This is a genomic window from Sunxiuqinia dokdonensis, assembly GCF_001270965.1.
GTDB classification, from domain to species: domain Bacteria; phylum Bacteroidota; class Bacteroidia; order Bacteroidales; family Prolixibacteraceae; genus Sunxiuqinia; species Sunxiuqinia dokdonensis.
Map to the genome: position 1 here is coordinate 1 of NZ_LGIA01000176.1, position 114,070 is coordinate 114,070.

At 46.2% G+C, this 114,070-nt stretch carries 88 protein-coding genes and 3 tRNA genes; 58 read left to right on the forward strand and 33 right to left on the reverse strand.

Annotation, left to right across the window (positions count from 1 at the left end; all coding sequences use genetic code 11):
• Positions 1-164 precede the first annotated feature (164 nt).
• A tRNA-Ser gene (locus NC99_RS15090) sits at positions 165-249 on the reverse strand.
• Between the two features lie 274 nt (positions 250-523).
• Here NC99_RS15090 and NC99_RS15095 point away from each other — a divergent pair.
• A complete protein-coding gene (locus NC99_RS15095) occupies positions 524-793 on the forward strand; it encodes an HU family DNA-binding protein (protein WP_053185392.1) in 270 nt (89 codons plus the stop codon).
• A 72-nt stretch (positions 794-865) separates the two neighbouring features.
• Here the strand turns inward: NC99_RS15095 and NC99_RS15100 are convergent, their stop codons facing one another.
• The 4 genes from NC99_RS15100 to NC99_RS15115 all read right to left on the reverse strand — a co-directional run bounded on the left by NC99_RS15100 (position 866) and on the right by NC99_RS15115 (position 3,482).
• The gene (locus tag NC99_RS15100; RefSeq protein WP_053185395.1) at positions 866-1,366 is read right to left on the reverse strand and encodes a DUF4252 domain-containing protein; all 501 of its coding nucleotides are present in this window, start codon (positions 1,364-1,366) and stop codon (positions 866-868) included.
• A complete protein-coding gene (locus NC99_RS15105; RefSeq protein WP_162231234.1) occupies positions 1,363-1,941 on the reverse strand; it encodes a hypothetical protein in 579 nt (192 codons plus the stop codon). Before NC99_RS15105 ends, NC99_RS15100 begins: the two co-directional genes overlap by 4 nt.
• Positions 1,874-2,416, reverse strand: a complete 543-nt coding sequence (locus tag NC99_RS15110; RefSeq protein WP_053185399.1) for an RNA polymerase sigma factor — start codon at positions 2,414-2,416, stop codon at positions 1,874-1,876. The genes NC99_RS15105 and NC99_RS15110 overlap by 68 nt, the downstream gene beginning before the upstream one ends.
• Before the next feature lie 196 nt (positions 2,417-2,612).
• Positions 2,613-3,482 carry a hypothetical protein gene (locus tag NC99_RS15115; RefSeq protein ID WP_053185401.1) on the reverse strand — a complete coding sequence of 290 codons (870 nt, stop codon included), beginning with the start codon at positions 3,480-3,482 and terminating at the stop codon, positions 2,613-2,615.
• A gap of 384 nt (positions 3,483-3,866) precedes the next feature.
• Here NC99_RS15115 and NC99_RS15125 point away from each other — a divergent pair, with 384 nt between their 5' ends.
• The 15 genes from NC99_RS15125 to NC99_RS15195 all read left to right on the forward strand — a co-directional run bounded on the left by NC99_RS15125 (position 3,867) and on the right by NC99_RS15195 (position 16,026).
• Positions 3,867-4,520, forward strand: a complete 654-nt coding sequence (locus NC99_RS15125) for a nitroreductase family protein (protein WP_053185410.1) — start codon at positions 3,867-3,869, stop codon at positions 4,518-4,520.
• 20 nt (positions 4,521-4,540) lie between these two features.
• The gene (locus NC99_RS15130; RefSeq protein WP_053185414.1) at positions 4,541-4,861 is read left to right on the forward strand and encodes a hypothetical protein; all 321 of its coding nucleotides are present in this window, start codon (positions 4,541-4,543) and stop codon (positions 4,859-4,861) included.
• A gap of 77 nt (positions 4,862-4,938) precedes the next feature.
• A complete protein-coding gene (locus tag NC99_RS15135; protein WP_053185628.1) occupies positions 4,939-5,130 on the forward strand; it encodes a CsbD family protein in 192 nt (63 codons plus the stop codon).
• Positions 5,131-5,142: 12 nt separating this feature from the next.
• Positions 5,143-5,688 carry a type 1 glutamine amidotransferase domain-containing protein gene (locus NC99_RS15140; protein ID WP_053185417.1) on the forward strand — a complete coding sequence of 182 codons (546 nt, stop codon included), beginning with the start codon at positions 5,143-5,145 and terminating at the stop codon, positions 5,686-5,688.
• Between the two features lie 59 nt (positions 5,689-5,747).
• Entirely contained in the window at positions 5,748-6,002 is a 255-nt protein-coding gene (locus NC99_RS15145) for a DUF7218 family protein (RefSeq protein ID WP_204375024.1), read from the forward strand.
• A gap of 119 nt (positions 6,003-6,121) precedes the next feature.
• Positions 6,122-7,129 carry a phosphotriesterase family protein gene (locus NC99_RS15150; RefSeq protein WP_157624951.1) on the forward strand — a complete coding sequence of 336 codons (1,008 nt, stop codon included), beginning with the start codon at positions 6,122-6,124 and terminating at the stop codon, positions 7,127-7,129.
• Between the two features lie 6 nt (positions 7,130-7,135).
• Positions 7,136-7,417 carry a hypothetical protein gene (locus tag NC99_RS15155; protein WP_204375025.1) on the forward strand — a complete coding sequence of 94 codons (282 nt, stop codon included), beginning with the start codon at positions 7,136-7,138 and terminating at the stop codon, positions 7,415-7,417.
• 16 nt (positions 7,418-7,433) lie between these two features.
• Complete coding sequence (locus tag NC99_RS15160; protein ID WP_053185422.1) at positions 7,434-7,862, forward strand: PH domain-containing protein; 429 nt, start codon at positions 7,434-7,436, stop codon at positions 7,860-7,862.
• A 151-nt stretch (positions 7,863-8,013) separates the two neighbouring features.
• Positions 8,014-8,913: an EamA family transporter gene (locus NC99_RS15165; protein ID WP_053185637.1), complete on the forward strand. Its 900-nt coding sequence runs from the start codon at positions 8,014-8,016 to the stop codon at positions 8,911-8,913.
• 53 nt (positions 8,914-8,966) lie between these two features.
• Positions 8,967-9,479, forward strand: coding sequence for an O-acetyl-ADP-ribose deacetylase (locus tag NC99_RS15170; RefSeq protein ID WP_053185425.1), 513 nt, complete (start codon positions 8,967-8,969; stop codon positions 9,477-9,479).
• Between the two features lie 174 nt (positions 9,480-9,653).
• The gene (locus NC99_RS15175) at positions 9,654-10,181 is read left to right on the forward strand and encodes a hypothetical protein (protein WP_053185428.1); all 528 of its coding nucleotides are present in this window, start codon (positions 9,654-9,656) and stop codon (positions 10,179-10,181) included.
• 50 nt (positions 10,182-10,231) lie between these two features.
• Positions 10,232-12,700, forward strand: a complete 2,469-nt coding sequence (locus NC99_RS15180) for a response regulator (RefSeq protein WP_053185431.1) — start codon at positions 10,232-10,234, stop codon at positions 12,698-12,700.
• Between the two features lie 190 nt (positions 12,701-12,890).
• Positions 12,891-13,376, forward strand: a complete 486-nt coding sequence (locus NC99_RS15185) for a response regulator (protein ID WP_157624953.1) — start codon at positions 12,891-12,893, stop codon at positions 13,374-13,376.
• A 194-nt stretch (positions 13,377-13,570) separates the two neighbouring features.
• On the forward strand, positions 13,571-14,929 hold the full coding sequence (locus tag NC99_RS15190) for a sigma-54-dependent transcriptional regulator (protein WP_053185436.1): 1,359 nt from the start codon (positions 13,571-13,573) through the stop codon (positions 14,927-14,929).
• A 182-nt stretch (positions 14,930-15,111) separates the two neighbouring features.
• Positions 15,112-16,026 carry a Cbp1 family collagen-binding glycoprotein adhesin gene (locus NC99_RS15195; protein ID WP_053185439.1) on the forward strand — a complete coding sequence of 305 codons (915 nt, stop codon included), beginning with the start codon at positions 15,112-15,114 and terminating at the stop codon, positions 16,024-16,026.
• A gap of 230 nt (positions 16,027-16,256) precedes the next feature.
• On the opposite strand, the gene NC99_RS15200 is transcribed toward NC99_RS15195, so the two are convergent.
• From NC99_RS15200 to NC99_RS15235, 8 genes are all read right to left on the reverse strand, one after another.
• Positions 16,257-18,674, reverse strand: coding sequence for a glycoside hydrolase family 95 protein (locus NC99_RS15200; protein ID WP_053185442.1), 2,418 nt, complete (start codon positions 18,672-18,674; stop codon positions 16,257-16,259).
• 47 nt (positions 18,675-18,721) lie between these two features.
• On the reverse strand, positions 18,722-20,374 hold the full coding sequence (locus NC99_RS15205; protein ID WP_053185445.1) for a glycoside hydrolase family protein: 1,653 nt from the start codon (positions 20,372-20,374) through the stop codon (positions 18,722-18,724).
• An 87-nt stretch (positions 20,375-20,461) separates the two neighbouring features.
• Complete coding sequence (locus NC99_RS15210; RefSeq protein ID WP_053185448.1) at positions 20,462-22,018, reverse strand: RagB/SusD family nutrient uptake outer membrane protein; 1,557 nt, start codon at positions 22,016-22,018, stop codon at positions 20,462-20,464.
• 11 nt (positions 22,019-22,029) lie between these two features.
• Positions 22,030-25,338: a TonB-dependent receptor gene (locus tag NC99_RS15215; protein WP_082326507.1), complete on the reverse strand. Its 3,309-nt coding sequence runs from the start codon at positions 25,336-25,338 to the stop codon at positions 22,030-22,032.
• Positions 25,339-25,482: 144 nt separating this feature from the next.
• Positions 25,483-26,454 carry a FecR family protein gene (locus NC99_RS15220; protein WP_053185451.1) on the reverse strand — a complete coding sequence of 324 codons (972 nt, stop codon included), beginning with the start codon at positions 26,452-26,454 and terminating at the stop codon, positions 25,483-25,485.
• Positions 26,455-26,542: 88 nt separating this feature from the next.
• A complete protein-coding gene (locus NC99_RS15225; RefSeq protein ID WP_053185454.1) occupies positions 26,543-27,136 on the reverse strand; it encodes an RNA polymerase sigma-70 factor in 594 nt (197 codons plus the stop codon).
• Positions 27,137-27,289: 153 nt separating this feature from the next.
• A tRNA-Trp gene (locus NC99_RS15230) sits at positions 27,290-27,362 on the reverse strand.
• Between the two features lie 276 nt (positions 27,363-27,638).
• The gene (locus NC99_RS15235) at positions 27,639-30,476 is read right to left on the reverse strand and encodes a triple tyrosine motif-containing protein (RefSeq protein ID WP_053185457.1); all 2,838 of its coding nucleotides are present in this window, start codon (positions 30,474-30,476) and stop codon (positions 27,639-27,641) included.
• 421 nt (positions 30,477-30,897) lie between these two features.
• Between NC99_RS15235 and NC99_RS15240 the strand changes: the two genes are divergently transcribed.
• From NC99_RS15240 to NC99_RS15275, 9 genes are all read left to right on the forward strand, one after another.
• Positions 30,898-33,912: a SusC/RagA family TonB-linked outer membrane protein gene (locus NC99_RS15240; protein WP_053185460.1), complete on the forward strand. Its 3,015-nt coding sequence runs from the start codon at positions 30,898-30,900 to the stop codon at positions 33,910-33,912.
• 20 nt (positions 33,913-33,932) lie between these two features.
• Positions 33,933-35,471, forward strand: coding sequence for a RagB/SusD family nutrient uptake outer membrane protein (locus NC99_RS15245; RefSeq protein WP_053185463.1), 1,539 nt, complete (start codon positions 33,933-33,935; stop codon positions 35,469-35,471).
• A gap of 28 nt (positions 35,472-35,499) precedes the next feature.
• The gene (locus NC99_RS15250; RefSeq protein WP_053185467.1) at positions 35,500-36,573 is read left to right on the forward strand and encodes a LamG domain-containing protein; all 1,074 of its coding nucleotides are present in this window, start codon (positions 35,500-35,502) and stop codon (positions 36,571-36,573) included.
• Positions 36,574-36,622: 49 nt separating this feature from the next.
• Positions 36,623-36,718, forward strand: coding sequence for a LamG domain-containing protein (locus tag NC99_RS22495; RefSeq protein WP_162231235.1), 96 nt, complete (start codon positions 36,623-36,625; stop codon positions 36,716-36,718).
• Positions 36,719-36,814: 96 nt separating this feature from the next.
• A complete protein-coding gene (locus tag NC99_RS15255) occupies positions 36,815-38,191 on the forward strand; it encodes a glucoamylase family protein (RefSeq protein ID WP_053185470.1) in 1,377 nt (458 codons plus the stop codon).
• 422 nt (positions 38,192-38,613) lie between these two features.
• Positions 38,614-41,013 carry a glucoamylase family protein gene (locus NC99_RS15260; RefSeq protein ID WP_162231236.1) on the forward strand — a complete coding sequence of 800 codons (2,400 nt, stop codon included), beginning with the start codon at positions 38,614-38,616 and terminating at the stop codon, positions 41,011-41,013.
• Between the two features lie 43 nt (positions 41,014-41,056).
• Complete coding sequence (locus NC99_RS15265; RefSeq protein WP_053185474.1) at positions 41,057-42,871, forward strand: family 43 glycosylhydrolase; 1,815 nt, start codon at positions 41,057-41,059, stop codon at positions 42,869-42,871.
• 11 nt (positions 42,872-42,882) lie between these two features.
• Positions 42,883-45,162 carry a beta-glucosidase BglX gene (gene bglX, locus NC99_RS15270; RefSeq protein ID WP_053185643.1) on the forward strand — a complete coding sequence of 760 codons (2,280 nt, stop codon included), beginning with the start codon at positions 42,883-42,885 and terminating at the stop codon, positions 45,160-45,162.
• A gap of 26 nt (positions 45,163-45,188) precedes the next feature.
• Positions 45,189-46,823, forward strand: a complete 1,635-nt coding sequence (locus tag NC99_RS15275; RefSeq protein ID WP_082326509.1) for a sulfatase family protein — start codon at positions 45,189-45,191, stop codon at positions 46,821-46,823.
• A 16-nt stretch (positions 46,824-46,839) separates the two neighbouring features.
• On the opposite strand, the gene ung is transcribed toward NC99_RS15275, so the two are convergent.
• Positions 46,840-47,502, reverse strand: a complete 663-nt coding sequence (gene ung / locus NC99_RS15280; protein ID WP_053185649.1) for a uracil-DNA glycosylase — start codon at positions 47,500-47,502, stop codon at positions 46,840-46,842.
• Between the two features lie 550 nt (positions 47,503-48,052).
• Here ung and rmuC point away from each other — a divergent pair.
• The gene (gene rmuC / locus NC99_RS15290) at positions 48,053-49,366 is read left to right on the forward strand and encodes a DNA recombination protein RmuC (protein WP_053185652.1); all 1,314 of its coding nucleotides are present in this window, start codon (positions 48,053-48,055) and stop codon (positions 49,364-49,366) included.
• Between the two features lie 200 nt (positions 49,367-49,566).
• Here rmuC and NC99_RS15295 read toward each other — a convergent pair whose 3' ends face one another.
• From NC99_RS15295 to tatC, 10 genes are all read right to left on the reverse strand, one after another.
• Positions 49,567-49,965 (reverse strand): HU family DNA-binding protein, encoded by a 399-nt coding sequence (locus NC99_RS15295; protein WP_053185480.1) that lies wholly within the window; start codon positions 49,963-49,965, stop codon positions 49,567-49,569.
• A gap of 207 nt (positions 49,966-50,172) precedes the next feature.
• Positions 50,173-51,180, reverse strand: a complete 1,008-nt coding sequence (locus tag NC99_RS15300) for an alpha/beta fold hydrolase (RefSeq protein ID WP_053185482.1) — start codon at positions 51,178-51,180, stop codon at positions 50,173-50,175.
• Between the two features lie 90 nt (positions 51,181-51,270).
• Positions 51,271-52,062: an ABC transporter permease gene (locus tag NC99_RS15305; protein WP_053185485.1), complete on the reverse strand. Its 792-nt coding sequence runs from the start codon at positions 52,060-52,062 to the stop codon at positions 51,271-51,273.
• Positions 52,059-52,679, reverse strand: a complete 621-nt coding sequence (locus NC99_RS15310) for an ABC transporter ATP-binding protein (protein ID WP_053185488.1) — start codon at positions 52,677-52,679, stop codon at positions 52,059-52,061. Before NC99_RS15310 ends, NC99_RS15305 begins: the two co-directional genes overlap by 4 nt.
• A 137-nt stretch (positions 52,680-52,816) precedes the next feature.
• A complete protein-coding gene (gene clpX / locus NC99_RS15315; RefSeq protein WP_053185491.1) occupies positions 52,817-54,031 on the reverse strand; it encodes an ATP-dependent Clp protease ATP-binding subunit ClpX in 1,215 nt (404 codons plus the stop codon).
• Positions 54,032-54,055: 24 nt separating this feature from the next.
• The gene (clpP, locus tag NC99_RS15320) at positions 54,056-54,730 is read right to left on the reverse strand and encodes an ATP-dependent Clp endopeptidase proteolytic subunit ClpP (RefSeq protein WP_053185494.1); all 675 of its coding nucleotides are present in this window, start codon (positions 54,728-54,730) and stop codon (positions 54,056-54,058) included.
• 138 nt (positions 54,731-54,868) lie between these two features.
• Positions 54,869-56,224 (reverse strand): trigger factor, encoded by a 1,356-nt coding sequence (tig, locus tag NC99_RS15325; RefSeq protein ID WP_053185497.1) that lies wholly within the window; start codon positions 56,222-56,224, stop codon positions 54,869-54,871.
• A gap of 143 nt (positions 56,225-56,367) precedes the next feature.
• Positions 56,368-56,448 (reverse strand) — tRNA-Leu (locus NC99_RS15330).
• Between the two features lie 90 nt (positions 56,449-56,538).
• Positions 56,539-57,261, reverse strand: coding sequence for an LPS export ABC transporter ATP-binding protein (gene lptB / locus NC99_RS15335; RefSeq protein ID WP_053185500.1), 723 nt, complete (start codon positions 57,259-57,261; stop codon positions 56,539-56,541).
• A gap of 35 nt (positions 57,262-57,296) precedes the next feature.
• Positions 57,297-58,163: a twin-arginine translocase subunit TatC gene (tatC, locus tag NC99_RS15340; RefSeq protein WP_082326511.1), complete on the reverse strand. Its 867-nt coding sequence runs from the start codon at positions 58,161-58,163 to the stop codon at positions 57,297-57,299.
• Positions 58,164-58,392: 229 nt separating this feature from the next.
• On the opposite strand from tatC, the gene recQ reads away from it, so the two are divergent.
• The gene (gene recQ, locus NC99_RS15345) at positions 58,393-60,579 is read left to right on the forward strand and encodes a DNA helicase RecQ (protein ID WP_053185503.1); all 2,187 of its coding nucleotides are present in this window, start codon (positions 58,393-58,395) and stop codon (positions 60,577-60,579) included.
• A gap of 128 nt (positions 60,580-60,707) precedes the next feature.
• Here recQ and NC99_RS15350 read toward each other — a convergent pair whose 3' ends face one another.
• The 3 genes from NC99_RS15350 to ald form a co-directional block, all read right to left on the reverse strand.
• A complete protein-coding gene (locus tag NC99_RS15350; RefSeq protein WP_053185658.1) occupies positions 60,708-63,335 on the reverse strand; it encodes a valine--tRNA ligase in 2,628 nt (875 codons plus the stop codon).
• Between the two features lie 152 nt (positions 63,336-63,487).
• Positions 63,488-65,479, reverse strand: coding sequence for an HAD family hydrolase (locus NC99_RS15355; RefSeq protein WP_053185506.1), 1,992 nt, complete (start codon positions 65,477-65,479; stop codon positions 63,488-63,490).
• A 584-nt stretch (positions 65,480-66,063) separates the two neighbouring features.
• Positions 66,064-67,176 (reverse strand): alanine dehydrogenase, encoded by a 1,113-nt coding sequence (ald, locus tag NC99_RS15360; RefSeq protein ID WP_053185509.1) that lies wholly within the window; start codon positions 67,174-67,176, stop codon positions 66,064-66,066.
• Positions 67,177-67,437: 261 nt separating this feature from the next.
• On the opposite strand from ald, the gene NC99_RS15370 reads away from it, so the two are divergent.
• The 18 genes from NC99_RS15370 to nhaA all read left to right on the forward strand — a co-directional run bounded on the left by NC99_RS15370 (position 67,438) and on the right by nhaA (position 91,256).
• Complete coding sequence (locus NC99_RS15370; protein ID WP_053185516.1) at positions 67,438-68,643, forward strand: pyridoxal phosphate-dependent aminotransferase; 1,206 nt, start codon at positions 67,438-67,440, stop codon at positions 68,641-68,643.
• Positions 68,644-68,794: 151 nt separating this feature from the next.
• Positions 68,795-70,300: a glutamine synthetase family protein gene (locus NC99_RS15375; protein WP_053185518.1), complete on the forward strand. Its 1,506-nt coding sequence runs from the start codon at positions 68,795-68,797 to the stop codon at positions 70,298-70,300.
• 44 nt (positions 70,301-70,344) lie between these two features.
• The gene (gene glmM / locus NC99_RS15380) at positions 70,345-71,733 is read left to right on the forward strand and encodes a phosphoglucosamine mutase (RefSeq protein WP_053185521.1); all 1,389 of its coding nucleotides are present in this window, start codon (positions 70,345-70,347) and stop codon (positions 71,731-71,733) included.
• Positions 71,734-72,241: 508 nt separating this feature from the next.
• Positions 72,242-73,651 (forward strand): efflux RND transporter periplasmic adaptor subunit, encoded by a 1,410-nt coding sequence (locus tag NC99_RS15390; RefSeq protein ID WP_053185526.1) that lies wholly within the window; start codon positions 72,242-72,244, stop codon positions 73,649-73,651.
• An 8-nt stretch (positions 73,652-73,659) separates the two neighbouring features.
• Entirely contained in the window at positions 73,660-75,015 is a 1,356-nt protein-coding gene (locus tag NC99_RS15395) for an ABC transporter permease (protein ID WP_053185530.1), read from the forward strand.
• A 19-nt stretch (positions 75,016-75,034) separates the two neighbouring features.
• A complete protein-coding gene (locus NC99_RS15400; RefSeq protein ID WP_053185533.1) occupies positions 75,035-76,522 on the forward strand; it encodes a TolC family protein in 1,488 nt (495 codons plus the stop codon).
• Positions 76,523-76,527: 5 nt separating this feature from the next.
• The gene (locus tag NC99_RS15405; protein WP_053185536.1) at positions 76,528-77,760 is read left to right on the forward strand and encodes an efflux RND transporter periplasmic adaptor subunit; all 1,233 of its coding nucleotides are present in this window, start codon (positions 76,528-76,530) and stop codon (positions 77,758-77,760) included.
• 81 nt (positions 77,761-77,841) lie between these two features.
• Positions 77,842-80,016 (forward strand): DUF5916 domain-containing protein, encoded by a 2,175-nt coding sequence (locus NC99_RS15410; protein WP_053185539.1) that lies wholly within the window; start codon positions 77,842-77,844, stop codon positions 80,014-80,016.
• A gap of 371 nt (positions 80,017-80,387) precedes the next feature.
• Positions 80,388-81,314, forward strand: a complete 927-nt coding sequence (mdh, locus tag NC99_RS15415) for a malate dehydrogenase (RefSeq protein WP_053185542.1) — start codon at positions 80,388-80,390, stop codon at positions 81,312-81,314.
• Positions 81,315-81,385: 71 nt separating this feature from the next.
• Complete coding sequence (locus tag NC99_RS15420) at positions 81,386-81,820, forward strand: aspartyl protease family protein (RefSeq protein ID WP_053185545.1); 435 nt, start codon at positions 81,386-81,388, stop codon at positions 81,818-81,820.
• A gap of 95 nt (positions 81,821-81,915) precedes the next feature.
• The gene (locus NC99_RS15425; RefSeq protein ID WP_053185548.1) at positions 81,916-82,323 is read left to right on the forward strand and encodes a hypothetical protein; all 408 of its coding nucleotides are present in this window, start codon (positions 81,916-81,918) and stop codon (positions 82,321-82,323) included.
• A 110-nt stretch (positions 82,324-82,433) separates the two neighbouring features.
• Positions 82,434-85,430, forward strand: a complete 2,997-nt coding sequence (gene secDF / locus NC99_RS15430; protein WP_053185551.1) for a protein translocase subunit SecDF — start codon at positions 82,434-82,436, stop codon at positions 85,428-85,430.
• A 137-nt stretch (positions 85,431-85,567) separates the two neighbouring features.
• Positions 85,568-86,029 carry a Sec-independent protein translocase subunit TatA/TatB gene (locus tag NC99_RS15435; protein WP_053185554.1) on the forward strand — a complete coding sequence of 154 codons (462 nt, stop codon included), beginning with the start codon at positions 85,568-85,570 and terminating at the stop codon, positions 86,027-86,029.
• 98 nt (positions 86,030-86,127) lie between these two features.
• Complete coding sequence (locus tag NC99_RS15440; RefSeq protein ID WP_082326513.1) at positions 86,128-87,165, forward strand: calcium/sodium antiporter; 1,038 nt, start codon at positions 86,128-86,130, stop codon at positions 87,163-87,165.
• A gap of 32 nt (positions 87,166-87,197) precedes the next feature.
• Positions 87,198-87,851 carry an ABC transporter ATP-binding protein gene (locus tag NC99_RS15445; RefSeq protein WP_053185560.1) on the forward strand — a complete coding sequence of 218 codons (654 nt, stop codon included), beginning with the start codon at positions 87,198-87,200 and terminating at the stop codon, positions 87,849-87,851.
• Positions 87,852-87,988: 137 nt separating this feature from the next.
• Positions 87,989-88,753, forward strand: coding sequence for a TIGR02757 family protein (locus tag NC99_RS15450; protein ID WP_053185563.1), 765 nt, complete (start codon positions 87,989-87,991; stop codon positions 88,751-88,753).
• Positions 88,754-88,832: 79 nt separating this feature from the next.
• Positions 88,833-89,609, forward strand: a complete 777-nt coding sequence (locus NC99_RS15455; protein ID WP_053185566.1) for an NIPSNAP family protein — start codon at positions 88,833-88,835, stop codon at positions 89,607-89,609.
• A 333-nt stretch (positions 89,610-89,942) separates the two neighbouring features.
• The gene (gene nhaA / locus NC99_RS15460) at positions 89,943-91,256 is read left to right on the forward strand and encodes a Na+/H+ antiporter NhaA (RefSeq protein ID WP_053185569.1); all 1,314 of its coding nucleotides are present in this window, start codon (positions 89,943-89,945) and stop codon (positions 91,254-91,256) included.
• Between the two features lie 134 nt (positions 91,257-91,390).
• On the opposite strand, the gene NC99_RS15465 is transcribed toward nhaA, so the two are convergent.
• Positions 91,391-93,670 (reverse strand): TonB-dependent receptor domain-containing protein, encoded by a 2,280-nt coding sequence (locus NC99_RS15465; protein ID WP_053185572.1) that lies wholly within the window; start codon positions 93,668-93,670, stop codon positions 91,391-91,393.
• 77 nt (positions 93,671-93,747) lie between these two features.
• Positions 93,748-94,137 (reverse strand): hypothetical protein, encoded by a 390-nt coding sequence (locus NC99_RS15470; protein ID WP_157624957.1) that lies wholly within the window; start codon positions 94,135-94,137, stop codon positions 93,748-93,750.
• A gap of 161 nt (positions 94,138-94,298) precedes the next feature.
• Between NC99_RS15470 and NC99_RS15475 the strand changes: the two genes are divergently transcribed.
• Together NC99_RS15475 and NC99_RS15480 are read left to right on the forward strand one after the other, a co-directional pair.
• Positions 94,299-94,766 carry a DUF4268 domain-containing protein gene (locus tag NC99_RS15475; RefSeq protein WP_053185577.1) on the forward strand — a complete coding sequence of 156 codons (468 nt, stop codon included), beginning with the start codon at positions 94,299-94,301 and terminating at the stop codon, positions 94,764-94,766.
• 155 nt (positions 94,767-94,921) lie between these two features.
• The gene (locus NC99_RS15480) at positions 94,922-95,506 is read left to right on the forward strand and encodes an RNA polymerase sigma factor (protein WP_053185580.1); all 585 of its coding nucleotides are present in this window, start codon (positions 94,922-94,924) and stop codon (positions 95,504-95,506) included.
• 379 nt (positions 95,507-95,885) lie between these two features.
• Here the strand turns inward: NC99_RS15480 and NC99_RS15485 are convergent, their stop codons facing one another.
• From NC99_RS15485 to NC99_RS21955, 4 genes are all read right to left on the reverse strand, one after another.
• Complete coding sequence (locus tag NC99_RS15485) at positions 95,886-96,095, reverse strand: hypothetical protein (RefSeq protein ID WP_053185583.1); 210 nt, start codon at positions 96,093-96,095, stop codon at positions 95,886-95,888.
• Between the two features lie 61 nt (positions 96,096-96,156).
• Positions 96,157-96,450 carry a Bor family protein gene (locus NC99_RS15490; RefSeq protein WP_053185586.1) on the reverse strand — a complete coding sequence of 98 codons (294 nt, stop codon included), beginning with the start codon at positions 96,448-96,450 and terminating at the stop codon, positions 96,157-96,159.
• A gap of 110 nt (positions 96,451-96,560) precedes the next feature.
• Entirely contained in the window at positions 96,561-97,205 is a 645-nt protein-coding gene (locus tag NC99_RS15495; protein WP_053185589.1) for a hypothetical protein, read from the reverse strand.
• Between the two features lie 192 nt (positions 97,206-97,397).
• Positions 97,398-97,676: a hypothetical protein gene (locus NC99_RS21955; RefSeq protein WP_157624959.1), complete on the reverse strand. Its 279-nt coding sequence runs from the start codon at positions 97,674-97,676 to the stop codon at positions 97,398-97,400.
• A 258-nt stretch (positions 97,677-97,934) separates the two neighbouring features.
• On the opposite strand from NC99_RS21955, the gene NC99_RS15505 reads away from it, so the two are divergent.
• The 11 genes from NC99_RS15505 to NC99_RS15560 form a co-directional block, all read left to right on the forward strand.
• The gene (locus tag NC99_RS15505; protein WP_053185595.1) at positions 97,935-100,046 is read left to right on the forward strand and encodes a M3 family metallopeptidase; all 2,112 of its coding nucleotides are present in this window, start codon (positions 97,935-97,937) and stop codon (positions 100,044-100,046) included.
• Positions 100,047-100,194: 148 nt separating this feature from the next.
• Positions 100,195-101,085 carry a DMT family transporter gene (locus NC99_RS15510; RefSeq protein WP_053185598.1) on the forward strand — a complete coding sequence of 297 codons (891 nt, stop codon included), beginning with the start codon at positions 100,195-100,197 and terminating at the stop codon, positions 101,083-101,085.
• 127 nt (positions 101,086-101,212) lie between these two features.
• A complete protein-coding gene (locus NC99_RS15515; RefSeq protein ID WP_053185601.1) occupies positions 101,213-102,823 on the forward strand; it encodes a CotH kinase family protein in 1,611 nt (536 codons plus the stop codon).
• 132 nt (positions 102,824-102,955) lie between these two features.
• Positions 102,956-104,485 carry a glutamine-hydrolyzing GMP synthase gene (guaA, locus tag NC99_RS15520; protein WP_053185604.1) on the forward strand — a complete coding sequence of 510 codons (1,530 nt, stop codon included), beginning with the start codon at positions 102,956-102,958 and terminating at the stop codon, positions 104,483-104,485.
• Between the two features lie 1,007 nt (positions 104,486-105,492).
• On the forward strand, positions 105,493-106,056 hold the full coding sequence (locus NC99_RS15530; protein ID WP_262509315.1) for a UpxY family transcription antiterminator: 564 nt from the start codon (positions 105,493-105,495) through the stop codon (positions 106,054-106,056).
• Positions 106,057-106,157: 101 nt separating this feature from the next.
• Entirely contained in the window at positions 106,158-106,925 is a 768-nt protein-coding gene (locus NC99_RS15535) for a polysaccharide biosynthesis/export family protein (protein ID WP_082326515.1), read from the forward strand.
• Positions 106,926-106,956: 31 nt separating this feature from the next.
• The gene (locus NC99_RS15540) at positions 106,957-109,467 is read left to right on the forward strand and encodes a GumC family protein (RefSeq protein ID WP_053185617.1); all 2,511 of its coding nucleotides are present in this window, start codon (positions 106,957-106,959) and stop codon (positions 109,465-109,467) included.
• Between the two features lies 1 nt (position 109,468).
• Positions 109,469-111,175, forward strand: a complete 1,707-nt coding sequence (locus tag NC99_RS15545) for a right-handed parallel beta-helix repeat-containing protein (protein WP_053185620.1) — start codon at positions 109,469-109,471, stop codon at positions 111,173-111,175.
• Between the two features lie 36 nt (positions 111,176-111,211).
• Entirely contained in the window at positions 111,212-111,826 is a 615-nt protein-coding gene (locus tag NC99_RS22585; RefSeq protein WP_082326517.1) for an acyltransferase, read from the forward strand.
• A gap of 18 nt (positions 111,827-111,844) precedes the next feature.
• Positions 111,845-113,368, forward strand: coding sequence for a lipopolysaccharide biosynthesis protein (locus NC99_RS15555; protein ID WP_053185625.1), 1,524 nt, complete (start codon positions 111,845-111,847; stop codon positions 113,366-113,368).
• A 36-nt stretch (positions 113,369-113,404) separates the two neighbouring features.
• Positions 113,405-114,070, forward strand: a 666-nt coding sequence (locus NC99_RS15560) for a hypothetical protein (RefSeq protein ID WP_157624960.1), incomplete at its 3' end; no start/stop codon positions are given.

Here is a 114,070-nt window from a genome sequence, read left to right on the forward strand (position 1 = left end):
TATCGATAAAACAACGAAAGCAACGATGAGAATAATTTTTACTCCACCGGAAATCTAAACTGATCCCTGATCCTTCTTCGCCTTGGTGCCGTGCTAATTTCCAGGGGGTGCTGAAAAGCAAAAGGAGTTGCAAACATTGGGTTTGCAACTCCTTTTTTATCGGGCGGAGAGAGAGGGATTCGAACCCCCGGATCCGTGAAGATCAACGGTTTTCAAGACCGCCGCATTCGACCACTCTGCCATCTCTCCGTAGATGTGGCGGCAAAAGTATAGGAATTTTTTAAAACTCAAAAATATTAGCCGGAAAAAAACTTTGGAAATGAAAAAAAAAAAAGTTCAATAAAGGTTGCATAATTGAATCATATTTTAGAATTTTATGAAGCGTAAAATTTAAGCTTTTGAAAGCATTGATTTTACTAAGGTTTTAGAAAGTTTGAATTCTTTTTTCACACCTTCAGACAAGACATTAATTATTATAAAATTATTTTAATCATTTATTTTTTAATCCTAAACAAGTTTTCTTATGAACAAAGCTCAATTAATTGACTCAATTGCTGAAAAAGCTGGTCTGACTAAAGCGGATGCTAAAAAAGCATTGGATGCTTTCGTAGAATCTACAACTGATGCTCTGAAAAACGGTGACCGTGTGGCGTTGATCGGATTTGGATCTTTTGCCGTATCTACACGGAGTGCAAGAACCGGAAGAAACCCACAAACTGGTGCTCCTATTGAAATTTCTGAGAAGAAAGTCGTCAAATTCAAGCCAGGTGCTGAATTGAGCGATGCCGTATAATGCGAGTCTTTATAAAAAGATAAAAAAAGGGAGGTTAAAAAACCTCCCTTTTTGATTGCTGTTTGTTTTGGTTCACTTCTTTTTAGGCAGCATGTCAATATCGAGTGCGCCCGTGATTTTACCAATGTTTTCCGGATCAATAATCCCCCGAATGCTAATGAGTGCGTTGTCGTCGCCTCCAACAACCAGGAGCAATTCAGAGAACTTGCCGCCTCCGGCATCTCTGGCAAAAAAGCGGACAACTTCATTGGCTTCGGTCACTTCCATCAAAACCTCATAGTCGTGATTTTTGAAGAAGCCATCCGCTTCCAGTTCTTTGTAAAAGTCGAGCGAGCGATTGAGTTCATCGTCATCGACTGCTAAAATTCGCACACCTTCCAAGCCGGAAAGCACATTCGCTTCGGCGGAGCCACTATCTATTTTACTGGCAAAATTCAGAAGTGCACCGCTAATATTCACAGTTGTCAGCCCCTGTTTATTGGCATATTTATCAAACAACTTGTCCACAGGGCTTTTTTGTGCCATTCCCAAGAGCGGAATGAGACAGATGATCATCCATACGAGCTTTTTCATGGTTCTTGTTTTTTTAATTTTTTATTGATTGTTTCCATTTCCTGTATTTCCTGAAATCCTTTGTCAAGTTTATTCAGACTTTTATTGAGTGGCTGTGAGGCCTTGTTGATTTTTTGCACCGGCTCAAGGCCTTCCATTCCCTTTTGATAATGCCCTGCCATATATTGCAGCACCGTTACGGCTTCGGCGTAAGCCTGATCCGGATCGGAGAAGCTGTCTTCCCACTGGTTGTCGTTGGTGTACAGATTGACGGCCAGTAAGGCAACCAAAAGCGCAGCCGCAATTCCGCTTATCGTTTGCCACAGCCAGCGATGGTGTGTCTTGTCGCGCGTCTCCTTCTCCAGAATATAGTCCATAATTTCTTCTTCCAGCCCTTCATCCCGGCGCTCGGCTGAAAGTTCGCTTAGTCCGGTAAAAAGAGACTGGTATGGCTTGAGTTCGGGGGCAACTGTTTGGGAGTTAAAGTAGTCGGTTAACAACTGCTCTTCCTGTTCGCTGCTCGTCCCCTCAAAGTATTTTTGCAGTATTTGTTTGACTTCTTTCAGTTCCATATGCTTGGTATTTAAATAGTTCATCTCTTACTTTTTTTCGTGCCCGCGAAAGGTTAACACGAATGGCGTTGACCTGTAGTTGGGTTTGTTCGGCTATTTCATCGTAGTTTAATTGTTCAATGTCCCGCATCCGCATAATCTTTTGCTGCAATTCCGGCAAATCCGCAATCAGTTTTTTGATCAATGTGGCTGCTTCTGACCGATCCAGTTCATCGCTTAGGTTGCTTTGGTTTTCATTTTGCCAGCCCGTTTGTTGTTCTTCCAGCGAGAAGGTTCGGTTAGCGCGGAGCAGGTCGTAGCTTTTGTTCCGAGTCATTCGCATGGCAAAGGCTTCCACGTTGTCAACCCCCTCGAGCATATCCCGCTTTTGCCAGAGTTTGAGGAAGACGTCTTGCACCACATCGCGTGCTTCTTCATCATTTTCAGTAAACCGCCTGGCGTACCGACGAAGCTTGTTACTCAATGGCAGAACCCGTGTCTTAAATTCTTTGGCTAGCATGTTCTAATCACATTCTGTTCTTCTTTCAAAATTAAGACGTTGGTCGATGTCTTTCATTACATGGGGCAGGTATTTTATTAAGCAAGAATTGATAAAGTGCTGGTCTGCCTTGCACAAAGCGCCGAAAAACACAAACACCCGGCACTCCAATGGCCAGGCGTTTGCGTTGTTCGGGCACGGCGGATGAAGCCGTTGTTTACGGAGCCCACGGGAAATGCTCATTTCCTTTGCTGCTTCCTTTCCCTGAATGAATGGGAATGGCGATACCGAACATGACCCGGCCAATGAGCCCCGAAGAAACCTCATCCGAAATCAGGTTGGGGGTACCGTCCATAAATTCGGAACTTACGCCCGATACTTCGGCAGCCAGATTCAAGGTCAGGCCGTTTTTCAAGGCGAATCTTGATCCAATGGCCAGGGCAAACTGCACGGCTTGCTCGGTGTCTTGGTAGGGCGGCTCGTAGAATTCGGGATCCGTCGTTTCGTTTGGAATCCACACGGAAGGCAATTGTTCCGGTTTGGGATTGTTCATAAAGCTTGTGTCGGTATAAACGAGCTCGGGTGAGTGAAAATTTAGTCCTGCGCTGAGTTCAAGATAGGGCTGAAAGAACTGCTGGTCGCGTGCCCCCGAGGTAAATTTTCGGAAGTAATAGCGCAAAAACAGGCTTGGTGCGATGGCTGTTGTGTTGTATTCGATGGGGACGGTGGGGTAGTAGTCAATTCCAAATGCCGGATGGTCGATTTCTGATTGGAATGCAGCCAGGTCTTGTACCATCACCGAATCGTCGGAGCTGCTAAGGCTGTAAAATGCAACACCCAGTCCCAGTTCGAAGTGGCTCCCGATGGTTCTCGACACCGCGAGGTCGCCGCTCAGCCCCATGCCATGCTGAAAATCACTTTCCAAGGTTGCCAGGCCGGGCCCCACTTCGTTGAGCATGGTGGCGACGCCCACACGTGGTGTCAAATACCATTGGTTACTGCCTTTCCCTTGGGCGAATAATAAGTTGGTTGAGAATAAAGTGAAAACGATAACAATCAATCGTGTTTTGAGGAGCGTTTTTTTCATTATTCAAGTTTTATAGTTTGGCTAGCGTAATGATAACAAAAAAATAGCTGTCTGCTGGTATTTCTGAGCGCTTTTTTATGGCTGGAGTGGTGTTTGCCAGGCTGAAGAATTTTCCGGAAAGCCACTGGGCTTTGCCCTTGTCGGTTCTGGTCCTTTCCATTTGCATTTTCCACGCTTGGTTGAAATAAACCGGACGTGGAATTAGTTCCACATATCCACAGTTGGAGGCCCTTTTGAACGGTTGAAAAGCTTGGTTTTTTAGATGTCCGGGTGTCGGGTGCAAGCGGATCACAGCTGCCTGCCAGATACTTAACGTTTGAAGCGCTGAGTTTGGCAAGGTTTTTTCATCTTAAAAGGCGTATTGAACCAACAAGGAGAAATCGCATGATGAGAGAGATAAAAGATACAACAACAACAAGGAATCCGCTTCGTCAGAACGAAACGTACCTGCTCGAATTGCTTGAACGCCGTTGGAGCCCACGTAGTTTTTCAGACGAAGAAATACCGCAGGAAATTATCGTAGAAATATTTGATGCCGGACGAAGCATGATGTCCTGTTTTAATGAGCAACCCTGGCGGGTAATTTTTGCCTCGAAAGCGGACAGCCACTACAACAAGCTGTTTGACTGTCTGGGCGAGTTTAATCAGCAGTGGGTAAAAACCGCGCCTTGCGTGGGCGTGGTGCTGGGCAAAAAACACTTCACAAAAAAAGATAAGCTCAACCGGCACCGTTTTTATGATGCCGGAGCCTTTATGGCTGCATCAACTTTGCGGGCAACCAGTTTAGACTTGTATGTGCACCAGATGGCGGGCTTTTCGCCTGAGAAGGTCACGGAAAATCTCCAAGTTCCCGAAGAGTTTGAACCCATCACCATGTTTGTTATCGGCAAGAAGGCAGATCCGGAGCAACTGCCAGAAAAACTTCAGAAACAGGAACACAAAAAATCAGATCGAAATGAAGTCGATGAATTTCTCTTTGGCGATCCATGGGGTGTTCCCTATACATCGTCATCCAAACAAGCTCAATCAGAAAAATAAACCATTAAAGCGTTAAAATCATGAATCGGAATAATCAGTACAGTACATTGGTCGAGGCCATTGAAAACCTGGTCAGGCGAGGATACACACACAACTATCGGGTGAACCAATACGGACAGTTGGAAGAAAGCAAGACCGTTCATTATCTGCCTTCGGAGGTCGAGTTGCATGAATTTCATCGATTTGAAGGCGAGACCAACCCGTCAGACATGAGTATTGTGTATGCCGTAAAAACCAAGTCGGGTAACAAAGGAACCGTGGTGGATTCGTATGGCGTGGACGGTTCTGAAGTGACTTCAAAGTTTATGAATAATATTGAACAGCGGCAATTTGATGACTAATGCTGGTTGCCATTTTTTGGCGTGGCAGCTGTAGAATAGCCTGCAGTAAAATTATTAATCCCTTAAATATAAACAAGATGAGTGCAATAACAGACAAAATCAAAGGAAACTGGAATACCATAAAAGGCCGGCTCAAACAAGAGTACGGGGAACTGACGGAAGATGATTTGACTTATGAAGAAGGTTTGGAAGAGGAGTTGATTGGACGAATTCAGAAGAAAACCGGAAAGACAAAAGAAGAATTGAAAAATTTTATTGACCGATTGTAAAAACAGTTTACCATGAATTCATTGAAAGGAAAAAAAGTGGCGATACTGGCAACGCATGGTTTTGAGGAATCGGAACTATTCGAACCGAAGCATGCTTTGGAAGAAAGTGGAGCCGATGTTCATATCATTGCGCCTGATACCGGAAAGATTACGGCCTGGAAACACGGCGAATGGAGTCGTAAAGCCGATGTTGACAAAGTTTTGGCAGAAGCTGACGTGGCTGATTACGATGCACTGATGCTTCCTGGCGGCGTGATTAACCCCGATAAGCTTCGGCGCGATCCGACAGCGGTTAAATTTGTGCACGATTTTGTGGCCAGCGGCAAACCCGTGGCTGCCATTTGTCACGGACCACAATTGCTGATTGATGCCGAAGTTGTGAAAGGAAAGGTGATGACTTCATTTTTCTCGATAAAAAAAGACCTGCAAAATGCTGGAGCCAACTGGGTTGATCAGGAAGTTGTCATTGATCAAAACCTGATCACATCGCGCAAACCCGATGATATTGATGCGTTCAGCAACAGATTGATTGAAACTATTGCTGGTGACAAACATTAGCTAAATATAGATTGCAGCCTAAAAGCTTCAATCTTTTTTTAACCAACTGAGAAAATTACATGATGCCTGGAAAAGCATTTTCATCACGCATAAAAAACGAGGACCAATACGAAGCCCTTCGCGATAAAGGTTACAGTAAGGAAAAAGCAGCACGCATTGCCAATACGCCCGACTCGGGCAAGAAAGGCGGCAGCAGCCAGAAATATGAAGAGTGGACAAAACAACAGCTTTACAGTAAGGCGAAAGAAGTGGGAATTGATGGCCGTAGCAAGATGTCAAAAAGCGAGCTGATCCGCGCCCTTCGAAACAACTGAAGCGATGAATCAGTCATCGACTGACTGAGCCATTGGAAACATCGAAATCCCAAAAAAAGCGAGCCTGGATGATCAGTCGAACCAGCCAAATCCCTTATCTTTGGTTGAAAATGAAACGTATGCAGAAACTGGTTGTCCTTCCATTTTTAATCCTTCTGCTGGCTTGTGCCAGTTCTCCTGAAAGGAAAATTATCACCGTTAATGGCCTCATCCAACCAGAAAAGTTGGGAAAAACATTGGCGCATGAACACATCTTGGTTGATTTCTCGGGGGCTGAAAATTACCATCCCGAAAACTACAATCGCCAGGAGGCATTTGACCGGATTTTGCCCGAACTGGAAAAACTGAAACAATACGGGGTGGAATCGTTTGTGGACTGTACCCCCCAGTTTGTGGGGCGCGATGTTGTTTTGCTGAAAAGGCTTGCTGATGAAACAGGTTTAAATATCCTCACCAACACCGGCTTTTATGGGGCTCAAAACAATAAGTTTATTCCCAAACATGTATTCGATATGCCAGCCGAAGCGATTGCCGAATTTTATATTGCTGAGTTTGACCAGGGCATTGAAGGGACAGGCGTGCGTCCCGGATTTATCAAGACCGCCGTTGATCGGAAACCCTTGTCGGATTTTCATGCAAAACTGGTGCGTGCTGCGGCCCTGGCCCACAAAGCTACCGGGCTCACCATTATGTCGCATACCGGTCCGGCGCTGCCTGCTTTTCAGCAGTTGGAAATTCTCGAGCAGGAAGGTGTTGCCCCCGAAGCCTTGATTTGGACGCACGCCAGCGATGAAAAAGATTGGGCGAATTTGGTCAAGATCGCCCAAAGGGGTGCCTGGGTTTCGCTCGATAAATATGGTTGGGATGAAGATTACCTGAAAGGCGAAGTGTTGGTTTATCTGAAAGAACAAGGCGTGCTGAATCGAATTCTGATTTCGCACGATGCCGGCTGGTACGAGCCTGCAAAACCCGATCAACCGATCCAGCCCTACACGCCCATCTTTGAAACCCTGCTGCCCAAACTGGAAGCCCAAGGATTTACATCCGCCGAGATTGACCAACTGCTGGTTAAAAATCCGGCCAAGGCCTTTACCGTCGGCAAACGATTTTTGAACCCTTCAAACTAAATGGTCATGAAAAAATTCTCGTATCTCCTCATCTTTCTTTTAGCGGCCGCTACGCTTTTTACAGCCTGTGCCACACAATCGGTTGGAAATGTAACCGACCCGCCCGGGTTTTTACACGGCCTGCTGCACGGGTTTATTATCTTGTTCAGTTTTATCGCCAGTTTGTTTACCGATTACGAAATTTATGCTTTCCCCAACAGCGGGTTTTGGTATAATCTCGGATTCCTGTTTGGCACGATGTTATTCTGGGGTGGGGGTGGAGCCAGCTCGAAAAGACGGAAATGCTAACATCAGTGTCCTTCGTATGAACGCGCAGCAAGCTACTGTCCGAAAAAGATACCATTCGAAAATAGGACTTGGTATTGTGGTATTTATCGTTGCAGTCATTGGATTGACCCTTTTGCCCTTGCTCTTCTCCGAAGCCTGGTTCGGAGTGGGGTTAATTTTGCCATTGGCGGGCTTTATTGTGCACCTTTTTGCGACTACGCACTACACCATATCGGGGAACTCGCTGGTGATCAACAGCGGATTCTTATTCAAAAAAAGGATTCAGATTGATCAGATTGAGCAAATCAGGTCAAGCCGTTCTCTCATCAGTTCGCCAGCCTGTTCCCTTGATCGGATTGAAATAAAATACAGCCATTCCAAAACGATTTTACTATCGCCCAAAGATCAGTCCGGCTTCGTTAATCATCTCAAATCGATTAACGGGCAAATTGTGATACAGGTTTGAAATCAATGTTCTTTTTGTGTAAACGATCGGTGGGTAGCAATTGATTTTAGTCTGCTGATTAAGGAATGTTTAAACCTTGCCGGCCAAGGGGGCGGGGCATGCCTGATTCAGAATTAAGCCGCTAGCTTTGTCTCCCAAATTTGGAATGGACATGTGGGTACTTCTGGCTTTGTTGTCGGCTTTTTTACTTGGGATTTACGACGTCTTCAAAAAACTATCGGTCAATGGGAATGCGGTGTTTCCGGTACTACTGATTTCGGCCATGACCGGAGCCCTTTTGTTTGTGCCGCCAACCGTGGGGTCGTGGCTTTTTCCAGCCTTTTTTCAATCCATCCACTTGTATGTGCCGCCCATTACGGCCCACGAACATGGCCTTATTTTTTTAAAAACCATGCTGGTTGTTTCCAGTTGGATTTTGGGGTTCACCGCTTTAAAAAATCTGCCCATCACCATTGTGACACCTATCCGCGCTACCGGCCCCATCTGGACATTGATTGGGGCTATTTTGATTTTTCACGAAAGCCTGAACTTGTTGCAGTGGCTGGGGGTTGTTACCACGCTGGTTTTCTTTTACTTGCTTTCTACAGCCGGAAAATTGGAAGGCATTCACTTTGGAAGAAACATCTGGATTTTTCTCATCATTGGCGCCACACTGCTTGGTGCTTCGAGCGGCTTGTACGACAAATATATCATTCGAAAAATTGACCGGCTGGCCGTGCAGGCCTGGTTTTCCTTTTACCAGGTTGTGGTCATGCTCCCGGTTTTAGTCGCTGTTCGCTGGTCGCGGCCAAAGAGCAAACGTATTCCCTTTGAATGGCGATGGAGCATTCCGGCCATCGGCGTGTTTTTGCTGCTGGCCGACTTCGCCTACTTCTACGCCCTGAGTTACGAAGATTCCATGATTTCGATCATTTCGGCCTTACGCCGCGGTGGTGTTGTCATTGCTTTCGTTACTGGTGCTTTTTTGTTTCGCGAACACAATATTCGCCAAAAGGGCCTCTACCTACTTGGAATTTTAGTGGGAATTTTGTTGATTAGTTTGGGAAGTTGATTTTTCCAGAAGGAAGCCAACTTCTCCAGATCTATTTCTAAATATAATCGACGATGAATCGGATTCAACTTTACCAGGGCGATATTACCGAAATGCATGTAGACGCCATTGTGAATGCTGCCAATAAAAGTTTGCTTGGTGGAGGTGGGGTCGATGGAGCCATTCACCGGGTAGCAGGGCCCAAATTGCTCGAAGAATGTAAAAAACTGAACGGCTGCGAAACCGGGCAGGCCAAAATAACCCTGGCTTATCGCCTGCCGTGCCGTTTCGTGATTCACACGGTTGGGCCCGTTTGGCATGGCGGCCAAATTGGAGAACCCGCGCAGCTGGCTTCGGCTTACCAAAGTAGCCTGCAACTGGCTAAAAAGCACCAACTGAAGACGGTGGCTTTTCCCAATATCAGCACTGGCGTGTATGCGTTTCCAAAACAGCAGGCTGCTGAAATCGCCATCAGCACGGTTCATAATTTTTTGGAAACTGATGATTGGTTTGAAGAAATCACCTTTTGCGTTTACGATGACGAAAATTATGGGATTTATGAAGAAATACTGAATCAGGACGGCTGATTATCGGCTACAAAACAAAATCGTGTCGTTCACGTTTTGATTGGTACAAATGAAATTTGAATTCTCAAAATGAGAAAAAACAATGACTGTCTCATTTTACATACGAACAAATTTATTCTCATTTTTAGCACTTTATAAACTTTAGCTCATTAGCGGCACAACAATTGCCTAATCATGCAAAAAACAAGTAACATTCTTTCAATGATGAAAACAGCCCGGATCGCATCCATCTTGGTTTTTGTTTGCTTTGTTGGCTTAACAACAGCCAATGCCCAACGCGATTATCGGACCGGCATCGGATTCAGGGCAGGCCCAATGGCCGGACTCACTGTCCGGCATTTTATTTCGCAGCAAGAGGCCGTCGAACTGAGTATGTCGTCGCGTTGGAGCGGCTCTGTTTTTCACGGTTTATACGAAAGACATCACAATGTAATGAAAGACAGCAGGCTCAATTGGTTTTACGGCGGTGGAATTCATGTTGGACACTGGAATTTGGAAAGCAACCTTCATCCTTGGTTTAGCGAAGACGGGAGCTATACAGCCTTTGGAATTGATGGGATTGCCGGTTTGGAATACTGTCTGGTGGATGCGCCAATCAGCTTTTCGCTCGACTGGAAGCCCATGTTTAATGTGATCAACAAAACCCGGTTTCGGATGGATGATGTGGGACTGACCATCCGCGTGTTTTTTGGGAATGCCTGAAACTTGGCGACGCGATTCATTGAAATGAAAGACTCAAAACGAGCAGATACATGAAAAGAGTAAAAATTGAATTCCAGGTAACGCTTTTAACGGCACTGATTGTTGGGGCCGTGATTTTTTCAGGATTTCTGGTGTATCAAAGTTTGTCACAAATCGTGAATTCAATTCACAAGGAAGCGCGTCCCGATTACAAACTTTTGCTGATTAAGGACATTGAGTCGGGTTTGACCGAAGTTGAAAATACCGTTCGGTTGTACACGTTAACACGCGACGAAAAATATTTTCATCCCTATCAACAAATCAATGAGGCGATTCAAGAAAGACTGACCGCCCTTGAAGACTATTCGCAAATTAGCGAAGAAGAAAAAATTCAAATTGATTCCATTCGTTCGCTGACCAGCGAAAAGCTGGCGGTGTGGAAAGAAATTCTGGCCCTTCATGCCAGCAGAAAAGAGGCCCATGAATCATTTTCAGAATTGTACAGCCGGATAGACAGCTCACGGGAAGTACCCGACACGACCATTGTGGCTGTAACGGAGCCTCAGGAAGCCGATCCCGACGAAAAGGTGGGCCTGTTGAAACGGATTTTTGGCGGTAAAAAGAAAGACAAAGATACCTTGGAGGTGGAGCAAGTACAAGCTGTTGTGGCTGACACGAATAAGATTGAAAAGGAAACCATTAAACAAGAAATTGCTGAATTTGAACAGCGCATCAAAGCAACAACCGAAACACTGTCGGTGAAGGAAAAGGCCTTGCTCGAAAAAAATATTGAGCTTACCGAATTGCTGAAATCGCAGATCAACGAGCTGGAAAGCAAGGAGCAAAGACAACTGCTTGTCAAAACTCAGGAAGCCGACCGCCTGGCAGCAATTACCTACAAACGTTTGGCCCTTTTTACGATCGGTGCGGTCGTTTTATTGTTGCTGGTTTTAATTATTTTTTACCGGTACCTCAATAAATCACGTGCCTACCAAACCATCTTGCGCGAAGCCAAAACGGATGCCGAAAAGCTGGCCAGGGCCAAGGAGCTGTTTGTAGCCACAGTGAGCCATGAAATGCGTACACCCATCAACGCAATTTATGGATTAACCGAACAGTTGATGATGAAGGCCAATGATGCCAAGCAAAAGAAAGATCTGGAAATTATTTACAGTTCAACCGGCCACCTGATTTCGCTTGTGAATGACACGTTGGATTTTTCGAAGATTGAAAGTCAGAAACTTCAGCTCAACAAGGTTGATTTCGCTCTTGACCAACTGCTGGAAGAGGTCATCACGCTAAACAAAGGGAACGCCAAAGCCAAGCAGCTCAAGTTGGAACTCGACACCAAAAACCTGCCGCCAATGGTTTTGCTGGGCGATGCTTTCCGGTTAAAGCAAATTCTGATCAACTTGATCAATAACGCCATTAAATTTACCGACTCGGGAAGTGTTACCCTGAAAGCTTTCCAGCATCACCAGGCAAAATCGAGTGCCGTTTGGATCGAGTTTCAGGTGATTGATACGGGGATTGGTATTTCAAAAGAAAACCACAGCATGGTTTTCGATGATTTTGTGCAGCTAGAAACCGACATGACCAAGAAACAGGGTGGAGCCGGGCTTGGACTTTCCATTGTGAAAAAGCTGGTCGATCTTCAGGGGGGAACCATCGCCATTGACAGTGAACTCAATCAAGGAACCAAGATCTCATTTAGAATGCCTTACCAGAAGGGAAATCCTGAGAATATAGCCTTGCCGGAGGCCAAAGAAACAAGCATTCCCCGGAACTTTGAAAATCTTTCGATCCTGATTGTGGATGACGAAAATTTTAACCGTTACCTGCTCAAGGGCATTCTGGAGAAATGGAATCTGCAGGTGCGCGAGTGTGTAAACGGACAAGAAGCGGTTGACTTATGCAAGACCACCCATTTCGACCTCATTTTTATGGACGTGCGCATGCCTGTTTTGGATGGCATGGAAGCCAGCAAGCAGATTATTGCCGGGGATAAGCAAACCAAAATTATTGCCTTAACAGCCACCAGCCGGACTGATGATATTGATAAGTGTGAGCAAGCGGGCATGCACAATTTCTTGTCGAAACCGTTTGCCGAAAAGGAGCTTTTGCAGGTGATGCAGGAAACACTGGCCGAGGAAAAGCCATCGCCAGCCGAACCGGCAAGCGACACCAACACGCACACGTCAATCGATTTGAGCGAGCTGGAGCGGATGGCCAATGGAAACACAGCCTTTGTGACCGAGATGGTGGAGATTTTTATCCAGTCAAGCGAAAATGGCGTTCGGGAAATTCAAAAGAACCTGCTTGAGAAAAACTGGGGCCTGTTGCGTGAATATGCCCACAAGATGGCCGCCCCTGCAAAACACATCAAAGCCATGACCTTGTATAGCAAAATCAAGGAAATGGAATATGAGGCCGACGCCTCGCAAAATGAACAGAAAATTGCCCGATTGGTTCAGGATGTGGAACAGGAAGTACGCAAGGCCAACAGCTACCTGAAAACCCTGTTGAATGGCCGCGAATAAGCGTGCCGAAGATTCGTAAAAACATCATTATAAGAATTCCATTCTCAAATTGATAAACGCCGGCAGGAATGGCGGATTGGCAACATCCTTAAAATCAGATTGAAGTTGAATTCAAGGTGGTCGATTTTGCCTTTGGCACTGCTCTTGCAAGCTTGGGATAACAAATTGCTTATTGCAAAAAACAACCAACATGATGAAAGAAGTTAGTCATAAAGAACGCCGCACATTTCTCGATTTATTTTTCCCGTCTACGGAGAAGTATTCGGTGGTGGTGGTCGATGATGACGAGTATTTCAACAAAATGATGGTTGAAGTGCTCAACGATTTTTCTTCAAACTTAAAGATTCTATATGATGCAAAAATCAAGCTGTACTCGTTTAAGACGGCTGAAAGCTTCATACAAAGTTTTCAGAATAACCAATTTCGAAATACCCGGGCGGTTTACTTTATCGACTATTTCCTGGGTAACAATAAAAATGCGGCCGACATCTTGAGGAAAATTGAAAGCGACAAGCGCAATCGTGTAGTTGTGATCTCTGAAAAAAAGAATTACCAAACAGCGCAACAGACGCTTGAATTGGGTGCCACGCAATTTATTAGGAAAGACCAATTTACAAATTTCATGTGTACCACCTTGCTCGAAGAATTTGTTCGGGAAGATGCGTCAAATTATTGAAAATGAATATTTCGTCAGCTCTATATATTCTGTTTTAATTAAATCCCCTTGGGTCCCTTCCCGGCCCGGGGGATTTTTCATTCTTCACTTTTGAAGCAAGATTGGAGCGAAATCCATCCATTTTCACAAATTATTTCCATACTATTGTATTTGAAAATGAAAAGATCAAATGGCCCGAAATTGCTGTGTAGCGTATGGACAATAATAAACCCTTTAAAATCTTTGTTGTTGAAGATGACGATTGGTACAGCCGCCTGCTCATCCACAATCTGTCGTTGATTCCGGACTACGAAATCGAATCCTACGCCAGTGGAAAAGACTGTATCAAAAATCTGAGTAAGGAACCCGACGTGGTGACTTTGGATTATCGTCTTCCTGACATGAAAGGACTGGACGTACTCAAAGAAATTAAAGCGATTAACGAGGATATTCAGGTGATCCTGATCTCGGAGCAGGACGACATCGAAGTGGTGGTTGAACTGCTGAAACACGGCGCCTACGACTACATCGTCAAATCATCCGACATCAAAGAGCGCTTGCTTAACACGGTGAACAATATTCGGAAAGGAAGCCGGTTGAAAAAGGAAATTGTTTCTCTCCGGCAGGAAGTCAAGAAAAAATACAGCTATCAAAATACCATCATTGGCAACAGTCCGGCAGCCGAACGGATTTTTTCGTTGATCGAAAAAGCCACCCGAACAAACATCTCTGTAACCATTACGGGTGAGACGGGAACCGGGAAAGAACTGGTAGCCAAAGCGATTCATTACAATTCGAACCGGGCGAAGAAACCGTTCGTACCGGTGAACGTGGCGGCTATTCCAAAAGATTTAATTGAAAGCGAATTGTTTGGGCACGAAAAAGGCTCGTTCACCGGCGCCAGTGCGCGGCGCATCGGAAAATTTGAAGAAGCCAACGGAGGCACGCTGTTTTTGGATGAAATGGCGGAAATGGATATTTCGCTTCAGGCCAAGCTTTTACGAGCCTTGCAGGAAAAGGAAATTATGCGTGTGGGAAGCAATGAATCAGTAAAAGTTGATTGCCGGATCATTATTGCCACCAATAAGAACCTGATCGAAGAAGTTAACGAAGGTAATTTCAGACAAGATTTATACTACCGGCTTTATGGACTTCCCATCGAGCTGCCACCATTGCGCGACCGCGGAAACGATGTGATTATGCTGGCCAAGCATTTTATTCAGACATTTTGTAAGGAAAACCAGCTTGCCGAGCGAACGCTCAGCGCTTCCGCCAGCCGAAAGTTGCTTTCGTACTCCTTTCCTGGCAATATTCGCGAGCTGAAATCGATTATCGAACTGGCAGTCACGCTGTCTGACACCGATGAAATTTCCGAAGAAAGCTTGGTGTTTGGTGGCCAAAATATGATGGACAGCCTGTTGGTTGAAGAAAGGAGCATGCGCGAATACAACATAGAGATCGTCAATCGCTTTTTAGCCAAGTATGACAATAACATTAAGCTGGTAGCCGATAAACTGGACATTGGCGTGGCAACCATCTACCGGATGTTGAAAGAAGAGAAAAACCTGAATTAGTTTGGCTTACCGATTATCAAATTGCGAAACATCGGTTCAATTTGATAGGAAAATCTACCGTATATTTTTATTCGTTTTTGTTTAATGATCTGACACATAGCTGATTGGTGCTTTCGGTATTTTCTGGCATGTCCATTGCCTAAAGCTCTCCATAAAAAACTAAATGAATGGAGGAATAGATCATGGAAAATACAAGAAAGAACCAACTAGGAATAATTATTGCTGCCGTCATTATTGTCATATTCGCAGCTGTGGGAACCATTTACGTGTACACCCAGAAGCAATCGGAAGTTGACTCGTTGGCAACGGAGAATTCAAGTCTCAATGAAGTGCTTGAAGAGCGTGACTCGATTGTGAACGAGTTGGTAACCGCTTTTAACGATATTGAAAACAACTTGAAATTCATCAAGGAAAAGCGCAAGCAATTATCGATTGAACAGAACAAAGAAGGTGGTGTTGACCAGAAAGAAGCCATTATTGCCGACATCAACCTGATGAATCAAATGTTGGAAGAAAGTAGCAAGCATATTGAAGATCTGGAGAAGAAATTGAAAAGCTCCGGAATTCAGCTCAACAGTTTCAAACAAAAAATTGCCGCACTTACCGAAACCGTAAATGACCAAAGTGCTGAGATGGATGATCTCCGAAGGGTGATTGAAGAGAAAGATATGATGGTCGCAGATTTGAACGAAAAAGTGGAAACAATGGAGTTTGAAATTGCCAAGCAAACCGACACCATTGAAAGTAAGCTGAATGTGATTGACCAGAAGACAACAGAATTGAATACGGCGCATATTGCCTACGGAACCTACAAGGAGCTGAAAGAGAAAGGCTTGTTGACCAAGGAGGGTGGTTTTTTGTGGATTGGACAGAATAAAACCATCCAGGAGAATTTCGATGATGAATATTTCACAGAGTTGGATATCCGGGAAACGAAAACCATTCCGTTACACTCAAAAAGAGCAACGATTATCTCAGAACATCCGGCCAACTCTTACACCATGGTTGAAGAAGACGGCCAGATTTCCTACCTTCAAATCGAAGATCCGGAAGAATTTTGGAAAATCTCGAAATACGCCATTATCGAAGTGAAATAGCATTTCACAGCAATGGAGACTGCCAGTTGCAGCAATCCGTGAAAAAGGAACACACGCAATCTTCACGTATATTTTACAACACTTATAGTGCCATCAGAACAGAGGTTCAGATGGCACTTTTGTTTTTTTTAGCCCGAAGCGTTTCACGATTTCAACGTTCATGCAAAACCGGAAATCCGATTTCACGGAAGGATTAATAGCCGAATCGTTGTCGCAGTCTTTAGCTCGTTTTAATTCAGTAGGTTCAGGTTTTCATCAAATTGATAAACCTGATCTCTCTCTCTGTGTTCAAGCTCGAAACGATTGTTATTGTATTCGAGAATGAAGGGACTGCCCAGTTTCGAGAGGACTTCCACCTTGATCAGGCGATGCTGTTTCCAGGTCATGGACACTTCAAATCCGCCGCGCGCCAACAGTCCGCTCACTTGTCCATCTTTCCAATCCGCTGGAAGAGCCGGCAAAAGGCTGATGTTTCCGGTGTGACTTTGGAGCAGCATCTCCGCAATTCCGGCTGTCGCACCAAAGTTGGCATCCATTTGAAATGGTGGATGTTGGCCAAATAGATTAGGCGAGGTACTTTTTGCCAACACGGTGTTCAAACTTTCCCGGGCCTTTTCGGCTTCGTGTAAACGCGCATACTGGCTGATCAACCAGGCAGCACTCCATCCTGTGTGCCCGCCTCCGTTTTCAATTCGATAGTCAAGCGATTTTTTGGCTGCCGCTGCCCATTCTGGTGTTTTCGCCATGGAGATTTGAAATCCGGGGTGAACAGCAAACAAATGCGAAATATGCCGGTGCCCCGGTTCTGCCTCCGGAAATTCTTCCGCCCATTCCATCAATCGGCCATCGGAGCCAATTTCCGGGCCGGCAAGTTGTGACTTGGCTTCGGTCACCCGGTCAATCAATTCATTGTTAACGCCCAACGCGTTTGCCGCCATCTGAAAGTCGGTGAACAATTGCCAAATCACCTGCTGATCGTGCGCAGGCCCCATGCTAATCTGACATCGGCTGCCATCGGGTGCGATAAACGTATTTTCGGGTGAAACGGCCGGCCCCGAAACCAACTTTCCGGAGACTGGATCTTCAACCAGCCAGTCGAGGTAAAAGCGCACCGAAGACTCCAGCACCGGATACATTCGCTTTAAGAAATCCTGATCACCGGTAAAGGCATAATGTTCGGCAATGTGCGTACTGATCCACGCGCCGGCTCCCGTGTGCATTCCCCAGCTGGCAGCCTCGCCGGGCGAAGTGTAGCCCCAAATATTGGTAATGGGATGAACCACCCACCCATCCAGATCATACTGGGTACGGGCGGTCTTGGTGCCCGGTTCAACAAGCGATTCAATCAGGTCGAACAAGGGCAGGTGCATGTCGGAAAGGTTGGTGACTTCAGCCGGCCAGTAGTTCATCTCGACATTGACATCGGTGTGGTAATCACCATTCCAGGGCGTTTGAATTTTGTTGGCCCAAATTCCCTGTAAGTTAGCCGGCAAGGTTCCGGGACGCGATGATGAAATCAACAGGTAGCGCCCGTACTGGAACATCAGCTCAACCAGGTGCGGATCAGCGGGGGTTTGCTTAAATTGAGTGATGCGCTCGTCTGTAGGCACCGGAGTGATTTCGCCGGGTGTCAAATCAAGATTAACACGCTGAAAATATTGCTGATATTCGGAGATGTGCGCGCGTTTCAGTTCATCGAAAGATTTTGTAGCCGCCCGCTCAAGGTTCTGACTGGTAATCGTTTCATAATCCCGTCCGCTGTAATTGGGATACTCCAACAAGTGGTTGGTTGATGCAGAAAGGAGCAGGGTCACTTCGTCAGCATTTTCAACAATCATCTGATCACCCTCAAAACGTACTTTGCCGTTTTTACTTACCGCCTTTAATCGGGCCATGTATTGCAAACCTTCGCCGCCTTTTCCATCCGAAAGCGTACCGGCCATCACCAGTTGCTCGTTTTTGGCATAGGTCTGATAACGTTCGGGACGCGTCAGGGTGCCCGTGAAAGAAATTTGTCCCGGCTTATCGGCTGTAAAACGGGCAACCATCACCTGGTCCGGGTAGCTGGTGAAAATTTCACGTTGATAATCGACACCATCCTGCGTGTAACGAACACGAACCACGGCTTCATTCAAATCCAGTTCCCGATGGTAGTTTTCGTACTTGGCTGACTTGCCGTGATCGATCCACAAATCGCCCAGGGTTTGAAAACAGCCAAACGGTACTTCCGCTCCATTTCCGTGGCCCGATCCGGCTCCCTTGCAGATCATGGTCCGATTGGTCAGCTCAGTCGCTTCTTTATATTTTCCTTCAAAAAGCAATTGTCGGATTTTGGGCAGGGCTGTAGCTGCTTCTGGGTTATCATTGTCGGCCGGACTGCCTGACCACATGCTTTCTTCGTTGAGCTGGATGCGCTCTTTATTTACATCGCCAAAAACCATCAAGCCCAGCGAACCGTTGCCCAATGGCAAGGCTTTCAACCATTCGGGATCATCTTTCCAGCCGTTGGGATCGTCCGCAACCGAAGCATCAGCCGGTTGATTGTACCACAGTTTGAGATTGGATTGTACGCTTTCATTGGTCTCGGGCTGACATGACCATGACAAAAAGAATGCAATTAAAAGAAGGTAAAATCGGCGAAGTTTCATGGATATGTGTTTAAGTTTTAGCAATGAAGTTAAGTTTATTTGTTGTTCTATTCGTTTGTTTTCAATTTCCCGGTTAAAGTTACCGGATCTTGCCCTGGGCTTGTGATGGTTACTTTCACTTGATTTTCAGTATCAGGAACGAAGCTTTGGTTGCTGATCAGCTGAATTGTTGTTTTTTCAAACGGTTCCAAAACAGGGACTTCTCCGGAAGCAATCTTTACAGACTGTCCTTCCTGCAACTGTTCAACCTTAACCGTGCTGGTTTGGGATGGCACTTGTCCAAAATTCTGAACTTCAATTTGCAGTTTGCAGCCGGCCTCCAACTGATCGGCAACCGGTAAGCGAGCCGACAATGCGGCTTCATTGTAGTTGAGCCACGGCAGCCGGGCGTAGCCAAAGAGCAGCTTTCCCTGTCTGGTCTTCCCGAGTAATTTGGCCACAAAATTATCTTCCGACAGGCCATTTCCAGCTCCCTCGAATACGAGTATTAAGTCATCGCCTGATTTTTCAGTTCGAAGCAATTTGCTGCCCCGTCCAAAGTTAACTTCCTCGGAAGCGCCAAAACGCAAGGAGTTTAAATCGATATCCGAATGAGGATCAAATCCTTCTTCAGCCTGAATACGCAGCCGGATTTCAGGCGTGTCAGCTTCAATCTTTTCTTCATTCAGAATGATGATGAGTTTACCTACGGTCAGGGGGATACCGATATTTTTTGAGCTGTGCCGATCGTTGGGCTTGTCCTCGCTTTTCAAGGTATCGATCACGGCAAAGTTTGCTTGTACCGCTCTTCCATACTGATCTTGCAGCATTTTGATCCGTTCGTATTTAAACCAATCCTCTGTGGTTCCGTCCTCGTAGTTCGTAATCCCCGGAACGTAGGCTTCGCCGGGATCAACTTTCCAGTGAATCCCATCCTTTGATCGCAAGTAGTATGCGATGCGCCCATACCAGTCATTCACAATCATGTGGTATTGAATGTTGGTTTTCCAAATCACCGGATCTTCAAACCGTCCGTCAATATCGGGATAAACTCGCTGGTCCGTGACTTGATGATACGGAGACAGGCCGTCTTTGCTGAACCAAATCCCGCCACCGCGGCACACCATAATAAACGATCCGTCTTCGCGCCGGGCAAACGACAGGTTGGAAAGCCCCTCAATGATGGGACGGTCGCGATTGTCAAATTCAAACTTGTTATAAGTCCAGGGCCCGTTCACATTGTCTGCAATATAGTATCCGTCAATCACATAAATGGCAATCCGGCCATCTTTCAGACGGAAAGCCTCCGGATTATGTCCTTTGCCGATGATGGTTTCAACCTGGTACGGACCAAGCGGATGATTGGAACTGGCTTTTATCACAATGGAATTTGGCCATTCGCCATGGCCTTTGGGAGAATCTTCGCGCCAACGACAAACAAAAAGATGGTAGTTGCCATCCTTTCCTTTCAACACGTTGCCGCCCCAATAAGACCATTCGCTATCCTCAATGCCGTTGTCGATATAGCGCGGAACAACATTGTCGGCCCCCCAAGTGTCGTCTGTTAACTCGCCAACAACGGGGATGGGGAGAAAGCGATCCATAAATCGGCCGCCAAAAACTAAATTGCTCCATTCGGCAGGCCGCTCAAGTTGTTGGTATTGAGCATTGGACTGCCAGAAAATTCCGATAAAAATGATAAGTAAACTGGTTTTTAGCATGATTTTTTTTGCATATTGAGCCTTTGAAAATAGAAAAAAATGAGAGACGAAAACGATTTTCATTCTCGTCTCTCGTTATTTTGCTGATTATTGATAATCAGGATTCTGGACAAGCGTTCCGTGATTCTTGTCAATTTCATCCTGAGGAATCGGCCAGTGGTAAAATTTATCCTCCCAATGATAGGGTAGATTTCCATCTGTCACACTATTCAACACCTCACCCGCGATGTGCCATCTTTTCAGGTCGAGGTAGCGAAGCCCTTCAAAAGCAAGTTCTATTCTTCTCTCATGTCTGATTCGTTCGCGCATTTCTTCTTTTGAAAGCCCTTCGGGAAGATCAGGGAGATCCACCCGATCGCGAATCGCATTCATCGCATTGTAGACTGTTTCGTCAGGGCCGGAAATCTCGTTTTGTGCCTCGGCGTACATTAATAACACTTCAGCAAGTCGGATAACGACGGTATTTTGCTGACTTAAGGTTGAATAACCATAAGGCAGGTTTCCCGGATCCAGAAATTTCTTCAGCCCATAGCCGGTAGGTCGGCTGTTGGAAGGATTATGGACATTTCCATTTCCCCAATCAACAAAATCGACAAAAACGGTTTTACTTAGTCTGGCATCCCTATTCTCAAAAGGATTCTCAGTGTCTGTTAAGGGTGATTCTCCCCAAGGTAAGCCATCACTGCATTCAAAAGCGTCGACGAAACTTTGCAGTGGACTGACCACGAGCCAGTCGCCGTAAATTAAATCAGTTCCATAAGTCGGGACATTGTCAGGCGCCAGGTAATTCACGGAAAATATGATTTCCTCGTTGCCACTTTGTCCGGCATCCTGAAACAAATTTTCAAACTCCGGGCTCAACGAATAGTGAGGCATAATGTCGAGACAGAGGTCACGAACATCGGCCAGCATCGTGTTATCAGGTGTACCATTTTCGCCATAGGCGGCGTAAATTAGTACCCTTGCCTTTAAGGCTTGTGCTGTTGATTTTGTGACGTGACCTGCATTTTCATAATAGGGAATGGCATTCAGATTTGAAATTGCAAAATCGAGGTCGGCAATCACCTGCGTCAAAATCTGTGCGGCATCAACTTTGGGCTGCTCTTGGTTTTCCAATGTCAATGGTTCCAAAATAAGCGGCACATCTCCATAAAAACAATACAGTTGAAAATAATAGTATGCTCTTAGAAAACGAACTTCGGCTTCCGCTTTATTCTTCTCTGCATCTGTGAAATCCGTTCCTTCGTAAGCGTTCAATTCATTGAGGAAAATATTCCCGCGAGCGATAGCTTGATAGCAAAACCGGTAAACACCAGTCACATAACCTCCGGTGGTTGAACTAATATCGCCGGAGACAATTTGTTTTGAACCACCATAACCGTGCTGCCCAAAGCTGTTGTCGGTGATGTTGTCCCAATTCGGCATGACATAGCCCCACATTCCTGCCGGCGGAGTGTCCCAAGGTCCTCCGGTTGAACCATGCATATAACCGTAGTTGGCCGTCAAGGCCATATCAAAATCAGACTTGGTTTGCCAAAAAGTGCTCGAGGAGATCTGATCCAAGGGCTGCTTATCCAGGTAATCCTCGCATCCACTCAGTGCAATGACGGACAAAATGATGATTAGTAATTTATATCTTTTCATGTCTGTATTTTTTAAAATTTAACATTCACCCCAAACGAATAGATTTTATTCTGGGGGTAATTTACGAAAGCACCACTACCTCCCCGCTCCGGATCCAATCCCGGATAATCAGTAATCGTGAAGAGATTGTCTCCTGAGAAATAGATCCGGAACTGATTGACACCAATTCGATCGAAGAAGTTTCTCGGCAAAGTGTATCCAACAGTCAGGTTCTTCAACCGTAAATAAGATCCATCCTGCAAGTACCAGGAAGAATTTCTCCTGATCCGTTCGGGCGCTCCCCATCCCCAGTAAATCCGGGGCATTGAAGTTGATGGGTTTGTTTCAGTCCAGCGATCTCGCCAGTCGGTGGTTGGTGGCGACCCTTGAACAAATGGGATTGTTCCCCAGTCGTTGACAAAATACTTCACATCTTCAACGCCTTGTAATTGGGTCGACAAATCGAAGCCTTTCCAGGTGGCCGAAAAATTGAAGGAATAGTTAAAAGCCGGATATCTGCCTGAGATTGCGACCCGGTCGTCATTGTCAATGACTTCATCCCCATTTTGATCCTTAAATTTCAAATCGCCTGGTACTGTCGCATCATTAAACTGCTTGGGTGAATTGGCAATTTCCTGCTCGGATTGAAAGATCCCAATCCATTCCAACATATAATAGGAATCCCACTCGTAGCCTTCCTCGCGCAGGGAATATCCGCTTATTTCCCGTTCACCGAAATCGACCAGTTCATTTTTATAATGATCGATATTAAAGCCCACCTGATAGTTCAAACCTGTAAGTGAACCTGAGTTAATCTGATTCGAGTACAATAAGCTTAATTCAACCCCGGTATTTTCCATCGTTCCGTTGTTGACAGTTGGTGGATTTAAACCGACCGCATTGGTTACCTGGGAAGCTCTTAGGATATCGGTTGTGCTCTTTTTGTACCAATCAAATGTGACATTGAACCCTGCGAACGCCGTCAGGTCAAAGCCAAAATCAGTGATGCTGGTTGTTTCCCACATGATATTTTCATTGGAGAGGCGGGTTTGTGCAACACCTGAAGAGAGATTCGCATCGTCAAAGGAGTAGTTACCTGTTAAGTCAAGTATCGACTGGTAAGGATAAAGACCAATATTTTGATTTCCTAACTGGCCATAAGATCCCCTGATTTTAAGGCTGTTCAACCAGTCAGCATTCAGGTTTTGAAAGAACTGTTCTTCAGAAATCCGCCATCCTGCCGAAAACGATGGAAAAGCTCCCCATCTCGAATCGGGAGATAGTCTCGAAGTGCCATCATAGCGAAGGTTTGCTTCCAACAAATACCGGTCTTTAAAGTTATAACCCAATCGACCAAAGAACGACATCAGTGCCCATTCCGTTTTGGTTCCATTGGCTTGCTGAACGGCCGGACTGCCCGCATCCAGTTCTCTTAGCAGGTCACTCGGGTAATCCTTACGGTATCCTCTCAAGTATTGATAGACATTATCCTCAACGCTGTAACCGCCCTGTGCCGTAACCGTGTGCCCATCTCCAAATTCGCGTTCAAAATTCAAATAGGTGTATAAGTTTTTATATTCCGTTTGATCATCCTGAACAATTAGTCCGGCTCCACCAACATCCAAATAAGTCATAAATTCGTTGGTGCGGAAATTATATAAAGGAACTTGGGGGCGAAAATCGTTGTATTTACTGAAGTTTAAGTTTATCGCAGCCTTGGTGTACCAGGTCAAACCTTTTAACAATTGAACATCTAACCATCCCTGAGACGAGATTACGTAGTCATCAGTGTTCCGGTTGACTTTATTGTCGATAATGGCCATCGGGCTTTTGTTGTTGTACTCAAAGTCGTAAGCTTTAAACGTGTATCGGCCACTTCCGTCGGCTAGTTGAGGAGAATAGGTGGGGGCTTGCGACATGGCAGCCAGGAAGGTATCGGTGGCGCCTTGACGGGGAGCTGATTTGATTCCTTTCTTAACCGAAAAATTTCCGCCAAACTTGATGTGTTCGTTAACCCGTGAGCTCAAGTTGACCCGGATATTGTATTTTTCATAATCAAATCCTTTCATGACCCCTTCTTGATTTACATAGCCCAGCGAAACATTGAAAGTGGTTCCATTGCTTCCTCCGCTAAAACTCAGGTTGTGGGTTTGCGTTGGTGCAGGACTAAATAAAAGGTCAAGCCAATCGGTGTTTGGGTACAGGTTTCGATCGGTGGCATTGCGATAGGCACCGATGATGTCGTCGGTGTATAAACCCGAAGTCAGTCCCGAATTTAGCCTCGCTTCGTTAAACAATTCCATGTATTCGACAGAGTTGGTAACCAGATCAAACAATTTAGTGGGGGTGTGAACGGCATAATTTCCATTGTAGTTCATGGTAATTTTCCCTTCCTGCCCTTTTTTTGTTGTAACCAGAATAACTCCGTTTGCTGCGCGGGCACCATAAATGGATGCCGAAGCGGCATCTTTCAAAACAGAAATGTTTTCAATGTTATTGGGATTTAAATCGGCCAGGCTGCCCTGAACGCCATCGACCAGAACCAACGGATTTGATCCGGCACTACTAAAAGTTCCCGTTCCCCGAATACGTATTGAGACGCCTTCGTTGCCAGGTTCACCCGAGTTTTGGACAATCTGAACTCCAGGCATTTGTCCTTGCAGCATGGTTTCAACATTCGTCACGGGTCGTTTGACCAAGTCATCTCCTTTCACCGACGCAACAGATCCTGTCAAATTAATTTTTTTCTGAGTACCGTAGCCTATCGCGACAACTTCTTCCAGACCAATGGTTTCATCCATAAGGGTTATGTCAAGCCGGGATTGACTTCCGACCAAGATCTCCTGAGCTTTCATTCCGACAAACGAAATGACCAAAGTTGCATCGGAAGACACATTGGGCAGTGAGAAGCTTCCCTCAAAATCAGTTATGGTCCCCATGGTCGTACCTTTCACAACCACGGTAGCTCCAGGTATTGGTTCGCCCGAACTGTTGGTTACGCTTCCGGTCACAGTTCTTGTTTGTTGGACGGTGCTAAACTGATTATTTGCCCGAAGGATCACTTGACGGCCAATAATTTCGTAATTAATCGACTTGTATTCAAACACTTGATCAAGTACTTCCTTGATCGTGGCGTTGGACACATGAACGGAGGTCAGGCTGTTCACATCAACCTCTTCATTGTAAAAGAAGCGGAATTCGCTTTGATCTTCTATTTTTCGAAGAATATCTACAATTTTTTCATCCTTATGCTCCAAACTTAGTTTCGTGTTCTGAGAGTAAAGATCGGCCGCAAAACTGCTGAAAACCGTTAGAATAATCATGGCCAATGTCAGTTTCATTCGCTTTAGATTTTGATACAGAAATGGCATTATGCCATCACAACATCGTTTTTTTTTCATAATTTTACAATTTGAAATGAGTAATTTGATTTAAGTCAAGTTATTCCAAAGGCAGGATCTCGCACATCCTGTCTTTGTTTTTTATTAAGGCTCTGCTATGGTCAACATTCTTTTCTTCTTGTCATAGGCATATTTTATTGGTTTCGTTTTATTAATGTATTCCATGACTTCGTCAAGCGATTCTTCAAAAACTTGTCCGGTAAACGGGATCGAAGCCATGCTTTGATCCAAAATGATCGTGATATCAAAGTGCCTTTCCAGTCTTTTGGCGAGATCGCCTAAAGGTTCATTTTCGAAGGCGATTACCCCATTCATCCATGAGGAGGCGATTTCAGGATCAATTTCCTTGATTATTATTGCTTCCCCCTTCGACAAAACTATTTGCTGCCCGGGGAGCAACACCTTTTGATCCAGATGGTTCGAAAACTGAATTTTTCCTTCTGTTAATGTTGTCTTGAATGGCAAATTATTATAGGCGCGTACGTTGAATGAGGTGCCCAATACCTGAATGGAACCATATTCTGAATTCACAATAAAGGGAGTATCGCCTTTTTTTACCTCGAAAAATGCTTCGCCGGACAAGTTTACTTCCCGGTGATTGTTGTCGAAATTTGCTGGAAGCCAAAGATTTGTGCCCGCATTGATCCAAACTTTAGAGCCATCAGCTAAAGTGAGTTCTGTTTTTTCACCATTCGGAACGTGAATCTCATTGACTTGATGACTTCGTGGGGTAAACAGTCCGCCAGGCGAAAGAAGAAATTTCTGACTAAGCACTCCAAATGAGAATATAAGCAAAATAGCCGCTGCATATTTCATGAACTGTAGAAACCTTACTTTTTGAGGTTTTTGGATCCGCTTTTTAAGACGGACGAATGACTTTTCAATGGTAAGATCATTGGTTTGCTGGTCATGAGAAGCTAAAGACCAGGCATTTTTTATTCGATGATATTCGCGCTGAAGATGTTCGTCACGCTTTAATTTTTGGAGAATCTCTTTTTTTTCCTCATCATTCAGGTTGCCGGAAATCAATGCGATTATTTGTCTTTCTAGTTCCATGGTTGGGTGTTTTCAAAGGTATAATCCACAAGAGCGGAAATACCCTTGCTCTGTTTGAATTTTTTTATGAATTTAATTCAAACAGCAACTAAATATGGTGAATCAGGAACGAAACCAGCGGGAGGTAATCTTTCAATGATACTCTAAAAGCTTTGATGGCTTTGGTCATGTGTCCCTCCACCGTTTTGGGTGAAATGGATAGTTTTTCTGCAATTTCATGATTTCTGCAGTGTTGAAAACGACTCAGTTCAAATACCAGCCTGCACTGGGGCGACAGTGTGTCCAAAGTCTTCTGTATGATTTGTTCGATTTCGGAAAATAGGATATTGGATGTTTCCAACTTATCAAGTGCGCCTGCATGAAGCTCGAGTTCAAACTCACTCAATTGTGACGATAGAAATATGGCTTGCTTGTATCGCTGGTCCCGCAGTTTTTTCAGGCTATTGTTTTTAGCAATGGTGTACAAGTAGGCATTTAAATTGGTGTTTTTCTGTAAGCTCGACTTTTTCTCCCACAGGGTAAGAAAAGTGTCCTGAAGTACATTTTCAACAAGATCTTTATTCGGAATATATTCGGCAACGAAATGATACAGCCGCGAGTAAAAGTGATTGTAAACAACTTTAAACGAAGCTTCGTCTCCATCTTCAAGTAATTCTAAAAGTTGGGTGTTGTTTCGTATCATGAATGGCGCACAGTTCGTTTGAGTAGAGGCAAAATTAGAAAATAACAAGGAACAACAAACCTTTGTGCTTTTAAACACTATGAATTTATTTACGGGTTGAAGCAGAAATTGGCGGGAACAAAAAAAGAGCTGCTCCGAAGAACAACTCTTTTGCACGGGAGGAGCGACTCGAACGCCCGACACCTGGTTTTGGAGACCAGTGCTCTACCAACTGAGCTACACCCGTGTTTGAATGCGAGTGCAAATATAGTAATTCCTGAAAAACTACCTAGAAAAATAAATTCGATTTGTCAAAAAAACAGTGTTGTCCGTCGTTGGCCGCTGGACATTGGTTATTGCACATTCAATTGTAAATCGTAAATAATTAAATCATAAATGGTTGAATGGTCTAAGGCAAAATGGTTGAATGGTTTCTTCCATTGATGAAACATGGAGAATTGCGACTGCAACTGGTTGCCATTTTCTCATTTTCACACACGCTCGCACTCCCCATTTCTCGTCATCACAGCCCCAGAATCAGATCAATCAGTTTTTCGTCGTGGTCCAGCTTCATTTTTTTTCGCAGGCGGTAGCGGTGGTTTTCAACACCCCGTACAGAGATTCCTAAAAGTGGGGCAATTTCCTTGGAAGCCAGGTTCATGCGAAGAAAGGCACACAAGCGAAGGTCTTTGGCTGTTAATTCGGGGTACATTTCCTTAATCTTGTTCAGAAATTGCTCGTGAGCCCGTTCGAAATTGGTTTCAAACACTTGCCAGTCATCCTGGCTGGTAATGTTTTCTTCAATTTTGCGGGTCAGGTGGTAGTAATATTTGTCGGGGTAGCGCGATCCCAGCTGCTCTTTTTGCCGGGCTGCAATTTCCTTAATTTCGAGCAGCAACTCGTTTTTCTTGATGATTGACATGGTCGAGTTGGCCAGTTCCTTGCTCTTGTGCTGGATTTCGTTTCGCAACTTCTCATTTCGGAGTCGAATGATTTCCTTTTCACGTTTTTCGTGCTCCAGCCGCTCTTTTTTCCGGGTTTGTTGGATTCCCCAGGTTCGGAAGCCAAACAAAATACCAATAAAAGCGAACAAGTAAGCTGTTCGTGCATAACTGGTCAGGTACCAGGGGGGAGCCACTTCGATGTGTAATGAATTCACCTGACTTTCATTTCCCCATTGGTCCACAGCTTTCACCAGCAGTTCATATTCGCCGGAAGGGAGCCGGTCGAAGCTAATCTGTGGGGTTGCTTGTGGTTCACTCCACTCTTGTTCCAGCCCTTTCATCAATGACTGAAAATAGATGGGATTGTGGGTAAACAGAGGAAAGCAATAGATTAGCTGTAGGTTGCGATATTTGTATCGAACAAAGATGTCGTCTTTGTCAATTGCTCCACGCGTGGTGTGCTGGCGATTGCTGGTCAGTTTCAGGCTGCGCAGTTGAGGCTGAAATTTCAGGATCGCAGAGCTGGAATCAGCTGCTTCTGCATCGAGTTGGGCAATGCCGTTTTCAAGACAAACAATGGCTTTGGTAGCGGTGAGGGGCAAAATATTTTCAAAATCATCGATCAGTTCATTTCCTGAAAATAAAGACCGGGGGTAGGTTTTTAGGTGTTCGACGGTGTTGTTGAAAATACGGAACAGGCCGATTTCACGATCGGTGATCAGCCAGTAATGATGGTCGGGGGCCGACACAATTCGTTTGGCTGCAGCGAGTTCGTTCAACTGTTCATTTAAAAAATGATAGGGAATGATCGAATCATTTAAATCGTCGTAGGTGTATAGTTTTTCTTCGGTGGTAAACACAATCCGGTTTTCGACCTTGAAAACATGCAGCGAGTGATCTTTTTTGAACACCGAATTTAGTCCATAATAGCTTTTGTTGATCACACTGTCGCGTTTGTCGTTCAGCTGAAGCCGGTAAATGCCGCGCCGCATATGGCTGGCCCAAATGTCGCCGAGGTGATCGATCTCTATGTAACGAATCAGGTCAACAAAACCTTTCAAGGTTCCATCCTGGGTGTAAACGCCATTTTGTTGTTTGAGCCGGATGATACTCGAATAGGTTGAAGCCAGCAGGTAACCCGCTTTCATCGGATCCTGCCGGATTGAAAATCCACCCGACTGCCTGGAAATGAACTGCTGCTCTCCTGCCTTTAGTTGAATCACCCCGTCGTTGTGTCCGGCAAACAAGTGGCCGTCGTGGAGCTGAATGTCCCAAACCTGGTCCTGGCTTTCAGGCACTAGCTGATATTGGGACTGATCATCATACAAGCTGCGGACGAATAAGCCCTGGTTGGTTCCGAGGTAGATCTGGTCTTCAAAAATGGCCGCATCATACACTGCCCCAATGTTGGGAATAGTTTCAATCATAAAGCCCTGGTTGCCGGCGTTGGATATAAAATCGATACCACTGTCGAGCGCCAGCCAAATGTTGTTGAATTGATCGGTCGAAATTCCTAGCACCGTGTTGTTTTGGAGTCCGTTGGCAGTGTTGTAATTGTTTATTGGGTTGCCACGCTCATCAAATATGAGTACCCCGTCCATAATGGTGCCAATAATGAAATGACCCTGACCATCCATATAACCTCGGTTCACTTCATTTTTTCTGAAATACTGATGCCAATCCCGGTTCCATTGTGTTATAGAACTTCCGTCCCAAATAAAGATTCCGTTTGAATTGGTGCCAATCATGAGTTGATCCTCCTGGTAGGGGAGAATAAAACGAATCATGATGTTCTCAAATAGCGGCGATTGGATGTGGGGGACGGCTTTCCCGTTTTCAATTCTAAAAATACCCTGATTTCGCACGGCAAGTAGAATGTCGTTGCCTACCCGGTGCATGGTATTGGTAAAGCCCGGTAACTCAATCGGTGTAATCCGTTCATTGTGGTACATCAGTACACTGTTGAACGAGTGGAAATAAACTGCATCGTCGAGCAAGGCGATATTCCAAAACTCTTCGTTGTCTGAAAAATACTGTTCCGCCAGCTTATTTAAAGAGTGGTAGTGGAGTTCGCCTGTATTGTCCGCTTCCCAGTAGCCCAATTCGCGATAGCCGCTGGTGTAAATCAGCGAGTCTGATGCAGCCAGAACTGATCTTAATACGGTTTCGTTCGGAAGCGGATAGAGCTTCCAGTTAATACCATCGAACTCCAGTAAGCCATTGTGATTGGCAAAGTACATAAACCCGTTGTGACAGCGGTCAACAGCCCAATTTTGTTTGGCGGCCTGGTAGGTTTCCTTCTGAAAATTTCTCACGTTATTGACCGTCGGTTGACCGTATAACCTGTTTTCCTTGAAAAGCATTGGGCCTGCCACAACACACCCGATGATTACCAGCAGTAGGATATAACTTTTCATTGCCTTCGGTTCTTTAATCCATAAAACACATTGCTTCGGACAGAAAAGGTCTCTATTTCTGTTGGACAGCCGGTCCTTAAGCAGGAATTTACGCCTGCGAAAGTAACAATTTATTGTTTTTCTCAGTATTTCTTCATGTGAAGTAAACGATAAAATAATGCTGAGATCATATGTTTTAACAAATTTTAGCAAAAACATGTTGTACAATATGCGACTGTGAAATTGCAATAAATATAAAACTGAAAAATATAAGAATTTGATTAATAGCGATTAAAACAGCGAGCAATTTTTTGGTGTGAGTAAATGATGAGGTGAAAAATCAACTTCATCGCTCTGTGTGAATTAGAAGTGTGTGTGAAATTTTCTTAAACGCAAGGCCAGGTCGTAGCTTAGCGTCACAAACTGATCAAAAAAGTATACTATGAAAAAACTAATGTTTCTTTTTTACTTGATTTTTTCAGTGACTGTTGTTTTCGCCCAGCAAATTGCGGTGACTGGAACAGTAACTGAAGCAGCAACCGGAGAACCGATTCCCGGGGTTAGCGTCATTATCCAGGGAACCACTTCGGGAACCATTACAGATTTTGACGGGAACTACACCATTCAGGCATCAGGCTCTGATGTTTTGGTTTTTAGTTTTGTTGGTCTGACTTCTCAGGAAGTGCCAATCAACAATCGTGCAACGATCAACATCCAGTTGGAGCAATCTACTGAATTGGTTGACGAGGTTGTGGTTGTCGGTTACGGACAATTAAAGGTCAAAGACCTGACATCGTCCATTTCGACGGTCAACTCTGAAGAAATTGCCAAATCACCTTCGGGACAGGCGATGCAGACATTGCAAGGTAAAGTTGCGGGTATGCAAGTTGTGAGTAATGGTGCGCCGGGAGATTCACCAACGATTCGCGTTCGCGGTATTGGTTCTTATCCGGGAAGCAACAACGAAGCTCCTCTTTATGTGGTTGATGGGATGTTCTTCGACAACATCGACTTTTTGAATACGGCCGACATTGCTTCCATATCGGTTTTGAAAGATGCTTCGGCAGCAGCAATTTACGGTGTTCGCGCGGCCAACGGCGTGGTTCTGATCGAAACCAAATCGGGAAAAAATAATCAGAAGGCCCAAGTAGTTTACGATGGTTACTATGGGGTTCAGGTGGCTCAGAACGTTTTAAAAATGGCCAATGCCGAACAGTTTACCACCATGGCCATGGAGTCGGGATCGGCACCTGATATTGGTAATATTGCGACCGCCATGCAACGCTATGGGCGGAGCCGTATTAACCCAAATGTGCCTGATGTGAATACCGACTGGTATGATGAGATTATCCGGGTCGCACCGATTCAGAATCATAGTATTGACGTTTCGGGTGGCGGCGAAGATGCTTCCTACTCCATAGGTTCCAGTTACTTCGGGCAAGAAGGAATTCTGGATATGAAAAATGAGTATGAACGCTTCAACTTACGTTCAAAAATTGATTATAAAGCAACCGATTGGCTGACTATCGGTGGGAACATGATCTTCAGCAATGCACTGAAATATGGACAGTCGGCTGATGCCTGGAGTTTGGCATACTGGGCCGTTCCAATTCTTCCTATCTATGATGAATCCAATACCGATGCCTGGCCTGTGAATTACGCCAGCGCGCAACATCTTGGCTACCGGGGTGGTCAGAACCCCATGCCAAGCCTGGATTTTAACAACAACCGACTGAAGATTCGTAAGGTGCTGGCTAACTTTTATGCGCAGTTCCATTTGATTCCGAAAAAGTTGGATTTAAAAACAACTTATAACCACAGTTTTACAGCACTTAACGAACGCAACGTACAGTTGCCTTATTATTTTAGCGATGGATTTCAGCGCGAGAATGCCGGGATTACGAGAAAAACGGAAACTTTCTCCAATCAAATCTGGGACAATGTGCTTACTTACAATGACCAGTTTGATCATCATAGCCTGACGGTTATGGGTGGTGCATCCTTTCGCGATGAAGCGTGGGAGATGTTGACGGCCAGAGGTCTTGATTTTCCCTATGAAAACGAAGAGTCCTGGTATATCGATCAGTCCGACCGAGGCAGCCTTCCGGTGGACGCGGTTAATGACGGCGGTAGCAGACAGTACGGCATGTCGTATTTTGGTCGGGTATCCTATAATTACGATGACCGCTATCTGGTGTATGGAACCATGCGTGCCGACGGGAGTTCAAAATATCAGGAAAAATGGGGCTATTTTCCCACAATTGGTGCTGGTTGGGTTGTATCAGAAGAAGACTTTATGAATATTCCTGCCATTGATTTTCTGAAGGTGCGTGCCAGCTGGGGAGAGCTCGGAAATGATAAAATTCGTGCAAGCGACGGGGCCCGGACCACTCAGGTTGTAACAGTTGCAATTAACGATGAACTTGTTTCAGGGACCACCACTTCCAGTACCTTTTCTTACCTGGAATGGGAGGTCACCGAAGAAACCAATGTGGGAATTACTTCCCGGCTATTTGATAGTCGGCTGTCTGTTGAACTGGACTACTACGTTCGCGATACAAAAAATGCCGCAATCAATGTGAGTATTCCCTCGGTTGGAGGCAATGTGCTTCGTAATGTTGGCGTTATCCGAAATCAGGGCTTTGAAGCAGCCTTGAACTGGAGCAATCAGATTTCGCCAGACTTTAGTTATTCTGTGGGCGCCAATATTTCAACCTTGAAAAACGAAGTTCGCGACCTTTACGGACAGCAGTACATTGATGGCGGATCGGCCGAGTTTCGTCAGCGGTCAATGATCGGAGAGCCGCTACTTGCCTTCTTCGGTTACGAGGTTGTTGGTGTTTATCAGAACGATGCTGAAATTCAGGCTGACCCGATAGCCATGGCCAATAATTTGGAACCGGGAGACTTAAAATTTCGTGACCAAGACGGCGACAAGGATATTGATGGTGACGATCGCGTGGTGTTGGGCTCGTATTTCCCATCATTCATGTACGGTGCCAACCTGGGAATTACTTACAAGAGCCTGGAGTTTTCAACCAATATCGCCGGACAGTCCGGAAATAAAATCCTGAACCGTAAGCGGGGTGAAGTTATCTGGACCTCCGATCTGAATATGGATGCCGATTTGGCCATTAACCGTTGGCATGGGGAAGGTACTTCAAACAGCTATCCATCGTCAAAAGGCTTACGCAAAGGCTGGAATCAGAGTATGAGCGAGTATTTGGTGGAGGATGGTTCATTTTTCCGCGTACAAAATATCCAACTGGCGTATAATCTGGCCGGAAAAGAAATCATGGGAACAATGATGCCAGATGCGAGAATCTCCTTTACTGCCGAGCGGCCAATTACCGTGTTCAAGTACAACGGTTTTAATCCGGAAGTAGCTAACGGAATTGACCGACAAACTTATCCTATTCCGGGAGTATACACGATTGGGCTGAATGTGAAATTTTAAAAGATTTAAAACTTAGAATTATGAAACGAATTAATCATACAATCAAGCTCATCGGTCTTGTTGCGATGCTGTTGGCTTTTACAGCCTGCCACGATTTGCTTGATGAGCCGGCTGAAAACAGAACTTTTACTGAAGAGACGGACTATACGGAGAGCTCCAATATGATTTCGCCCCTTATTGGAACTTACGCTGCCTTTTACTCGCGCGGTTGGGAAAACTTTCCGCTAATATCGGTAAGGGGAGATGACGTTAATCACGGTGGACTCGGTGATCAGCAGGATTTTGCAGAAACCGACATGTTCCGTTACAACAAGGATTACTGGATGTACAACTCCCTGTGGGAAGGCCTGTACAGCGATATTTATGCCGCCCAATCGGCCATGATCGAGTTTGAGTTATACAAGGAAAACGGAGCCAATGCAGCAACAGCAGATCAATATATTGCTGAAGCGAAAACCATGCAGGCCTTTTTGCTCTTTCAACTGGCAAGGGTGTGGGGCGATGTATTCATTCCAGCTACTCCCGATCCGGCGGATTTGTTAGTGGCCGACTTATCGACGAAACAAGAGGTAATGCAGTTTATTTCTGATCAAATGGATGAGGCGATTGGTAACTTGCCGGCTGTTCATCCGAACGAACGAACGGATGTTCGCGGAGGAGTAACCCGTTATACTGCTTTGGCAATGAAGGCGCTAGCCAATTTGGAGATGGAGAATTACCAGGCGGTTGCTGATGCAACCTCTCAAATTATTAGTTCAGGGAAATTCAGTCTGGAGGCTGATTATTACAACCTGTTCAAGATTCCCGGTAAGTTGAATGACGAAAATATACTCGAATTTCAATATTCCGATTTTGGTCAGGGATCGGGTACGGCCATAACTTACCTGTTTGCATTCTTCGGTCCTGAAAACTGGACACCGGCTGTAACCGGGGCTGGTAGCGGCTGGGGTTTTTACGAGCCCAGTCTGAAGTGGATCAAATTCATGTTGGATCGCGGAGAAAGAACACGTTTGGAAACGAGTGTGTTGTTTACGAACCGGGGCATCGCGGCGATCAAAGACGATCCGAATTATGCAACTTTGCCCGATTGGATATCGAATACAACACCGTCGGGTGACCTTATCAATGACTATGCCCGTGCGATGTTTGCCAGCGGGAAACACTATCTGCCGTCCAATCAGTTAACTCCGGGAAGAACGGGCTATGGCACAAATAAAAACTTGATTGGTATTCGCTATGCCGAAATTTTGCTGATGCATGCCGAGGCACTGGTTCAAGGAGCAAGCAGCTCCGCCATGACAGCTGACGCTGCTGTGAATGCCGTAAGATCGCGTGCTGGCTTATCTCCCTTGTCCGGTGTAACACTGGATCAGGTGGTGGATGAAAAGTTTGCGGAACTGGCCATGGAGTGGGGAACACGATACTACGACTTGATTCGGCTCGAACGGTACAACGAGTTAAACTATGATGGCCGGACATTTTCAGCCAATCTGACCTATCTGCCATATCCGCAAAACCAGGTTGATCAACTGCCAATTCTGGGAGGTACTCAAGAGTAATTTTAAGCATCACTAAAACTTGAACAAGATGAAAATATTCAAACAAATAATATTGATCGTTCTCGCTGTCTTTTTTATAACTGCGTGTAACGATGGCATTGACCCAATTACAAGGATTGAACCGGGTCCGGATGAGGCGGCTCCAGTGGTCACTTTGATTTCACCTTCAGGTGATGTCAATGCGCCAACTGATGTGTCCGAAGTCGACATTCGATTCGAAGCGACGGATGACATAGAATTGAAAACAGTCAGCGTACAGTTGAATGGTACATCATTGGGATCGTACGATAGTTTCAACGATTATAGAAGATTTATTGGAGAATATTCCGAAGAGCTTGCTCTTGGCGATCATGTTCTGGAGATTGTAGTCACAGATATGGCCGGGAAATCCACTACCAAAACTGTGAATTTCAAGAAGGTTAATACCATCCGGGATTTGATGAATGAAGCAGCGTTCCATCTGGCCTTTAATGGTGACTATGTGGATGAAGTTAGTGCTACAGCAGCAACTGTTGTGGGTACGCCTTCGCTGGGCACAGCGGGTGTTGATGGTGGATGCTATGTTGGCGCCGCGGATTCTTACCTGACTTTTGATGCCACAGGGCTTCAGTCTGCTGAATTTAGCGCGAGCTTCTTCCTGAATATTACCGCTACACAGGCGACAGACAGAGCTGGAATTCTGGTGATGAGCCCGGAAAATCCAAATTTCGACGATAGCCGGAAGTTCGGTTTCAGGTTCTTCAGAGAAAATGGAGGTGGATTGCAGCAATTTAAATTGAATGCTGGAAATGGGACGGCTGAAAAATGGTTTGATGGAGGCGTCGCTGCTCGTGTAAATCCGGCAACCACTGAGTGGGTACATTTTGTGTTCACGGTCTCATCAACGGGAGCTAAAGTCTACATTGATGGAGTCGTTGTTAAAGAAGACACATTCGATGGAATAGACTGGACGGGTTGTAATTTGCTGTCTATTATGTCCGGTGCTCCACGGTTTGCTAATTGGAACCACCTGTCCGATGAAAGTAAAATGGACGAGCTTTTGATTTATGACAGGGTGCTTACACAAGCAGAGATTGATCTGCTGGGTTTGCTTAATAATTAAACAGGTGTTGGTCATTTATCAATCATCTCAAATGCCCCAAATTGGATGATTGGCATCACTTACAGAAGCAAGTATGCTCGACGAGCTACGCCTGTTTAACAAAACGCTTACGCAAGAAGAAGTTGAGGCGATCATGGGGAATTAGAGAGAAAAGGGTATAGTTTAGTTAGGTTTTTTTTTAGAAAAGGCTGCTTGGAAAGTATCCGGGCAGCCTTTCATTTAACAGCCAATCATTTTAGTAATGAGAAAAACAAGAAATAGGCCGGTAGTTTTTATGCTGGTCAGTCTGTTGATTTTGCTTGCGATGGCTTGTTCAAATCCGAAACAGGACAATGAGGGGCAAGTGGAAAGCAAGTGGGCAGGATTAAGCGATAACGAACTGCTAGATACAATTCAATATCAAACCTTCCAATATTTTTGGGATGCTGCCGAACCCAACTCCGGCATGGCGCGCGAGCGGATTCACATGGACGGCGTCTATCCGCAGAATGATCAGGATGTGATTACCCTTGGCGGTTCTGGCTTTGGCGTGATGGCCATTTTGGTGGGCATCGAACGCGGATACATTACGCGTGAACAAGCGCTGACCCGTTACCAAACCATTGTTGGTTTTTTGGCTACGGCCGACCGTTTCCACGGTGCCTGGCCGCACTGGCTCGAAGGAAAAACCGGTAAGGTGAAGCCTTTCAGTAAAAAAGACGACGGCGGAGACCTGGTGGAAACAGCGTTTATGATTCAGGGCTTGCTCACTGTGGCCGAATATTTTAAGGATGGCAATGCCGAAGAAAAACAACTGGTGGCCGACATTAACCAACTGTGGAAAGAAGTAGAATGGGACTGGTACACCCAGGGCGAAGAGGTACTTTACTGGCACTGGTCGCCCAACTACGGATGGGAGATGAATTTTCCGGTTGGAGGTTACAACGAGTGCCTGATCATGTATGTGTTGGCGGCTTCATCGCCCACACACCCGATTGAACCGGCTGTTTACCACAAAGGTTGGGCGAAGGACGGCAAAATCGCTGAAGACACGATCTACTATGGCATGAGTTCCGTTCTCAATTTTTATGAGCACAATGATGATCCGACCGGGCCGCTTTTCTGGGCGCATTACTCCTATCTGGGCTTGAACCCCAAAGGCTTGGTTGATCAGTATGCCGACTATTGGAAGCTGAACCAGAACCACGCGCTGATGCACTACGAGTATGCGTTGGACAATCCGAAAGGCTTTGACGGATATGGCGAAAATCAGTGGGGGCTGACTTCAAGCTACTCCATGCGGGGTTATGCAGGCCATCATCCCGGCGATGCCGACTTAGGTGTCATTTCACCAACCGCTGCTTTGTCATCTTTTCCTTATACCCCACAGGAGTCGATGCAGTTTCTGCGGTATCTCTACACCGAAGCCGATTCGCTCATTGGTCCCTACGGCCCCTATGACGCCTACAGCCATTCAAGCAACTGGTATTTGCCTCGTTATCTGGCCATTGACCAAGGCCCTATTCCGGTGATGATCGAAAACTACCGCAGCGGCTTGCCCTGGGATCTGTTCATGAAAAACGAGGATATCAGAAATGGTCTGAAAAAACTGGGGTTTAGCAGTCCCGAGATGAATTGATGAATTCGTTTTGAAAATATTGCTGTCGATTAATAGAATGGGCTAAAGCCCTATGGATCGGGGCGAATCAATAACCCCGGGCTAGATAAAACCGGGCCGATCGGCTTCCAGAATCATGGCGGCATCAACCCCAAAACCGGAAAATTGCAGGGTGCTTCCAGTTTGGTGCAGTTCCGGAATATTTGGATAAAGGAATTATAGAAGAAAGATGGGGAGAAAGTGAGAAAGTGAGAACATGAGAAGGGGAGAGGGTGAGAAAGAGAGATGGGGAGAATGGGAGGACGTTAGCGGGTGTGAAGATGTGAAGTTGAGATGAGAAACTCTGCGTTACTCTGTGTAGAAACTCCGTGTTCTCTGTGGTTAACATACTGCGAGCGTAGTAGTGTTTATTGGTTTAATGGGAAGGTCTTGAAATGAAAATTTTGAAATATAAAATAGGTTTATTGATCGTTTCTCTGGTCTTTCTTTCATTTTTTGGAAGGAGCCAGGAAGTGTCCTTTTTTACCGAAGGAACTACGAGCACCTATTACGACCAGGGGCTGGTCGATTTAAATAACCTGGGTGAAAGTACGTTGGAGCACACCTATCCACCGGGTGCACCGCAGTATAACGACAAGGTGCCCTGTTCGACCACAGCGTTTAGGGGAGCCACTTCGTTGAAGTTTAACTATACCTCGGCCTTAAACGGTAACTGGCGGGCAAGCATTTACCGGGCGGAATGGACTACAGCTGATCTTTCGGCACTGGATTCCCTTTCATTCTATGTTTATTCTGAAACCGAACTGCCCAATACCGCCTTACCATTGATTGGTTTGCGAGGGGTGAATGGCAATGGTTCCGGAGATGTGAATACGGCCTTGTATGCCTTGGCCGATTACAATGAATCCATCCCGGCAGGCGTTTGGACGCGCGTTGTATTTCCGCTACAGATTATTTTTGACGAAAACGAAACACTGGACTTTTCTCAAACCAAGGCGGTCATTTTCAATCAATCCGAGTCAGATAATAGTTCGCGCTTAATATTGATTGACGAATTGTCCGCTTTCAAGGCTCTGGATGAAATTCCGGTAGTTGAGGAATTTTCGGCTGTAGGTTACGACAGTCATGCCCACCTGGGTTGGGCTCATCCTGCAGATGGTTTGACTTACCGCATTTATGCTTCGTTTGATGACGGGCAGTCGTTTGAGCTGCGCGCCGAAACAACGGCCGATTTTTACCTGGATTTTGTGCCGGAGTCCGGAAAAAATAGTACGGTGGCCTATCGCATCGTGACGGCCCTGCAAGAAAGCGAGTCTGCTGCCGCCGAAGCCACGGCAACGATTCGCGATTTTTCTGATGACGAATTGCTGGACATGGTTCAGCAATATACCTTCAACTACTTTTGGGATGGCGCACACCAGGCAACCGGCATGGCTTTGGAACGTTCAAACGGGAATGGACGCACCGCTGCTTCGGGAGCCACCGGCATGGGGCTGATGGCCATGATTGTGGCGCATGAGCGGGAGTACCGTCCAAAGGAAGCGGTAAAAGATAGGATCTTAATGATCCTTGAATTTCTGAAAAATTGCGACCGGCATCACGGAGCATGGTCGCACTGGTACAATGCCGATACCTATCGTACCCAGCCTTTTTCTGCTGATGATGACGGCGGCGACTTGGTAGAAACTTCGTTTGTGGCGCAGGGACTGATTGCTCTGAAAAATTATTTTACCGGTTCGGATGAAAAATCTGTGCTCATCCGGCAGCAAGCGGATCAGCTTTGGAAGGAAATTGACTGGAGCTGGTATCGCAATGGCGATCAGAATGTGTTGTACTGGCATTGGTCGCCCACTGTTGATTTTCAGAAAAACATGAAGGTAACCGGATGGAATGAATGCCTGGTGACTTACGTGATGGGAGCAGCTTCACCCACGCACGGCATACCCAAAGCGGTTTATGACCAGGGCTGGGCGCGCAACGGCAACATGGTCAATCCAAGAACGTACTACAACTACGAAATTAACCTGTCGCCAAACTACGGAGGTCCGCTTTTCTGGATTCATTACAGCCACCTCGGAATCAATCCAAACGGGCTGAAGGACCAGTATGCCGATTACTGGCAGGAGCATGTGAATACCGCCCGCATTCATTATGCGTACGCCGTACAAAATCCGCAGGGGCACACCAACTACAGCAGCAAATCGTGGGGCCTGACAGCCAGTGACAGCCCGGATGGATATACCGCCCATCAGCCGGTGGCTAACGACAATGGCACGATCAGCCCAACTGCCGCACTGGCCAGTATGCCTTACACGCCAACGGAATCCATGCAGGCGCTAAAATATTTTTATCGTGAACGCGGACAGGAACTCTTTGGAAGATACGGACCGTATGATGCGTTTAACGATGACCGGGATTGGGTTCAGGAAGCTTACATCGGAATCGATCAGGGCCCTATCGTGGTAATGATCGAAAATCATCGTACCGGGCTGTTGTGGAACCAGGTGATGAAAGACACCGAAGTAAAAGCAGGCTTGGATAAGCTTGGCTTTCAATATCAATTTGCAACCAGCAGCAATGATATGAATGATCACCGGGAGCTAAGTTTCTATCCAAATCCAGTGTCGGGGAAAGTATATCTTGATCTTTCCGCGTTCGCTCAAAATACACCGGTTCTGGTGAAATGTTTTTCGTTGGATGGTCGCTTGGTTCGTATCGAGAATTTGACCCGAAAAGGTTCTGAAGCAGTATTCGACTGCGCTGACTTAAGGAATGGAATCTATCTGCTTCAGATAAGCGCTGGAACGAAGTTGTTTCAAAGTAAACTGGTTGTTCAGCAATAAGAGAAAAAACGGGAATGAGTGATTTTCAAAAAAAAATAAATAGATGAGACAACGACACTTTTTGATAACGATTTTGGCTTTGGTAAGTTTTGCTTTCGGGCAGCTTGCACAGGCGCAGCCGGTTCAGCCAGCAACCTATTGTAATCCCTTGGATATCGACTATACCTACATGGTTTACAATTCGAGCAGGAATATTTCGTACCGTTCAGGTGCTGATCCGGCCGTTGTTGAATTCCGGGGCGAGTATTACCTGTTCGTCACCCGTTCGTTTGGGTATTGGCGATCCACCGATTTGGTGAACTGGGATTTTATTAAGCCGGCCCAGTGGTTTTTTGAAGGTTGCAATGCGCCTACCGCATTCAATTACAAAGATTCTGTAATCTATTTTGCGGGCGACCCTGCTGGTTATGGAAGTATTTTATACTCCGACGACCCTAAAAGTGGGAAATGGACGCCGACGGCTTCGATCACCAATAATATTCAGGACTCGGAGCTCTTTATTGATGACGACGGAAGAACTTATTTATATTGGGGATCGTCAAACGTTCACCCCATCCGGGTGAAGGAATTGAATAAGGATGATCGGATGCTTGAAACTGGTGTTCAGAAAGAGTTGATTAATTTGGTGGAGGAAGAGCATGGTTGGGAACGATTTGGTGAGAATAATTTCCATCCGACGCTGAAGGAAGGTTACATGGAAGGTGCTTCGATGACCAAGCACAATGGAAAATACTACCTGCAGTACGCCGCGCCCGGGACACAATTCAATGTATATGGCGATGGCGCGTATATTGGTGACTCGCCGCTGGGCCCTTTCACCTACATGAAAAATAATCCGATGAGTTTCAAGCCGGGCGGCTTTACCAATGGCGCCGGACATGGCATGACCATGAAACAAAAGAACGGACAGTATTGGCATTTTGCCACCATGGCTTTGGCTTCCAACTCCCAGTGGGAACGTCGTCTGTGTATGTTTCCAACTTATTTTGACGACGAGGGCTTCATGTATTCGAATACGCATTACGGCGATTACCCGCGATTTGGTCCCGATCATCCAACCAATCCGGGCGAGCATTGTGGGTGGATGCTGCTGTCATACAAAGGGAAGGTGACCGTATCATCTGCGTTCAAACAAATTGTGAAGTTTACTTCAAACAATGATGAAGTTGCCGTGACAGAATTGCCACTCGAACAAAATGAGGATGGCGAAATTATTTCAGAAGTACTGACTGATGAAAGCCCAAAGTCGTATTGGGTGGCAGCGGCCAACGACGATCAGCAATGGGTGAAAATTGAAATGCTCAATCCGGGAACGGTCCATGCGTTTCAATTGAACTTCCATGATCATGAATCAGGCATTTATACCCGCACCGAGGGTTTGCGGCATCGTTTTTCTATTGAGGTGTCAGACGATGGCACCAACTGGCAAACCGTTATTGACCGCCGCGACAGTTATAAAGATTCACCCAACGCCTACATCGTCCTCAATCAGCCTGTTCAGGCAAAATTTGTCCGGTACGCGAATGTCGAAGTTCCGGGCAAAAACCTGGCCTTGTCCGAAATCAGGGCATTTGGGACCGGATTGGGAAAAATCCCAAAGAAGGTTAAAGGCTTTATGGTTGAACGGCAGGAGGACCGCAGGGATGTTTCCTTTTCATGGGACGCGGTAGAGGGAGCCCAAGGTTATAACATTCGATGGGGAATTGCGCCTGACAAGTTGTACCAGTCGTGGTTGCTTTATGATGTCAATGAACATTTTATGCGCTGCCTCGACCGGGATACGCCTTATTATTTTTCCATTGAGGCCTTTAATGAAAATGGAATTTCAGAAAAATCGAAAACGATAAAAGTAGACTAAAATAAATGATCATGAAGAAGTTGATGTATATGTTCGTGGCAGCAATCCTGACGATTTCCTGTCAGCAGCAATCCAAGGAATCGGATATGGATTCGTTTATTAATGAGCTAATGGGAGAGATGACGACCGAAGAGAAGATTGGTCAGTTGAATTTGATTACTCCCGGAGGAGGAATTCCAACCGGCTCAGTGGTGAGCACCGGTGTGGAGGAAAATATAAAGGCTGGCAAAGTTGGTGGCATCTTTGGCGTTTCCGGACCTGAAAAGGTTCGGCAGGCGCAGAAGCTGGCCGTTGAGGAAAGCCGTCTCGGCATTCCCATGCTTTTTGGCTCCGATGTGATTCATGGGTATAAAACGACGGTTCCAATTCCGCTGGGATTGTCGGGCAGCTGGGATCTGGAGCTGATTGAGAAAACAGCCCGAATGGCCGCCAAAGAGGCAACAGCCGACGGGATTTTCTGGAATTTCTCGCCTATGGTCGATGTTGCACGTGATCCGCGCTGGGGGCGGGTGGCCGAAGGAGCCGGCGAAGATCCGTACTTGGGCTCAAAAGTTGCCCAAGCCATGGTTCGCGGCTACCAGCAAGACGATTTGAGCAGTCCGTCGACCATGATGGCAACGGTGAAACACATGGCGCTTTATGGCGCTTCGGAAGCCGGACGCGATTACAACACGGTGGATATGAGCCGCCAGCGAATGTTTAATGATTATTTGCCTCCTTATAAAGCGGCTGTCGATGCAGGTGTGGGTTGTGTGATGTCGTCGTTTAATGATGTGGATGGAATTCCCGCTTCGGGAAACAAATGGTTGCTGACTGACCTGCTGCGCGAGCAGTGGGGGTTCGATGGTTTTGTCGTGTCAGATTATACGTCGGTAAATGAAATGATTGCTCACGGGTTGGGTGATTTGCAGGCCGTTTCAGCTTTGGCGCTGAAAGCAGGTTTGGATATGGACATGGTGGGCGAAGGTTTTTTAACCACGCTGGAGCAATCGCTTGAAGAAGGAAAAGTGACAGAAGAAGATATCAATACAGCTTGTCGCAGGGTGCTGGAAGCGAAATACAAACTGGGCTTGTTTGATGACCCGTTTCGTTATGCAGACAGTTCCCGTCCTGGGAAAGATATTTTGACAGATGAAAACCGCCAACTGGCCCGCGAAGCTGCTCGCCGTTCGTTTGTATTGCTGAAAAATGATCAGCAAGTATTGCCTTTGAAAAAATCAGGAATAATTGCATTGGTAGGACCACTGGCTGACAACAAGAACAACATGCTGGGAACCTGGGCTCCTACAGGCAACCCTCAGCTTTCGATTCCGGTTTTGGAGGGAATGAAAAATGTCGCGGGTCCCGGCGTGACGATTTTACATGCCAAAGGCGCCAATATTTCGGATGACCCCGAATTTGCGGAGAAGGTGAATGTTTTTGGGCCCCGGATCGAAATTGATGAACGTTCGCCGGAGGTGATGCTGAAAGAAGCGCTGGCCGTTTCGGCGAAAGCCGACGTGGTTGTGGCCGTGATTGGTGAGGCTACCGAAATGAGTGGTGAATCGGGCAATCGGAGCAACCTCTTGCTTCCCGAGAGCCAGAAGAAACTTGTCAGGGCATTGGCGCAAACCGGCAAACCGCTGGTGCTGGTCACCATGAGCGGCCGTCCGCTGGCCTTGGTTGAGGAAAATGCGTTGGCCGCGGCGCTGCTGCAAACCTGGCACCCTGGTGTTGAAGCCGGCCACGCGGTTGCCGATGTGCTGTTCGGAGACTACAATCCTTCAGGAAAACTGACCATGACCTTCCCGCGAAATGTCGGGCAGGTACCTATTTATTACAACCACCGGACGACCGGCCGCCCACAGGACGGTGACAAGTTCGCCAAGTTTAAATCCAATTACCTTGACGTTCCCAACAGTCCCCTATTTCCGTTTGGTTATGGTCTGAGTTATACCACTTTTGAGTATAAAAACCTGAGTCTGAATCAGGCTGAGATAGCGAAGGACGAAACACTGGAAGTGCGCATTGATGTCACGAACACCGGCGACTTCGATGGCGAGGAAGTTGTTCAACTGTATGTGGGCGATTTGGTTGCTTCGGTTACCCGGCCAGTAAAAGAGCTGAAAGGCTTTAAAAAAGTGTTCCTCAAAAAAGGCGAAACACAAACCGTTAGTTTCAGCTTAAGCGCTGACGATCTCGCCTTCTATAATTTTGATATGAACCGCGTAACCGAACCCGGGCAGTTTCGGGTATTTGTGGGCGGCAATTCCAATGCTCCGAATGTGAAGGAATTTACCTTGGAGGAATAGCATGATGTGGTTAACGAAATAAAGCAATGAAACGACAAACGAATCAACTGAGAACAATGGCAATCATTGGCTTGGGAGCCGCAGGATTTTTCCCGGCGTGCACTCCGGCTGAGCCGGAAGTCAGCCAACCCAATATTGTATTCATTATGAGTGATGATCACGCTTACCAAGCCATTAGCGCCTACAGCAATCACCTCATTGAAACGCCAAACATTGACCGGCTGGCCAAAGAAGGCATGCTGTTTACCAATGCTTGCGTGACCAACTCCATTTGTGCGCCCTCGCGGGCAACGATCCTCACCGGAAAGCATACCCATATTCACGGTAAAATTGACAATGTTTTCCCGTTCGACACGACCAATGTTACTTTTCCGCAGTTGTTCCAACAGGCAGGTTATCAAACCGCCATGTTTGGGAAATTGCATTTTGGCAACAATCCCAAAGGATTCGATGAGTTTATGATCCTTCCGGATCAGGGCGATTATTACAATCCTGACTTCATAACCAACAAGGGTGATACAACAATCATGGGCTATGTAACCGATGTGATTACCGATTTAACCTTGGACTGGCTTGGAAGCAGGCGTAAGCAAGACAAACCGTTCATGCTGATGTACCTTCATAAAGCGCCGCATCGCGAATGGATTCCGGCCGAACGCCATTACCGGGAATTCACACAGAAAACCTTTCCCGAACCTGAAACTTTGTTTGATGACTATGAGGGCCGCGGAACGGCTGCCAAGGAAGCTGAAATGAACCTGCTCAAGCACATGACCATTTCGGCTGACAACAAAATTTATCCTGAAGTAGCCGATGAGCTGGGAATCAAGGAATCGTCGGACTGGGGGAAGAATGTGTTCCTGCAAAAGTACCGGCGACTGAACCCGGAGCAAAAAGCGGCTTACGATTCGGTTTATGAGCCCATCAATGAGGCGTTTAAGGAAGCCTACCCCAACATGAGCGACGAAGATTTGATGCGTTGGAAATACCAGCGCTACATGCAGGATTACCTGGGTTGCATTGCTTCGGTTGATGAAAACGTGGGCCGCGTGCTGGATTATCTGGATGCCAACGGACTGAGTGAAAACACCATTGTGGTGTACACCTCGGATCAAGGTTTTTACCTGGGCGAGCATGGATGGTTCGACAAGCGGTTTATCTATGACGAGTCGTTTAAAACACCCTTGTTGATTCGCTGGCCCGATAAAATCAAGGCTGGATCCGTTTCCAATGAAATGGTTCAAAACCTCGACTTTGCGCAAACCTTTCTAGCGGCTGCCGGATTGCCCCAGCCCGACGATATGCAGGGCGAAAGCCTGATGCCGCTGTTGACAGGACAAACCGACCAGTGGAATAGGGAAGCGGTTTATTACCATTATTACGAATATCCGGGTTTTCACATGGTCAAGCGGCACTACGGCATTGTAACGACCGATTACAAGTTGGCCCACTTTTATTACGATGTGGATGAGTGGGAACTATATGATCGCAAAAACGATCCGATGGAGTTAACCAATGTGGTTGACGATCCCGCTTATGCCGATGTGGTTGAAAGTTTGAAGGAACAATTGGCCGGCTTGCGTGCGCAGTATCACGATTCGGAAGATTTGGATCAAAAATTCATCGAGAAGTACCGGGAACGCGGATTGATCAAGAACTAAAACAAAACTGAGCAGCTTACCAGTTGATTTGCCCCAGTGCGTGCTGTTTCAAGAAACTGTTGGCGCGGCTAAAGTGCTTGTTTCCGAAGTAGCCCCGGCTGGCTGAAAGCGGCGAAGGATGCACCGAAGTGAGCACCAGGTGCTTGCTTTGGTCAATGAATTCGCCTTTGCGGATGGCATAACTTCCCCACAAAATAAACACCACGTGCTCTTTTTGCGTGTTGATTTGGTGAATAACCGCATCAGTAAACTGCTCCCAGCCTTTTTTCTGGTGCGAGCCGGCCTGGCCCGCCCGAACAGTCAGGGTGGCGTTTAGCAACAATACGCCTTGCCGGGCCCAGTCCGTCAGGTTGCCGGTGGTCGGTATTGGTTTGCCCACATCTTGCTGTAATTCCTTGAAAATGTTGCGCAGGCTTGGAGGAAAGGTAATTCCGTCGTTTACCGAAAAACACAGGCCGTGTGCCTGGCCGGGGCCATGGTATGGATCCTGTCCAAGAATGACCACTTTTACCTGATTGAAGGGACATTGGTCAAACGCGTTGAAAACGAGTTTGGCAGGCGGATAGATCTTGTGCGTCCGGTATTCTTCGTGGACAAACGCACTCAGTTTCTTAAAGTAATCTTTTTCAAATTCCTGGGCCAGCACCTCTTTCCAACTGGTATCAATCTTTACATCCATCGAACAGGCTTTTAATTTCGGAGCGTTAAAATAGTACGAATGTTTCAAATTCCAAATTCCAAGTTTCAAGTTATCCAACCACAGGCTGACGGGCGAAGAATACAGCCTAAAAGGCAGTGATTAGTCGCAGTGGACAGAAGGCCGCGGGTATCAAGCATCAAGCATCCAGTATCCAGCATCCAGTATCCAGCATCCATCCACATGCTCGCAGATCCTGAAACAAGTTCAGGATGACGCTTCTGGCGGGCGTTATTGGGCATCGAGCAGCTATCATCATTTATCCACCATCCAGTATCAAGCATCAAGCATCCAGTATCCAGCATCCAGTATCCAGCAGCCAGCCACATGCTCGCAGATCCTGAAACAAGTTCAGGATGACGCTTCTGGCGGGCCTTATTGGGCATCAAGCAGCTATCATCATTTATCCAACATCGAGGATCAAGGATCAAGCATCCACCATCCACCATCCAGCATCCAGTATCCAGCATCAAGCATTTCCCTTTTCGCTTTGCCTTCTTCTTTGTACTTTTAGCTTTCAAATTGAATGAAGATGGAAATTGTGTATCTGCTTGCCGGGCTGGCTGTTGGATTTGTTGTCGCTTTCTTGTTGTCAAAACTGAAAGCCAAGAACTCGGAGAATGAGTTGTTAGCGGTGCGGAGTGAGTTTGAAAAGACAAAAGCCCAGCTGGAAGAGCGGGTCACCTATTTGCAGGACGACAAGGAAAAACTGACTGAACGCCTGCGCGCAAAGGAGACCGAAGGCGAGCAGCTGGCGCAACGGCTGACCAAAGCCGAGGTCGAATTTGCCAATCTCCGCGAAAAGCTGGCTACCCAAAAGCAGGAAATGGAAGAGCTTCAAAAGAAGTTCACTACGGAATTTGAAAACATCGCCCACAAAATCTTGAAGCAAAATTCGCAGGATTTTACGCTCGTCAACCAAAAGAACATCGGCGAAATTCTGAATCCCTTGCGGGAGAAGATCCAGCTTTTTGAAAAGAAAGTGGAGGATACCTACGAAAAGGGCCTGAAGGATCAGACGGATTTGAAAGCCGAGCTCAAGAAGCTGCACGACCTGAACCTGAAGATTAGTGAGGAAGCCAGTAACCTGACCAAAGCCCTGAAGGGCGATGTGAAAAAGCAGGGAAACTGGGGTGAAGTGATTCTGGAACGGATTCTCGAACGTTCGGGCCTCACCGAAGGGCGCGAGTATGAAAAGCAATTCAGTGTGCTTGGCGAAAATGGTTCGCGCCTGCAGCCTGACGTGGTGATTCATTTGCCCGACCAAAAACACATTGTGGTCGACTCCAAAGTGTCGCTGGTAGCCTACGAGCGCCTGGTCAATGCGGCGGAGGAGACTGATCGCCTCGCACATGTTAAAGCGCACTTACTCAGTATCAGGAGCCACATCAAGCAGTTGGGTGAGAAGCATTACCAAAGTGCGCAAGGCATGAACAGCCCCGATTTTGTGCTGTTGTTTGTGCCGATTGAATCTTCGTTCAGCGTGGCCATTCAGGCCGATCAGGATTTGTTTTCGTATGCCTGGGACAACAAAGTGGTGATAGTCAGTCCGTCAACTTTGCTGGCGACTTTGCGCACCATTGCGTCGATTTGGCAACAGGAAAACCAGACCCGTAATGCCATGGAGATTGCCCGGCAAGGCGGCCTGCTCTACGATAAGTTTGTCAATTTTGTGGCCGACCTCGAGAAAGTGGGCAACAACATGGAACAAACCCGGAAGAACTACGATTTGGCCATGAACAAGCTGAATGACGGGCGCGGCAACCTGATTCGTTCAGCCGAAAAGCTCCGCGAACTGGGCTCAAAAGCCAGTAAAGAACTTCCGCAGAAATATTTGGATGAATAGTTCGGGGATAAGGGCCGGCTGCGTGCCGACTGGTGCTGGCGCGGCCTGGCATTGATTGCCATTTCTGGTCATTTTATGGTCATTGATCGTTGTCAATTCCTAAGCCCACAATGACGATTTAATGACCACCAATGACCACCTAATGACGATTTAATGACTTCATGATGAGGTCGTCATTCGGATCTCCATCTCCCGAAGTTCTAATAATCACTCGTTTTCGACTTGGTATAGTCCGCACGTTTTACGGCCCGCTTGAGGCGCGTACTGGCCCGAAAGCTGATTTCGGTCGATTTGATGAGCCGAAAACCGTCGGTTCGGGGTTCATCCGAGGCTTCGCTTTTCAGGTTCAGGCTAAATGTTCCCAGCTCGCCCAGCTCCACAGTCCGGTTGTCGAGCAGCAGTTCTGGAATCAGATCAATCAATCCCACCAGGGTGGACACCACGTCTCCGCGCGTCAACGACGATCGCAGGGCGAGTGCGTCGGCCAGTTCATCCAGTGTGGCCTTGGTACGGTCGCAGGCCCGGGCGTAATATTTGTACTGTCCTCCGCCTTTTACTCCCGGCGTGGCTTGCTTAACGAGTCGGTACTTTACGGTCATTCTCTTCTGTTTAAATAGAGGTTTGATACTTGTCGGATATAAATTTAATACGTATTAAAAAATAAATTGACAGGTATTAAAATGTTTTTTAACAGGTATCAAAAATTATTTTGATAGGTATTAAAAAGTCAACAGAACGAATGAAAAGAATCATTCGCACCTTGCCTTTTTGCCCTGATGTCGGTATTGTTTTTTTATGAGGCCCGCTTATTGATTCAGAAACTCCACAAGAGGTCCGATAAAGCGGTCGAAAGCTTCGATGTGGGGCAGGTGCCCAATATCGTCCAGCTCTACCAACCGGGCATTGGGGATCTGCTGCTGGGTGCGTTTGCCCAACTCGGGGTAGTTGCCCATCGTTGCCCTCACCTCGTCGCTCACCAAGGGTTTTCCCAGTGCCGTGCGGTCGCGTTGGCCAATAATCAGCAGGGTGGGGGCTTCCAAATGCTTAAACTCATAGCAAACCGGCTGTGTGAAAATCATGTCGTAGGTTAGGGCGGCATTCCACGCAATACGCGGATAGTCGATGTTGAGCGTCCAGCCGGCCAGCAGGTTCACCCACTCGTCGTATTCGGGTTGCCAGTTGCCATCATAGTAACTTTCCAACTGGTACTTTTTGATGCCTTCGTAGGTTTTCCCCAGTTCGTTGGCATACCACCATTCCACGGGTTTGTAAGGTACTTTCAGTTTCCAGTCTTCCAGCCCAATCGGATTGACCAGGATCAACTGGTCGGTTTGCTCCGGATACATCAGCGCGAAGCGGGTGGCCAGCATGCCGCCCATGGAATGGCCCAGTACACTGACTTTTTCAACCTGTAGGGTGTCGAGCAGGGCTTTGGTGTTGGCCGCCAGCTGCTGAAAAGTGTAGTGGTAGTGTTCGGGTTTCGACGACTTTCCAAAACCAATCTGGTCGGGAATGATGACATGAAAGCCTTGTTCGCCGGCCAGCAGATTGGCGGTTTCGCGCCAGTATGCACCGTTAAAGTTTTTGCCGTGCAGCAGGAGTACCGCTTTGCCATTGGGCTTGGCGGGCCTTACGTCCATATAGGCCATTTGGTAGCTTTCATTTTGGCTTTCGATGGTGAGGTAGTTTACGTCGAAAGGGTAATCGTAATTTTCGAGGTTGAGGCCCAGGGCTTTTAGGCCGGCTTGTTGGGCCGAAACGCTGATTGCACTCATGAGCGCCACCATCAGCAACAAGGTTTTATGGTATTTCATGATGTTCCTGTTTTAAAGTATGTGTAGTTTAAAACAGGAAGCGCTTCGGATGGTTTAGTGGCGAATGGAGTGCTGGTGTTTTTGATGCGATTATTCTGGAGTGAGCAGGCTTTTGTCGAGTTGATCGCTTTTATTGAATCCCTGCCGGATAGCAAACAGCAGTTGCAGTACATTGCTGAGCAGGCTGTTGAAAAAGATGATGACCATGACCATGATTTGGTACTTTACGGCCAGCACCGGATCGGAGCCGCCGAGTATTTGGCCGGTCATCACCCCGGGAAGCGACACCAGCCCAATGGTGGCCATGGTGGCCAGGTTGGGTGCCATGGCTGTGCGGATGGCTTCTTTCAGAAAAGGACGGGCAGCCTCCTGTTTCGAAGCGCCGTTGGCCAGTAAAAACAGGTAGGTTTTTTCTTCTTTCCGAGCCATATTGAAGAAGCTTTTCAGGGCCACGATGTTCGATTTAAGGGTGTTGCCCAGCATCAGCCCGGCAATGGGAATCAGGATATCGGCCTGGAAAATGTTGTCGATTTGTACAATGGCCCAGTTGAAATATAAGAGCGTAAGCATGGTGGGCAGCAACATGGACAGGAAGGTGGGCAGCAATAACTTCTTTAAACGCAGGGATGAATTGCGAATGCCGGAGTGTGCCGCAAACAGTACCATGGCCAAAATGTAAGCCAGGTTCACCAACACGTGGTCGAGCAAAAAGATGTATTTGAGGTAGACGGCCACAAAACTCAACTGGATCAGCATTCGAAGCACCGAAATGAGGAGTTGTTTGTTAAACCCGAGCCGAAATCGCCAAATAATCAGCATGCTTGGGGCAATGAGCAAAAGCCCAAGGAGTAAACCGCTGATGGATATGTTGGCTGCGCTCATGGTGTGAAGTTGGTAATGACTTTCATTTCAGGGATTTGCCAGGCCGGGTCGTGACTGACACAAACGACCGTTTTTTTGGTCTTCAGAACATAGTCGATGAAGCGTTGCTTCTGCTTTTCGTCCATGGCCGAGGTTGGCTCATCGAGCAGCAGCACGGGGCGGTCAAGCAGCTGAATGAGGATCCATCCCAGCCGCTGGCGTTCGCCTCCGGAAATGACACTCGTATTTTTGGAGAGCAGGCTTTCCGGCAAATCAAAGGCGGAGAGCTTTTCACGCAGCATCGTTTCGGAATAGGGCAGGTGTTTGTTCGCCGAGAACTGAAAAATTTCCTGAAAGACTTCCGAGACTTTGCCGTTGGGAAAATCGACATCCTGGCTCAAGTAAGCAATTTGGCGCCTGATTTTTTGTGTGTTTTCCGGAGTCAGGGCCTTTTTGTTGAACAGGATTTTTCCGGCATCCGGATCGGTGAATCCGAGGATCAACCGCAGCAAACTGGTCTTTCCGCTGCCCGATTGCGCTGCCAGCAACACTTTATCGCCTTTGCCAATGCGAAGGTTGAAGTTCTTCAACAACTGCTTGTTTCCCAAGCTGAGGGACACATCTTTGAATCGTATCATGGGATGCCGGTCGAAAAAAGTAAGACAAAAAAGCCGGAACATGGTGTCCGGCTTTATTTTATATGATAAGGTAGCCGTTTTCGAATTTCACAGATTAAAAAACGGTTTCCTCATTTGCTTGTATTCATTAGTCGCTCTTAACTAGCCTTAAGCCGGTGTGCGCTGCTCGGATCAAGTTTATTCATCGCATAGTCGCGCGAGATCACCAAATCTTTAATGCCATCGGATGGGCTGTCAAACATCGCATCAATCATGATGCTTTCGCAGATGGACCGCAGTCCGCGTGCTCCGAGATTAAATTCAACCGCCTTGTCCACTATAAATTCCAGCGCTTCTTCTTCAAAGGTCAGCTCAATATCGTCGAGCTTAAAGAGCTTCAGGTATTGTTTGATGATGGAATTTCGCGGCTCTGTCAGGATGTTGCGCAGCGCTTTGCGATCCAAAGGCTCCAGGTAGGCCAGTACCGGCAAACGACCAATGATTTCGGGAATCAGCCCGAAGCTTTTCAGGTCCTGGGGTGCAATGTATTGCAGCATGTTTTCGCGGTCCAGGTTGTCCACCAGCTTCTGTGCTCCAAAACCAACCACCGATGTATTCAGTCGCTTGGCAATTTTCTTCTCGATACCGTCGAAAGCTCCGCCACACACAAACAGGATGTTTTTGGTGTTTACCGGAATCATTTTTTGCTCCGGATGCTTACGTCCACCCTGCGGCGGCACGTTGACGATGGCTCCTTCGAGCAGTTTCAGCAAGCCTTGCTGAACGCCTTCGCCCGACACGTCGCGCGTGATGGAAGGATTGTCGCCTTTGCGGGCAATTTTATCCAGCTCATCAATAAACACAATGCCGCGTTCGGCTGCTTCCACGTTGTAGTCGGCAGCTTGCAGCAAGCGGGTCAGCAAGCTTTCAATATCTTCGCCCACATAACCCGCTTCGGTTAAGACTGTGGCATCGACAATGGTGAAAGGAACGTGCAACATTTTAGCAATGGTACGCGCCAGGAGGGTTTTTCCTGTTCCGGTTTGCCCCACTAAAATGATGTTGGATTTTTCGATTTCCGTTTCGTCGCTAGTCACTTTTTGGGTTAATCGCTTGTAGTGGTTGTACACAGCCACCGATAAAATCCGCTTGGCCTGGTCTTGCCCGATAACATATTGGTCCAGAAATTCCTTGATTTCCTTTGGTTTCAATAGTTTCAGTCCGTTCAGGTCAAATTCGCTATCTCTTTTTAATTCTTCCTCAACAATGGCATAAGCTTGTTCAATGCAGTGGTCGCAAATATGACCATCCATTCCGGCAATCAACAAGTTCGTGTCTTTTTTCTCTTTTCCGCAAAAAGAACATTTATCCATGATCTACTCCTCTATCTCTAATGCTTATTTACTTCTAATCAGAATATCATCGATCATACCATATTCTTTGGCTTCTTCCGAGGTCATCCAGTAGTCCCGATCCGAGTCTTTCTCGACTTTTTCGTAGGTGTTTTCTGAATGCTTGGCGATGATATCGTACAATTCTTTTTTCAGTTTTAAGATTTCGCGTGCGGTAATCTCAATGTCTGAAGCCTGCCCTTGTGTTCCGCCCATGGGTTGGTGGATCATGATGCGTGAGTGCTTCAGGGCTGAGCGTTTGCCTTTGGTTCCGGCAGTCAGCAATACGGCTCCCATCGATGCGGCCATGCCAGTACAAATAGTGGCAATGTCGGGCGAAATGTATTGCATGGTGTCGTAAATTCCCAGTCCGGCATGAACCGATCCGCCGGGGCTGTTAAAATAGATTTGAATGTCTTTGCTGGGGTCGGTCGATTCCAAGAACAGCAGCTGGGCCTGGATGATGTTGGCAATGTAATCATCGATTGGTGTTCCCAAAAAGATAATCCGGTCCATCATCAGTCTCGAAAAAACATCCATTGAAGCGACGTTCAACTGTCTTTCTTCAATAATGTAAGGGGTCAAACTGTTGGTAAACATCGAGTCAAAACGATGCAGGTTCAGACTGCTGATTCCCATGTGGCCCCGGGCGTATTTATTAAATTCTCTTTTGTCGCTCATTTTTCTTAATTCTGGGTTAAAAAAAAACTTTGTAAACTCTGGTTTTCCATGCTCATTCAACTGGATAAACAGTTCAAGAGCTGGATTCAGGGTTTACAAAGTTAGAAAATTATGCTATTTGCCTAAGCAGCAGCAGGATTATTTTTCGAGTAATTCATTAAATTCATCCTGGCTGATTGGTTTTTCATCCAGATTGACGTTTTCCTTGATCACTTCCATGATTTTATCTTCCTGAACTTTGGTGGTGATGCGACGTCTTTCGTCTTCATTTTGAAGGATTTGGTCTGCATAAGCACTCAGTTGCTCGTCGGGCATGCTGAACATCCCGTACTGGCGGAACTGCATGGCGGCAATTTCCTTGGCCATCGCCTTGACGTCTTCCTGCTTGATTTCAATTTCATTGTCTTTGGCAATGCGGTCTTTGATCAACTGCCAGCGCAAGTCTTTCATGAAATTGTCAAAGTCTTCGTCAATTTGCTCGTCGGTCAGCTCGTTATTGGTGGCTTTTAACCAGCGTTTCAGAAATTCTTCCGGCAATTCCATCTCGATTTTTTCAACCAGAATGTCACGGCTGTCAATGGTAAATTTGTAGTCGCTCGAGTATTTCAGTTGTTCTTCGATGTCAGCTTTCAACTTGTTGCGGAATTCTTCTTCGGTTTTGATCTCCGTGTCTTCGCCGAGTGCTTTTTTGAACAGCTCTTCGTTGATTTCTGCTTTTTTGAAGCGAAGAATCTCAGAGATGGTGAATTTGAAGTCGCCTTCAATGTTTTCTGCTTCTTCGTGCGAAACATTCAGCATGTGGCCTACTTCGTGTTTGTTTTGGTAAACTTTAATCGGGTCGAACACGATGGTGTCGCCCACTTTTTTACCTTGAATTTCTTTTTTGACTTCTTCGTCTTTCATCACATCAACAGCAATGATGACCTGCTCGGCTTTGATGCCATTTTCCAGTTCGTTTCCTTCGGCATCCAGTTGTACGAAGTTTCCGCGAATGGTGTCTTTTTCCTCAACAACATCAACATTTTCATTTTCTCCAAAGCGGCTGGTGTACGAGTCAACTTGTTGGTCGAGCATTTTGTCGTCGACCTGAATGAGGTAGTAGGGATATTTTTTGCGCTTGTCGAATTTGACTTCCACTTCGGGAGCTACCGCTACGTCGAAGGCGAATTCGAAATCTTCGGCTGTTTCCCAGCTGAATTCCGGAGTTTTTTCTTCGTTTGGAAGTGGTTCACCCAAAATATTCAGCTTCTCATCAACAATAAATTTGGTCAGGTTTTGCGACAACATCTTGTTCACCTCTTCGGCCAGGATCGCTTTGCCGTACATTTTTTTCACTAATCCGGCAGGTACTTTCCCTGGTCTGAATCCAGGCATGTTGGCTTTTTTACGATATTCTCTCAATTGCTCATTGACGGTTGCTTCGTAGTCACTTTTTTCAATTTTAACCGTAATAACCGCATTTAGCTCGTTGATGTTCTCTTTTGTAATATTCATATAATTCCGCTTATAATTTTGGAAAATGTTCAAGTAACCAAATAGTTAACTCTTTTTGTTGAGTTGAACTAAAGCCTATAAATCAATAAAAACCGCAGGCTCGGATTCGGCGAATCAAGCTTTGCGGTTGTTTTTCGTTTTTGTGCGGGCGAAGGGACTCGAACCCCCACGTCAAAGACACTAGATCCTAAGTCTAGCGCGTCTACCAATTCCGCCACGCCCGCTAATTGCGGTGCAAATGTATATTATTTTTTTTTATTCCCCAAATGGTGAAATGAAACTTTTTTATGGAAAAAACAGCCTGTTTAAAAGGTTTATCTCAGGGTGAAATTCTGTCCCAGGTAAACCCGGCGGACATCCTCGTCGTTGGCCAGATCTTCGGCCGACCCGGCTTTCATTATCGATCCTTCAAACAGCAAGTAGGAGCGGTCGGTAATTGACAGGGTTTCGTGTACGTTGTGGTCGGTAATGAGCACGCCAATGTTTTTTTCCTTCAAGGTCATCACGATCTCCTGGATATCTTCTACAGCGATGGGGTCAACGCCAGCAAAAGGTTCGTCGAGCAGGATGAACTTGGGGTCAATGGCCAGGGCACGGGCAATTTCCGTTCGCCGGCGTTCGCCTCCTGAAAGCTGGAATCCTTTGCTTTTTCGGATGTGTTGCAGCCGGAATTCTTCGAGCAGCGACTCCATTTTTTCTTTCTGATAAGCTTTCGTATAATCGGTCATTTCCAACACAGCCCGCAAGTTATCTTCGATACTGAGTTGCCTGAATACCGAGGCTTCCTGCGCCAGGTAGCCGATGCCCAGCTGCGCGCGTTTGTAAACGGGCAGTTTGGTAATGTCGCGATCATCCAAAAAAACTTTGCCCGACAAGGGTTGAATCAGTCCGACAATCATGTAGAAAGAGGTGGTTTTGCCGGCTCCGTTCGGTCCCAGCAGTCCAACAATTTCTCCTTGTTCAACTTCAATTGACACGCCTTTAACAACGGTCCTTTTTCGGTATTTCTTGACTATATTTTCGCCCCTTAGTTTCATATCTTAATTTGCTTAACGCCTGTGTCTTTGAATTATTATAAAGCTTCCAGGTCTTCTTCTGCTTTTTTGTTTACCCGCCGCGAAATGACGATTCCAATTTCATACAGAAAAACAAGGGGGATACATACCATAATCTGGCTGAAAACGTCAGGCGGTGTGATGATCGCCGAAAGCAGCAACAGGGCAACGTAGGCATGGCGCCGGTAATTTTTCATTAGGTCGGGAGTCAGAATTCCCACTTTGCTCAGGAAATAGACAAAGATAGGCAATTCGAAAATAACCCCGCTGGCCAGGCTGATGGAGGTCACGGTGCCGATGTAGGACCGCATGTTGATTTGATTGACCACTTCGGCTGATATGGAGTACGAACCCAAAAAGTGAATGGAAAGAGGCACAATTAAATAGTAGCCAAATAAAACGCCTAAAATAAACAGAATGGACATGTACACCACCGCGCCGCCCGAATGTTTTCGCTCGGTTTCGTACAAAGCAGGGCTGATAAATCGCCAGATTTCATAAAAAACATAGGGCGATGCAACAATTAAGCCTCCGATGATCGACACCATGATGTGTGTCATGAAGTTGTCTGCCATTTTGATACTGATGAGTTGCAATTCGTTCGAGTTAATCATCAGATCTTGGATGCCCGTGAGGTCTGCCAGTCTGGCAAACATGCGGTTGGTCCAAAAATCGGCTGTCTTTGGATTGAATATGACGGTGTCGAAAATGAAGTTCTTGTTGATAAAAGCAAGGATCGCGAAAAAGACAATCGCCAGAAATGCCCGGATCAGATGCCAACGCAATTCTTCCAAATGTTCGAGGAATGACATTTCCTCCTGTTTGTCTTTTTTTGTCTTTTTCTTTTTGGTACTTTGCTGCTCAGAATATTTTGTGTCGGTCATATTGGCAATTTGGTTCAGAAAAAAGAATTAAAATTAGTTTTTCAAAAATCACGACAAATATAGTTTATATTACCGATTTTGGTTTTGTGTACGGTCTTAATTTTTATTAAAGGAAGAAGGCATTCTTTTTACTTTAATAAAAAGCTTGCGATTTCAATCAGATTTTATCTATCTTAGATTCTGCGATTGTGTAAAGAGAATATTTTAACGACAACAAATTCAGGCTTTAATGAATAAAGAGCTATCATTAACCGGGCAACTCCAAAAATACTTTGGTTTTGACCGGTTTAAAGGACAGCAGGAAGAGGTCATCAGGAGTGTGCTTGATGGCAACGACTCTTTTGTGTTGATGCCCACCGGGGGCGGCAAGTCATTGTGCTATCAGTTGCCGGCTTTGATTATGGAGGGGACTGCCATTGTCATATCGCCACTGATTGCCTTGATGAAAAATCAGGTCGATTCGATCCGAAGTTTTGGAACGGAAGATGGTATTGCCCATTTTTTAAATTCGTCGCTGACCAAGGTGGCGATTCAGAGTGTTAAGGAAGATGTGTTGAGTGGCAAGACCAAGCTGCTGTATGTGGCACCGGAATCTTTGACCAAGCAAGATAATATTGACTTTCTGAAGAATGTCAACATATCGTTTTATGCCATTGATGAGGCACATTGTATCTCGGAGTGGGGCCACGATTTCAGGCCCGAGTATCGGCGTATTCGCCCGATTGTTCAGGATATTGGGCCGGCGCCAATTATGGCCTTAACGGCTACGGCCACGGCCAAGGTACAGCATGATATTCAGAAAAACCTCGGCATGCTCGATGCCCGGGTGTTTAAAGCGTCGTTTAACCGGCCCAACCTGTATTATGCGGTGAAACCCAAGGTGAAACCCGAAACGCAGATCATTCGCTTTATCAAGGAAAACGAAGGCAAGTCAGGCATTATTTATTGTTTGAGCCGAAAAAAGGTGGAGGAGCTTGCCGAGGCTTTGCAGGTGAACGGAATCAAAGCGTTGGCCTATCATGCAGGTATGGACTCAGCGACCCGGTCGGGAAACCAGGATAAGTTTTTGATGGAAGACGTGGATGTGATTGTAGCGACCATCGCTTTTGGGATGGGAATTGACAAGCCCGATGTGCGTTTTGTGATGCACTACGATATTCCGAAAAGCCTGGAAGGTTACTACCAGGAAACCGGACGGGCAGGACGCGATGGCGGCGAGGGACAATGCATTGCTTTCTATTCCTACAAAGACATTCAGAAGCTGGAGAAATTTATGCAGGGCAAACCTGTGGCAGAGCAGGAAATTGGCCGGCAGTTGCTGCTGGATACCGCTTCGTATGCCGAGACGGCGATTTGTCGGCGAATTATGCTGCTCAACTATTTTGGCGAAAAACTGGAAGAGCCCTGCGGCAATTGTGACAACTGTCTCAACCCAAAAGAGCAGGTGGAGGCCAGCGATGAAGTGGTTCGCGCCCTGAAAGCCATTGCCGAAGTGAACGAAAAATACAAGGCAGAGCATATTTCTGATATTTTGACCGGAAAAGTGTCCGCTGCCGTCAAATCATTTAAGCACGATCAGCTGGCGTGTTTTGGCTCGGGCGATGACCACAGCGACCGGTTTTGGAATGCCGTCTTTCGTCAGAGTATGATTGCCGGCCTCATCAACAAGGATATCGAGAATTATGGCCTGTTGAAGATTAACGAAAAAGGGCGCCAGTTTATGGAGAAGCCGGAGTCTTTTTTGCTCGTGCGAAACCATAACTACGATGAGCTGGAAGAAGAAGCCTCATCAGCAGGAACAGGGCCGTCGGGCGGTTCGGGTGGCGACCCCGAATTGTTTGCCATGCTGAAGGATTTACGAAAAAAAGTGGCCAAAAAGCATAACTTGCCGCCATTTGTTATTTTTCAGGATCCGTCCTTGTCCGACATGTCCATCCAGTATCCGGTCAGCCTCGACGAGCTGAAGTTCATCCAGGGTGTGGGCGAAGGCAAGGCCCGCCGCTACGGAAAGGAATTTGTGGAGTTGATCAAGACCTATGTCGAAGAAAATGAAATTGAGCGGGCACAGGATCTGGTGGTCAAAACCGTGGCCAATAAGTCGAAAATGAAGGTTTTTATCATTCAAAGCATCGATCGGAAATTGTCATTTGACGATATTGCCGATTCGAAGGGCATTGAACTAAGAGACCTGATTACCGAGCTTGAAGCCATTGTTAATTCGGGAACCAAAATCAATATTGACTATTATATTGATGAGATCATTGACGAAGATCACCAGGAGGAAGTTTACGACTATTTCCGGGAAGCCGAAGATGATTCAGTGACGGCGGCACTAGACGAGTTGGGCGAAGATGAATATACGGAAGAAGACATCCGGCTGATGCGAATTAAGTTTATCTCCGAAATGGGAAACTAAGTTCAAAGCCAGCAGGATAACAAAAGAGGCTGATTCGTTTTGGATCAGCCTCTTTTTGCGCACAGCCGCCAGTAACTGCTGGCAAGCTGCGGGGTTTTATGATCAGGAAATCCCGAATTTTCAGCTGCCTACTTTAGATTGGCAATTTGCTCCGTCAGTACTTTGATTTTGGCTTCGGCATCGGCCTGCTTGGCTTTTTCCTTGGCCACCACCGCTTCGGGGGCGCCGCTGACAAAGCGCTCGTTACTCAGTTTTTTCATCACTGAATTAAGGAAGCCTTCAGTATATTTCAGCTCTTCCTCCAGTTTTTTTAGCTCTTCTTCCACGTCAATCAAGTCGCCCAAGTCGATAAAATAGCTGGATGAAAATACCCGGTAGGAAGCCGCGCCTTTCACTTCTTCGTCCACCAATTCGATAGCCGAAAGGTTCCCCATTTTAACAAGAACCGGATCGTATTTTTGGTGATATCCTTTGTCGCCGGGTTGAATTTTTAGCTCTAGCTGGTCTTTCATGGGCATGTTATTGTTTTTACGAATGGTCCGGATTCCGGCAATGGCTTCTTTCACCGACTCAAACTCATTCAGCAAAGCTTCATCCACTTCGCCAGCTTCGGGCCATTGGCTGATCATGATGCTGTCACCCGTTTTTCGTTCGCGCAGTAGCTGCCAGATTTCTTCAGAAATGAAGGGCATAAATGGATGCAACAAACGCAACACTTTGTCGAGCGCTTCCAGAACTTCTTCGTAGGTTTTTTTGTCGATGGGTTGCTGATAAGCCGGTTTCACCACTTCGAGCAGCCACGACGAAAAATCATCGCGAATGGTGGTGTAAATGGTCATCAGCGCATCCGAAATGCGAAACTTGTCGAAGTGGTCATTCATGATGGCAATTTGCTGGTTCAGCTTCTGGTTGAACCAGTCGATGGCCAGCCGCGAGTGATCGGGCTGTTTCATAAATCCGGCTACTTCCCAGCCTTGAATCAGTCGAAACGAGTTCCAGATTTTTGCGGTGAAGTTCCGTCCCTGCTCGGTTAGCGCTTCATCAAACAGCAAATCGTTTCCGGCTGGCGAGCACAGCAGCATGCCCACGCGAACGCCATCGGCTCCGTAAAGTTTGATTAAATCCAGCGGGTCGGGCGAGTTGCCAAGTGACTTGCTCATTTTGCGGCGTAGCTTGTCGCGGACGATACCGGTGAAATATACATTTTTGAATGGTTTATCCTGTCGGTATTCGTATCCGGCAATAATCATGCGGGCCACCCAGAAAAAGATGATTTCCGGAGCCGTCACCAGATCGTCGGTGGGGTAGTAGTAGTTGATGTCTTTGTTGTCGGGATCGTTGATGCCGTCAAAAACCGAGATGGGCCACAGCCATGACGAAGCCCAGGTGTCGAGTACATCTTCATCCTGTGTTAAGTCGGTCATGGTTAGTGCCGGATTACCCGATTTTTCCCGAGCAAGCGCCAAGGCTTTGTCTGCGGTTTCAGCCACCACGAAAGTTCCGTCAGCCAGGTAGTAGACCGGTATTTGGTGTCCCCACCACAGTTGTCGGCTGATGCACCAGTCTTTCACGTTGCCCATCCAGTGGCGGTACAGGTTTTTAAATTTCTTGGGGTGAAACTCCACATCGTCCGACTCCACGGCTTCGAGGGCGGGCTTGGCCAATTTTTCCATCGCCAAAAACCACTGAGCCGACAGTTTGGGTTCAATCACAACATCGGTTCGTTCCGAGTAGCCAACCTTATTTTTGTAGTCTTCCACCTTCACCAAATTGCCGGCTTCTTCCAGCATGGGGACGATTTGCTTACGTGCATCAAAACGATCTACGCCAACCAGCACTTGTGCTTTTTCGCTCAAAGTGCCATCGTCGTTGAAGGTGTCAATGGTTTCGAGATTATGGCGCATGCCGATTTCGTAGTCGTTGATGTCGTGGGCGGGCGTAATTTTCAAACAGCCGGTACCAAACTCCATGTCTACGTATTCATCCATAATAATGGGTACGCTGCGTTGTACCAATGGCACCAACACGCGTTTACCCTTGAGGTGATGAAAACGTTCATCTTCAGGGTTCACACAAACGGCGGTATCACCCAAAATGGTTTCCGGTCGTGTGGTGGCGATGGTCACAAAATCGTCTTCTCCTTCAATTTGGTAACGGACATAATAAAGTTTTGACTGCTCTTCCTTATAAATTACTTCTTCGTCCGACACGGCAGTTTTGGCCTGCGGATCCCAGTTCACCATGCGCACGCCGCGGTAAACCAGTCCTTTGTTGTACAGGTCGACAAATACTTTGAGCACTGATTCGGAGCGGGCTTCGTCCATGGTAAAGCAAGTGCGTTCCCAGTCGCAGGATGCACCGAGCTTTTTTAACTGTTCCAGAATGATTCCGCCATGCTTATCGGTCCAGTCCCAGGCATGTTTCAGAAATTCGTCGCGGGTCAAATCCTTTTTTTCAATCCCTTCGCTTTTGAGTTTGGCCACCACTTTGGCTTCGGTGGCAATGGAGGCATGGTCGGTGCCTGGCACCCAGCAGGCGTTTTTTCCGAGCATGCGTGCGCGGCGTACCAAAATATCCTGTATGGTATTGTTGAGCATGTGCCCCATGTGCAGCACCCCGGTTACATTGGGCGGTGGAATGACGATGGTGTAGGGTTCACGCTCGTCAGGCTCAGAGTGAAAATAATTTTGCTCCAGCCAATATTGGTACCACTTATCTTCAACTTCAACAGGATTATACTTGCTCGGGATTTCCATTTTGCACATTTTTTATCGAATTCTGAATTAAGGCACAAAAATATAAAAATTCCGGTAGCGCCCGTTGGTTTTTGGTTTGGTTTATCCCCGGGTGCTTCGACGCTGTGCAACCCAGCATGAAACCCTGGGGTTTGTACTTTTTCGGGCTCACGCTAAGCCAAAAGCCTAGTTTTTATTTTGCGAAACGATTGAAATAAACGAATGCCCGGTTGACCAAAAGTATAGGAAATCGAGCCTTGCCTCCAGATCAATCCGGGTGGCCTGTGAGTGGAGGTGAGTTTCGATTTGATCATTTGGACAAAGAGCAGGGGTGATATTCGTGTGATGATCTTTTCATTGTCCTTCAAATTATTTCCGACTTCAAATTTTTTAAAAATCAGGGTTTCTCTTCTTTCGGGCTTTTCGATTAAAAGGTACAACGAGTTGAGCCCACACGATGTGATTGTGGACTTGGCATTGGTCATTAGCCAGTGGAATGATCCGTATTCTTTTGAGAACAAGACAATCGTATCGTACAATTGTTTGATGTATTTTTCCGTGTAAGCATCGGAATTTTCCCGTTGATCAAACTCCGGAATAATTTTGTCGTTTGCCTTTTTATACCCAATCGTGCTGCCATGATCGGTCATGGCAAAAACCTGTTCAGCAACGGGAACAAAGCCACTACTTAATGATCGGTTAATTCTTTCAGACCAGATGGTTTCTTCCGGGTAAAATCCAGCCAAATAGTCTCCGGCCTGATTCGGTAACAGTCGTTCGGTGAACACGCCAAAATAATATCCAAATACATCGGTGCTCCCAAGTATTGCGCTGATTGATTTTTGACAAGTTCTTGTCCAGCCTAAATCGACAATCGCCAGGTTCGCGTCTTTTTCCAGCATGCCTTCCTGCTCAAAATACTGAAGCGCCAGTTCCTTTTGTTTTTTTGCTTCGATCAGGATGGCGGGCAGAACGTTTTGATGCGTCAGCAAATCAAGGAAAAGATCAACGGTTTCTGGTGTCAGTTTTTGGTCGTAGAAAGTCTGATCAATGGCGAAAGCTTCCAGCGAAGCTTCCAGCATATTTACATTGAGGTTAATGCGCCGCATCATTTGCCGGGGGCTTCGTCCAGTGGCTCCGCCCATGATCCAGCCAAATTCCTCTTTGGTTCCGTGCTCCAGGCCGGCCAAGTATAAGGTTCTGCGCGAAGCATACAAATACGAAAATTTGATATCGGGATAGCTTGGGCCTAATGTTTTGGCTATTTGCATGAAAATGCAGGCATCACGCGCTAAAAAGTACAGGTGATTGATTCCCCGTTTGTTGGCATCTTCCAAAACACCGGCAATAAAAGGCACAAACAGTGGGGCAACCACATCGGCCACCAAATCGGTGATGGCTGACTTTTTTGAGCTAAGGCGTATTGTTCGGGCAATTCCAGCCATCAGCACGCCTTGCAACGGATTGTCGGACAAGGTTGCCGATTTAAGCCATTCCAATTCGTAGCGCGAATACTCAATGTTGCTTAGGAGTTTTGTGCGAATCCCTTTGCTTTTTGGAACTTGGTGATCGTTGTTTTTGTCGTCGCCGCAATGGTGCCACGCTTTGAAATTGATTTTTTCTTGTTCTGAAATGAAATCGAATAGTTGGCCGCTTGCTTTTGTATAACCCACTTCGTTTGAAACATACAGCTTGTCGCCCTCTTTCCAGAAACCGTGCTTGATCAACAGGTTTTTGATGAACGCCGACGGTAAATACATGTCGGATATATAGATGACAGCGACACCCAGCCTGTGGAGTTGTTCAATTTCCGTTTTTGTCGAATCGATTGGTCGCAAAACCTTTTCTTCAATCTGTAACTCCAGCTGAATAAGCTTTTCGGTGCCAAATAAATCTGAAATGCCTGAATTGATCTGGCTGTAAATCTCTTGAATGGATACATCCTGTTTGGTTGAAGAACCGAAGGTCGAAACCGCTTGCTTTTCGGCACGAAGCCTGGCATTTACAAAATCATAAATAAGGGTGTCCGCTGCATCTTCGCCATACAGTTCGAGCGCCATCAAATAAAATACGACGCTTGGTTTTCCGCAGCTCCGAAGTAGGCAAGTGTCAAAAACATCAAAAGAATATCGTTTGAAGGAAGGTTTAAAAATGCTTTTGGTCATTTGAGTTTTCTATTTAGAATGGAACGTCATGATCAATTCTTGTTATTTGTTCACTATCACACATGAGCTATAACGTTTAAATCCCCGAACAGATGTTGATTAAGGTTACTGTTAACGATTTGATAAGATACCTGGCCGTACCTGATCCGCTCGGTGATTGACGAATTTCGTTTTTAGTTCGGTTTAAATGGATTTAAAAGAATGGCGGAGGGCACTTTTCACCTTTTCCGGGAAAGTGTTAGCTTTTTGTTTTTTGTCAGGCTGTCGGAGGCTCAGCAGACTTGCCTTTTGCTCGTTTCTCCGCGGCTGAGGCTCAGCCAGGCTGTCGCAGGTTGGTTTCTGCTCAGCTGAGGCTCAGCCAGGCTGTCGAGTGTTTATTTCTGCTCAGCTGAGGCTCGGCCAGGCTGTCGAGTGTTTATTTCTGCTCAGCTGAGGCTCAGCCAGGCTGTCGCACGTTTATTTCTGCTCAGCTGAGGCTCAGCCGACCTTCAAACTTTGTTTGTTGGCTGAGGCTTGTTTCGCAAAAAAAAAGGTGGTCTCGACAAGCAAGATCACCCCTTTGGAAATTATCAATCGGTTGGTTTTTACAAAACAGTGTCGACGGGTACGTACGGCAGGTCAAAGGCATCGGCCACTTCTTTGTACACAATTTTGCCTTCAACGACGTTCAGCCCTTTGCGCAAAGGAAGGTCGTCGGTACAAGCCTGCTTCCATCCTTTGTTGGCCAGTTGAATGGCATTGGGCAACGTGGCGTTGGTCAGCGCCAGGGTTGATGTGCGTGGCACGGCACCCGGCATGTTGGCCACGCAATAATGAATGACATCGTCAATCACAAAATTGGGATGATCGTGCGTCGTGGGTTTGGTGGTTTCAAAACAGCCACCCTGATCAACAGCCACATCCACCATCACGGTGCCCGGGCGCATGGTTGGAAGCATATCGCGCGTAATCAGCTTGGGGGCTTTGGCTCCCGGAATCAGCACCGCGCCAATAATTAATATATGCGACTGCACCATTTCGCGAATGTTGAATTCGTTGCTCATCATGGTTTTCACATTGGCGGGCATAATGTCGTCGAGGTAACGCAGGCGCTTCAGGCTGACATCCATAATGGTGACGTCGGCACCCAGGCCGGCCGCCATTTTTGCCGCTTCGGTTCCAACAATTCCGCCGCCAATAATGAGCACTTTGGCTGGAGTTACACCAGGCACACCGCCCAGCAATACGCCGTAGCCGCCGTAGGTTTTTTCAAGATATTTGGCGCCTTCCTGCACCGACATGCGTCCGGCTACTTCCGACATTGGAATAAGCAAAGGCAAAGAGCGGTCGTCAAGCTCCACGGTTTCGTAGGCCAGGCAAATGGCTTCGCGTTCCATCATCGCCTTGGTCAGTTCTTCCGAAGAAGCAAAATGAAAATAGGTGTAAAGAATCTGGCCTTTTTTGATGAGCGGATATTCCGAGGCAATGGGTTCTTTTACTTTTATAATCATGTCGGCAATGGCGTAAACGTCTTCAATGGCAGGAAGCATTTTGGCTCCGGCCAATCGGTAATCATCGTCTGTAAATCCGCTTCCAATACCAGCTGTGGCCTGTACATAAACCACATGTCCGCGTTTTACCATTTCGGCTGTTCCGGCAGGAGTCAACGCCACCCTGTTTTCGTTGTTCTTAATTTCTTTAGGTACACCAATTATCATCTTGTTTCGCTTTTAGTTTGAATTGCTTTGAGTTCAAAAGTAGCCGATTCGAATTTCGGAAAACATGACAAAAAACAAGAAAACAGGCTGTCTTATCGCCTTATTTACAAAAAAATAAGGCAGATTCTGTCTCTATTCAAAATGTTTGATAAAATAGTATTCATTTCGGTGTTTGAATATCAAATTACAAGCAAAAACATTGTTTTTATTTAAGATTGTTAATCGTATCTTTGCCGACCTAGCGAAAATATATTATTCAACATGCCAACAACATCAATTCGAGGAAACAGGATGCCTGATTCGCCAATCCGTAAGCTTGTACCGCTGTCGGATCGTGCTAAAGCAATGGGTAGAAAGGTGTACCATCTGAATATAGGGCAACCAGATTTGCCCACACCGCAGCGTGCTTTGGACGCCATTCGGAATATCGACCGGAAGATTCTGGAATATAGTCCCAGTGAAGGAATTTTGTCGTTGCGGCAAAAGCTGGCGGAATACTATCACAAGTACAGCATTTATGTTGATGTAGATGATATTATTGTGACCGCCGGAGGTAGTGAAGCGGTTACTTTCGCGTTTATGTCATGCCTTGATCCGGGCGATGAAATTATTGTTCCGGAGCCGGCCTACGCCAATTACGAAGCATTTGCCATTGTTGCAGGCGCTGTCATCAAGTCAATCCCGGCAAAGATTGAAGAGGGGTTTGCCCTGCCGCCCTTTGAAGAATTTGAGAAGCTGATCACCCCGAAAACCAAGGGGATCATGATCTGCAATCCGAATAATCCAACGGGCTATTTGTACACCCAGGAAGAGATGAAGAAGATTCGCGACCTGGTGAAAAAATACGATTTATACTTGTTTTCCGACGAGGTTTATCGCGAGTTTTGCTATACCGGCGCACCTTACATTTCGGCTTTTCATCTCGAAGGAATTGAGCAAAATGTGATTCTGATCGACTCGGTTTCGAAACGTTACAGTGAATGTGGCTTGCGAATTGGTGCCTTGATTACCAAGAATAAAGCGGTTCGCAAAAACGTAATGAAGTTTTGTCAGGCACGCTTAAGCCCGCCGCTGATTGGGCAAATTGCAGCCGAAGCTTCGCTGGAACAAACCGAGGAGTATCTGTTGAACTCGTACAACGAATACGTGAGTCGGCGAAATTTCCTGATTGACGGGCTGAACAGGATTCATGGGGTTTATTCGCCCATTCCGATGGGAGCGTTTTATACGGTGGCGCAACTGCCGGTTGATGATGCCGATGAGTTTTGCTCCTGGCTACTCAGCGATTTCGAATATGAAAATCAAACCATTTTTATGGCGCCGGCATCGGGTTTTTATACCACGCCTGGCCAGGGAAAAGACCAGGTTCGGATTGCCTATGTGCTGAACAAGACAGACTTGGGAAAAGCTCTGAAAGTGTTGGAAGAGGCACTGAAGGTTTATCCGGGAAGCACGCTCAGGCGTTAGGGCGCAGGCGCATCGGCGGGATCTGATTTGTTTCGATCTAAAGTTTGAATTCTGATGATGGGAATTGGCAGACTTTTGCCGCGTTGAATTTACCCTGTTCCTTTTTATTTCCAATTGGCATGACTATTTTTAGGGCTTAATTCGAAAATGTATGCCTTCAATTCAGAATAATCCAAACTTGTTGGTTCAGTATCTTCAAAAACCAGCATCCGAGTTCACCAAGGAAGACCTGATTCGCTACATTGCAGAGCGGGAGATTGAAATGGTCAATTTTCGGTATGCTGCAGAAGATGGCAAGCTGAAAACCATCAACTTTAAGGTGACCGGACACGATGAATTGGACATGATTCTGGCTACTGGTGAGCGGGTTGACGGAAGCAGTATCTTCTCCTTTCTCGAAGCCGACTCGAGCGATCTTTATCTTGTTCCGCGTTACAAAACAGCCTTTCTGAATCCGTTTGCCAGCATTCCTTCCGTCGATATTTTGTGTTCCTTTTATAACCAGAATGGTGAGCCACTGGAAAGTTCGCCGGAGAATATTTTGAGGAAAGCTCAAAAGCAGTTTTTTAAGGAAACTGGCATGAAACTCAAAATGATGGGCGAACTGGAGTTTTATGTGGTGAGTGAGGCCACAGAAGCCGACGATTTTTCGGAAAACGGATACCAAAGTGCCGAGCCATTTACCCGTCATGAGAATCTTCGGGTGGAAGCCATAAAATTAATCGCGCAATGTGGTGGCATGGTGCGTTTCGGACATGCTGAAAACGGTCGTTTTTCGCAGCATGGCAAGTACTTCGAGCAGCATGAAATTGAGTTTGCACCGGTTGATCCTGAAGATGCCGCCGACCAGCTAATCATTGCCAAGTGGATTCTTCGAATGCTTGGCTTGAAGTACAAAGTCAATGTGACCTTCATTCCCAAAATATCGCTTAACCAGCCTGGAAGCGGCATGCATATTCATTTTGTAGCCGAACAGGGTGGTAAAAACTGTCTGGTCGAAAATGGTGAATTAACATCGACCAGCTTGCGAATGATTGCCGGCGTTTTGGAGCTGGCACCAGCCTTGACGGCGTTTGGCAATCCAACGCCTGTTTCGTATCTGCGTTTTATGCCCGGACAAAATGTGCCCTCACATATTTGCTGGGGAAAGCAGAACCGATCAACTTTAATTCGCGTGCCTTTGGCCTGGAGCAGTAACATTCCTTTCGGGGCAATACTGAATAACCAGGAGCAGGCAAAAATCGACTACACGTTCAGGCAAACTATTGAGTATCGTGGTTTCGACGGATCGGCCAACCCCTATCTGTTGTCGGCAGCCTTGATTGTCGGTTTTATGAAGGGGCTTTCAGACCACGAAGCAGTCAAAAAATCGGACGAGTATTTTTGTGCAGGTAATCTGTTTTTGCACAATCAGCAAACGGAATCCAATGAGAAGCAATTTAACCTGTTGCCCATGTCGTGTCGCGAATCGGCTGATACGCTTGAGAGATTTCGGGAAGATTTTGAGACGAACCAGATTTTTCCGAAGTCAATTATCAATCACACCATTTTAAAGTTGCGTTCGTTCAACGACAAGGAGTTGAGTGAAAACTTGAAAACCTATGGCGAAAACCAGGATTTGCTCGATCTGATTGATGAGTATTTGAACAACATGTAAATAAGTAATATATAACGCATCATCTCATAGTAAATAAATAGAATATGACACTTATAAAATCCATTTCAGGAATCAGAGGAACCATTGGTGGAAAGCCAGGAGACGGACTCAGTCCGCTCGATGTCGTAAAATTTACAGCTTCGTACGCACGCTGGGCCATTGAAAACACGGGCAAAGATAATCCCACGGTCGTTGTGGGACGCGATGCCCGTATCTCGGGAGCGATGGTCGAGTCGTTGGTGTGCGCCACGCTTTGCGGCATGGGTTGCGATGTGGTTAACATTGGGCTGGCTACCACGCCTACAACCGAGCTGGCAGTAGTGAAGGAAAAAGCTGATGGCGGAATCATTCTGACAGCCAGCCACAATCCGGCCCAGTGGAATGCGCTGAAATTGCTGAATGGCAAAGGCGAATTTTTATCGGCCGACGAAGGGGCTAAAATTCTGGCTTTTGCCGAAGCAGAGGATTTTGTTTTCGCTGATGTTTTCGACTTGGGAGCCATTTCCGAAAAGGATTATTTGCAGGCACACATCGACCATGTGCTGAATTTGGAATTGGTGGACGTGGAAGCCATTTCGAAAGCCAATTTTAAAGTGGCTTTTGATGCTGTTAATTCGGTTGGCGGAATCGCGATCCCTGCCTTGTTGCAAGCGCTTGGAGTTAAAAGTATTCTTCCAATTAACGAAGAACCAAGCGGACATTTTGCACACACGCCTGAGCCGCTGCCCGAGAACCTGGTTGAAACCTGCCAGCTGGTAAAAGACAACGAGGTGGACGTTTGCTTTGTGGTTGATCCGGATGTTGACCGCCTGTCGATTATCTGCGAAGATGGCAGCATGTTTAATGAAGAATACACCTTGGTGGCCGTGGCTGATTACATTTTGGGTAACACGTCGGGCAATACCGTATCGAATTTGTCGTCGACCAGGGCTCTGCGCGATGTGACCGAAAAACACGGTGGAAGCTATACGGCCTCAGCAGTTGGCGAGGTGAATGTGACCACCCAAATGAAAGCGACCAATGCCGTGATTGGCGGCGAAGGCAATGGGGGCGTAATTTATCCTGCTTCGCATTACGGACGCGACGCGCTGGTTGGAATGGCCCTTTTTCTGACGCATCTGGCCAAATCGGGCAAAACCTGTACGGAACTGCGCAGAACCTACCCGAGCTATTTCATCTCAAAAAATAAGATCGAATTAACCCCTGAAATTGATGTGGACGAGGTGTTGGTGCAGATGAAAGAAAAATATAAGCACGAAAATGTCAATGACATCGATGGGGTGAAAATTGATTTTGAAAACGAGTGGGTTCATCTCCGCAAGTCTAATACCGAGCCGATTATCCGAATTTATGCCGAAGCTAAGAATGCCAATTTGTCCCAGAAATTAGCCGAAAAAATAATCGCTGAAATAAAAGAAATCACATCCAATTAAACCAAGGCTTCCGGGCTCAGTCTATGTTTAAGAACACAAATTTTTGTGTTCTTAAACTTTTATGCGGTAGCCGATACGGGAAATTGCAACAAACAAAATCTTGTGTGGGCCGTTATTTTCGAACGTTTTCACAATATAAAAGCACTTCTGTTCTTTTTGATTGTGAAAATTTGTTCGAAAAAAATAGTCGTTGCTTATGATTGCTGGCACAAATATTGTTAAGCTGGCCACGGACTGAAAGTTGAGTTTATGGCAACTGGAGGCATTTGCGTATTGAACGGACTTGGTTCTTCCGAGTCTGGAATTCAATCTAAACCGGATAGGATCTTTGAAGATACTGATGTCAAGAAATCCAATCATAGAGCCGACTTATTGCAGTCATGAAAAGAACAGCGAAAATCAAATGCCTGGAGTCGAATTCCCGTTGTGGGCATTCATTTTTTGTTGAACGATGAAAAGCAAACCAGATGACGAAAATTGTACAGAAATAAAATGAAATAATTGACAGATGAAAAACAGAAAGACACTACTCATTGCTCTCGTTCCACTTTTATTAATCGCCGGCTATCTGATCTTGCAGGGAAGCGATCAGGCGGTTACCGATATTACCGTGAAAGTTGAACGGGGACCATTTGAAATTCAGATTTATTCTTCAGGAGAACTGGAGTCAGAAAAATCTGAAAATATTACCATTCCAGAGAAAATGAATGACCGCAATTTACGGATTTATGAATTGACAATCACCGATCTGATTGATGAAGGGACTTATGTCGATTCAGGCGATTATGTCGGCACGTTGGACCACAAAGCGGTGGAAGAAGCAATTAAAAGCACCCAGGATGAGCTGGAAAGTGAGTTGACTGAATTACAGGATGCCAAGATTGATTCGAATCTCAATTTGAGTAACCAGCGCGATGTTATTATCAATGCTCAACTTGATCTGGAAGAGAAGAAGATTGTGACGGAAGAGTCGATTTACGAGTCTCCTTCCGTTCAGAAAAAAGCGCAGATGGATTATGACAAGGCGCTGCGTAAATATGAGCAGGAAAAGAACGCTTACCGCTTAAAGCGTGAGCAGGAGGAAAACCGCGTAACCCGACGGTTTATCGACTATCGGCAAACCGAAGACCGCTTGAGACAACTTCAGGAACTGTACAATACCCTCGAAATTTATGCTCCCAAAGCGGGATTACTCACCTATTACAAACAGGGCTATGGCGGGGCAACCAAGGTTGGCTCGCGGGTAACCATGTGGAACCCGGTTATCGCCACCATTCCTGATATGACCAACTTGATATCCAGAACATTTATTAACGAAATCGACATCTCGAAAGTAAAAGTTGGATTGCCGGTAAAGGTTGGTGTTGATGCTTTTCCAGACAAGGAGCTGGCCGGAGAAGTCATTTCAATGGCCAATGTAGGTCAAAACATGCCCAACAGCGATGCCAAGGTTTTCGAAGTAAAAATAAAGATTTTTGATATCGATCCTGACTTGCGACCAGCCATGACGACCAGCAACATTATTCAGGCGGTAACCCTGCAAGATACCTTGTATGTCCCCCTGGAATCGGTTTTTTCAAACGACAGTTTACAATATGTCTACAAGTCGAACAGAGGAAATCTTGTTAAACAAATTGTTTCGCTGGGCGATGCCAATGAAAATTATGTGCTGATAAGGGACGGTCTTTCCGAAGGCGATGAAGTTTTCCTTTCGTCGCCCGACGAAACCGACGATTTGAGCTACGAAGGACTTGAAATTTACACACAGTTGCTGAAAGAAAAGGAAGAGCGCGAAGCTGCTGAGAAAAAAGCAAAAGAGGCATTCGACAAAGAGGCGAGGAAAAATTCAGCTCCGATGGGTGATCCATCAGGACAGATGAGGGGCATGCAAAATCAGTCAACTTCAACCAGAAATTAGTCAGAATTATGTGGATCGAACGATATTTTCACGATGTAATCATAGGAATTCAAGCCATTTTCGACAACCGCTTAAAGTCAATGCTGACCGCACTGGGGATCATTTTTGGCGTTGCGGCGGTTATTAGCATGATGGCCATTGGAAATGGAGCTGAGCAGGAGATTTTGGAGCAGATTAAAATGGTTGGTGTTAACAACATTGTGGTTACACCAACCGCTGTGAGCGTTGACGGAAAGGATTCAGGCAGCGATCAGGACGGCGCTTCGGCCCGGTCAAAGTTCAGCAAAGGGCTGAGCTTGCTCGACGCGGAAGCCATTGCCAAGGTCATTCCGGCCGTCGACAAAGTCAGCCCGGTGATTTCATTTAACTATTCGGCCATTCTGAATGGCAGAAGTAATCCGGTAGTTCTCGAAGGCGTGGATGCCAGCTATTTCGACGTGTTTAGCATCAACCTGCAAGACGGAGAGGTTTTTAATGAATCGCAAAGCACTTTGGGCCAGCCGGTTTGTATTATTGGCGATAACATTCGCAATGTCTTTTTCAATCAGGAAGACCCCATTGGAAAAAGCATCAAGTGCGGGCAAGTTTGGCTGAAGGTGATTGGCGTTGTCGAAAAACGTGACTTCACAAGTTCGGCTTCCGACGAAATGGGAATCAGCAGTTCGGATAACAAGATTTTTGTACCGGTGCAAACCGTGTTGCTACGATTTAAAAACCGGGCACTCATTCGAGCCGATGAGGTGGAAATGGCCAATTCGCGCCAGGAAAATGGGAACAGTACCGGTGTGGTGCCAGTCATGGATCAGGATAAAAATCTGAACCAGCTCAGTAAGATCATCATTCAGGTGAAGGAAACCGAGCAACTAAGCGCAACGGCCAATGTTGTAAAACGGATGTTATACCGTCGCCATTCACAAATGTATGATTTTGAAGTGACGATTCCTGAGTTGTTGTTGAAGCAGCAACAACGCACCAAAAATATTTTTAATGTTGTACTGGGAGCCATCGCAGGCATTTCGCTGATTGTTGGTGGTATTGGAATCATGAATATTATGCTGGCTTCGGTGATGGAACGAATTCGAGAGATTGGAACGCGACAAGCCATTGGTGCATCTCAAAAAGATATTATTGTCCAGTTTTTATCCGAATCAACCCTGATTAGTGTGTTCGGCGGCATTATCGGAATTATTTTGGGCGTGGCCCTGTCCATGATTATTACGGCGGTTTTCGAAATAAAAACCATCGTGTCCTTCTTCAGCGTCTTCATTGCCTTTGGGGTTTCGGCCGCCGTAGGAATTATTTTTGGTTATTTGCCGGCCAAGCAGGCTGCAGAAAAAGACCCGGTAGAATCACTTCGATATTAACCTGAAACCATCACGTAAAATGAAATCCAAATATTTACACGTAACCATTCTTTTCTTCTTTCTATCTTTTTTTTCCGAGGCACAGGAACAACACCTGAAGCTATCATTGGATGATGTTATTGAACTGGCCTCGCAACAGTCGCTGGATGCTTTCAGGAATGAAAATATGTTCCGGGCCAGCTATTGGGAATATCGTTATTTCAAGGCCGACCGGCTTCCCAGCCTCTCACTCGATGCCACACCGCTCGATTTTAATCGCTACCGGTCGCGCGAATATAACTTTCAAACCAACGAAGAAGAATACGTTCAGCGGGAGTACCTGAATTCTGATTTTGGTTTGGCACTCAATCAGAATGTGGCGTTAACAGGAGGAAGCCTGTTTTTGCGCTCTGATTTGGGTATCGTTAAGAACCTGGGCGACGGACAGAAAGACTCTTACCAATCCACGCCAATCAGCATTGGCTACCGGCAGGATTTGAATGGTTACAACCGGTTAAAGTGGCAGGCCAAAATTGAACCGCTGAAATACGAAAAAGCCAAAAAGGTTTTTATTGAATCGCGGGAAGAACTGGCGATCAAAGCCAATCAGCGTTTTTTTAGTTTGGTTTCCGCCGAAATTAATTTGTCGATTGCTGAGAATAACAAAGCCAGCGCCGACACTTTATACAAAATTGGGCGCGGACGTTTCCAGGTGGGAACGGTGACGCAGGACGAATTGCTAAACCTGCAACTTAGTCAACTGAAAGCCGAACAGGCCTTAAACACGACCAAGTTGGAATTGTTGCGGGCGCAGGCCGATTTAAATTCCTTTTTGGGATTGGATAAAAACACGAAGATTTCGTGCATAGTGCCCAGCGAGATTCCCAAACTTGAAGTTCAGGCGGGAGATGCTATTTCTGAAGCACTGGCCAACAATCCTGAAATTCTCGATCAAAAACAACGGCTGTTGCAGGAAGACCAGCGCGTGGCGCAGGCCAAGTCGGAAACCGGTTTGAATACCAGTATTTTTGCTTCTTACGGATTGGACCAATCGTCCAATGAATTTGAAAATGTTTACGACAACCCCGGGAAAAGTCAGCGTGTGCGCTTGGGGGTTAGTGTTCCAATCATCGATTGGGGACGTCGCAAAGGACGTTACCAAATGGCCGAGTACAGCCGTGAAGTGGTAAAAGCTACGGTGAGGCAGGCTCGCATTGATTTTGAACAGGAAATTGCGCAAACGGTCATGGAGTTTAACCTGCAAGGCGCCCAGGTGCGAAATGCCGCCTTGGCCGACACCGTGGCTCAGCAAGGTTTCGAAGTCACTTTCCAACGTTTTCTGATTGGAAAAGTGGATGTGATTAACCTAAACCAGGCCCGCAATGACCGCGAACAGGCCCGCAAAGATTATATTCTGGCACTCAGTGCCTACTGGCGTTATTATTACACCATCAGGCGACTGACGCTGTTCGATTTTGCTCAAGGAGCAGCATTGACTGAAGAGTACGAACAAATTCTGGAAAACTAAAGGGAATGAAGAAGAATAAGAAACTGTTGATTTGGGGAGTTCCTTCCCTGCTTATTTTAGCCATCATTTTGTTTTTCCTGGTGGATGGGGGAGTTGTTGCCGGAGGAAAAACCTATGTGGTTAAACGAGGCAAGTTGGATGCTGTGATTGAGAGCGTGGGCGAAGTGAAAGGAGAAAAAGCCACAGAAATTAATCTCCCACTGGTTATTCGTGATCGTGACCTCCGCGTTTATCAAATCAAAATTGTCGATATGGTTGAAGAGGGCAAAATTGTCAAAAAAGGTGATTATATTGCCCAGCTTGATCAAACCGAAATTTCAAACCGCTTGCGTGACCGCATGCAGGAGAAAGAAAAACGAGATGCCGATTTGAAAAATGCCCGGATTGACAGTACAGTTAGACTAACTCAGCTGCGTCAAGAGATCGCCAATGCAGTCCTTGATCTGGAATACAACAAAATTGATCTGGAACAATCTCAATACGAGTCGGAAGCCTATCAGCGTAAAACCCAGATGGCCTACCAAAAAGCCGAGATTCAAGTCGAAAAAAAGCGACGCGACTATTTGCTGGAGCAAAATCGCTGGAAAATGCGGGTGCTCCGAGATGAACGTCGGCTGGAGTGGTTGGACGACCTGATTGCGCGGTATGAAGAGGCGATCGCGGCCACCCGGATCACGACCCCGGAAGATGGCATTGTGATGTTTGGGAAGAACTGGAATGGAAGCAAATATTCCAAAGATGATGAAATAAGCATTTGGCGCCCGCTTATTGCCACACTGCCCGATATGTCGTCCGTAATCTCGGAGACCTATGTCAAAGAAATTGATATTTCGAAACTTAGCAAAGGCGACAGCGTGAATATTACGATTGAAGCCCTGCCCAATAAATCCTATTCCGGAGAAGTAAACTACATCGCTGCCATTGGCGAAGATCACCCCGGTTTTGAGATGAAAGTGTTTAAAGTGATTGTTCGTTTTCATGACAGTGACGACGCTTTAAAGCCGGGCATGACTTGCATAAATCATATCGTCTTTGATCATTATCGAGATCATCCTCTGATCCCGGTTGATGCGGTTTACCGCGATAGCATTCAGAGCATTGTCTATCTCAAAAGTGGTGGTGAAGTTATAAAACAACCCGTCGAGCTTGGTGCTGAGAATAAGGGAATGACCGTTGTTTTGGATGGCTTGCAGGAAGGCGACCGGATTTTGATGAATCCACCGGAAGACATGCTTTAGCGTGACTGGCCTTCCGAAAGCGTCATGTGTTTGGTTTTTTGTACTTTTGTTCGCCTAAGCTAACAACCATTAAATCAAACAATGAAAAACCTTTTTCTGCTAATGGCATTCGTGCTTGTTCTGGCCGGTGCGGTGTCCGGCATGGAAAACCATCAGCCCGACAGCGTGCAACAAACTTTTAACAAAGATTTTGTTCTTCATGTAAAAAAGACCACCGGCCCGATTCATATTGACGGAAAGCTGGATGAACCGGATTGGGTCCGGGCTGAAAAAGCCAATAACTTTTTTCGGGTTCTTCCGGTTGATACCGGGCTGGCCGATGCCAAAAGCGAAGTGGTCATGACCTACAATGATCAGGCGTTTTATTTGGCATTTACCTTTTTCGATTCTAGTCCAGGCAAGCGCATCATGGAATCATTCCGTCGCGATTTTGTCTTCGGAAATAATGACAATTTCCTGGTTTTTTTTGATACGTTTCTGGATCAAACCAATGGGTTTTCCTTCGGCACTTCGGCGTCGGGTGCCAAGTGGGACGGAATCATGCATGATGGAAGCGCCGTTAACCTAAACTGGGACTGCAAATGGGAGTCGAAAACCGTGCATTACGACGACCGCTGGGTGACCGAAATGCGCATCCCATTCCGATCCATTCGCTTTAAATCGGGTACCGATCGTTGGTATGTCAACTTTAGCCGGCTGGATCTGAAAATGAATGAAAAATCTTCCTGGGCTCCGGTTCCACGACAGTTTCCTACGGCTTCGCTGGCCTATACCGGCGTGTTGGACTGGGAAGAACCGCTTCCGAAGTCAAAAACCATGTTTTCGCTCATTCCCTACGTTTACGGCTCGGTGGCTAAAAATTATGAGGCCGGAAGCAAGACGGATTACCAAAAAGATGTGGGCTTCGATGCAAAAATTGGAGTCACCACTTCGATGAATTTGGATTTGACTTACAATCCGGATTTTGCGCAGGCCGAGGTCGACCAACAGGTCACCAACCTGGATCGTTTCGAATTACTGTTTCCGGAGAAAAGGCAGTTTTTTCTGGAGAATTCCGACTTGTTTGCCGGCTTTGGCTACGATGTGGTGACACCGTTTTTCTCCCGCCGTATTGGGCTCGATGCGCCTGTGCTTTTTGGCGCGAGGCTGAGCGGAAAGCTGAACAACAACTGGCGGCTGGGCCTGATGGACATGCAAACGGAAAAAACCGCCGATTTGCCTGGCCGGAACTTTGCCGTAGCTTCGGTACAACGGAAGCTGTTTGCCCGATCAAGTGCCGGATTGATTGTGGTGAATAAGGAAAATATTGACGAGCCCGGCGGTGCGCAGGATTTTAACCGGGTGCTTGGGCTTGACTACAACCTGGCTTCGAGCAATAATGCGTGGAATGGCAAATTTTTCTATCACCACTCTTTTGATGAAGACGAGCACGAAGGCGGGCAGTACGCACAGGGAGCTCACCTGGAATACAAAACGCGGAATATTGGTATCTCCTTTGCTCAAACCAGTGTGGGAACGGACTACAACGCCGAGGTTGGGTTTGTGCGTCGCAAGGGCTATAACTTTTTGGGGCCATCGTTCAGCTACACCTGGGTGCCGAACAAAAAGATTGTAGCGCATGGTGTTTTTGCTGAGAGTGAAAACTTTTACGATACCGAGTTCCGCAAAATCGATCATGAGCAAACCGTGGGGTACAATTTTGAGTTCAAAAGCAGGGCAACGGCCCAAATCGGATGGCTCGATTTTTATGTCCATCTGCTGGAAGATTTTGATCCGACCCATAAGAACGATGTCTATTTGCCGGCGGGTTCGGAATACCGCTATGGTGGTGCGTGGGTTGAATATGCGTCGGATAACCGAAAGAATCTGAAATGGTCGGGGAGTTACACCAAAGGAACTTTTTACAATGGGCACATCGATTTGGTGGAAGGCATGTTGGGCTATCGATTTCAACCCTATGTCAATTTTACCCTGAATATGAGCTACAACAGCATTCGCCTGCCACAGCCGTTTGAAACAACCGACCTCTGGCTTATTGGCCCCAAAATGGACATCACGTTTTCAGACAAAGTATTTCTTTCAACCTTTGTTCAGTACAATGAGCAAATTGATAACATGAATGTCAATTTACGCTTTCAGTGGCGTTATGCACCGGTTTCTGATTTTTTTGTGGTTTATACGGATAATTATTTTACCGGCGACTGGGCATCGCGAAACCGGGCACTGGTCGTAAAACTTTCGTACTGGCTCAACTAGGGGCGTTGGCCGGTTGATTCGAAAGAATGTATTCGAGCCTGACCTAAACCATCCGCTGCCCTGCGCGAATCAAACGTTTAAAAATGGGCAGGGTCGGCTCGTTTGTGACAAGCACATTCAAAATGGTCATGGGCTATTCTTTTGATGTAGGATTCAGAATTTTTGAAATTGATTTGGATACCTGGATGTGCTGGAAATAGATGATCGTTATGCGAATACCCGGCTACTCAAAATCTGCAATTTCAAGACTTAAAACCCGGTACAAACCAGTTATTAAATTGTTAAGGCGGTTCAATAATTTTAGGCATTTTGAAAATACATTTTATCTTTGTCAACGTTTACAATTTTTAATAAAACCAAAAAATAAAATTATGAAAGTAACAGTTGTTGGTGCAGGTGCTGTAGGTGCTAGTTGTGCTGAATATATTGCAGTTAAAGATTTCGCGGACGAGATTGTCTTGGTTGACATCAAAGAGGGATTTGCGGAGGGCAAAGCCATGGACTTGATGCAAACAGCATCGTTAAATGGTTTCGATTCAACCATTACCGGAACAACAAACGATTATTCAAAAACAGCAGGCAGCGATGTGGCCGTGATTACCAGTGGTATTCCACGTAAGCCAGGAATGACGCGGGAAGAGTTAATTGGAATCAATGCAGGCATTGTGAAAACCGTTGCCACAAGCATCATCGAACATTCTCCCAACGTGATTATCATTGTGGTAAGTAACCCGATGGATACCATGGCTTACCTGGCGCACAAAGCAACTGGTCTTCCAAAAAATCGAATCATTGGCATGGGTGGAGCCTTGGATAGTGCTCGCTTTAAGTATCGTCTGGCTGAAGCCTTGGATTGCCCGCAGTCTGATGTAGAAGGCATGGTGATCGGTGGTCACTCGGACACCGGTATGGTTCCGTTAATTGAAAAAGCAGTGCGCAACAGCGTTCCTGTTTCCGAATTTTTGTCAGAAGAAAAAATGAGCGAAGTTGTTGAGGCAACAAAAGTAGGTGGCGCTACCCTGACCAAATTGCTGGGAACCAGTGCGTGGTATGCCCCGGGTGCGGCTGTTTCTGAATTGGTGAAAGCCATCGCACTGGATTCTAAAAAGATGTTCCCTTGTTCAGCTCTATTGGAAGGTGAATACGGATTGAATGACATCTCTTTGGGTGTTCCTTGTGTGTTGGGTAAAAACGGAATTGAAAAAATCGTTGAGATTTCGCTTTCTGATGCAGAAAAAGCAAAACTGGCTGCCAGTGCCGAAGGTGTTAAGGCGGTCAATGACCTGTTGGAAGTGTAATAGTTCAATAGTTCGGAGTTAAACACTATATTTAATGCCTCTGCAAGTGCAGGGGCATTTTTTTATTCTATATGGCAAAAATACCGGTCGAATTAATTGAGTTGGAGCATCATAATTACCACTTGTTGGTGCAGGGTAAGTTTGAAGATGGCGAAAAAGGATACTGGATTATCGATACGGGCGCGTCGAAAACCGTGTTTGATAAAAAGCTGGAGCAATATTATACGCTTGTTGAGCCCGCAAGCGACGAAGAATATCAAAGTGCCGGAATCAGTGAGGGCATGGTGGAAACAGGTGTGGGTGAACTGCAGGCGATGGCATTTGGAAAACTGAAAATCAAAGCGCAAAAAGTGGCACTGATTAACCTGGAACATGTCAACGAAATTTACCGGAAATACCGCGACGTTCGTATTTGCGGATTACTGGGAAGCGATTTGCTGAAAAAGTACCAGTGCGTGATCGACTACAAATACGAAACAATTTCATTTTCAAGACCCCGGAAGTAATATCAGCTGTTTTAAAATACCCCGTTGTTTTCGGGTGAAATTTCATGTTCGTTTCACAAAAATGAATATATTTGCGACCTGTTGATTAAAAACGGGTGAAAAGAAAGATTAACATATCAAAAAAAATAGCTTGGCGCTTGCTGACTTTTATCGTCTTAGTGGCCGGTGCGGTGGTTGTTGATAGTTTGCACGATCAACTTCCGGAACAATTGGTTAAAAACCAGCAGGATGCGTCGGAGCCGCAGTTTGATATTTCACAGGTTTTCTTTTGTAACCCGGCCAGCAGCTTCAAAATCAGAACAGGTTGCGATCGACTGTTTTCCAAAATCTTATTCACCATTGGGCAGGATAAATTTTTGACTGCCTTTCATAACCAAAAAGCATTTCATTTGCTTAAAGCGGACGCGTTGAAAGTACCTTTGCCGCAAAATCTCACGGTTCATTTTCGAAAATTCATGATTTGTCATCATTCCAGTTCCGATGACAATGCCCCGTTATCCTAAGCTTTATTCGAATTTTTCAATTCGTTTAAGGTCACTTGTGGCAGCCGGTCCCGGCCCGAATTTCAATTTCAAACAAACAAACACACACATAAAATCTAAATTTTAGACAAATGCAAAACAAAGGATTAATCAGAACTTTTGCCATTTTACTGGCTTTGGTTTGCGTTTACCAGCTGACTTTTACTTTTAAAGCCAGGCAGGTAGAACGCGACGCCCGCGAATATGCTCAGGGCGATGCAACAAAAGAGCGGAATTACCTGGATTCAATTGCAGGTGAGGAAGTTTATAACCTTTTAGGAATACGCAGTTACACCTACAAAGAGGTGAAAGCACAGGAATTGAACCTTGGTCTTGACCTGAAAGGTGGGATGAACGTGACCCTGGAAGTGTCGGTGGTCGATTTGATCAAATCGTTGTCGAACTACAGTGCCGACGAAACTTTTAATGCAGCAATTAAGCGGGCACAGGAAATGCAACGCGACAGCCAGGATGACTTTGTAACCCTGTTTGGACGTGCTTTTGAGGAAGTAGATCCGAATGCCCAACTGGCGGCGATTTTCAATACCCTGGAGCTGAAAAACAAAGTCAACTACAACTCTTCAAACGCCGATGTTTTGAGGGTTATTCGCCAGGAAACCGATGCCGCGATCGAAAACTCATTCAACATCATCCGTACCCGTATCGACCGTTTTGGAGTGGCTCAACCCAATGTTCAGCCCTTACAAACGCATGGTCGTATTTTGGTTGAACTTCCAGGTGTTGACAATCCGGAGCGTGTTCGCCAGCTGTTGCAGGGAACTGCCAACCTCGAATTCTGGGAAACCTGGGATAACAGCGAAGTGTATCCTTACCTGATGCAGGTGAATCAGCAACTGAAGGAAATTTTGGATCTGGAAGCTACGGCTTCCAAAGTGGACTCAACTGAAGCCGATGAAGCAACAGTCGCTGATGAGGACACAAGCAGCGAAGAAGGTTCGTTGCTTGATGAGTTGCAAACGGAGACTGACAGTGTTGGCGAGTTGGATAATATGGCTGACATTAGAAAGAATTTCCCATTGTTTGCGGTGCTGCAGCCAAGCACAACAGCCGATGGACAGTATTTCCCCGGACCGGTAGTTGGAACAGCCCACTCTAAAGATACGTCTACGGTTAATACCTACCTGAACATGCCCCAGATCAAGTCGATCATTCCAAGGAGCATGGATTTTAAATGGACTTCAAAAGCCGTTGACGAAGGTGGAAACTTCTTCCGCCTGATCGCCATTAAAGTGACCAGCCGCGATGGCCGTGCACCACTTGAAGGCGACGTGATTGTTGATGCCCGCCAGGACTACGAGCAGTTTGGTAGCCGTCCGGAAGTGAGCATGACCATGAATGCAGAAGGTGCAAAAACATGGGCTCGTTTGACCAAAGAAAATATTGGTAAATCAATTGCCATCGTTTTGGACGATTATGTCCGTTCGTTCCCCAATGTAAACGGTGAAATTACCGGTGGACGCTCAAGCATCACCGGATTGGAGACCGTTGAAGAAGCGAAAGACTTGGCAAACATTTTGAAATCGGGTAAAATGCCCGCACCGGCCCGCATCCTTCAGGAAGAAATTGTAGGACCTTCATTGGGACAGGAAGCCATCAACAGCGGGATGTGGTCTTTCTTTATCGCTTTTGTGCTGGTATTGGCCTACATGCTGTTTTTCTACAGCAAACAGGCAGGTTTGACCGCCAACATGGCGCTGCTCGCTAACTTGTTCTTTGTTATTGGAGTGCTGGCTTCTTTGGGAGCTGTACTAACCTTGCCTGGTATCGCCGGGATTGTTTTGACAATCGGTATGTCGGTCGATGCCAACGTACTGATCTTTGAACGGATTCAGGAAGAACGAAAAGCCGGTAAAGGCCTGAAGTTGGCCATTGCCGATGGTTACAAAAATGCTTATTCAGCCATCATCGACGGACAGGTAACTACCTTGCTGACCGGTATTGTTCTTTACATGTTTGGTTCAGGGCCGATCAAAGGTTTTGCGACCACTTTGATTGTCGGTATTTTTACTTCATTGTTCTCAGCCATTTTTCTTACCCGTCTGATTTTTGAACGCCAGTTGGGCAAGGATGCGAAGATCACTTTCACTTCAAAAATTACCGACAACTGGTTAAGACATTCAGATATCAAATTTTTGGAGAAACGAAAAGTGGCTTACATCATTTCCGGCGCACTGATCGTAATTTCAATTTTCTCATTCGTAACCCGCGGATTTAACTATGGCATCGACTTCAAAGGTGGGCGTACCTATGTGGTTCGTTTTGATGAAGAAGTGAAAGTAGCAGAGGTTGGACAAGCATTGGCTGCTGTTTACGGACAAGCTCCCGAAGTAAAGACTTTTGGTGGCGGCAACCAGGTGAAAATCACAACCGAGTATAAAATTGATGAGTTGACGGATGATGTCGATAATGAAGTAGAACAACTGATGCTGCAAGGTTTACAGCAAGGTGGTTTTATCGATGAGATTGACATGGACAGCTTCATCAGCGAGCACCGGATGAGTTCGGCAAAAGTTGGGCCAACCATTTCCGACGACATCAAGAAGGATGCCTTAATCGCGATCTCATTCGCTTTGGTCATCATCTTCCTTTATATTCTGATCCGGTTCCGGAACTGGCAGTATGGCCTTGGAGCGGTAGCTGCCTTGGCACACGACTCGATCATCGTATTAGGGATTTTCTCGCTTTTCTACGGATTTTTACCCTTCTCGCTCGAAATTGACCAGGCATTTATTGCGGCGATTCTGACCGTGTTGGGTTACTCGATCAACGACACCGTGGTTGTCTTCGACCGGATTCGCGAGTACATTGGACTGCACCCAAAACGCAACCGCGAAGAGAATGTGGATGATGCCATGAACTCGACCTTGCGTCGTACGTTCAGTACGTCGTTGAGTACTTTTGTGGTTTTGCTGGCCATCTTCCTGTTTGGCGGAACATCCATTCAAGGATTTACCTTTGCCTTGCTGGTAGGGGTTGTGGTTGGTACTTACTCTTCCTTGTTTATTGCCACACCAATTTCGTACGATACACAGCGCAGAGCATTAAAATTAGCCGCCAAAAGAAAATAATCTGGATAGATAATTGATCAGAAGCCCTGGCTCAAATGGCCGGGGCTTCTTTTTTTATTTCGAAAAATGACTTCGATTGCCGATGTACTGAACTTGTTTGTATATTTGTTGAAAATTTTGAAAAAATGACCCTTCATATGCTATTTATTAGTGGTGGTGAAATTGTGCTGGTGATGATGTTGGCCCTTTTGTTTTTCGGATCGAAAGCCATTCCGGATATTGCCAAAACCCTGGGAAAGGGTATGCGCGAATTTAAAAAAGCGACCAACGAAATTAAGCGCGAGTTTGAAGATAACACAGGCGATTTTAAACGCGAAATCAATGATATTCGTTCAACCGTGAAATCTGAAACAAAAAAAATCAGCCAGGATATTGATCAGGTTTCTTCTAAAATGAAAGAAGAAGCAAACAAACTGAACAAAGAAGTTGAGCACATTTCGGCTGAAGCGGAACGAACAACCACGCAGCTTGAAAAGGAAGTGGAGGATGCTTCGACCAAGGTGGAAAAGAAAACCGCCAATCTCGAACAAGAGATCAATGAAGTGGCTTCCAATGCGCCGCTGGAAGCGGAGGACGAAGCAAAAAATCAGAAACTTTAAGCTTACATTTCTGTTTTGTTATTTCCAGAGACTTTTATCCACACCGGTAAAAGTTAAAAAAAACGATCGTAAAGTCTTACGACAGATAATTTGAGGCTATGTCATTAATACTTCCAGGTTTAGCAATGTTGCTCAGTTTTATTCTGCTGGCACGCATTGTTGACAAGTTCTTTGTTGTTTCGCTTGACCGGATTTCCCATGATTTAAGATTGTCTTCGGATGCTGCAGGTGCCACGCTTATGGCTGTCGGATCCAGTGCTCCCGAACTTTTCGTGGCGCTTTTTTCGGTGTTGAAACCGGGAAACCACGAAGCAATTGGCATTGGCAGTATCGTAGGAAGTGCGCTTTTCAACCTGTTGGGTATTGTTGGCGTAGTGGCGCTGGTAAAAAAGTCGTTGCTGACCTGGCAACCCGTTGTGCGCGATATTGTGTTTTATTTTATTGCTGTCGGCTTGTTGCTCTGGGGTATTTTCGATGGCAGCTTCAGCTTGTGGAATGCCATTGCCTTTCTGGCGATTTACGTGGTTTATGTGGTGGCCGTGGTCAAGTGGCGCAAGCTGTTTCCATACAAGGATATGAAGTACACGCAGGAAGAGCCAGACGATGATTGTACCAAGAATGGAAAAGCCAACTGGCTGGATAAAGGGCTTTGTTTTATTTTTCCGAAAACCGAGCGCTATTACCTGGTGTTTTTTGTTTCCATTATCCTGATTGCTGCGCTTAGCTGGGTTTTAGTCGAAGCGGCCATCGTGTTTTCGCACGTGCTGAACATTCCCGAAGCCATTATTGGGTTGACTGTTTTAGCGATCGGGACCTCTGTTCCCGACCTGATTTCATCGCTGATTGTGGCCAAACAGGGGCGTGGAGATATGGCCGTGAGCAACGCCATTGGCTCCAATATTTTTGATATTCTCGTTGGGCTGGGTTTACCATTTATGATTGCGATGCTTATTTACGGTGGCGAAATTTCGGCCAGTGGACAAAACTTGTTGGAATCAACCGCAATTTTGTTTGCATCAATCCTTGTCTTTGCCCTGCTGCTGATTATTAAACGTTGGAAAATCAACTGGGTCGCCGGTGTGGTGCTAGTCGGCTTATACTTGTTTTACCTTGCTCGCGAAATCATCTTACTTTAACTATCTTTAGCGATCACAAAAATTCAATCGCTTTGATTCAGCTTCAAAATATCACAAAATCGTTTGGCAAATTGCAGGTGTTGAAAGGTATTGACCTGCAAATCCCGCAAGGAAAGCTATACAGCATTGTTGGGCCAAGTGGCGCCGGCAAGACCACGCTGTTGCAAATTATGGGCACGCTTAGTAAACCCGATTCCGGTCATTTGGAAATCCGTAAGCAGGCTGTTTTTTCTTTGGGTGAAAAAAAAATGGCAGCGTTTCGTAATCGCGAAATTGGTTTTGTTTTTCAGTTCCACTACTTGCTGCCCGAGTTTACGGCGCTCGAAAATGTTTGTATTCCGGCTTTTATCGCTAAAAAATCGAAAAAGGAAGCTGAAGGTAGAGCCAAGGATTTACTTCAGTTTTTGGGATTGGAAAACCGCGTGACCCATAAACCGGCCGAACTTTCCGGCGGTGAACGTCAGCGCGTTGCTGTGGCTCGCGCCTTGATTAATGATCCGGCGGTGATTTTGGCTGATGAACCCTCGGGAAACCTCGATACCAAAAACCGCGAAGACCTGCACGACCTGTTTTTTCAACTACGTGACCAATTCAACCAAACACTGGTCATCGTCACCCACGATGAAGATTTCGCCCGCCAATCCGATAAAATCATCCGCATGCGTGACGGTTGGATTGAAGAATAATTGGTCATTGGTCACTGACAGTCATTTTCATCGCCAGTGCTTGGATTTTTGGTCCGGCAGCTGCCGGATGGGATTTGGAATTTTTCAGCCAAGAACCGATCAGCCGGCCTTATGCCCGCAAAACATAAAGCAAATTCATGAAACACAACACAGAACTGTACGAGCTGCTGGAAGTGAAAACCCGGCAATACAACCAGCCTTCATTTATTGAAACCGATCCGATTCAGGTGCCCAAACAGTTTTCAGGCAAAGAGAATATCGAAATTGCCGGTTTTTTGGCGGCGACCATTGCTTGGGGCCAACGGCCAACGATCATCAAAAATGCTTTCCGCCTGATGAAGATGATGGACCAAAATCCGCATGAATTTTTAATGAGCACCAACGAAGTCGACTGGATCCATTTCCTGGAGTTTAAGCACCGGACCTTTAACGGAATGGATTGCCTGTTTTTTCTTCGGTCATTGAAAAATATCTACGAAAAACACGGCGGGCTTGAAGCGGTTTTTTCAAGCGGTTACCAGATCGATCAAAGCATGGCTTCGGCGCTGCGCCACTTTCGGCAAGTGTTTTTTGAGGTAGCTCATGAAAGTCGTTCGCAAAAGCATGTGTCCAATATCGACAAAGGCGCCTCGGCCAAGCGGTTGAATATGTATCTGAGGTGGATGATCAGAAAAGACGATGGTGGCGTTGATTTTGGCTTGTGGAATGAGATTCCAATGTCGGCACTGCTGTTGCCGCTCGACGTTCACACCGGACGGCAGGCGCGGCAACTGGGTTTGCTTAGCCGGAAACAGGACGATTGGAAAGCCGTGCTGGAGCTGACCGAAAGTTTGAGACAGTTCGATCCGATCGATCCGGTGAAGTATGATTTTGCGCTGTTTGGGATGGGCGCTTTCGAATAAAGCAACACGGCAACAAAATATCTCCTGTAGTTTCATTTCGAATTTGTATCTTCAAATCGTTAATCTCTAAACCAAAAAAATGAAAAGAAGAAACTTCCTGAAAGGTTCGGCACTGATCGCGGGCGCTGCGGTTGCCGGACATGCCACGGCAAATGTTACTCCACCAAATTCAGAAAAAGAAATTTACGAATGGCGCGTTTACCATTTCAAAAATGGAGGGCAAAAAAGTAAAGTCGATCGTTTTTATCGCGATGCGCTCATCCCGGCGATGAACGAGCAGGGGGTGAAAGTGGGGGCTTTTGGCGAATACGGACAAACCGATCCGCCGACGGTTTACTATTTGCTGGCTTACAAATCGATGGCCGAATATCACCGGATAAAAAAGGCGATTTGGATGGATGAAAAGTTTTTGAAGCAAGCGCAAGGCTATTTCGACGACACGGCTCCTAATGCAGTTTACACCCGTTTTGAAACCTATCTGCTCGAAGCTTTCGATGCCATTCCACAGCTGCGCCAGCCCGAAAAGAGCCGTGGCCTGTTTGAATTGCGCACGTACGAAAGCAACAACGAGGAAGCCAACCAGCGCAAGATAAAGATGTTTAACGACGAGGAGTTGGCCTTGTTTGACAAGGTTGGTTTGCATGCCACCTTCTTTGGCGAGATTCTGGCCGGACCCCAGATGCCAGCCTTGGTTTACTTGCTTTGGTTTAAGGACATGGATGAGCGCGCAGCCAACTGGCAAAAGTTTGTCAGCAGTCCTGAATGGGATACGATGAAAGTGAAGCCCGAATACGCCCACACCGCCACGGTTGTGAATAAGATGTTTTTGGTACCGCTGGATTATTCGCAGATTTAAGTTGGTGGATTCGCGCAATTAGGGAGGAAGTCATTCAATTGTCATTTGTGTGCATTCTTTTGTCATTGATTGTTTCAAAGCAATTGAATGACCACCGATAACAACAGCTGGCAGATGTTTGCGCAGTAAGCGAGCATCTATTGATGTGTTTCAAAGACTGCCCTCCGGTTTCAATTTGTTAGCAGTTTGTTATTTCGTCATTTGGCAGTGAACTTTTTCTCGAATTGTTTGATATTTTAAAGTGAGTTTATCATTGTAAACGCGCAGGGTATTGACCGGTTAATGGGGTTTATCGTTTGACACCGGCTGACTTTTCGCCTAATAAATATATTCATGATCCAGAAAATTATCACGCCATTTCAGAAGTTTGTTAAGATTGAGAGTTTCAGTGGCATCCTGCTGCTTTTTGCGACCATTTTGGCGCTGGTTTGGGCCAACTCTCCTTTTGCGCACTTGTACGAGTCGCTATGGGATTACAAAATGGGTTTCACTTCCGAAGGATTTACTTTAAGCAAACCGCTTATTTTGTGGGTGAATGATGGTTTGATGGCCATTTTCTTTTTCCTGATCGGCCTGGAAATTAAGCGCGAGCTCCTGATTGGTGAGCTCAACAGTGTCAAAAAGGCGGCTTTCCCGTTTTTTGGTGCTTTGGGTGGAATGATTGTCCCGGTGGCGCTGTTTCTGTTTTTGAATACCAATCCTGAAACTGCCCAGGGCTGGGGGATTCCAATGGCTACCGACATTGCGTTTTCGCTGGCCATTCTGAATGTTTTAGGCAAACGCGTGCCCCTTGCCTTGAAAGTATTTCTGACCGCTTTTGCCATTATCGATGATTTGGGCGCGGTGATTGCTATCGCTGTTTTTTACAGCTCGGGAATCTACTGGTCGTTGCTTTTCTATGCGTTTGGCCTGCTTGCCTTGCTGTTTTTGTTGTCGTACCTGAAAGTCTATTCAAAATATGTGTTTTTTATTGTCGGTGTTGTGGTGTGGGTTTTATTTCTGAAATCAGGGATCCATCCAACCATTGCCGGGGTGCTCATGGCCTTCACCATTCCCATCAGTCAGCGGGTTGATGTGCGGTCGTACACCGAAAGTATTAGCGGTGTGCTTCAGGGACTGAAAGTTTCCAAGGAGCAGACCGTGCCAATTTTGACGCACGATCAGATTGAACAACTTGATGAGCTGGAAGATATGACTGGCCGCGTGCAGTCGCCTTTGCAGCACCTCGAGCACCGGCTGCATAATTGGGTGGCCTATCTGGTTATTCCTGTATTTGCACTGGCCAATGCCGGAATCACCATCAGCACCGATGTTCAGCTCGATACCAGTTTAATCCTGCACATTGTTATCGGCTTGTTTGTCGGCAAAGGTGTTGGGGTGAGTCTATTCGCCATTATGGGCAAAAAGCTGAAGCTTGTTGATTTTCCTGAGGGCGTGAATTACCGAAACATCATCGGCGTGGCTCTGCTTGCCGGGGTGGGCTTTACCATGTCTATTTTTATTTCGAATCTGGCTTTTACCGATCCGGCGATTGCCGACTCAGCCAAAGTCGGAATCCTGGTGGGCTCCTTTATTTCGGGATTGGCTGGCTATAGCTTCCTGTATTTTAATAGTAAAACCAAGGCTGCGAACACGGAGGAATCCTGACCACAGTTATCAAATAGAAAACAGCAAGCTGAGCTGTCATGATCAGCAATCAGGGTTTCACTCGTTCGTGAAGCCCTGACTGCTGAATGATGGCTCTTGAATTTCCTGGTTCCGCGTCGAAATACGCTGAGCTTTTACCGGAAATGATAACTCAGGTTCAGGTAAAAACTTCGTCCCGGTGAGTAAATGGGGCGACTTTCCGCACTTCTTACCGAGCGTGACAGGTGTTCGTAATAAGCTTCATCGAACAGGTTGTGCACCGCCGCCGACAGGCTGAATTGTTTGCTGACGGCGTACGAGGCTTTCAGGTCGAGCAGGTTGAAAGCCGGCGTTTCGGTTTCGCCATAGCTTTCGGCAATCCGGTTTTGTTCAAAGGCATGGCGCAGGTTGAGTTCGGCACGCAGTCTCTTTTGTAAAAATGACCCAATCAGCCGGTAGCGGAATTCCATGGGCGGAATTTCGGGCAGTGCTTCATCGGTGGTGGTGTTTTGTCCGTGTGAATAGGCCAGCTCGGCAATGTGCTGAAAATGGTTCGTCAAACTTTGCTGCCAGCTCATTTCAAAACCCACGATTCGCGCTTTGTCGATATTCACAAACTGTCGGACTCCCGGAGCCGTCGCCATTTTGGGCTGCAAGTCGTCCCTGATTTCCGAAGAAATAAAATCGCTCAGGAATGATGAAAACAAGTTCAGGTTCAAAAGCGTTCCGCCATGTTTGTAGTCGAAAATCAAGTCGATTTGTCGATTGGTCTCGGCCTTCAGTTCCGGGTTGCCAATCAGCTCATACGGGTCGAGCCCGATGGGGAAGTAGTTGATGTAGCGTTCAGCCAGTCCGCCGCTGCGCTGCGCGGTTCCCATCCACAGGCTGATGGCCAATTGCTCCGTCAGTGTTTTCGTGCCACCCAGGCTGAGGGCGGGATTTAGCAGGTCGGAGCTCAACTTGCGGTATTGGCTGGCAAAGTCAGGATCCGGATCACCGGCTTCGGCGTGGTTCAGCTCGAGCCTGCCCGAAACGACAAGGTGGTAGCCGGCCCGCTGGTGGTGGTACTCAGCAAACAGTCCATTCTTGAGGATTTGGGCATCCTGCCAAACATTGTCGTTGATGGTTTGTCCGGCCATGGGACCCATCAGCATCTCGCGTTGGCGCGTACCCTCCGCGTTTTCTAATCGCAGGTCTGCTCCGGCATACAGCCAGTCCTGATCAAAATCGAAACGCAGTTCGGTGCGGCCACCCAGGTTGTTGGTTTTGGCTGCCGTGTTCGAATTCACCATTCGCGGATTGAGTTCCTTGTCGCGATTGTCCATCAGGTGATCGACCCAGGTAGCATACGCGGTGGTTGACCACGACGAAAGCGCGCTTTGGTAAAAATTTGCTTCGTGCCCCAGGTTGATCAGCCAGGTGTCGTCTTTTCGCAAGTCCATGGGCAAGGCCGGGAAATCTACATCTTTGGCGTAGTTGTTTGAGACCATCAGGCTGAGCTGCTGCGTCTCGCTGATCTTCAACCCAATTCTAGTTCCCACATTGGTGCGGTAGAAATCGGCCGGAATTTCCACGCCTTCACCATCCGCATAATCCTTACCAGTGGCTAGTGAACCGAAAATGCTGAGGTCGGCCACTTTCGAGCTCAGGCCAAGCAGCGCTTCGTTGCGGCTCACTTCGCCGTTGGTTTCGAAACTGCTGCCGACACGGCCACGGAATTTCAGTTGATCTGAAAACTGCGGTGCGGCACTTTTGAAGTTGATGGTTCCGCCAAAAGCATTGCCATAGCGCAGGCTGTGCGGGCCTTTCATCAGCTCGGCCTCCACAATCATGTTGAGCGGCACCTGGCTTGAAGCCGGATCCATGCGGTTTGGGCAGCCTGCCGTGGCGCATTGGGTGCCGTCAATCACCAGGTTGATTTGGTCGTATTTGAAACCACGCAACACCGGGTCGAAGCCGTAAGCACCGCTTTTGCGAATACTGGAAATGGCGCTGAACTGCTCCAGTAAATGTCCGGCATCATGTGCCAACTGGTCCTGCACCTGAAAGGTGAGCTGTTCGTGCTCGCCGGTTTTGGGATGAATGCTGAGAAAAGTGACGGGCTGCAAATTGTGGCTGTGTGTTGCCAGCAGGAATTTGCCCTGCTCAAGCGCCCAGGCTACTTCTTCAGCTGTAAAACGGTGCTTTCCAAATTGAATGTGCGAAACAACCAGGGGAACGCCCGGAGTATAGTCCAGCGCGATGGCTCCTTCTTCCGAAGAAATTCCCTGCTGGTCGCCATAGGCATAGTTGACATTTTCGATAGGCTGACTTGTGTTTTTATCAAGAAGTATCAGGCTTCGTGTCTGTGCAAAACTGACATTTGGCAAAATCAGGATGGCAACAAGCAAAACCCAAATCTTCGTATCGTAGATCGCTTGAATGATTCGAATCATTTTTAATTGAATTAATGTTGTGTGATGGTTTAGTACGGAATCGGACTAAACGATAATGGCTCTCAAAAAATGGTAGGTCAAGCTTTGGATTTGGGCGGATGAAAAATGGCTTGGCACAGTAAAATGCCGCTGATTGGGTTTGGTGCCCAGTCGAGCGCTATCACCTGCGTTTGCATTTTCAATAAGAAGTCTTGGTCGGCTGGAAAAAGTTGAATTTCGTACTTCCTGTTTTGCGATTCGGGTGCGTCCTGTTGTTGTTCTTCATGTTCTTCCAGCTTGTCTTTCAATTGGCAGCAGCCCTGGCAGGTCGATTCGGGCAGGTCTTTTTCAATACACAGAAACTCGGCGATGTAATTCTGGTTGATTTTGAAGGAGACCAAAATCCCCAACTGGGCAAACTGGTGCATACCAAAAGCCAAAATAAGCACGAAAGATAGCACTTGCCTGATGAGCATGATTCGTCGCACAGGATTCGATTTTAAACGTTTGTGTTTTTGGTTTCTGATTCATGGACAAAGCAACGCTGAAATTGTTCAGCCGTGGAAATAGAATTCCAAGGTTCAAAATCCAAAATCCACATTCCAAATTCCAGCTTTCATTCGTATTTTAGCCGTTCAATTGAATTTGAATGTACACACAGGAACAAGCAAAGCAACTGCGCAAAGATTTTTGGATCCTATTTGGCAAGCGGTGCCAGGTGGTACCCGAACTGCAAGGCAGAAGTAAAAAGTGGGTTTTGTACGACACCAAAATTTCAGGACTTGATCTGAAGTTTGAGGTGGACCGGCAGTCGGCCAAAGTGATGATTGAGCTGAACCACCGGAACGAAAGCAAACGGCTGGATGCGTTTGAGAAGTTGCAGCGGTACAAGCCGCTTCTGGAAGCAGGCTTTGAAAATGGCTTGGTGTGGGATTTTTTGTATGTGCGCGAAAGTGGCGAAGAAGTTTGCCGCGTGTTTGTCGAGCAGCAGGGATTCGACATTCACCGGCAAAACCAATGGCCCGACATTTTTAATTTTTTGATCGACAACATGCTCAAGCTCGAATCCAATTTGATGGAGATTCGTGACGTGCTGAAGGAAGAAATTGACGGCTGATTTTTTGAAATTCGGGAAAAGTTGTTGTCCAGCCATTGAATTTATTTCCATAGCTTTGGCGAAACGACTTGTTGCCGTGGTTCATAGGAAAGCGTTTCCAGCCGGATTAAAAGATTAGAAACGAAAATCGGGATGCCACGGAAACTTTAATCAGGATGAATTCTTCAACCCACATAGATCAGCAGCTGGCCAGGCGAATCAAAAAAAGTGATGTGCAGGCGTTTGATCAGTTGTATGAACGGTATAGCCAGCGGCTGTATGGCTTTGCTTTTTCGATGCTCAAAAATAAAGAAGACGCCAAGGAGGTCGTTCAGGAAACCTTTCTGAAAATCTGGAACAAACGAACGGCCATCGACAGTTCGCGTTCGCTTCAGGCATTTTTGTTTTCTGTTTCCTATAATCTGATCATCGACCTGTTTCGGAACCGTGCAAAAGATCAGGATTTTTTGGCTCGATTGAAGGCGCATTTTAACGAAGAAAGTTTGGCTGCCGACGAGCTTGTCCAACTGAAGGAGTTGGCCGATGAAGTGCACCGACTGGTGAATGAACTGCCCCAAAAACGACGGGCCATTTATCTGATGAGCCGCGAGGAAGGCCTGAGCCATAAGGAAATTGCCCATCAACTGGGCATCACCGAAAAAACGGTTGAAAACCAAATTACCCTTTCCTTAAAACACATCCGTGCCCGATTGAATTCAGGTAGCTTGTTGAGCCTGCTGTTCCTGGCCTTGTTTGTTTGATGCCCGCTGCAGCATTTCGGTTGCTTTTTTTTGAATAGTTAAAAAACAAAACCACACCAATCAGCTGACTGGTGTGGTTTGGTAGTTTCTTGCTTGATGGATCAAGGAGCTAAACGGCAGTGGTTGGATGGTTTAAGAAACTGTTTAAATTTTTATTGAACCCACTTCGGGGTTCTCAAACATGTTTGTTTATATCCCTCCGGTTTTACCGGAGGCGATTCATATTGAAGTCCTTCGGGCTTGAGCTTACGCAAAACCCAGAATGGGTTTAATTTGATTAACCGTGGGTGTCAACCCACGGGAAATGAGAAATGCAGTATAACAACCCTGCAAGGGTTGAACAGGAATGCGTTTTGAACAAACCAAATTTAAACAGTCTCTAAATCTTTTGGTTTTTGGCTTGCGTTTGTTTTGTTTTTTTTAAGCCGAAGTACATGAGCACAACGCCAATAAGGAATAGGGTTATTTTTCCCCATAGGTACCCTTTCCCGTATTCTGACAGGATATTGTAATCAAAAATGTATTTCAACAACGACAAGAATGAGAAGAATGACAGTACGATTCCGGTTATCCGAAGAAATTTTTTCATTGAATTTACTGATTGAAGCTTGAGATAATTTCTGAATTGAAATTATCTCAAGCAAGCATTATTATTTTGTTACAATTGTTGTCGTTGGGGTGTAAATACCAAAGGTCAGGGCATTAATCAGCCCATCAACAAAAGTGTGGGTGATGGTCACATTATAGTCCTCGGCTCCACCAGCCATTTCCTTGGCATCGGAGACGCCAACAGGTGCAAGACCATAAACCACGTAGTGATTCATCTTCTTAACTTCGACACCGGTTTGCGAACCTTCACCTACGGTGGCTGTGTAAGTGTAGCACGATGTCATACAAAACGTAAGTCCAATGATCACCAACAAAGATAAAATTACTTTTTTCATACTCCTTTTATTTGAAATCTTCCTACTCGTATGGCTTTTCGGATTCGCCCCGTTTTTTCAGTGGGTTCTGGTCTCCACTTGAGTATTATTTACAGAAGGGTAAATTCAGGTTATGCTTTCACGCCCAGTTTTTCAAGCAGTTGGGGCTTGTCGGCCAGGGCAATTTTGGCAACCGTGTAGTAAAGGCTCATCCACTCGTTAATTTCGTCCATGGCGCGGTCCCGGTCGTCAGTAGCTTGCTGCGCTTCGCCGCTTTCGTTCTTTTGAGCAGCACGCAATAAATCCAGGTTGTTTAGTTGATCCAGACTGGCCTGCAAGGTTTCGGTCGTAATATTGACCATCGCGAATTTGCTCAGCACTTGCGGTGTAGACAACGCATTGTTGTAAAAGGTTCGGGCCTGACTGATATACTCTTCGTAGCGCCATCTCCGGCGGCCATTCACATCCAACATGGACAGTATTCCGTTATCGGTGGCAAATAGCTTGCGAGCCAGCCTGATGTGGGGCATGTAGGTTGAATCATTAAATTCGTCTATCGCGTTGTCCAGCACCGTCGTTGCCGAATATTGTTCTCCATATTCTTTTTCTTGCTTGATATTAAGCTGTTGGGCTTGTTGCAAGAGGACAGTGCCTTCTGCAATTCGTTCGGTGTCGTAATTGAAGTTTTGAGTGGCTTCAAGGATTTCAGGATCTGTAGCATTTGTTAAGGTTAGTTGGTAACCTCCCAGGTCTTGTGCAATTTTTTGATTTCTCATGATAGTTAATTTTTAGGTCTTATTTCAATATTTCAATTAGGTTCTTTTTTTACAAATTTTGAGTGCTACTGAAAACTTTTCGATTCTACCGTCAACTTTTTAATTCTACCGTCAATTTTTGAGTTCTACCGAAAACTTTTCGACTCAACGGTCAACTTTTGAGTCCTTTCAGGATTTTTTTCGATTCTACCATCAATTTTTAAATTCTACCGATAATTTTTCAATTTCTACCGAAAACTTTTCAATCCTACGGTGAATTTTTGTGTTCTGCCAACAACTTTTCATTTCAACCCCGATTTGATCAGAATTCTCCTGTTTTTCATTTCCGCTCATACCAAATTGGAGATTTGCTGGCCGGTTTCGTCGATCAAAATCACACAAATGCATTTGTTCGCAAAATGTGTTCTTCAGTTGACGATAAGAATGAGTCTTGACCAGGATGCAACGGTCTTTGAAAGGCGCTTTTTTCATACAGGTTTTAAAGGGTTGATTTTCCTTGATTAAATTAAATGATCGGATGCTGACAAAAAAGAAAAATGTGAAAAAAGATATGAACTGATCATTTTGGGGGCAAAAACATGCTGAAACTCCGACGAACGAACTTTTTGCCCCCAAATTAGCGACCAAAAACAAGCCGTTTTCGAGCCAAATCCTAACGATTATCAGCATTGAAACGTCATTTTTTTTCTATTTTTCGGGCAAAATTTTTCAAAATTAACCCGGAAGAACATGAAGAAAATTAATCCTGTTTTATTGCTTATTCTGGCTATTTTTGTTTCCTGTAATTCATCCACCGAAACGAAAACTGCCATGGACAATCCATTTCTGAAACCATACGACACGCCTTTCGAGGTACCTCCTTTTGAGCAGATCGAAATAGCACACTATTTGCCTGCTGTCGAAGAAGGAATTAAACAACATCAACAAGAAATTGAGGCGATTACAAGTAATTCGGAAGCGCCAACTTTCGAGAACACCATCCTCGCTTTTGATGAAGCGGGCGACTTGCTGGAGCGGGTAACCACCGTTTTCTTTAACCTGAACTCGGCCAACACCAACGAAGACATGCAGGCTTTGGCCCGCGAGATTTCACCCAAAGTAACCGAGCATAGCGACAACATCATGCTGAACAAAGCTTTGTTTCAGCGGGTGAAAGCAGTGTACGACCAGCGCGAAAACCTGGACCTCGATGCCGAGCAGATGCGGGTGCTGGAGAAATACTACAAAGATTTTGAACGCAGTGGTGCAAATTTGTCAGACGAAGACCAGGCGAAATTGCGTGCGCTGAACCAGGAATTGTCGAACCTGCGTTTGCAATTTGGCGAAAACCTGTTGGCCGAAACCAACAAGAACTTTCAGTTGGTGGTTGACAACGAGGCCGATTTGAGTGGCTTGCCTGAGGGTGTAATTTCTGCTGCCGCCGAAGAAGCCGACAAAGCCGGAATGGCTGGCCAATGGGTTTTTACCCTGCAAAAGCCCAGCTTGATTCCATTTCTGCAATACGCCGACAACCGCGACCTGCGCGAGAAAATTTACCGCGGCTACTTTATGCGCGGCGACAATGACAACGAGTTTGACAACAAAGAGGTGTTGGCCCAATTGGTGGAGCTGCGGCAGGAGAAAGCCGAATTGCTGGGTTTTGATAACCATGCCGTTTACATTACCGATAACAACATGGCCAAAACACCGGAAAATGTGTACGATTTTCTGTATAAACTTTGGAAACCTGCATTGGAAGTCGCCAAAGAGGAACGTGCCGAAATGCAGGCCATCGTTGATCGCGAGGGTGGCAATTTTCAGCTGGCCTCATGGGATTGGTGGTACTATGCCGAAAAACTTCGCAAAGAGAAATATGATTTGGATGAAGAGGAACTGAAACCTTACTTCAGCCTGGAAAATGTGCGCGACGGTATTTTTTATGTGTCCAACCAGTTGTATGGCATCCAGTTTGAGCGCCGCGAAGACATTCCGGTGTATCATCCCGAAGCGGAAGCCTGGGAAGTGAAGGAAGCCGATGGAACGCACGTGGGTGTTTTATACATGGATTTTCACCCGAGAGACGGGAAAAGGGTAGGGGCATGGAATACCGGCTACCGCGACCAGGCCTACAAAGACGGAGAGAAAGTTCAGTACCCGATCACTTCGATTGTGTGTAACTTTACCCGCCCAACCGGCGACACGCCCGCGCTGCTCAACTTTGATGAGGTGACCACCTTCTTCCACGAGTTCGGCCACGCCCTGCACGGATTGTTTACCGACGGGCCCTACCAGCGCACGGCAGGCAATGTGCCTCGCGACTTTGTGGAGCTGCCTTCACAAATCATGGAAAACTGGGCTGCCGAACCCGAAGTGTTAAAAGTATATGCCAAGCATTACGAAACCGGCGAGGTCATTCCGGATGAGCTGGTTCAGAAAATTGTGAACAGCGGTCATTTCAATCAGGGCTTTGCGACGGTTGAATACCTGGCGGCCGCGCTGCTCGACATGGATTGGCACACGCAGGAGTTTGCCGGCGATGTTCGCGCATTTGAAAAAACGGCGCTCGACCGCATTGGCTTGATCGAAGAGATTATTCCGCGCTACCGCAGCACCTATTTCTCGCACATTTTTGCTGGTGGTTATTCGGCTGGCTACTATGTGTACATTTGGGCCGGCGTGCTGGACACCGATGCGTTTGCAGCGTTTAAAGAGTCAGGCGATTTGTTCAATCCTGAATTGGCAGCCAAATTCCGCACTTTGTTGGCCAAATCGGGCTCCGACGAAGGCATGGTGATTTACCGCGCCTTCAGGGGACAAGATCCTTCGCCCGAATATTTGTTGCAGAAAAGGGGACTGAAATAGCCAGTAGTTGAATAATTTCAGATGAAAGAGCCTTGTGGATTGCATTCCGCAAGGCTCTTTCAATTATGATTTTATTGACGGAATACAAGCTTTAATTTCAATGGCTTTTGTAAATTGCACGCCTCAACTAATACTGACTTTGACCTGTATGAGCGAACTGCTTAAAAATCACATCAAGCTACATTTCGTTGTTTTTATTTATGGTTTCACGGCCATTCTGGGGAAACTGATTACCTTGCCAGCTGCCGAAATGGTTTGGTACCGCATGCTCATTGCTTTTGGGGCTTTGGGCTTGTTTCTCAAGTACCGCAAACGATCCATTGCCTATCCGCCGCGTGCCATTTGGCAAATGCTGGGCGTCGGCCTGGTGGTGGCTTTCCACTGGATCACCTTCTTTCATGCCGTCAAAATCTCCAATGTGTCGGTCACTTTGGGCTGCCTGGCATCCACAACCTTATTCACCAGCATCCTCGAACCCATCATTGTGAAACGACGAATTATTTGGGTTGAAGTGGTGATTGGGCTGATTATTATTTTGGGCCTTTACCTCATTTTTCAATTTGAATTTCGCTACAAATGGGGCATTATTACGGCGCTGACTTCGGCTTTTCTGGCGGGTTTATTTACCGTGCTCAATAAAACGTTCATCACCAAGTTCAACCCGGTGGCCATCAGTTTTTACGAGATGGGTGCCGGCTTTGCTGGCATTACACTCTTTTTGTTGCTGAGTGGGCGGTTTTCGTCAGGCTTTGTGGCTCCGGTCCCCATGGACTGGTTATGGCTGCTTATTCTGGGCATCGTTTGTACCGCCTACGCTTATATGGTTTCCATTGATGTGATGAAAGTGCTATCGGCCTATTCGGTGGTGCTCACCATCAACATGGAACCGGTTTATGGCATTGTGATGGCCTACTTTATTTTCAAGGATTCGGAATATATGTCTGCCGGATTTTATATCGGTACGGCGGTCATTTTGTCTGCCGTTATTCTGTACCCATTTATTCTTCGGAAACTGAACAGGCGGGTGCAGGTGGTGTAAAATAAGCGTTTGGTTTTTTCCTGATTTGAATGATATTCTGCCTGAGGATACTATCTTTACTTCCAAAATGCCATATGGAGCTCCGTTGATGTTTCGATTGGCATAACCTAAAGCTAAACTGATTTCCATGAGGAACTATTTACCTATTCTGCTGCTCTTTTTTATTTCGTGTTTTGCTGCTTATGGCCAAACTGTAAGTTCGTTTGGGTCTTCAAACCTGCCACTTATTTTGATTGATACCGATGGATATCAAATCAAGGATGACCCCAAGATTGCTGCAGAGATGGGCATCATCTGGAATGGAGCCGGGAAAACCAATGCGTCAACCGATGCCTTTAATGATTACAATGGAAAAATTGGCATTGAACTTCGCGGATCTTCCTCTCAAGGTTTTCCAAAAAAATCATACGGCTTGGAATTGAAAAATGAGCTCGGCGAGGATATTGACGCCTCCTTGCTGGGTATGCCGGAGGAAGAAGACTGGATTCTGTATGGTCCGTACTCTGATAAAACGCTCATTCGCAACGTACTTATTTTTACGCTCGATGCCGCGCTTGGGCATTATTCGCCCCGGTGTCGTTTTGTCGAGTTGTTTTTGAATGACCAATACCAAGGCGTGTACGTGCTGATGGAAAAAATTAAGCGCGATGACTTTCGGCTGGATTTGGCCAAGTTAAATCCCGATGAGTTGTCGGGCGAAGATCTGACGGGTGGCTACATCATTAAAATAGACAAAACCACCGGAAGCGGTGGCAGCGGTTGGTATTCCGACTACCTGAGCAAGGCCAACAGGCGCACTTTTTTTCAATACGAAGTGCCGAAGTTTGATGAGATTCAGCCCGCGCAAAAGAACTACATTCAAGATTACGTCGATATGGTTGAAAAGGCCTTGAACGACAATAACTTTGACGGAACGAACGGCTTTCGGCAATTGGCCGATGAGGATAGTTTTATCGATTACATGATCATGAATGAGCTGTCGAAAAATATTGACGGCTATCGGTTAAGCACTTTTTTGCACAAAGACAAAAATGGCAAGCTGAAGTTAGGCCCAATCTGGGATTTTAACCTGGCTTTTGGCAATGCCAATTATTATAACGGCGAATCGACTTCGGGTTTTCAGTTTGAAGCCAATTTGGGAAACGACGACTGGCAGAATCCGTTTTGGTGGCCGATTTTGTTCGAAGACAATACTTTTCGGAGAAAGCTGAAAGACCGCTGGAGCAGTTTGCGCGAAAACCAGTTATCTGACCAGCGAATCACCACCGTGGTCGATAGTCTGACCAATTTGCTGGCCGATGCTCAAGGGCGCAATTTTCAGAAATGGCCGGTACTTAGCACCTGGGTTTGGCCCAACGCCTACGTCGGCAATAGCTATTCGGCAGAAGTGAGCTGGCTGAAAAGCTGGATTAACAATCGTCTCAACTGGCTCGACACAAACATTGAAGGTTTGTACGTTGGCTCCCCCGAACTGGCGCAAAACCAGGATGTTCAAGTTTTCCCCAATCCCTTTCGGAATGAACTGCATTTGGAGTTGAGTGCGAATCTGCGGGGGAATCTCAGTTGGATGATCTACACCATGCAAGGCGCAAAAGTGGCTGAAAATACCTTGGAGCCTGAAAGTGGACAGGTGATCATTTCCGATGCCAAAATTAGAATACTTCCGGCTGGCGTTTATTTTCTCCGGATCATGCAGGATGGTGAGGTGGTGCTGAATCAAAAATTGGTGAAACAATAAAAGAGTGCAGCGATGGTGCGCATAGTCTATTCGTTTTACACCGATATTTGTTAAATGACTGTTCCTGTTGAATAACTTTTTAAGCCTCTTTGCAGGATTTGTTTATCTTTGCCCCATCCTAAAAACAGATTCATGCAAGAGAAAATTTTGATCCTCGACTTTGGTTCGCAGTACACCCAGTTGATTGGCCGCCGCGTACGTGAATTGAATATCTACTGTGAGATTTATCCTTACAATCATTATCCTGAAATTGATGAAAGCGTGAAGGGCGTGATCCTAAGCGGAAGTCCGTTCTCGGTGCGCGATGAAAATGCGCCCAAGCCTGATCTTTCAAAAATAAAAGGAAAACTGCCATTGCTGGGCGTGTGCTACGGTGCGCAATACATGGCGCACTATTTTGGAGGCGAAGTGCTGCCATCCGACTCGCGCGAATATGGCCGGGCCAACCTGGGATTTATCGATCAGGAATGTGAACTGTTTCAAAAAATGACTTTGGGCACGCAGGTGTGGATGTCGCATGGCGACACGATTGAGCGCCTGCCCGAAAACTATAAAATTATCGCGTCAACCGCTGACGTGAAGAACGCCGCCTATAAGATTGAAGGCGAAACCACCTACGCCATCCAGTTTCACCCCGAGGTTTACCATACCACCGAAGGCAAGCAACTGTTGCAAAACTTTGCGGTCGACATTTGTGGTTGCAAACAAGACTGGACGCCTACTTCGTTTATCGAAACCACGGTGGCCGAGCTGAAGGAAAAGTTGGGGAACGACAAGGTGGTGCTCGGGCTATCGGGCGGTGTGGATTCGTCGGTTGCCGGCGTGTTGCTGTACCAGGCCATTGGTAAAAACCTGACCTGTATTTTTGTTGATAATGGCTTGCTTCGCAAAAATGAGTTCGAATCGGTGCTTGATTCTTATAAAGACATGGGGCTGAATGTGATTGGCGTAGATGCCAAACAAAAGTTTTGGGACGATCTGAAAGGGGTGACTGACCCGGAAGGCAAGCGCAAGATTATTGGCCGTGACTTCATTGAAGTATTCGATGCCGAAGCACACAAGATAAAAGATGTGAAATGGCTGGCGCAGGGAACAATTTATCCTGATGTGATTGAATCGGTTTCGGTGAATGGCCCGTCGGCTACCATCAAGTCGCACCACAATGTGGGTGGCTTGCCCGAGAAAATGAACCTGAAAGTGGTAGAGCCGCTCAACCTGCTTTTCAAAGACGAAGTTCGGAGGGTTGGAAAAGCCTTGAACATCAAAAAAGAATTGCTAGGCCGTCATCCTTTCCCGGGACCGGGATTGGGCATTCGTATTTTGAGCGATGTGACGCCGGAAAAAGTCCGCATTTTGCAGGAGGCCGATGCTATCTTTATTAATGGCCTGCGCGAGTGGAACTTGTATGACGATGTTTGGCAGGCTGGCGTGATGCTGCTGCCCGTTCAGTCGGTTGGCGTGATGGGCGATGAGCGGACCTACGAGAATGTGGTGGCCTTGCGTGCGGTCATGTCAACTGATGGAATGACCGCCGACTGGGTACATTTGCCTTACGAGTTTTTGGCTAAAATATCGAACGAAATTATCAACAAAGTGCGTGGAATCAACCGCGTAGTGTATGACATTAGCTCTAAACCGCCCGCAACCATTGAGTGGGAATAATCGCCAGGCTTCCCCGGTTTTGAGGCAAACAACCAATTGACATAGCGCAAAGCCTTATCCGAATGGAACATGAACGGATTCGGCTCATTGCTGTATTTTCTTCGATGAGCAATTCATTTTCAATGATTTCGTCTTCCTCGGAGGCTGGCCTTTTTATGCATGCGAGAGAAACAATTCTGACGAGACACACTGGAAATTTCGCTTTAAATGACGACCTCAATCCGATGCTGGGTGCAGATTCCCGGTTGTTATCTGCCGTACGAAGACCATTCAGCAAGTTGGGGTTTCAAGCGGCATTTTTGTTTATCAGGAATACAGGATAAAAAAGCAAGCGGTTAATGGAAAAATCAGCAGAAGTCAGAATCTTGCATTTGCGATTGCATAAAATGTAGGGAATTTTCAGGAATAAGTCAATGGGTAGATTTCCTACCGTGTCCGCGATTAAACTTGCGCGTTTTACTCATTGATTTGTATCGGTTCGTTGCCGAAATTTATCCGTGTTTTGTCCATGTGCTAAATGAAAATTGAAACGGGCTGAAATTGCTTTTTGATTTTACGCGAACAAACCAGACGGGGCGTGTCCTGCTGTTTTCGTGAGGTCATCAAGACGATGATTCGAGGATCTGGTGTTTCGGCTCACACAATTTTTGATGATGAAACTGATGACGTGCTCTCAACGAATGGTTTTAATTGTGTGAAAAATCAAAACAAACCATAGTGCTTATACGGCATGTGGCGTAGCCATACCGACTCCGTAATCGAACGAACTTTTCTGTTAAAAAATTATTCCAGATTAAGATTGGAAGACCCGATTGAAATGCTCACTTTTTTTGGAATGACTTCAGCGTAAATAGCCTTTGTCTTTTTTCAGAAGTCGAAAAGATCATGGGACGACAACCTGCAGTTGCTGATTTCTCTGTTGACAATCCATTTTTATTATTCCCGGAAAAGCGGTTTTCTACTTTCCAACAGCATTGTAATATCCAGAAATTATGGCCAATGGGGTAATGATATCGTCAACTAATTATCACTGGCACGCAGTTTACACACGCGCGAAGATGGAAAAAAAGGCATACCGCGAACTTAAAGAAAAAGGCATTGCGTGTTATTTGCCGTTGATCTCGGTTCGAAAACACTGGGGAAAGCAATCGCGGCTCGTCGAGGAATTGTTGATTTCAGGCTACGTTTTCGTCAGGGTGAGCCACCGGGAGTTTTATGAGGTCTTATTTGTGCCTGGAATTTTGGGCTACATCTGCTTTGACGGAAAACCGGCTATTATTACCGACAGGCAAATGGATTGTCTGCGACTGCTCACCCAAAGTTATCAGGATAACATATTGGTAACGTCAGAAAGGATTGACAAAGGCAGTCTCGTCCGAATCATTGATGGTCCGTTAAAGAATTTATGTGCAGAGGTGGTCGACATTCGCGGAAAAACCCGAATTCTTTTGCGACTTGCCAAGCTTGGCTGTTGTGTACACGTTGAATTGGGTACCACCAGGGTGATGATGATTGAACACGACAAAAGCTCAAAAGCGACCAATCAATCCGGCTTGGTTTCCTATCCCTGATTCTATGGGATAATTCTGGTTTCGAATGAAAAAATCGGACAACTTTTAGAGACAGACGAAAGAAGAGAATTCAAAATAACAGTCGAATAAATGCAAAACCTATGAAAAGATTTTTGTTCGGATTAGCCCTTTTCTCCTTGTGTGCGTCGTCGTGCTTAACGCAGCGAAATGTTGAGTATTTGCAGAATGACAGTAATTCTGTGCGATCATTTAAAGATGCAAGTAGCGATGATTATACGTTGAGGCCCAAGGATGAACTTTATATTCAAATCAGCAGCCTCGACGACCCTTCAGTAAGTGTTTTTACGACTCCCGCCATTCAGCAATCGATGAGTGCCTCCACAATTCAACCCTATGGTGCGGCCATGAATTCCTACCGCATTGATATTGCTGGAAATCTTTCGATTCCGGTGGTCGGAGTTATTCCGGCAGCTGGAAAAACCATTTCAGAAGTGAGCGCAATGATCACGGAATCTTTGACGCAAATGTTGAACAGGCCAACGGTGTCCGTGAAATTGGTGAACCGCTATGTGTCTGTGCTTGGTGAAGTGAAGAATCCCGGATGTTACGCCTATTCGCAGGAGCGACTGACGATTTTTGATGCTCTGGGTCTGGCCGGCGATATGACCGACTTTGGCAATCGATGCGAAGTCCTGTTGACCAGAAATCAGGATGGTGTCAATCGTTTGGTTCCGCTCGATTTGACGGCTACCGATATCCTGGAGTCAGAATATTACTACATCTGCCCAAACGATATTTTGTATGTAAAGCCATTGACCAAAAAGTTGTGGCTAATCGGTCAAATAAATTACACCGTGATTCTTTCGACAATTACGACCGGGCTTTTTTTCTACTCGGTATTGAAGTAAAAACGAGTGTCAATTCAAAATACATTTAAAAATGATACCCAATCAAAGCACTTCGGAAGAGGTTGACAGTGACTTCAAACGTTTCATCGGCCATTTTTTGATGAACTATCGGCTCTATACACTTTGTATTGCGCTGGCCTTGGCCATAGCGGTCGCTGCTAATTTTTTGATGATCCCCCAGTACAAAGTTACCTCCTCGCTGCTCCTGAAAGACGGTGCAAAAAAGCAGAGCGCCGCCGGCAATGGCACGGAGTATTTAGACAGTCGCCTGTTCGGACTCGACCAAAATTTCCAGAACGAGCTGTGGGTGTTGAAATCGAATTCTGTGATTGAGCAGTGTGTCAAAAATCTGTCGCTGACCATCGGGTATTTTCAGAAAACCGGGTTTGGATACCGCGATGTGTACGGCCAAGCACCATTTCAGGTTTTTTTGACATCGAATCATGTGCAGCCGCTGCATGTCCGCTTTCAGTTGAAACAGGATGGTCCGGCACAATTTCACCTAAAGGTGGAAGGGAAGAAAGTTCAATTTGCAGCTGTTGAAACCGGCGAGGTGGTCGTTGAAAAGAGAAACTGGGAATTCGAAACGGATGCAAATTTTGGCGAGTTGATTGAAACGGAGTTCCTAAGTTTTACGATTTATCCTGATTTTAATCAACAGCTGAACGGGCAGGGCGAAGCCAGCTTTTATTTTGAGTTCAAGGATGTGATGGCTGCAACGGAGGAAATAAAAGAGCAGGTTGAATATAAGGCTATTGATAAAATGGCAACGGTTGTTGAGTTGATTTACAAAGGCCCTTCAGTAAAAAAAGGAGTGGCTGTTTTGAACGAGATTATGGATGTTTACTCCATTCAGAACCTCGAACGTAAAAACTACCACGCCGATATTACCATCAATTATATCGAGCAGCAATTGGATCAAATAGCAGATTCGTTGAAATATACTGAAGACAAACTGCAGCAATTCCGGTCATCCAAAAATGTGCTCAATTTCAACGACCAGGCGAATAGTATCATGGGGCAGTATATGGATCTGGAAAATAAAATGGCAGAATTGGAAACCCGGAAGCGCTACTGTGCCTACATGACAGAACATCTTTCGGCTGACGAGGATCTGGCGAATATTGTGATCCCATCGTCAATGGGCATCCCTGACGACATGCTCGATAACCAACTGTCGGAATTAATGGCGGTCCAATCGCAGCGGGCAGCACTTGTTCGAAACAATCAGGATATGAACCCGGCGGTACCGAAGTTAAACCTCCAGATTAGCAGTATCAAGCAAACCATTCTGGACAATGTCAGGGCCATTGAAACCGCAACGGATATTGCGATTGACGAGTTGAATAAACGAATGAGCCGGGTAAGTGCTGAAATCAGGTATTTGCCGGTTACGCAGCGGCAGCTTGGCGGGATTGAACGAAAGTATAAGTTAAACGATGCCATTTACAATTACCTGCTTGAAAAGCGGGCCGAAGCAAAAATTACGCTGGCTTCCAACATTCCTGATAACATGATCGTTGAGTCGGCCAGATCGGCGGGACCAAACCCGGTTTCGCCCAATAAGCAATTGAATTACTTGATCGCCATGGTATTGGGAATTTCCCTTCCGTTTAGTTTCCTGTCGCTGAAAAGCATGTTTAACGATGAAATCGACTCGCCGGAATTCATTGCGCAAGTGACAGATAGGCCAATATTGGGCACAATTGCACACAAGCCGCGCCGCATCAAAAAAACGACATTCAGTCAGTATCCGCCTGTTCTAAAAGAATCTTTTCGTACCCTTCGGATGAATGTGGAGTTTGCGTGCAAAGGGGTGCCGAACAAAGTCATTTTGGTAACTTCCTGCGTCGAAGGCGAAGGAAAATCATTTAACGCATTGAACCTTGCGTTGAGCTTTGCCGAGCTGGGGCGACGCACCCTGTTGGTAAATTTCGATCTGAGGAAACCCACTTACTATTTTAATTCACCCGAAACGGAGTCGCTTGGATTAACCGCTTGGTATCGCGAAAACATCCCGTTGGAACAAATCATCAGAAAGTCTCCGGAAAGAAATCTGGACTTGATTCAGTCGGGAGCGCCTGTTGACGATCCCGTTGATTTTCAGGAAATCAGTCGCACAAAAAAACTTTTTGAAAATCTTCGGATGATGTACAATTGTATTGTTCTCGACAGTTCGCCGCTGGCGTTTGTTAGCGACACCTACTTGCTCATGGATTATGCCGATGTGAAACTGATTGTGGCCCGCATGGATTATGGCAGTAAAAAAGTATTTCGGTTTATTATGAATGACTTGCGGCGAAAGAAAATTGAAGGTGTTGGCATCGTTCTAAATGACAACAAGGCCTACAATGACCAGCTTGGATACGGTTACGTGAAGAAGAGCAAGCAGTCATGGTTCCGGATGCAGCGATCAAAAACATCGCCTTCTCATCAGCCATCGTTGATTGGTAAGCTAAAACTGGCCATGTCAAAAGCCAATTCCATTCATGAATGTCCGTCAGAAAATACTGGATTTTCTGGTGCAAAAGCAAAAACCTAAAATGGAAGTTGTTTTTAAAAAAGGGGAGCAAGATGAGCTTTTGTGGTTTGGCAATTTATGTTGGACGGCCCGGCTGTTCCTGATTTTTGTTGTTTGTTGCCTGTTGGTCAAGGTCGGTCTGGCCACTGACTACTATGTATCAATAAGCGGTAGTAATTCGAACTCAGGTAGCCTGGAGGCACCGTTCAGAACCATTCAATACGGAGTGACGAAACTACAGCCTGGCGATATGCTCTATGTTCGTACCGGTGTTTATGTTGAAACAATTTATGTGGGGACTTCGGGTACGAAGGAAAAGCCCATAAAAATTATGGCTTACCCGGGCGATTCTCCGATCATTGACGGGATGGATCAACTTCCGCAAGAAGACTATGGGAACATGGTTTTATTAGATGGCAATTATTTGTACTTCTCCGGTTTCGAGGTGCGCAACAGTAACGTGAATGGCACCCATTTGGGTGGAACAGGTGTTGTTCTGGCTGGTCAGCATAATGAAGCGCACGAGTTGAATGTACATCATGCTTGGGAAAATGGGATTCTTGCCATGGGCGATTTTTCGGTTGTCGAAAGCTGCGAGGTTTGGCAGTGTGCGTATTCTAACTCGGCCAATCCCGGTTCACCGGCTTTAGGCTATTGGTCCACTGGGCTTAGTGCGGCCAGGAGCCGAACAGATGGAATTACAACCAATGCCATTTTGCGGGGGAATCTGGTGTACAACAATTGGGGCGAAGGTTTGTCCTCCTTTGAGGCAGAAGGTACGCTCATCGAAGACAATATTGTGTTTGATAATTGGTCTGTCAATCTTTACGTGTCCGATACGCGCGATGCCGTCGTGCAGCGTAACATTGTTTATAACACGCCAAACAATCTTGTGGGTCAACGTCGACCGTTCACTTTAGGCGATGAGTTGGCCAATAAACCCCGATCGGCAAACACCATTGTTATTAATAACCTGATTTACAATGCCGATTTGTGGGCCTTTTGGTCAACCGCGGTACCGGGATCTGGATTGGATCATGTGCTGATTGCGAACAATACGCTGGTAAACGGACAGCTGGAAATTGGGGCGAGTGTTGGTGATCTGGCGCATAACACGAGCGGCGCAATTCTCAATAATATTTTTTTCCATGAAACGGAAGATCCCTGGGAAATTAAGGGTTCGCTGGAGAATTTGACTTTCTCGAATAACCTTTGGTCGAAAACTCCTCCCGAAGGTCTTCGGGGGCAGGGTGATGTGACCGGCGATCCGAAGTTGGCCCGAACCGGAGCAACGGGTGCCGGCGAACTGGCAGCCGACTATTTCAAATTGACAGAAAATTCACCTGCAATCGACCACGGACTGCCTTTGGCGCTGGTTCCGACAGATTTTTTTCAGCATAGCAAGGGCAGCCAGCCCGATATTGGCGGGCACGAATACAATCCGCCGACCGGGCTTTTTGAGTATTCGGACAGCATGACAACGCCTGATGTTTATGTTATAATTAGCCATTCACGCCTCACGATTTTTCAGAATGAACAGCATGCTTACGAAAAAATGGCCCTTTTTAACATGCTGGGCGTTGAGGTGTTGGTTGAAAATGTAGCGAACCGGATTTTTTCGGTTGATGTGTCTGCATTGCCAGCAGGAACTTACATCGTTTTGTTGTCGGGCAAGCGTGGAAAAAAGGAAATAAAGGTGACAATTCCCACGGCTGGTTTGGGACTTTGACACGGAACATCAATCCGAATTCAAATTCAAAATATCATGATGGGATGGTTTAAAAAGTGTATATGGACTGTTTTGGATGCCATCAAGGCAAATGACGTCAGAAAAAAAATAAGTTTGAACGGAAGCCACCACCGGTTTTGTTGGTTTAGCGCGGTTACGCTATCCGATAATTCCGGCAGGCAGGATGTTATTTTGGGCGATCATGTTTGGATGTTTGGTCATTTGGCTTCGCAGAACCACGGGAAAATTGTGTTTGGTGATTATTCGAAAATCGGAGGGGAGAGCACAATTCACGCGGTGAGATCCGTCACCATTGGCGACTACACGGCTATTGGCGATCACGTGTTTATTACCGACAACAACGAACATTCCATTAATCCGGAAGATCGGTTCATCATGCGGCAAAAGGACGAGGATCATCCGTATCGATTGTGGCGTTATTCCGATTCAAAACCGGTTTCGATCGGACGAAATGTATGGATCGGTTCTCATTCACGCATCAACAAAGGCGTTACTATTGGCGATAATTCCATTGTTGCAGCTGGTGCTATCGTGACCAAGGATGTTCCGTCCAACGCCATCGCAGCCGGCAATCCCGCCCGAATTGTCAAAACATTCATTGACCAATCGCCCCGGTTAATCCCGGATTAATTTGCCAAACAAAACGGCATGGAAAGCACGGAATCAGACCAGATCTTTCGGGGGAAATTTCAGTCCGTATTTATGGTTGCCGGTAAGCTCGCAGCCTTGGTGGCGAGCTTTGGCATTCCGCTGATTCTGACCAGGCTTTTAAGTCAAAGTGACTATGGAATTTTCGCCCAGTTTTACGTTGTTGTATTTTTCTGTACCGGTATTTTCAATGTCAGTATGCAGTCGAACCTGTATTATTTTTATCCGACTGCAAGCGGGCACAGCCGGAGGACTTTAATCTTTCAGACACTGCTTTTCCTACTTGTTGTTTCAGCCATCGCCGGAGCTTTGGTGGCGATTCCGGGAATCAGCCGGTATTTGATTGGCGACGGTGAATTGGTGCAGTATCGGAAGTACATTCTGGCAGCTATTGTGCTGCTCATGCCGGTTTATATGGTTGAGCCGCTCTACGTGGTTAAAAAAGATGTGCTGACAAGTTTAATTTATCCGCCTTCGGAAGTCCTGCTTCGCTTTTTGCTGATCACTGCCTTGGTGTTGATTAAACCTGGCGTGCAATCAGCATTCAATGGCATTTTGATCGCGGCTGGTATTTGCCTGGTTTTCACCTTCGCTTACACCTTGAAGGAAATTGGTTTGAGAAATTTGGTCGGTGGCTTATTGAACCGTGGGCTTGCCCGCGACCAACTCAGGTACAGTATTCCGTTTGGTACCGCGACAAGTTTAAATATTCTGTTTCAACGCTTTGATAAAATTATTTGTATTTCGTTTTTGTCGCCAGGAGAGTTTGCCGTTTACGCGATTGCTTTTTATGGAATTCCAGGCGTTTTGCAGGTTTTCGATTCGCTGGCTCAGATTTATCTGGTCCGGATGACGGTAAAACATCAGCAGAACAAAACCAGCGAGCTGGCCTCTATTTACCGGTCACTGGTCACCAAAACCTGCGCGTTCTCACTGCCGGTCATGTTGGTGGTGGCGCTTTATGCGCGAAAGATTATTGCCTTGCTTTTTACCGATAAGTACCAGGATGCCGTTCCCTTATTCCGGGTGTATTTGTTGTCGATTTTTATTTTTATGCTCTGCTCGGGGCTTATTCTGCGCGCAACAGGAAACACCAACTATACCTTGAAATCGTATCTGTACAGCGGAGTCATTATTTTACCGGCAACCTATTTTCTGATCCGTTTTTTTGGTGTTTGGGGAGCGATGACCGGGGCGCTGATTAGTTTGAGTTTGCCCAAACTGTTGAATCTGAGGTGGGAGATGCAGGTCTTGAAAAAGCAGATTAGTGAATTTTTCCCATGGAAACAATTCGGACAGATCAGTCTCATCGCTGTGGTTTCAATTTTGCCGTTTGCTGCTGCTGAGATGTTTTTCAACTATGGTTTGTTCTTTACCATGCTGCTTGGCACTGTGTATCTGGTACTTGTTTCGATGCTTGAAATAAAATACAAACTTTTTCCTGCTGATCTTGGGCCGATAAAAGCAAGCGTTTTGTCTTACTTTCGGTTTCTGAATCCGGTTTGGAAAAGGGTAGGGTACTAACCATCAACGAGTTGATTTCGGATAAATATTCTGAAGATGAAAGCCATTCAACGTATTGCCGTTCTTCTGTTTTTTTTCACCATCAATTTTGAAATGTGGGACCCGCTGTACACTGGAGGGTATTTCTCTTTGTCGCGGCTTACCGGCTTAATTTACCTGGGCTTGATGTTGCCCGCGATCATCCGGTTTCGAACGCCTGGAGAAGCTAAACCAGCGCTTCGTCCCTTGTGGTATTTCTTTCTCGTGCTCACGGTGGTTAGCTACTTCAATATGAAAGCCGAACTTGTTGACTTTTTTAATATGACTATTTTCCAAAATATTGTGCTTTTGTGGATTTTGGTGAATCACGAAACCATCGATCACCTCATTTTGGAGAAAGCCTTGTTGAGTTTTGCGGCAGGGGCGGTTGTGCTGGCTGTTCTGTTCAAGTTAGGGATTGGCATCAACTACGACCCCGTGAGTTACCGGACGACAATTTTTGAGGACAATGCCAACAATGTGGGCATAAGGATGAGTATTTCGTTAATTATCATTGCTTTGGCGATTATTCAAAACCGGTTGCAGTTGGGGCGTATTCGTTACCTGGCGCTTGCCGGTGTGCCTTTCATTTTCGAAACAATGATCGCTACTGGCTCCCGCGTGTCGTTCATCGCTTTTGTGTCGGCCTATTTCGTGTTCCTGCTTTTGTACCAGTCAAAAAGT

Excerpts from the sequence above, each read along its gene's own strand:
- NC99_RS15095 (WP_053185392.1), top strand. The coding sequence starts at position 524 with ATGAACAAAGCTCAATTAATTGACTCAATTGCTGAAAAAGCTGGTCTG.
- NC99_RS15100 (WP_053185395.1), bottom strand. The coding sequence starts at position 1,366 with ATGAAAAAGCTCGTATGGATGATCATCTGTCTCATTCCGCTCTTGGGA.
- NC99_RS15105 (WP_162231234.1), bottom strand. The coding sequence starts at position 1,941 with ATGAACTATTTAAATACCAAGCATATGGAACTGAAAGAAGTCAAACAA.
- NC99_RS15110 (WP_053185399.1), bottom strand. The coding sequence starts at position 2,416 with ATGCTAGCCAAAGAATTTAAGACACGGGTTCTGCCATTGAGTAACAAG.
- NC99_RS15115 (WP_053185401.1), bottom strand. The coding sequence starts at position 3,482 with ATGAAAAAAACGCTCCTCAAAACACGATTGATTGTTATCGTTTTCACT.
- NC99_RS15125 (WP_053185410.1), top strand. The coding sequence starts at position 3,867 with ATGATGAGAGAGATAAAAGATACAACAACAACAAGGAATCCGCTTCGT.
- NC99_RS15130 (WP_053185414.1), top strand. The coding sequence starts at position 4,541 with ATGAATCGGAATAATCAGTACAGTACATTGGTCGAGGCCATTGAAAAC.
- NC99_RS15135 (WP_053185628.1), top strand. The coding sequence starts at position 4,939 with ATGAGTGCAATAACAGACAAAATCAAAGGAAACTGGAATACCATAAAA.
- NC99_RS15140 (WP_053185417.1), top strand. The coding sequence starts at position 5,143 with ATGAATTCATTGAAAGGAAAAAAAGTGGCGATACTGGCAACGCATGGT.
- NC99_RS15145 (WP_204375024.1), top strand. The coding sequence starts at position 5,748 with ATGATGCCTGGAAAAGCATTTTCATCACGCATAAAAAACGAGGACCAA.
- NC99_RS15150 (WP_157624951.1), top strand. The coding sequence starts at position 6,122 with ATGCAGAAACTGGTTGTCCTTCCATTTTTAATCCTTCTGCTGGCTTGT.
- NC99_RS15155 (WP_204375025.1), top strand. The coding sequence starts at position 7,136 with ATGAAAAAATTCTCGTATCTCCTCATCTTTCTTTTAGCGGCCGCTACG.
- NC99_RS15160 (WP_053185422.1), top strand. The coding sequence starts at position 7,434 with ATGAACGCGCAGCAAGCTACTGTCCGAAAAAGATACCATTCGAAAATA.
- NC99_RS15165 (WP_053185637.1), top strand. The coding sequence starts at position 8,014 with ATGTGGGTACTTCTGGCTTTGTTGTCGGCTTTTTTACTTGGGATTTAC.
- NC99_RS15170 (WP_053185425.1), top strand. The coding sequence starts at position 8,967 with ATGAATCGGATTCAACTTTACCAGGGCGATATTACCGAAATGCATGTA.
- NC99_RS15175 (WP_053185428.1), top strand. The coding sequence starts at position 9,654 with ATGCAAAAAACAAGTAACATTCTTTCAATGATGAAAACAGCCCGGATC.
- NC99_RS15180 (WP_053185431.1), top strand. The coding sequence starts at position 10,232 with ATGAAAAGAGTAAAAATTGAATTCCAGGTAACGCTTTTAACGGCACTG.
- NC99_RS15185 (WP_157624953.1), top strand. The coding sequence starts at position 12,891 with ATGATGAAAGAAGTTAGTCATAAAGAACGCCGCACATTTCTCGATTTA.
- NC99_RS15190 (WP_053185436.1), top strand. The coding sequence starts at position 13,571 with ATGGACAATAATAAACCCTTTAAAATCTTTGTTGTTGAAGATGACGAT.
- NC99_RS15195 (WP_053185439.1), top strand. The coding sequence starts at position 15,112 with ATGGAAAATACAAGAAAGAACCAACTAGGAATAATTATTGCTGCCGTC.
- NC99_RS15200 (WP_053185442.1), bottom strand. The coding sequence starts at position 18,674 with ATGAAACTTCGCCGATTTTACCTTCTTTTAATTGCATTCTTTTTGTCA.
- NC99_RS15205 (WP_053185445.1), bottom strand. The coding sequence starts at position 20,374 with ATGCTAAAAACCAGTTTACTTATCATTTTTATCGGAATTTTCTGGCAG.
- NC99_RS15210 (WP_053185448.1), bottom strand. The coding sequence starts at position 22,018 with ATGAAAAGATATAAATTACTAATCATCATTTTGTCCGTCATTGCACTG.
- NC99_RS15215 (WP_082326507.1), bottom strand. The coding sequence starts at position 25,338 with ATGAAACTGACATTGGCCATGATTATTCTAACGGTTTTCAGCAGTTTT.
- NC99_RS15220 (WP_053185451.1), bottom strand. The coding sequence starts at position 26,454 with ATGGAACTAGAAAGACAAATAATCGCATTGATTTCCGGCAACCTGAAT.
- NC99_RS15225 (WP_053185454.1), bottom strand. The coding sequence starts at position 27,136 with ATGATACGAAACAACACCCAACTTTTAGAATTACTTGAAGATGGAGAC.
- NC99_RS15235 (WP_053185457.1), bottom strand. The coding sequence starts at position 30,476 with ATGAAAAGTTATATCCTACTGCTGGTAATCATCGGGTGTGTTGTGGCA.
- NC99_RS15240 (WP_053185460.1), top strand. The coding sequence starts at position 30,898 with ATGAAAAAACTAATGTTTCTTTTTTACTTGATTTTTTCAGTGACTGTT.
- NC99_RS15245 (WP_053185463.1), top strand. The coding sequence starts at position 33,933 with ATGAAACGAATTAATCATACAATCAAGCTCATCGGTCTTGTTGCGATG.
- NC99_RS15250 (WP_053185467.1), top strand. The coding sequence starts at position 35,500 with ATGAAAATATTCAAACAAATAATATTGATCGTTCTCGCTGTCTTTTTT.
- NC99_RS15255 (WP_053185470.1), top strand. The coding sequence starts at position 36,815 with ATGAGAAAAACAAGAAATAGGCCGGTAGTTTTTATGCTGGTCAGTCTG.
- NC99_RS15265 (WP_053185474.1), top strand. The coding sequence starts at position 41,057 with ATGAGACAACGACACTTTTTGATAACGATTTTGGCTTTGGTAAGTTTT.
- bglX (WP_053185643.1), top strand. The coding sequence starts at position 42,883 with ATGAAGAAGTTGATGTATATGTTCGTGGCAGCAATCCTGACGATTTCC.
- NC99_RS15275 (WP_082326509.1), top strand. The coding sequence starts at position 45,189 with ATGAAACGACAAACGAATCAACTGAGAACAATGGCAATCATTGGCTTG.
- ung (WP_053185649.1), bottom strand. The coding sequence starts at position 47,502 with ATGGATGTAAAGATTGATACCAGTTGGAAAGAGGTGCTGGCCCAGGAA.
- rmuC (WP_053185652.1), top strand. The coding sequence starts at position 48,053 with ATGGAAATTGTGTATCTGCTTGCCGGGCTGGCTGTTGGATTTGTTGTC.
- NC99_RS15295 (WP_053185480.1), bottom strand. The coding sequence starts at position 49,965 with ATGACCGTAAAGTACCGACTCGTTAAGCAAGCCACGCCGGGAGTAAAA.
- NC99_RS15300 (WP_053185482.1), bottom strand. The coding sequence starts at position 51,180 with ATGAAATACCATAAAACCTTGTTGCTGATGGTGGCGCTCATGAGTGCA.
- NC99_RS15305 (WP_053185485.1), bottom strand. The coding sequence starts at position 52,062 with ATGAGCGCAGCCAACATATCCATCAGCGGTTTACTCCTTGGGCTTTTG.
- NC99_RS15310 (WP_053185488.1), bottom strand. The coding sequence starts at position 52,679 with ATGATACGATTCAAAGATGTGTCCCTCAGCTTGGGAAACAAGCAGTTG.
- clpX (WP_053185491.1), bottom strand. The coding sequence starts at position 54,031 with ATGGATAAATGTTCTTTTTGCGGAAAAGAGAAAAAAGACACGAACTTG.
- clpP (WP_053185494.1), bottom strand. The coding sequence starts at position 54,730 with ATGAGCGACAAAAGAGAATTTAATAAATACGCCCGGGGCCACATGGGA.
- tig (WP_053185497.1), bottom strand. The coding sequence starts at position 56,224 with ATGAATATTACAAAAGAGAACATCAACGAGCTAAATGCGGTTATTACG.
- lptB (WP_053185500.1), bottom strand. The coding sequence starts at position 57,261 with ATGAAACTAAGGGGCGAAAATATAGTCAAGAAATACCGAAAAAGGACC.
- tatC (WP_082326511.1), bottom strand. The coding sequence starts at position 58,163 with ATGACCGACACAAAATATTCTGAGCAGCAAAGTACCAAAAAGAAAAAG.
- recQ (WP_053185503.1), top strand. The coding sequence starts at position 58,393 with ATGAATAAAGAGCTATCATTAACCGGGCAACTCCAAAAATACTTTGGT.
- NC99_RS15350 (WP_053185658.1), bottom strand. The coding sequence starts at position 63,335 with ATGGAAATCCCGAGCAAGTATAATCCTGTTGAAGTTGAAGATAAGTGG.
- NC99_RS15355 (WP_053185506.1), bottom strand. The coding sequence starts at position 65,479 with ATGACCAAAAGCATTTTTAAACCTTCCTTCAAACGATATTCTTTTGAT.
- ald (WP_053185509.1), bottom strand. The coding sequence starts at position 67,176 with ATGATAATTGGTGTACCTAAAGAAATTAAGAACAACGAAAACAGGGTG.
- NC99_RS15370 (WP_053185516.1), top strand. The coding sequence starts at position 67,438 with ATGCCAACAACATCAATTCGAGGAAACAGGATGCCTGATTCGCCAATC.
- NC99_RS15375 (WP_053185518.1), top strand. The coding sequence starts at position 68,795 with ATGCCTTCAATTCAGAATAATCCAAACTTGTTGGTTCAGTATCTTCAA.
- glmM (WP_053185521.1), top strand. The coding sequence starts at position 70,345 with ATGACACTTATAAAATCCATTTCAGGAATCAGAGGAACCATTGGTGGA.
- NC99_RS15390 (WP_053185526.1), top strand. The coding sequence starts at position 72,242 with ATGAAAAACAGAAAGACACTACTCATTGCTCTCGTTCCACTTTTATTA.
- NC99_RS15395 (WP_053185530.1), top strand. The coding sequence starts at position 73,660 with ATGTGGATCGAACGATATTTTCACGATGTAATCATAGGAATTCAAGCC.
- NC99_RS15400 (WP_053185533.1), top strand. The coding sequence starts at position 75,035 with ATGAAATCCAAATATTTACACGTAACCATTCTTTTCTTCTTTCTATCT.
- NC99_RS15405 (WP_053185536.1), top strand. The coding sequence starts at position 76,528 with ATGAAGAAGAATAAGAAACTGTTGATTTGGGGAGTTCCTTCCCTGCTT.
- NC99_RS15410 (WP_053185539.1), top strand. The coding sequence starts at position 77,842 with ATGAAAAACCTTTTTCTGCTAATGGCATTCGTGCTTGTTCTGGCCGGT.
- mdh (WP_053185542.1), top strand. The coding sequence starts at position 80,388 with ATGAAAGTAACAGTTGTTGGTGCAGGTGCTGTAGGTGCTAGTTGTGCT.
- NC99_RS15420 (WP_053185545.1), top strand. The coding sequence starts at position 81,386 with ATGGCAAAAATACCGGTCGAATTAATTGAGTTGGAGCATCATAATTAC.
- secDF (WP_053185551.1), top strand. The coding sequence starts at position 82,434 with ATGCAAAACAAAGGATTAATCAGAACTTTTGCCATTTTACTGGCTTTG.
- NC99_RS15435 (WP_053185554.1), top strand. The coding sequence starts at position 85,568 with ATGCTATTTATTAGTGGTGGTGAAATTGTGCTGGTGATGATGTTGGCC.
- NC99_RS15440 (WP_082326513.1), top strand. The coding sequence starts at position 86,128 with ATGTCATTAATACTTCCAGGTTTAGCAATGTTGCTCAGTTTTATTCTG.
- NC99_RS15450 (WP_053185563.1), top strand. The coding sequence starts at position 87,989 with ATGAAACACAACACAGAACTGTACGAGCTGCTGGAAGTGAAAACCCGG.
- NC99_RS15455 (WP_053185566.1), top strand. The coding sequence starts at position 88,833 with ATGAAAAGAAGAAACTTCCTGAAAGGTTCGGCACTGATCGCGGGCGCT.
- nhaA (WP_053185569.1), top strand. The coding sequence starts at position 89,943 with ATGATCCAGAAAATTATCACGCCATTTCAGAAGTTTGTTAAGATTGAG.
- NC99_RS15465 (WP_053185572.1), bottom strand. The coding sequence starts at position 93,670 with ATGATTCGAATCATTCAAGCGATCTACGATACGAAGATTTGGGTTTTG.
- NC99_RS15475 (WP_053185577.1), top strand. The coding sequence starts at position 94,299 with ATGTACACACAGGAACAAGCAAAGCAACTGCGCAAAGATTTTTGGATC.
- NC99_RS15480 (WP_053185580.1), top strand. The coding sequence starts at position 94,922 with ATGAATTCTTCAACCCACATAGATCAGCAGCTGGCCAGGCGAATCAAA.
- NC99_RS15485 (WP_053185583.1), bottom strand. The coding sequence starts at position 96,095 with ATGAAAAAATTTCTTCGGATAACCGGAATCGTACTGTCATTCTTCTCA.
- NC99_RS15490 (WP_053185586.1), bottom strand. The coding sequence starts at position 96,450 with ATGAAAAAAGTAATTTTATCTTTGTTGGTGATCATTGGACTTACGTTT.
- NC99_RS15495 (WP_053185589.1), bottom strand. The coding sequence starts at position 97,205 with ATGAGAAATCAAAAAATTGCACAAGACCTGGGAGGTTACCAACTAACC.
- NC99_RS21955 (WP_157624959.1), bottom strand. The coding sequence starts at position 97,676 with ATGAAAAAAGCGCCTTTCAAAGACCGTTGCATCCTGGTCAAGACTCAT.
- NC99_RS15505 (WP_053185595.1), top strand. The coding sequence starts at position 97,935 with ATGAAGAAAATTAATCCTGTTTTATTGCTTATTCTGGCTATTTTTGTT.
- NC99_RS15510 (WP_053185598.1), top strand. The coding sequence starts at position 100,195 with ATGAGCGAACTGCTTAAAAATCACATCAAGCTACATTTCGTTGTTTTT.
- NC99_RS15515 (WP_053185601.1), top strand. The coding sequence starts at position 101,213 with ATGAGGAACTATTTACCTATTCTGCTGCTCTTTTTTATTTCGTGTTTT.
- guaA (WP_053185604.1), top strand. The coding sequence starts at position 102,956 with ATGCAAGAGAAAATTTTGATCCTCGACTTTGGTTCGCAGTACACCCAG.
- NC99_RS15530 (WP_262509315.1), top strand. The coding sequence starts at position 105,493 with ATGATATCGTCAACTAATTATCACTGGCACGCAGTTTACACACGCGCG.
- NC99_RS15535 (WP_082326515.1), top strand. The coding sequence starts at position 106,158 with ATGAAAAGATTTTTGTTCGGATTAGCCCTTTTCTCCTTGTGTGCGTCG.
- NC99_RS15540 (WP_053185617.1), top strand. The coding sequence starts at position 106,957 with ATGATACCCAATCAAAGCACTTCGGAAGAGGTTGACAGTGACTTCAAA.
- NC99_RS15545 (WP_053185620.1), top strand. The coding sequence starts at position 109,469 with ATGGAAGTTGTTTTTAAAAAAGGGGAGCAAGATGAGCTTTTGTGGTTT.
- NC99_RS22585 (WP_082326517.1), top strand. The coding sequence starts at position 111,212 with ATGATGGGATGGTTTAAAAAGTGTATATGGACTGTTTTGGATGCCATC.
- NC99_RS15555 (WP_053185625.1), top strand. The coding sequence starts at position 111,845 with ATGGAAAGCACGGAATCAGACCAGATCTTTCGGGGGAAATTTCAGTCC.